Annotated in this window: 83 protein-coding genes, 1 tRNA gene, 2 rRNA genes and 1 pseudogene; 38 read left to right on the top strand and 49 right to left on the bottom strand. The window is 55.6% G+C overall.

Annotated elements, in window-relative coordinates:
- The 3 genes from PG731_RS05055 to PG731_RS05045 all read right to left on the bottom strand — a co-directional run.
- A 23S ribosomal RNA gene (locus tag PG731_RS05055) occupies positions 1-3,011 on the bottom strand; the annotation flags it as partial.
- Between the two features lie 340 nt (positions 3,012-3,351).
- Positions 3,352-4,889: ribosomal RNA gene (locus PG731_RS05050) — 16S ribosomal RNA — on the bottom strand.
- 583 nt (positions 4,890-5,472) lie between these two features.
- Positions 5,473-6,897, bottom strand: a complete 1,425-nt coding sequence (locus PG731_RS05045) for an NAD(P)-dependent malic enzyme (RefSeq protein WP_270772564.1) — start codon at positions 6,895-6,897, stop codon at positions 5,473-5,475.
- A 61-nt stretch (positions 6,898-6,958) separates the two neighbouring features.
- On the opposite strand from PG731_RS05045, the gene PG731_RS05040 reads away from it, so the two are divergent.
- On the top strand, positions 6,959-7,207 hold the full coding sequence (locus PG731_RS05040; RefSeq protein ID WP_270772562.1) for a hypothetical protein: 249 nt from the start codon (positions 6,959-6,961) through the stop codon (positions 7,205-7,207).
- A 12-nt stretch (positions 7,208-7,219) separates the two neighbouring features.
- Here PG731_RS05040 and PG731_RS05035 read toward each other — a convergent pair whose 3' ends face one another.
- Positions 7,220-8,422 carry an ABC transporter permease subunit gene (locus PG731_RS05035; RefSeq protein ID WP_270772560.1) on the bottom strand — a complete coding sequence of 401 codons (1,203 nt, stop codon included), beginning with the start codon at positions 8,420-8,422 and terminating at the stop codon, positions 7,220-7,222.
- A gap of 151 nt (positions 8,423-8,573) precedes the next feature.
- On the opposite strand from PG731_RS05035, the gene PG731_RS05030 reads away from it, so the two are divergent.
- Both PG731_RS05030 and PG731_RS05025 read left to right on the top strand, forming a co-directional pair.
- Entirely contained in the window at positions 8,574-9,761 is a 1,188-nt protein-coding gene (locus PG731_RS05030; protein ID WP_270772558.1) for an ROK family transcriptional regulator, read from the top strand.
- Positions 9,758-10,507, top strand: a complete 750-nt coding sequence (locus PG731_RS05025; protein WP_270772556.1) for an ATP-binding cassette domain-containing protein — start codon at positions 9,758-9,760, stop codon at positions 10,505-10,507. Before PG731_RS05030 ends, PG731_RS05025 begins: the two co-directional genes overlap by 4 nt.
- A gap of 185 nt (positions 10,508-10,692) precedes the next feature.
- Here the strand turns inward: PG731_RS05025 and PG731_RS05020 are convergent, their stop codons facing one another.
- The 6 genes from PG731_RS05020 to gatC all read right to left on the bottom strand — a co-directional run bounded on the left by PG731_RS05020 (position 10,693) and on the right by gatC (position 18,462).
- On the bottom strand, positions 10,693-11,820 hold the full coding sequence (locus PG731_RS05020; protein ID WP_270772554.1) for a substrate-binding domain-containing protein: 1,128 nt from the start codon (positions 11,818-11,820) through the stop codon (positions 10,693-10,695).
- 156 nt (positions 11,821-11,976) lie between these two features.
- Positions 11,977-13,233 carry an ABC transporter permease subunit gene (locus PG731_RS05015; protein ID WP_270772552.1) on the bottom strand — a complete coding sequence of 419 codons (1,257 nt, stop codon included), beginning with the start codon at positions 13,231-13,233 and terminating at the stop codon, positions 11,977-11,979.
- A gap of 17 nt (positions 13,234-13,250) precedes the next feature.
- Positions 13,251-14,819 carry a sugar ABC transporter ATP-binding protein gene (locus PG731_RS05010; RefSeq protein ID WP_270772550.1) on the bottom strand — a complete coding sequence of 523 codons (1,569 nt, stop codon included), beginning with the start codon at positions 14,817-14,819 and terminating at the stop codon, positions 13,251-13,253.
- Between the two features lie 345 nt (positions 14,820-15,164).
- A complete protein-coding gene (gatB, locus tag PG731_RS05005; protein WP_270772549.1) occupies positions 15,165-16,661 on the bottom strand; it encodes an Asp-tRNA(Asn)/Glu-tRNA(Gln) amidotransferase subunit GatB in 1,497 nt (498 codons plus the stop codon).
- Entirely contained in the window at positions 16,661-18,166 is a 1,506-nt protein-coding gene (gatA, locus tag PG731_RS05000; protein WP_270772571.1) for an Asp-tRNA(Asn)/Glu-tRNA(Gln) amidotransferase subunit GatA, read from the bottom strand. The genes gatB and gatA overlap by 1 nt, the downstream gene beginning before the upstream one ends.
- Entirely contained in the window at positions 18,166-18,462 is a 297-nt protein-coding gene (gene gatC, locus PG731_RS04995; RefSeq protein ID WP_040318742.1) for an Asp-tRNA(Asn)/Glu-tRNA(Gln) amidotransferase subunit GatC, read from the bottom strand. Before gatC ends, gatA begins: the two co-directional genes overlap by 1 nt.
- 81 nt (positions 18,463-18,543) lie before the next feature.
- Here gatC and PG731_RS04990 point away from each other — a divergent pair, with 81 nt between their 5' ends.
- Positions 18,544-19,809, top strand: a complete 1,266-nt coding sequence (locus PG731_RS04990) for a phospholipase D-like domain-containing protein (RefSeq protein ID WP_270772548.1) — start codon at positions 18,544-18,546, stop codon at positions 19,807-19,809.
- A 41-nt stretch (positions 19,810-19,850) separates the two neighbouring features.
- On the opposite strand, the gene PG731_RS04985 is transcribed toward PG731_RS04990, so the two are convergent.
- Positions 19,851-22,409, bottom strand: coding sequence for an NAD-dependent DNA ligase LigA (locus PG731_RS04985; protein WP_270772545.1), 2,559 nt, complete (start codon positions 22,407-22,409; stop codon positions 19,851-19,853).
- Positions 22,410-22,548: 139 nt separating this feature from the next.
- Between PG731_RS04985 and PG731_RS04980 the strand changes: the two genes are divergently transcribed.
- A complete protein-coding gene (locus PG731_RS04980; RefSeq protein WP_270772543.1) occupies positions 22,549-25,716 on the top strand; it encodes an FtsK/SpoIIIE domain-containing protein in 3,168 nt (1,055 codons plus the stop codon).
- Between the two features lie 117 nt (positions 25,717-25,833).
- Positions 25,834-26,082 (top strand): WhiB family transcriptional regulator, encoded by a 249-nt coding sequence (locus PG731_RS04975; protein WP_101627902.1) that lies wholly within the window; start codon positions 25,834-25,836, stop codon positions 26,080-26,082.
- A gap of 91 nt (positions 26,083-26,173) precedes the next feature.
- On the opposite strand, the gene PG731_RS04970 is transcribed toward PG731_RS04975, so the two are convergent.
- The gene (locus PG731_RS04970) at positions 26,174-27,634 is read right to left on the bottom strand and encodes a sensor histidine kinase (RefSeq protein WP_270772538.1); all 1,461 of its coding nucleotides are present in this window, start codon (positions 27,632-27,634) and stop codon (positions 26,174-26,176) included.
- Positions 27,635-27,678: 44 nt separating this feature from the next.
- Here PG731_RS04970 and PG731_RS04965 point away from each other — a divergent pair, with 44 nt between their 5' ends.
- The 5 genes from PG731_RS04965 (at position 27,679) to PG731_RS04945 (ending at position 30,972) form a co-directional block, all read left to right on the top strand.
- Entirely contained in the window at positions 27,679-28,158 is a 480-nt protein-coding gene (locus PG731_RS04965; RefSeq protein WP_270772537.1) for a DUF2505 domain-containing protein, read from the top strand.
- Between the two features lie 121 nt (positions 28,159-28,279).
- On the top strand, positions 28,280-28,726 hold the full coding sequence (locus PG731_RS04960) for an OsmC family protein (protein WP_101627905.1): 447 nt from the start codon (positions 28,280-28,282) through the stop codon (positions 28,724-28,726).
- 1 nt (position 28,727) lies between these two features.
- The gene (locus PG731_RS04955) at positions 28,728-29,477 is read left to right on the top strand and encodes a VPDSG-CTERM exosortase interaction domain protein (RefSeq protein ID WP_270772535.1); all 750 of its coding nucleotides are present in this window, start codon (positions 28,728-28,730) and stop codon (positions 29,475-29,477) included.
- A gap of 209 nt (positions 29,478-29,686) precedes the next feature.
- Positions 29,687-30,445 carry a thymidylate synthase gene (locus PG731_RS04950; RefSeq protein ID WP_229038029.1) on the top strand — a complete coding sequence of 253 codons (759 nt, stop codon included), beginning with the start codon at positions 29,687-29,689 and terminating at the stop codon, positions 30,443-30,445.
- Positions 30,442-30,972, top strand: a complete 531-nt coding sequence (locus PG731_RS04945) for a dihydrofolate reductase (protein WP_270772533.1) — start codon at positions 30,442-30,444, stop codon at positions 30,970-30,972. The genes PG731_RS04950 and PG731_RS04945 overlap by 4 nt, the downstream gene beginning before the upstream one ends.
- Positions 30,973-31,072: 100 nt before the next feature.
- Here the strand turns inward: PG731_RS04945 and PG731_RS04940 are convergent, their stop codons facing one another.
- Positions 31,073-31,480, bottom strand: coding sequence for an MmcQ/YjbR family DNA-binding protein (locus PG731_RS04940; RefSeq protein WP_270772532.1), 408 nt, complete (start codon positions 31,478-31,480; stop codon positions 31,073-31,075).
- Between the two features lie 70 nt (positions 31,481-31,550).
- Here PG731_RS04940 and PG731_RS04935 point away from each other — a divergent pair, with 70 nt between their 5' ends.
- Positions 31,551-32,849 carry an MFS transporter gene (locus PG731_RS04935; RefSeq protein ID WP_442952649.1) on the top strand — a complete coding sequence of 433 codons (1,299 nt, stop codon included), beginning with the start codon at positions 31,551-31,553 and terminating at the stop codon, positions 32,847-32,849.
- A gap of 48 nt (positions 32,850-32,897) precedes the next feature.
- A complete protein-coding gene (fumC, locus tag PG731_RS04930) occupies positions 32,898-34,304 on the top strand; it encodes a class II fumarate hydratase (protein WP_101627910.1) in 1,407 nt (468 codons plus the stop codon).
- A 155-nt stretch (positions 34,305-34,459) separates the two neighbouring features.
- Here the strand turns inward: fumC and PG731_RS04925 are convergent, their stop codons facing one another.
- Together PG731_RS04925 and PG731_RS04920 are read right to left on the bottom strand one after the other, a co-directional pair.
- Complete coding sequence (locus tag PG731_RS04925) at positions 34,460-34,786, bottom strand: type II toxin-antitoxin system RelE family toxin (protein ID WP_270772528.1); 327 nt, start codon at positions 34,784-34,786, stop codon at positions 34,460-34,462.
- Complete coding sequence (locus PG731_RS04920; RefSeq protein WP_270772527.1) at positions 34,783-34,977, bottom strand: DUF6290 family protein; 195 nt, start codon at positions 34,975-34,977, stop codon at positions 34,783-34,785. Before PG731_RS04920 ends, PG731_RS04925 begins: the two co-directional genes overlap by 4 nt.
- 229 nt (positions 34,978-35,206) lie before the next feature.
- On the opposite strand from PG731_RS04920, the gene relB (PG731_RS04915) reads away from it, so the two are divergent.
- A complete protein-coding gene (gene relB, locus PG731_RS04915) occupies positions 35,207-35,443 on the top strand; it encodes a type II toxin-antitoxin system RelB family antitoxin (RefSeq protein ID WP_270772526.1) in 237 nt (78 codons plus the stop codon).
- Positions 35,444-35,627: 184 nt separating this feature from the next.
- On the opposite strand, the gene PG731_RS04910 is transcribed toward relB (PG731_RS04915), so the two are convergent.
- From PG731_RS04910 to relB (PG731_RS04890), 5 genes are all read right to left on the bottom strand, one after another.
- Positions 35,628-35,909: a pilus assembly protein HicB gene (locus PG731_RS04910; protein ID WP_270772523.1), complete on the bottom strand. Its 282-nt coding sequence runs from the start codon at positions 35,907-35,909 to the stop codon at positions 35,628-35,630.
- Positions 35,910-35,928: 19 nt separating this feature from the next.
- Positions 35,929-36,210 (bottom strand): CopG family transcriptional regulator, encoded by a 282-nt coding sequence (locus PG731_RS04905; protein ID WP_270772521.1) that lies wholly within the window; start codon positions 36,208-36,210, stop codon positions 35,929-35,931.
- Positions 36,211-36,665: 455 nt separating this feature from the next.
- Positions 36,666-36,896 (bottom strand): BrnA antitoxin family protein, encoded by a 231-nt coding sequence (locus tag PG731_RS04900; protein WP_270772519.1) that lies wholly within the window; start codon positions 36,894-36,896, stop codon positions 36,666-36,668.
- Positions 36,897-36,935: 39 nt separating this feature from the next.
- Complete coding sequence (locus PG731_RS04895) at positions 36,936-37,202, bottom strand: type II toxin-antitoxin system RelE family toxin (protein WP_101627916.1); 267 nt, start codon at positions 37,200-37,202, stop codon at positions 36,936-36,938.
- Entirely contained in the window at positions 37,199-37,420 is a 222-nt protein-coding gene (relB, locus tag PG731_RS04890) for a type II toxin-antitoxin system RelB family antitoxin (RefSeq protein ID WP_101627917.1), read from the bottom strand. The genes PG731_RS04895 and relB (PG731_RS04890) overlap by 4 nt, the downstream gene beginning before the upstream one ends.
- Positions 37,421-37,553: 133 nt before the next feature.
- Between relB (PG731_RS04890) and PG731_RS04885 the strand changes: the two genes are divergently transcribed.
- Together PG731_RS04885 and PG731_RS04880 are read left to right on the top strand one after the other, a co-directional pair.
- Positions 37,554-37,868 (top strand): hypothetical protein, encoded by a 315-nt coding sequence (locus PG731_RS04885; RefSeq protein WP_270772516.1) that lies wholly within the window; start codon positions 37,554-37,556, stop codon positions 37,866-37,868.
- Positions 37,869-37,994: 126 nt separating this feature from the next.
- Positions 37,995-38,273 carry a hypothetical protein gene (locus PG731_RS04880; RefSeq protein WP_270772515.1) on the top strand — a complete coding sequence of 93 codons (279 nt, stop codon included), beginning with the start codon at positions 37,995-37,997 and terminating at the stop codon, positions 38,271-38,273.
- 151 nt (positions 38,274-38,424) lie between these two features.
- Here PG731_RS04880 and PG731_RS04875 read toward each other — a convergent pair.
- Both PG731_RS04875 and PG731_RS04870 read right to left on the bottom strand, forming a co-directional pair.
- Positions 38,425-38,501: transfer RNA gene (locus PG731_RS04875), tRNA-Met, on the bottom strand.
- A gap of 121 nt (positions 38,502-38,622) precedes the next feature.
- Positions 38,623-41,703 carry a UPF0182 family membrane protein gene (locus PG731_RS04870; protein WP_442952648.1) on the bottom strand — a complete coding sequence of 1,027 codons (3,081 nt, stop codon included), beginning with the start codon at positions 41,701-41,703 and terminating at the stop codon, positions 38,623-38,625.
- A 161-nt stretch (positions 41,704-41,864) separates the two neighbouring features.
- On the opposite strand from PG731_RS04870, the gene PG731_RS04865 reads away from it, so the two are divergent.
- Positions 41,865-42,431 carry a PPA1309 family protein gene (locus PG731_RS04865; protein WP_270772514.1) on the top strand — a complete coding sequence of 189 codons (567 nt, stop codon included), beginning with the start codon at positions 41,865-41,867 and terminating at the stop codon, positions 42,429-42,431.
- 16 nt (positions 42,432-42,447) lie between these two features.
- On the opposite strand, the gene PG731_RS04860 is transcribed toward PG731_RS04865, so the two are convergent.
- On the bottom strand, positions 42,448-43,659 hold the full coding sequence (locus PG731_RS04860) for a YlbL family protein (RefSeq protein WP_270772512.1): 1,212 nt from the start codon (positions 43,657-43,659) through the stop codon (positions 42,448-42,450).
- Between the two features lie 132 nt (positions 43,660-43,791).
- Here PG731_RS04860 and PG731_RS04855 point away from each other — a divergent pair, with 132 nt between their 5' ends.
- Positions 43,792-45,333, top strand: coding sequence for a zinc-dependent metalloprotease (locus tag PG731_RS04855; RefSeq protein ID WP_270772510.1), 1,542 nt, complete (start codon positions 43,792-43,794; stop codon positions 45,331-45,333).
- Positions 45,334-45,473: 140 nt separating this feature from the next.
- Positions 45,474-46,382, top strand: coding sequence for a hypothetical protein (locus tag PG731_RS04850; protein WP_270772509.1), 909 nt, complete (start codon positions 45,474-45,476; stop codon positions 46,380-46,382).
- Between the two features lie 15 nt (positions 46,383-46,397).
- Here the strand turns inward: PG731_RS04850 and PG731_RS04845 are convergent, their stop codons facing one another.
- Complete coding sequence (locus PG731_RS04845; RefSeq protein ID WP_270772507.1) at positions 46,398-48,434, bottom strand: ATP-dependent DNA helicase UvrD2; 2,037 nt, start codon at positions 48,432-48,434, stop codon at positions 46,398-46,400.
- Between the two features lie 40 nt (positions 48,435-48,474).
- Complete coding sequence (gene nudC, locus PG731_RS04840) at positions 48,475-49,482, bottom strand: NAD(+) diphosphatase (RefSeq protein WP_270772505.1); 1,008 nt, start codon at positions 49,480-49,482, stop codon at positions 48,475-48,477.
- A 55-nt stretch (positions 49,483-49,537) separates the two neighbouring features.
- Here nudC and rph point away from each other — a divergent pair, with 55 nt between their 5' ends.
- Positions 49,538-50,305: a ribonuclease PH gene (rph, locus tag PG731_RS04835; protein ID WP_270772504.1), complete on the top strand. Its 768-nt coding sequence runs from the start codon at positions 49,538-49,540 to the stop codon at positions 50,303-50,305.
- Positions 50,305-50,928: an RdgB/HAM1 family non-canonical purine NTP pyrophosphatase gene (gene rdgB, locus PG731_RS04830; protein ID WP_270772503.1), complete on the top strand. Its 624-nt coding sequence runs from the start codon at positions 50,305-50,307 to the stop codon at positions 50,926-50,928. The genes rph and rdgB overlap by 1 nt, the downstream gene beginning before the upstream one ends.
- A 150-nt stretch (positions 50,929-51,078) precedes the next feature.
- On the opposite strand, the gene PG731_RS04825 is transcribed toward rdgB, so the two are convergent.
- Positions 51,079-51,207: a histidine kinase gene (locus tag PG731_RS04825; protein WP_101627932.1), complete on the bottom strand. Its 129-nt coding sequence runs from the start codon at positions 51,205-51,207 to the stop codon at positions 51,079-51,081.
- Between the two features lie 140 nt (positions 51,208-51,347).
- Here PG731_RS04825 and PG731_RS04820 point away from each other — a divergent pair, with 140 nt between their 5' ends.
- On the top strand, positions 51,348-52,280 hold the full coding sequence (locus PG731_RS04820; protein ID WP_270772501.1) for a LysR family transcriptional regulator: 933 nt from the start codon (positions 51,348-51,350) through the stop codon (positions 52,278-52,280).
- Positions 52,281-52,298: 18 nt separating this feature from the next.
- Here the strand turns inward: PG731_RS04820 and PG731_RS04815 are convergent, their stop codons facing one another.
- The 4 genes from PG731_RS04815 to clpS are packed head-to-tail and all read right to left on the bottom strand — an operon-like array spanning position 52,299 to position 54,807.
- Complete coding sequence (locus tag PG731_RS04815) at positions 52,299-53,105, bottom strand: MBL fold metallo-hydrolase (RefSeq protein WP_270772500.1); 807 nt, start codon at positions 53,103-53,105, stop codon at positions 52,299-52,301.
- The gene (murI, locus tag PG731_RS04810; RefSeq protein ID WP_270772499.1) at positions 53,102-53,938 is read right to left on the bottom strand and encodes a glutamate racemase; all 837 of its coding nucleotides are present in this window, start codon (positions 53,936-53,938) and stop codon (positions 53,102-53,104) included. Before murI ends, PG731_RS04815 begins: the two co-directional genes overlap by 4 nt.
- 9 nt (positions 53,939-53,947) lie before the next feature.
- Positions 53,948-54,523 carry a DUF2017 family protein gene (locus PG731_RS04805; protein WP_195225884.1) on the bottom strand — a complete coding sequence of 192 codons (576 nt, stop codon included), beginning with the start codon at positions 54,521-54,523 and terminating at the stop codon, positions 53,948-53,950.
- Positions 54,520-54,807: an ATP-dependent Clp protease adapter ClpS gene (gene clpS / locus PG731_RS04800; RefSeq protein WP_270772495.1), complete on the bottom strand. Its 288-nt coding sequence runs from the start codon at positions 54,805-54,807 to the stop codon at positions 54,520-54,522. The genes PG731_RS04805 and clpS overlap by 4 nt, the downstream gene beginning before the upstream one ends.
- A gap of 81 nt (positions 54,808-54,888) precedes the next feature.
- Between clpS and PG731_RS04795 the strand changes: the two genes are divergently transcribed.
- The gene (locus PG731_RS04795; RefSeq protein WP_270772494.1) at positions 54,889-56,229 is read left to right on the top strand and encodes a nicotinate phosphoribosyltransferase; all 1,341 of its coding nucleotides are present in this window, start codon (positions 54,889-54,891) and stop codon (positions 56,227-56,229) included.
- 90 nt (positions 56,230-56,319) lie between these two features.
- On the opposite strand, the gene PG731_RS04790 is transcribed toward PG731_RS04795, so the two are convergent.
- From PG731_RS04790 to PG731_RS04780, 3 genes are all read right to left on the bottom strand, one after another.
- Entirely contained in the window at positions 56,320-58,071 is a 1,752-nt protein-coding gene (locus PG731_RS04790; RefSeq protein ID WP_270772566.1) for a DEAD/DEAH box helicase, read from the bottom strand.
- A gap of 59 nt (positions 58,072-58,130) precedes the next feature.
- Positions 58,131-58,463 (bottom strand): DUF3039 domain-containing protein, encoded by a 333-nt coding sequence (locus PG731_RS04785; RefSeq protein WP_101627939.1) that lies wholly within the window; start codon positions 58,461-58,463, stop codon positions 58,131-58,133.
- Between the two features lie 195 nt (positions 58,464-58,658).
- Positions 58,659-58,940 carry an HU family DNA-binding protein gene (locus PG731_RS04780; RefSeq protein WP_101627940.1) on the bottom strand — a complete coding sequence of 94 codons (282 nt, stop codon included), beginning with the start codon at positions 58,938-58,940 and terminating at the stop codon, positions 58,659-58,661.
- Between the two features lie 461 nt (positions 58,941-59,401).
- Between PG731_RS04780 and PG731_RS04775 the strand changes: the two genes are divergently transcribed.
- From PG731_RS04775 to PG731_RS04755, 5 genes are all read left to right on the top strand, one after another.
- Entirely contained in the window at positions 59,402-61,366 is a 1,965-nt protein-coding gene (locus PG731_RS04775) for a solute carrier family 23 protein (RefSeq protein ID WP_270772490.1), read from the top strand.
- 209 nt (positions 61,367-61,575) lie between these two features.
- Positions 61,576-62,415: a D-hexose-6-phosphate mutarotase gene (locus tag PG731_RS04770; protein WP_270772489.1), complete on the top strand. Its 840-nt coding sequence runs from the start codon at positions 61,576-61,578 to the stop codon at positions 62,413-62,415.
- Between the two features lie 175 nt (positions 62,416-62,590).
- Positions 62,591-63,448 carry a PRD domain-containing protein gene (locus tag PG731_RS04765; RefSeq protein ID WP_270772488.1) on the top strand — a complete coding sequence of 286 codons (858 nt, stop codon included), beginning with the start codon at positions 62,591-62,593 and terminating at the stop codon, positions 63,446-63,448.
- The gene (nagE, locus tag PG731_RS04760) at positions 63,445-65,022 is read left to right on the top strand and encodes an N-acetylglucosamine-specific PTS transporter subunit IIBC (protein WP_270772486.1); all 1,578 of its coding nucleotides are present in this window, start codon (positions 63,445-63,447) and stop codon (positions 65,020-65,022) included. The genes PG731_RS04765 and nagE overlap by 4 nt, the downstream gene beginning before the upstream one ends.
- On the top strand, positions 65,022-65,489 hold the full coding sequence (locus tag PG731_RS04755) for a PTS sugar transporter subunit IIA (RefSeq protein ID WP_270772485.1): 468 nt from the start codon (positions 65,022-65,024) through the stop codon (positions 65,487-65,489). The genes nagE and PG731_RS04755 overlap by 1 nt, the downstream gene beginning before the upstream one ends.
- A 249-nt stretch (positions 65,490-65,738) precedes the next feature.
- Here PG731_RS04755 and PG731_RS04750 read toward each other — a convergent pair whose 3' ends face one another.
- Positions 65,739-66,719 carry a bile acid:sodium symporter family protein gene (locus PG731_RS04750; RefSeq protein ID WP_270772483.1) on the bottom strand — a complete coding sequence of 327 codons (981 nt, stop codon included), beginning with the start codon at positions 66,717-66,719 and terminating at the stop codon, positions 65,739-65,741.
- 209 nt (positions 66,720-66,928) lie between these two features.
- Between PG731_RS04750 and PG731_RS04745 the strand changes: the two genes are divergently transcribed.
- Entirely contained in the window at positions 66,929-67,738 is an 810-nt protein-coding gene (locus tag PG731_RS04745) for a YwiC-like family protein (protein WP_270772482.1), read from the top strand.
- A 110-nt stretch (positions 67,739-67,848) separates the two neighbouring features.
- Positions 67,849-68,595: a protein-ADP-ribose hydrolase gene (locus tag PG731_RS04740; RefSeq protein ID WP_270772480.1), complete on the top strand. Its 747-nt coding sequence runs from the start codon at positions 67,849-67,851 to the stop codon at positions 68,593-68,595.
- 238 nt (positions 68,596-68,833) lie between these two features.
- Here PG731_RS04740 and PG731_RS04735 read toward each other — a convergent pair whose 3' ends face one another.
- From PG731_RS04735 to PG731_RS04710, 6 genes are all read right to left on the bottom strand, one after another.
- Entirely contained in the window at positions 68,834-69,277 is a 444-nt protein-coding gene (locus PG731_RS04735) for a hypothetical protein (protein ID WP_270772479.1), read from the bottom strand.
- A 155-nt stretch (positions 69,278-69,432) separates the two neighbouring features.
- The gene (locus tag PG731_RS04730) at positions 69,433-75,021 is read right to left on the bottom strand and encodes an LPXTG cell wall anchor domain-containing protein (RefSeq protein ID WP_270772478.1); all 5,589 of its coding nucleotides are present in this window, start codon (positions 75,019-75,021) and stop codon (positions 69,433-69,435) included.
- 2 nt (positions 75,022-75,023) lie between these two features.
- Positions 75,024-75,998 carry a Cna B-type domain-containing protein gene (locus PG731_RS04725; protein WP_270772477.1) on the bottom strand — a complete coding sequence of 325 codons (975 nt, stop codon included), beginning with the start codon at positions 75,996-75,998 and terminating at the stop codon, positions 75,024-75,026.
- A complete protein-coding gene (locus tag PG731_RS04720; RefSeq protein ID WP_270772476.1) occupies positions 75,982-76,902 on the bottom strand; it encodes a class C sortase in 921 nt (306 codons plus the stop codon). The genes PG731_RS04725 and PG731_RS04720 overlap by 17 nt, the downstream gene beginning before the upstream one ends.
- A 25-nt stretch (positions 76,903-76,927) precedes the next feature.
- The gene (locus PG731_RS04715; RefSeq protein ID WP_270772475.1) at positions 76,928-78,550 is read right to left on the bottom strand and encodes an isopeptide-forming domain-containing fimbrial protein; all 1,623 of its coding nucleotides are present in this window, start codon (positions 78,548-78,550) and stop codon (positions 76,928-76,930) included.
- 96 nt (positions 78,551-78,646) lie between these two features.
- A complete protein-coding gene (locus tag PG731_RS04710; protein WP_270772474.1) occupies positions 78,647-79,153 on the bottom strand; it encodes a S26 family signal peptidase in 507 nt (168 codons plus the stop codon).
- Positions 79,154-80,521: 1,368 nt separating this feature from the next.
- Here PG731_RS04710 and PG731_RS04705 point away from each other — a divergent pair.
- From PG731_RS04705 to PG731_RS04700, 3 genes are all read left to right on the top strand, one after another.
- Positions 80,522-84,391, top strand: coding sequence for a Rib/alpha-like domain-containing protein (locus PG731_RS04705; RefSeq protein ID WP_270772473.1), 3,870 nt, complete (start codon positions 80,522-80,524; stop codon positions 84,389-84,391).
- A 247-nt stretch (positions 84,392-84,638) separates the two neighbouring features.
- Positions 84,639-84,815: an ADP-ribosyltransferase gene (locus PG731_RS09220; protein ID WP_442952651.1), complete on the top strand. Its 177-nt coding sequence runs from the start codon at positions 84,639-84,641 to the stop codon at positions 84,813-84,815.
- Positions 84,815-85,057, top strand: coding sequence for a hypothetical protein (locus PG731_RS04700; RefSeq protein WP_270772472.1), 243 nt, complete (start codon positions 84,815-84,817; stop codon positions 85,055-85,057). The genes PG731_RS09220 and PG731_RS04700 overlap by 1 nt, the downstream gene beginning before the upstream one ends.
- A gap of 160 nt (positions 85,058-85,217) precedes the next feature.
- On the opposite strand, the gene PG731_RS04695 is transcribed toward PG731_RS04700, so the two are convergent.
- From PG731_RS04695 to PG731_RS04680, 4 genes are all read right to left on the bottom strand, one after another.
- Positions 85,218-85,364 (bottom strand): hypothetical protein, encoded by a 147-nt coding sequence (locus PG731_RS04695; RefSeq protein WP_270772470.1) that lies wholly within the window; start codon positions 85,362-85,364, stop codon positions 85,218-85,220.
- A 437-nt stretch (positions 85,365-85,801) separates the two neighbouring features.
- Positions 85,802-86,503 carry a hypothetical protein gene (locus PG731_RS04690; protein ID WP_270772469.1) on the bottom strand — a complete coding sequence of 234 codons (702 nt, stop codon included), beginning with the start codon at positions 86,501-86,503 and terminating at the stop codon, positions 85,802-85,804.
- 14 nt (positions 86,504-86,517) lie between these two features.
- On the bottom strand, positions 86,518-87,177 hold the full coding sequence (locus tag PG731_RS04685; protein ID WP_270772467.1) for a hypothetical protein: 660 nt from the start codon (positions 87,175-87,177) through the stop codon (positions 86,518-86,520).
- Positions 87,170-87,982, bottom strand: coding sequence for a TIGR04255 family protein (locus tag PG731_RS04680; RefSeq protein ID WP_270772465.1), 813 nt, complete (start codon positions 87,980-87,982; stop codon positions 87,170-87,172). The genes PG731_RS04685 and PG731_RS04680 overlap by 8 nt, the downstream gene beginning before the upstream one ends.
- Positions 87,983-88,205: 223 nt before the next feature.
- Between PG731_RS04680 and PG731_RS04675 the strand changes: the two genes are divergently transcribed.
- Positions 88,206-88,586 carry a hypothetical protein gene (locus PG731_RS04675; RefSeq protein ID WP_270772464.1) on the top strand — a complete coding sequence of 127 codons (381 nt, stop codon included), beginning with the start codon at positions 88,206-88,208 and terminating at the stop codon, positions 88,584-88,586.
- Between the two features lie 405 nt (positions 88,587-88,991).
- A complete protein-coding gene (locus tag PG731_RS04670; RefSeq protein ID WP_270772463.1) occupies positions 88,992-89,336 on the top strand; it encodes a hypothetical protein in 345 nt (114 codons plus the stop codon).
- On the opposite strand, the gene PG731_RS04665 is transcribed toward PG731_RS04670, so the two are convergent.
- The gene (locus tag PG731_RS04665) at positions 89,325-89,564 is read right to left on the bottom strand and encodes a hypothetical protein (RefSeq protein WP_270772462.1); all 240 of its coding nucleotides are present in this window, start codon (positions 89,562-89,564) and stop codon (positions 89,325-89,327) included. The two genes, PG731_RS04670 and PG731_RS04665, sit on opposite strands and share 12 nt — an antisense overlap.
- A gap of 366 nt (positions 89,565-89,930) precedes the next feature.
- On the opposite strand from PG731_RS04665, the gene PG731_RS04660 reads away from it, so the two are divergent.
- A complete protein-coding gene (locus tag PG731_RS04660; protein ID WP_270772461.1) occupies positions 89,931-90,257 on the top strand; it encodes a hypothetical protein in 327 nt (108 codons plus the stop codon).
- Here PG731_RS04660 and PG731_RS04655 read toward each other — a convergent pair.
- The 4 genes and pseudogenes from PG731_RS04655 to PG731_RS09210 form a co-directional block, all read right to left on the bottom strand.
- Positions 90,158-92,746, bottom strand: a complete 2,589-nt coding sequence (locus tag PG731_RS04655) for an AAA family ATPase (protein WP_270772460.1) — start codon at positions 92,744-92,746, stop codon at positions 90,158-90,160. The genes PG731_RS04660 and PG731_RS04655 overlap by 100 nt on opposite strands.
- A gap of 527 nt (positions 92,747-93,273) precedes the next feature.
- Positions 93,274-95,352, bottom strand: coding sequence for an IS1249 family transposase (locus PG731_RS04650; RefSeq protein WP_270772565.1), 2,079 nt, complete (start codon positions 95,350-95,352; stop codon positions 93,274-93,276).
- A 12-nt stretch (positions 95,353-95,364) separates the two neighbouring features.
- Positions 95,365-95,574 (bottom strand): hypothetical protein, encoded by a 210-nt coding sequence (locus PG731_RS09215; RefSeq protein WP_442952650.1) that lies wholly within the window; start codon positions 95,572-95,574, stop codon positions 95,365-95,367.
- A gap of 1,020 nt (positions 95,575-96,594) precedes the next feature.
- Positions 96,595-96,876: pseudogene (locus PG731_RS09210) on the bottom strand (SinI family restriction endonuclease); the annotation flags it as partial.
- A gap of 215 nt (positions 96,877-97,091) precedes the next feature.
- On the opposite strand from PG731_RS09210, the gene PG731_RS04645 reads away from it, so the two are divergent.
- Positions 97,092-97,511, top strand: a complete 420-nt coding sequence (locus tag PG731_RS04645) for a nuclear transport factor 2 family protein (RefSeq protein ID WP_019118573.1) — start codon at positions 97,092-97,094, stop codon at positions 97,509-97,511.
- Positions 97,512-97,525: 14 nt separating this feature from the next.
- Complete coding sequence (locus tag PG731_RS04640) at positions 97,526-98,140, top strand: SAP domain-containing protein (RefSeq protein WP_442952647.1); 615 nt, start codon at positions 97,526-97,528, stop codon at positions 98,138-98,140.
- The last annotated feature ends 149 nt before the right edge of the window (positions 98,141-98,289 follow it).

Below are 98,289 nucleotides of genomic sequence, written 5' to 3'. Positions count from 1 at the left end.
TGGTGTTGGAAACCTCATCTTGGAGCAGGCTTCCCGCTTAGATGCTTTCAGCGGTTATCCTTTCCGAACGTAGCCAACCAGCCGTGCACCTGGCGGTACAACTGGCACACCAGAGGTTCGTCCATCCCGGTCCTCTCGTACTAGGGACGGGCCTCCGCAAGTTTCCTGCGCGCACAGAGGATAGGGACCGAACTGTCTCACGACGTTCTGAACCCAGCTCGCGTACCGCTTTAATGGGCGAACAGCCCAACCCTTGGGACCAACTCCAGCCCCAGGATGCGACGAGCCGACATCGAGGTGCCAAACCATGCCGTCGATATGGACTCTTGGGCAAGATCAGCCTGTTATCCCCGGGGTACCTTTTATCCGTTGAGCGACCACGCACCCACGTGCCATGGCCGGATCACTAGTTCCTGCTTTCGCACCTGCTCGACCCGTCGGTCTCACAGTCAAGCTCCCTTGTACACTTGCACTCGCCACCTGATTACCAACCAGGCTGAGGGAACCTTTGAGCGCCTCCGTTACTTTTTGGGAGGCAACCGCCCCAGTTAAACTACCCACCAGGCACTGTCCCCAACCCGGATTACGGGCCGAGGTTAGATGACCGCGTGAACCAGAATGGTATTTCAACGACGACTCCACAACCGCTGGCGCGGCTGCTTCACAGTCTCCCACCTATCCTACACAAGTCCAAGCGAACACCAATACCAAGCTATAGTAAAGGTCCCGGGGTCTTTCCGTCCTTCTGCGCGTAACGAGCATCTTTACTCGTAGTGCAATTTCACCGAGTTCATGGTCGAGACAGCGGAGAAGTCGTTACGCCATTCGTGCAGGTCGGAACTTACCCGACAAGGAATTTCGCTACCTTAGGATGGTTATAGTTACCACCGCCGTTTACTGGGGCTTAAATTCAAGCCTTCACCACCAAAGGTGGTTGAGCCTTCCTCTTAACCTTCCAGCACCGGGCAGGCGTCAGTGCGTATACATCGTCTTACGACTTCGCACGCACCTGTGTTTTTGATAAACAGTCGCTTCTCCCTATTCTCTGCGACCCCACAACGCTCACACCCAGAATTGGGGGCACGTCACGGGGTCCTCCTTATCCCGAAGTTACGGAGGAATTTTGCCGAGTTCCTTAACCATGATTCACTCGAACGCCTCGGTATACTCTACCTGACCACCTGAGTCGGTTTAGGGTACGGGCGCGTCATGCCCTGACGTCGAGGCTTTTCTTGACAGCTTAGGATCACCACCAGACACCCCTCAAAGGGCACCCCCATCAGTCCTCACCCTCATTGTCTGCCGGATTTACCTGGCAGACGGGCCACAACCTTAGACACACACAACCATCGGTGCGCGGCAGCTACCTTCCTGTGTCACCCCTGTTAACACGCTTACCTACAACAATCAGGATCCCACAACACCCTAGCCTGTTCAAACCCGAAGGAATGAACAGTTTGGATGCGGGTGGTTAGCATAAAAGCTTCAGTATTTGGCGGTCACAACGCGGTACCAGAATATCAACTGGTTGTCCATCGACTACGCCTGTCGGCCTCGCCTTAGGACCCGACTAACCCAGGGCGGATAAACCTAGCCCTGGAACCCTTAGTCAATCGGCGGACGGGATTCTCACCCGCCATTCGTTACTCATGCCTGCATTCTCACTCCCACACGCTCCACCAACCGTTCCCAGCAGGCTTCACCGCACGCAGGACGCTCCCCTACCCACCCACACAACCACAGGACCCTGAAGATCCCAGGCTTTTATGTGTGAGTGCCACAGCTTCGGCGGTACGCTTAAGCCCCGCTACATTGTCGGCGCGAAACCACTTGACCAGTGAGCTATTACGCACTCTTTCAAGGATGGCTGCTTCTAAGCCAACCTCCTGGTTGTCACCGCGATCTCACATCCTTTCCCACTTAGCGCACACTTAGGGGCCTTAGCTGATGATCTGGGCTGTTTCCCTCTCGACTACGAAGCTTATCCCCCGCAGTCTCACTGCCATGCTCAACCTAATGGCATTCGGAGTTTGGCTGACGTCAGTAACCCATAGGGCCCATCGGCCATCCAGTAGCTCTACCTCCACCAGGCAACACACAACGCTGCACCTAAATGCATTTCGGGGAGAACCAGCTATCACGGAGTTTGATTGGCCTTTCACCCCTACCCACAGCTCATCCCCCAGGTTTTCAACCCTGGTGGGTTCGGTCCTCCACACAGTCTTACCTCTGCTTCAACCTGGCCATGGGTAGATCACCCCGCTTCGGGTCCAGAACACGCGACAAACGCCATATTTCAGACTCGCTTTCGCTACGCATACCCCACACGGGTTAAGCACGCCACGTATCACTGACTCGCAGGCTCATTCTTCAAAAGGCACGCCATCACCCCACAAGGCTCTGACGGCTTAAAGGCACACGGTTTCAGGTACTATTTCACTCCCCTCCCGGGGTACTTTTCACCATTCCCTCACGGTACTCTGCACTATCGGTCATCAAGAAGTATTTAGGCTTACCAGGTGGTCCTGGCAGATTCACACGAGATTTCACGAGTCCCGCACTACTCGGGCACCTATCCCACCTACGCATGCAACAGTCCATCTACACGACTATCACGCACTCCGGTCCGCTATCCCACACGGTTCAACTACCATCACACACGCAAGCCCCTCCCCGGCAGAGAAGAGACGAACAAGCCCCACAACACCGCACACGCAACCCCCGCCGAGTATCACACGCACACGGTTTAGCCTCCTCCGCTTTCGCTCGCCACTACTCACGGAATATCTTTTCCTACGGGTACTAAGATGTTTCACTTCCCCGCGTTCCCCCCACCACCCTATACACGTTCAGATGATGGTAACCAAGCACAACCCTGGTTAGGTTCCCCCATTCGGACACCCTCGGATCAAAGCTCGCTCGCCAACTCCCCGAGGCATATCGCAGGCCGCAACGTCCTTCATCAGCTCTTGATGCCAAGGCATCCACCGAATGCCCAACAAAACTAAACAAAACCACACAACAAGAAAACAAAAGATGCTCACAACCACTATACAAATCACAAACAACCCACCACACACACCACCAACCCCCAAACACCCCCACAAAACAACAGGACGCACCAAAAAAGAGGGCCAGCAACATGCAAGCCAAACGCTCAAACGGTGTTGAACGTGAACCCGACAGCGTGTTTGCTTCCACGGAGCTTGCATCCCTATTTTCCACTAAAAAACACCCACGCACCCACACCCACCACCCACACAAAGGGCAATGAACTAATGCGAGCACAAGAAACACACACCAAACACACTACGTGCCCCTGATGCGCATCCCCAAAAACGGGCTCCCTAGAAAGGAGGTGATCCAGCCGCACCTTCCGGTACGGCTACCTTGTTACGACTTCGTCCCAATCGCCAATCCCACCTTCGACCACTCCCCCCAAAACGGTTAGGCCATGAGCTTCGGGTGTTACCAACTTTCGTGACGTGACGGGCGGTGTGTACAAGGCCCGAGAACGTATTCACCGCAGCGTTGCTGATCTGCGATTACTAGCGACTCCACCTTCATGGGGTCGAGTTGCAGACCCCAATCCGAACTGAGACTGGCTTTAAGTGATTCGCTCCACCTTACGATATCGCAACACTCTGTACCAACCATTGTAGCATGCGTGAAGCCCAAGACATAAGGGGCATGATGATTTGACGTCATCCCCACCTTCCTCCGAGTTAACCCCGGCAGTCCCCCACGAGTCCCCACCACAACGTGCTGGCAACATAGGGCAAGGGTTGCGCTCGTTGCGGGACTTAACCCAACATCTCACGACACGAGCTGACGACAACCATGCACCACCTGCACACCCCCAACCAAATGCCACCACATCTCTGCAGCGTCAGGGTGCATGTCAAGCCTTGGTAAGGTTCTTCGCGTTGCATCGAATTAATCCGCATGCTCCGCCGCTTGTGCGGGCCCCCGTCAATTCCTTTGAGTTTTAGCCTTGCGACCGTACTCCCCAGGCGGGGCACTTAAAGCGTTAGCTACGGCGCAGAAACCACGGGTGGCCCCCACACCTAGTGCCCAACGTTTACAGCGTGGACTACCAGGGTATCTAATCCTGTTCGCTCCCCACGCTTTCGCTCCTCAGCGTCAGTAACGGCCCAGAGACCCGCCTTCGCCACCGGTGTTCCTCCTGATATCTGCGCATTCCACCGCTACACCAGGAATTCCAGTCTCCCCTACCGCACTCAAGTCAACCCGTACCCACCGCACGCCCCCAGTTAAGCCAGAGGATTTCACGGCAGACGCGGCCAACCGCCTACAAGCCCTTTACGCCCAATAATTCCGGACAACGCTCGCGCCCTACGTATTACCGCGGCTGCTGGCACGTAGTTAGCCGGCGCTTCTTTACCCACTACCCTCACCACAACCACAGTTGCGGCTTGACCATGAGCGAAAAAGGTTTACAACCCGAAGGCCTTCATCCCTCACGCGGCGTCGCTGCATCAGGCTTGCGCCCATTGTGCAAAATTCCCCACTGCTGCCTCCCGTAGGAGTCTGGGCCGTATCTCAGTCCCAATGTGACCGGTCACCCTCTCAGGCCGGTTACCCGTCAAAGCCTTGGTAGGCCATCACCCCACCAACAAGCTGATAGGCCGCGAGCCCATCCCCCACCAGAAAAACCTTTCCACCCACCAACATGCGCCAATGAGTGAATATCCAGTATTAGCAGCCGTTTCCGACCGTTATCCCAAAGAAGAGGGCAGGTTACTCACGTGTTACTCACCCGTTCGCCACTAATCCACCCCAACAAAGCTGGAGCATCATCGTTCGACTTGCATGTGTTAAGCACGCCGCCAGCGTTCGTCCTGAGCCAGGATCAAACTCTCCGAACAAAACATATCCAGAAAAAAACCAACCACACAAAACGCAGCCAGCCAATCCCAACAAAAACAACAAACTCAAAAACAAAAAACAGGCATAAAAACAAACACACTATCGAGTTCACAAACAACACCCACACACCCACCAAAAGCACCCAACTTTCGTTAGTTACCTCAGTGAGGGAGGCAGTCGACTCAAGCTTTCCTCGCTCTCGGCGACAGGAAAACAATCTACACACCCCCACACCAACCCGTCAAATCATTTCGACGTGAACACGCCACACCGCAAAAACCCTAAATATCAACAAATACAGGTCAACACCAGCACCAAAAACACCGAAATGTGACCTGCATTTGTTTCACAGCACACAAGAATTATGACGAAAAGCGACGCAGGTCTCCCCAGATTATCCGGTAATCTGCGCACGTCATTGCAGGTTTATAGACGAAAACAATCCGGGTGGGCGCAGCCTTTATGTCTGCGCCCACCCGGGCCTCGTCAATTATTCAGCGAACGCGCCGCGCACTACGTGACACGCACACCCACGTTGTAGCGCCTTGCTGTAGGCACGTTCAGCCGACAGCGTGCAGGCCCTCAAGCATCCATGTCCTCTTGGACGGGAATGTTCAGCGTCGGCAGATCACGAACCGCAGTGCAGACCGCGCGCGAAACCGCTGGAGCAACACGTTCATCAAAAACACCGGGGATGATGTAGCTGGGTGACAGCTCTTCTTTCTCGATGACGTCAGCGATAGCAACTGCTGCGACGCGCAAAACCTCGGTGGTAATTTCCTTGACCTTTGCATCCAGCAGGCCTCGGAACAAACCTGGAAATGCCAGCACGTTGTTGATCTGGTTCGGGTAATCGGAGCGACCCGTCGCAACAACCGCGGCGTACTCCCCCGCACCAATCGGGTCGACTTCGGGCGTCGGGTTGGCTAGGGCGAACACGATTGCCCCGTCAGCCATCGTGGCAATATCAGCGGGATCCAAGATGTCGCCGTGCGAGACACCGATGAAGACATCGGCGTCCTTCAGACCTTCCTTCAGATTTCCGTGAACGAGGCGCGGATTCGTTGCCTCGGCAAGAGCCTTGCGCGAGGGGTGCATGCCCTCAGTATCGTCGGCGGCAAGTGCACCCGTGCGACCGTAACCGACGATGTCTTTAGCACCCTGCGCCAGAAGCAGACGAATAATCGCATTTCCTGCAGCACCCACGCCGGACACCACGATGCGAACATCTTCAATCCTCTTATTGACGATCTTCAGCGCGTTGATCAGTGCGGAAAGCACGACGATAGCAGTGCCGTGCTGGTCATCGTGGAAGACCGGAATGTCGAGTTCTGCGCGCAGGCGTTCTTCGATTTCAAAGCAACGAGGCGCGGAAATGTCTTCAAGGTTGATGCCACCGTATGCGGGGGCAATCGCCTTGACGATCGAAATGATCTCTTCAGTGTTCTTCGTGTCAAGAACGACCGGCCATGCGTCAACACCGCCGAATTCCTTAAACAGAGCCGCCTTACCTTCCATGACAGGAAGAGCCGCTTCCGGGCCAATATCTCCCAGACCGAGGACCGCAGTGCCATCAGAAACGACAGCAACCGTATTCGCCTTGATCGTCAGAAGGTGCGCCTTCTGCGGAACGTCATGGATTGCGGTGCATACGCGGGCCACACCGGGCGTGTACGCACGAGACAGGTCGTCGCGATTACGTAGTGGAACCTTCGAGTTGATTTCGATCTTGCCGCCGACGTGAGCAAGGAAGGTCTGGTCTGCAGTAGACGACAGTGTGACACCTACCAGCCCCTTCAGCAGATTGCGAACCTCGCGACGGTGCTCCGAATCGCGCAGGTCGCAGGTGAGGTCGAGAACCATTCGACCTCGGTTGGAATCGGCGACGTCGAGGCCTCTCACCTGAGCACCGGTTTTTGATACCGCTTCGACAAGCGATCCAATAGATAGTTTCGCTTCGTCGATGTCAACGCGGTATGAGGCGGTGTATGACGGAGAAGTTCGCATGGTGCTCTCTCTTTTCGATCGGCGCTGGCCGTAGATCAATCGTTGTTCCCATGGTACGTACATGCCGACAGAACGGATAGTGCGCATCATCAGATGGACAATTGTCAACAATGAGCTACGTAACGCCAGCGTGATTTCCTACCTTCGCGATCGTCCTGTTTCAGTTGAGCGCAAAGGAGTTTCCACTGCTCCGCACGCACAATTCTCGATTCACGAGGCCGGGCACACCAACGAATCAATGACACCGATACGTACCCGTTCATCGTTGCTCTTGGCAAAGATAGCAGGCAAGAAGGTGACGGAGACGTAAAACGAACAGGCTCTAGAAGCTGAATTGCGTTCGCGAAAGCTCGTGGAGCGGAGACTGTTTCTTCCCGTAGACATCGAGGGTCACGGCAGCAAGAAGAACGATGCCCTTCACTACCTGAGCACGGTCAGAGCCGAGTCCCACAAGCAACAGCCCGTTGGAAAGAACCGCCATCAGCGTGGCGCCAAGGACAGCACCGAAAATCGACCCGCGACCACCGGCAACTGCCGCTCCGCCAATGAACACGGCGGCGATAGCTTCAAGCTCCCATAAAAGACCATCTTGAGGACCCGCAGCCGTCGCTCGGCCTGCGAACATCATGCCCGCGAGCGCCGACAGTATCCCCATATTCACCATGACAAGGCATTGAATCTTTGTCACGTGCACACCGGAAAGGGACGCTGCTTGAATGTTTCCGCCGACAGCCTGAAGATGGCGACCAAATTGGGTCCTCGTCGACATGAAGTGGTAGATGAAAATCAACACGAGAACCATCACACCCGGAACAGGGAAAGATGTTCCTTCACGTCCCGTACCGAACAGCCAGGTGAAGACCCCCACCAGCACGACGACAATCGCGGACTTCACCCAAGGGCGATAATCAACTCCCTGCAGTCCCAGTCGAGCGCGCCGGCGAAGATAGGTACGAACAATCGAGGTAACCGCCACCACGGCAGTAATGACACCCACGATCACCGTTGCCGTATCGATGCCGAATATGCTCCCCCAGGAAGGTAGATAACCCGAACCTAGCGTTTGGAATCCGTGAGGAAGTGGCACCGACAATGCCTGAGATTCCCACTGGACTCCGCCACGCAGAATGATCATTCCACCAACGGTGACGATAAAAGCAGGCAAACCGACCTTCGCAACAAACAGGCCTTGGATCAAGCCAACGAAAGCTCCGATCAGCATGCCAAGAAGAAGACCAACCCACCAGGGCAACCCAAGATCGGCAATGATGATCGCCGTGGACATTGATGAGAACGCCGCGACGGAGCCAACTGACAAATCCAGCTGACCGATCGTCACCACCATGACCATGCCGATGGCGAGGACAAAGATATGAGCGTTACCGGTGACGATATTCTGCAGGTTCGCAGACGCCAGCATGTGCGATCCCGTGATGAACTGGAAGAAGATCATCAGGGCAAGAACGAGGATTCCCATGATTCCCGCTTGACCTAAGCGTGAAGCATCAAAGGGTAGTCGGCTCACTTCGCTCTCCTCGTTGAGTGGAATATGAACACACAAAGGCTCGTGTTGTTTTCCTATAGTGCACCATCTTGACAGTTCAACGCACATTTTTGAACCGATTCGCCCAGCGGGCATCCACGCATCAGCCCACTTCACTGACTATCCTAGAAACGTGCCACGTTTGAACGCCCGATCCGGATCTCAATCCTCGCTCCGCGAGGCAAATTCCGCGCGTGTTCTTGACGCGATCCGAAAGTACGGGCGTATTACCCAGGTTGAGCTATCGGCAGCAACAGGTCTTGCTCCCGCAACCATTTCGAACATCATTAAACAGCTCTCGGCACAAGGAAGCGTTGAACTCACGTCAACGATTCGTTCGGGCAGGCGTGCTCAACTGGTTTCGCTCACACAATCGTCAACTCTTACCGCGGGTATCTCAATCGGACGCAGAGCACTGGATATTTACATCTCCGACGAGTCCCGCACCAGCGAATTCACGAAAGTTCTGCCACTACCGGTCGACCATAAGGCTGATACGACGCTCGACCGAGCAACGCTTCTGGTTCTTGACCTTCTTGAACAGGCAGGGCAATCGCTGGATGATCTTGCTGGTATCGGTGTTGCTTTACCCGCCCCTATTAACCCGAAAACGGGCACTCTGACCCGAAAGGGAATCATGCGAGGCTGGGAAGACATCAACATTGCTGAGGTCTTCCAACGCAGACTTGGACGCGACACGATCGTGATGAACGACGCGAACGCTGCGGTTGCCGCTGAAAACCGATTTGGTTCCCTACGCGGGTTCTCATCGTGCGCCTATATCCGAGCCTCGTATCAAACCGGCGCGGGAATCTTGGTCGACGGGAAAGTCTATTCCGGTGCCACCGGTATTGCCGGGGAAATCGGGCACGTCATCGTTGATCCTCACGGTCCTATCTGCACGTGCGGTGCTCGTGGCTGTCTGAACACGGTTGTTGGGGCGGACTACCTTGTTGACCTTCTTCGCCTGTCACGAGGTCCCATGACACTACGTGACCTGCTGTCTAACGCGAATGAAGGTGACCCTGGATGCCAGCAGGTTCTTTCTGACGCAGGAAGCGCAATCGGACGAGTCATCGCTGACCTTGTCACGGTATTCGATCTCGAAGCCGTCGCTGTCGGTGGTGAGCTGATGAATGCGGGAGACACATTCTTGTCCCCTATTCAAAACGCTCTCTTCGAACGCCCCTACCTGCGCGACGAAGGAATCACGGTCTACCCGTCGAAGCTCGGCGCCGATGCCGAAGCCATCGGCGCGATGATCCTTGCACAAGACGCTTTTGTTCCCAGCTATTCAACTCACCGCCAGGAGGACCAATGACGATCCAAGGCGCTCCCCTTCTTGAAGTACGGGGACTAACAAAAAGGTTCGGCGGTGTTGAAGCACTCGTCAACGTTGATTTCACCGTGAACCGTCACGAAGTCGTTGCCCTTGTCGGCGACAACGCGGCAGGCAAGTCAACGCTCGCCCGCGCGCTCTCAGGAGTTTTTCCTCCGGATGAGGGAACGATCGCGCTCGACGGGGAAGAAATCAGCATCGATTCCCCGCAACACGCATTGAAACTCGGTATTGCCACCGTCTTCCAAGAAACTGCGCTCTGCGACAATTTGGACGTTGTATCGAATATTTTCCTTGGGCGTGAAGTGTTCTCGCACCACACCCTTGATGACGAGGGCATGGAACTCAAAGCACGCCAATATCTTGATCAGTTGGGTTCGCGTATCCCCGACGTGCGAGTCCCCCTTTTCCAGCTCACCGCCGGACAGCGTCAATGCGTTGCAATCGCGCGCACCCTAGTGACTAACCCGCGTCTGGTGATCCTCGACGAACCCACGGCCTCTATGTCCGTGGCACAAACTGCGGAAGTACTCATCCTGATTGAGCACCTGCGCGATATGGGAATGGGTGTCATCTACATTTCCCATAATCTGACTGACGTTCAAGCTACCGCCGACAGGGTCGAAGTTCTCCGTCACGGACACAACAACGGTTCCTTCAACTCGCGTGATACCTCAACCGACGAACTCATAGCCGCTATCACCGGCGCTTCACGTATCGCGCTGTAAACGCTCCCGGCCTCGTCGCTTCTTTTCGGCGACTAACTGGCCCCTATGCCCCCGCTGTCACGGCGCGTAGCTTGTTTGCGCGGACGACGCTTGAGCGCCTTGGCATACACGAGTTTCGCCCCCGCCGAAAAAGCGACGAGGGCGAAACTAAAGGTGAGAGAACTAGGCGATACCTAGCGGGTCAATCACTTGGCAGCGTTGACGAGCTCCATGCGGTGCGAGTCATCCTTGTAGACGTCTGCAGCGTTGTCCTTGGTGACAATCTGCGGGGTCAACAGGAAGGACTTGACCGGGTTGCCTTCCATCGACTCGTACTGGGAATCGTCGAGGGTTGCGCCGTCGACCTTCGGGGCGGCCTCACCCTTGGCGAGCTGGATAGCAAGATCAACAGTTGCCTTCACCAGCGGACGGGTGTCCTTGAAGATGGTGGAGTACTGCTTGCCCTGGGTGACCCAAGTGACCGACTCGTCTTCGGAGTCCTGACCGGTCACAACCGGAACCGGCTTGCCGGCCTGCTCAACAGCGGTGATGATTGCGCGACCAAGGGTGTCGTTCGGGGAAAGAACGCCATCTGGAACCGCATCGCCCTGGTAGGTCGAGGTCAGCAGTGCTGCCATGCGGTCCTGAGCATTCTTCGGCAGCCAGCCCTGGGTGGCAACCTGCGTGAATTCGGTCTGCCCGGACTTCACAACCAGCGTGCCGTCATCAATCTTCGGCTGGAGGACGTCCATTGCGCCACCGAAGAACTTCAGCGAGTTCGAGTCATCCGGGGAGCCACCGAAGAGCTCGATGTCCCACGGGCTCTCGCCAGCGTTGGCTTCGAGGCCTTCAAGCAGTGCCTTGCCCTGGAGCTGACCAACACCGAAGTTGTCGTAGGCGATGTAGTAGTCAAGGTCGGTCGTGTTCGTCAGCAGACGATCGTATGCGATGACCTTGATGCCGGCGTCCTTGGCTGCCTTCAGCTGGGTGCCCAGCTGCGAACCGTCGATTGCGCCGATGACCAGAACCTGCACGCCATTTTCGATCATGGCTGCAACCTGGTTCTGCTGCTCAGCAACGCCACCGTTTGCGAACTGAATGGTGCATTCAATGCCCTGCTCTTCGCAGCTGGCCTTGAACATATCTTCAGCCTCAACCCAGTTCTGCGAGGTCTTCTGTGGCATTGCGATGCCGACCGACACCTTGTCACCCGAGGCCGTTGCGCCGGACTGGTCGCCCGATGCACTACCCGTATCACGGGCACCACAAGCTGCCATAGAGAATGCCATTGCTGCTGCTGCACTGATGGCAACAGCACTCTTCAGAGTCTTCATTGTCTCTTCTTTCGTGTGTTTGTTTGGTGATTCTTGATGATTCATTCGATGTTCCCCAGCTGGCTTGCTTGGGAATATCTACGCTTTGTGGGTGACTCAACGTTTGTTGAGCCCGTTGATGACATGGCGATGCGGTTTCTCTTTACCGCCCGATCATCACTTGGAGGGAGCTTTTGTTTCGCTTTGCCGAAGTGCTCTTTGATTGCTCACGGCATTTTGGAAGGTGCCAATGATGGAACGCTTGCCCTGGCGCTTCGAGTAGACGTCAACGGCAACTGCGATCAAGAGGACGAGGCCCTTAATGATCTGCGTCCAGTCGGAACCGACGCCCATCAGCTGAAGACCATTGTTCAGGAAGGCCATGACGAGCGCGCCAACCATAGTGCCCATGATCGTGCCAACACCACCGGAAACGGCGGCACCACCGATGAACACGGCAGCAATGGCGTCGAGTTCCCATGCGTTACCGTCAGCAGGACCCGAGGCTGTCGAACGGCCGATGAACAGCATTCCCGCAACAGCGGCGAGGAATGCGGAGTTGCAGATGACGAAGAAGTTCGTTTTGATGACCTTCACACCGGTCAGTTCTGCCGCAGCTTTGTTGCCACCGATGGCGTAAATTGAGCGACCGAGAACCGTGCGGTCAGCGATAAACGAGTAGATCAGAGCCAGGATGACGACGATAACGCCGGGGATTGGGAACGAGGTGCCGGGGCGACCCGTTGCGAAGATCCAGGCGACGATCAGGATTGCGCCACCGAGGACAACCATGCGAACAATCGGAACCCACATCGGGGTCGGCTCAGCTTCGAACTGCTGACGAGCCTTCGCGCTGGAGATTTCCTTCCAGATGATCGCTAGGACTGCGATGACAGCCAGGATCATGGTCGGCAGGTTGAAGGGAATAACATCCGGAGCGATATCGGGCAGGTAGCCGGCGCCGAGGGTCTGGAACAGTTCGGGAACCGGGACCGTCAAAGACTTGCCGATCAGCTGATTAGTACCGCGGAAGAGGAGCATACCTCCCAGGGTTACGATGAAGGCGGGGATTCCCCACTTTGCGACCCAGAAGCCTTGCCAGATGCCGATGAGCAGACCGACGCCGATACCCAAAACGATGGCCAAAACGGGGCTGAGAGCCCAATCACGCATAGCAACGGCAACGACGATGCCGACGGTTGCTGCGACAGAACCGACTGACAGGTCGATGTGTCCAGCAATGATGACTAGAACCATGCCGATGGCGAGAACGAGGACGTAGGTATTACCCATGACCAGGTTCATCAGGTTCTGTGCTTGGAAGACCTTACCGTCCGTTTCGAACTGGAAGAACAGGGCAATCGCTGCCAGAGCAGCGATCATTCCGATTTGTCGGAAGTCTCCTCCGAATAGTGCTGTGAGATTCTTCTTCATTGAAGTGCCTTTGGCTTTCAGTTTTCGTTGCTGTCAGTGGGAGTGGATGAGGTGGACGTCATCAGGTGCATCAGGCTTTCCTGGTCTGCCTGCTCGGTGGGCACGCACCCCGTCACTTCACCTTCAAAAATGGTGTAGATACGGTCTGTGATACCCAGAAGTTCGGGAAGTTCGGACGAGATCACCAGAACAGCTTTTCCTTGAGCGGCAAGCTCCTGGACGAACGTGTAGATCTCGTACTTCGCACCGACGTCAATGCCACGGGTTGGCTCATCCAAGATGAGAACCTCGGGGTCAGTGAACATCCACTTTGCAAGAACGACTTTCTGCTGGTTACCTCCGGAAAGCGTTCCCACGCCCGTCATCACTGAGGGCGCTTTAATACGCAGGTTCTGACGGTATTCTTCAGCAAGTTTCTTGCCTTCTTCGATGTTCAACGCGCCGTGGTGGCGGATCTTCGAAAGCTTGGCTGAAACAACCGACTGGTGGATCAGTTCCAGGAGGTTGAGACCCAGCATCTTGCGGTCTTCAGAAAGATAAGCAATGCCAGCGTCGATAGCTTCGGGGACGGAGTTCGCTTTCACCTTCTTGCCATCGATAAAGACTTCGCCACCCTCGTGGATACCGTAGGAATGACCGAAGACGGAACGAGCCAGCTCTGTACGACCGGCACCCATCAGGCCCGCAAGGCCGACCACTTCACCTGCGCGAACGTTGATGGACGAGCCCTTGCAGACGAAACGCTCTAAGTTCAGCGGATGGCGTACCCACCAGTCCTTGACCTCGAACTTCACTTCGCCCGGATGCGACTTCTTGTCCGGGTAGCGGTTTTCAAGGGAACGACCGACCATCAGGCGAATGATCTCGTCCTGGTCGATCTTTTCCTTGTCGGCGTCCATCCAGCCGACCGTCTTGCCGTCACGGATAACCGTGATGGCATCAGAGACGGCAGCAACTTCGTCGAGCTTGTGCGAGATCATGATCATCGCGACACCGCGTTCGCGCTGCTTGCGCATCAGGTCGAGAAGGTGGGCTGATTCTTCCTCGTTGAGTGCCGAAGTGGGCTCGTCGAGGATCAGGAGCTTGACGTCCTTTGCAAGTGCCTTGGCAATTTCAACAAGCTGCTGTTTACCGACACCCATGTCTTTAATCAGAGTGTCTGGGTTTTCATCCAATCCAACTTCGGCCATGTATGTAAGGGCGCGTTGCTTGGTTTCGTTCCAATCGATGACGCCGTGTTTCTTGACCTCGTTGCCCATGAACATGTTCTCAGCGACGCTGAGCTGCGGGATAAGAGCAAGTTCCTGGTGAATGATGACGATGCCGGCTTTTTCAGAGTCGCGAATGTTCGAGAATCGAACTTCGTTGCCTTCGTAGAAAATGTCGCCCGTGTAAGTGCCGTGCGGGTGCACGCCCGACAGCACTTTCATCAGGGTCGACTTGCCAGCACCGTTCTCGCCACAGATCGCGTGGATCTCAGCGTTGCGTACCTGGAGGTTGACGTCATCAAGTGCGACGACACCCGGGAAGACCTTCGTGATGTTGCGCATCTCCAGGACGACGCGCTCACGACGTGTGTTGGTCATTGGTTCTCCGCTGAACTGTTGACAGATAGATGTTTGATGGGAAGTCACCACCGTTGGTGCATTTCCATGTCTCATAGTGTGCACTGTGCGGAGGGTAAAAAAGCCTTATCTACACGAACTGTAACTAAACCGTTATATTGGCTTCACAACATAAACTCAATGACTGCACAGTACCTCTCTCTTCCGCAAAAACTCAGGGTTTTCGCCAAATTACAGTCATGTCATTCGTGCGCCATACGCTCAGTTTTCACCATCAACGAGGCCACTTACGAGCCTTAGGGAATAGAAAGCTGGGCGGTGGATTACCATCCACCGCCCAGCAACAGTTCAAGCAAGCGCGACGCTTCAGGCTCCCACCATCTCCATGATGAGTTCACGCACGCGAGCCGCGTCCGCCTGGCCACGCGTTGCCTTCATGACAGCCCCCACAAGTGCGCCAGCAGCTGCGACCTTGCCACCCTTGATCTTCTCGACCACATCAGGATTGGCATCCAGCGCATCCTGAACAGCCTTCGAAAGCGCACCGTCGTCAGAAACAACCTCAAGACCGCGAGCCTCGACAACCTCGGTCGGCGAGCCTTCACCAGCCAAAACGCCTTCCAGCACCTGACGAGCAAGCTTGTCATTGATGCGACCAGAATCGATCAAGCCCTGCAACTCAGCAATCTGAGCGGGCGTGACAGGCATATCTTCGAGCGACAGTTCGCGTTCCTTCGCGCGACGGCTAAGTTCACCCATCCACCACTTACGAGCGGACGCAGGATCGACACCAGCCTCAACGGTGGCCTCGATAATCTCCAACGCACCAGCGTTGATAACATCGCGCATCTCCATATCGGCATAGCCCCACTCTTCGCGCAGGCGACGGCGCTTCGCAACAGGAAGCTCGGGAAGCGAGGCACGCAGTTCCTCAACCCAGTCACGCGAAGGAGCAACAGGAACCAGGTCCGGCTCAGGGAAGTAACGGTAGTCCTCAGCATCCGACTTATCGCGTCCCTGCGAGGTGGAACCGTCTTCCTCGTGGAAGTGACGGGTTTCCTGGTTCACCGAACCACCGGCAGAAAGGATCGCACCCTGACGCTGCATCTCGTAGCGAACAGCGCTAGCGATACCGCGGAACGAGTTCACGTTCTTCGTTTCCGTACGAACGCCCAGAGGAGATTCAGGAGTATCACGAAGAGAAACGTTGATATCTGCTCGAACGTTACCGCGCTCCATACGAGCCTCGGACACACCGAGCGCACGGAAAATATCACGCAGAGTCTGAACGTAGGCAGCAGCCACCTCAGGAGCACGCTCCCCCGCACCTTCAATCGGGCGGGTCACGATCTCCACCAGCGGAACACCCGCACGGTTGTAGTCAACCAGCGAGTAATCGGCGCCGTGAATACGACCCTCAGCACCACCGACGTGCGTGTTCTTACCTGCGTCTTCTTCCATGTGCGCGCGCTCAATCTGAACGCGGAACAGACTACCGTCTTCAAGCTCGACATCCACGTAACCATCGTGAGCAATCGGCTCATCGAACTGCGACGTCTGGAATGCCTTCGTCAAGTCCGGGTAGAAGTAGTTCTTACGCGCGAACCGGCAGTACTCTGCGATTTCGCAGTTCAGCGCAAGACCGATCTTGATCGCGTATTCAACAGCAGTGTGGTTCACAACTGGAAGGCAACCGGGCAGCCCCAGCGAAACCGGCGTAACGTAGGTGTTCGGGTCTCCACCAAAGGCATTCGGCGCAGCATCGAACATCTTCGTCTTCGTACCGAGCTCAACGTGGACCTCGATGCCAAGAACCGGATCAAAGTTCGCGGTCACATCCGCGTAATCCATGAGTTCACTCATCAGTTTTCCTCCCAAGAGCTCGCCGGGCAAGCGCCCGCCACATCATTGCTGAGCGCTTCAACCAAAGCAGCGGCCTCGTACATCTTCAGATCGTGGTGCGCAGGCGCAATAATCTGGAAGCCGATCGGCAGTCCTTCGGACGAAACCGCATTCGGAACGCTCATCGCGGGGACACCGGCGAGGTTCGCCGGGATCGTCGCAACATCATTGAGGTACATCGCCATCGGGTCGTCGATCTTGTCGCCGAACTTGAACGCCGTCGTCGGAGCGGTCGGCGAAACAAGAACGTCGACCTCTTCAAAAACACGTGCAAAGTCGCGCTGGATCAGGGTACGAACCTTCTGAGCGCTGCCGTAGTAGGCGTCGTAGTAGCCGGCCGACAGGACGTGCGTGCCGAGGATGATACGACGCTTGACCTCGTCGCCAAAACCGGCTTCACGGGTTGCAGCCATCACGCGCTCAGCAGTCACAGGTCCCTCGGAGGGCTCAACGCGAATGCCGTAACGCATACCATCGAAGCGAGCAAGGTTCGAAGAAACCTCAGCCGGCATAATCAGGTAGTAGGCCGCGAGCGCATAGTCAAAGCTCGGGCACGACACCTCTTTCACCTCTGCGCCAGCTTCTTCAAGCTTCTTCACGGTCGCGTTGAAGGCTTTAAGAACGTCGGCTTCGTAGCCTTCGCCCGACAGTTCCTTCACCACGCCTACCTTCAGGCCAGCTATGGATTTGGCGCCTGCGACAGTTTCAACGCCGTCGACGAGGTTCGGAACAGGCTCGTTCAGAGACGTGGAATCGAGCGGATCATAGCCCCCCACAAGCTCAGTCAGAACTGCGGCATCAGCGACGGTGCGGGTAACCGGACCAATCTGATCAAGTGACGAAGCCATGGCAATCAGACCGTAACGCGAAACAGCACCATAGGTCGGCTTCGCACCAACCGTACCCGTCACTGCACCCGGCTGGCGGATCGAGCCACCGGTGTCAGAGCCCAGAGCCAGCGGAACCATGTAAGCAGCAACAGCAGCAGCCGAACCGCCACCAGAACCACCGGGAATACGCTCGATATCCCACGGGTTCAGAGTCGGACCGAACGCGGAGTGCTCGGTCGACGAGCCCATTGCGAACTCATCCATATTCGTCTTACCAACGACCGGCAGACCAGCTTCGTGGATCTTCTTCACGATCGTTGCGTCATACGGAGGACGCCAATCGCCCAGAATCTTCGACGCACACGTCGTCGGGATTCCGCGGGTCACCATGTTGTCCTTCAGAGCAATCGGGATACCCGCAAGGCGGTGCAGTTCCTCGCCTGCCTGACGCTTCGCATCAACCTCGGCCGCGGTCTTCAGTGCGCCCTCGCGGTCGATGAAAAGGAAAGCATTGATCTTCGGATTCAGTGCCTCAATACGGTCCAAACACGCAGTTGTCAGTTCAACCGACGTGATCTGACCTGTGGCCAGCATGTCAGCCAGCTCAAGCGCGGACTTCTTCAGCAGTTCGTTCATCATTCCTCCCCCAGGATCTGCGGGACAAGGAACATCCCATCTTCGCTTGCAGGCGCCTGCGAAAGAACCTCATCACGGTCAAGAGTTTCCGTGACCACATCTTCACGCCAGACGTTCGTCAGCGGAATCGGGTGAGAGGTTGCGGGAACATCCGGGGTCGCGACCTCGGACACCTTGGCAACTGAAGTAGCGATAACGTCGAGCTCCCCAGCGATACGTTCAATTTCACCTGGAGTCAATGCGATTCGGGCCAGCTCCGCGACGCGGGCGACCTCGTCAGTACTGATTCGTGACATAGTCGCAATCTTAGCGCCTACCACTAATAAGCGGGATTCGCGCCCACACCGTAATCCACGCGAGGCCGTAGAATCAGCTTCATGAGATTCCCGCGTAAAAGACTCATCAGCACCGAAACCTTAGAACTGATGAAGAAGGCGGCGATCGGCATCACCATCGCACAGGCAACCGCCATCGTCACCGTCCACGCCGTCGACCATATGCGCAAGCAACGTGTCCCCGGTGGCCGACACGGATTCCCGACACTCGAACCAGCCGACACGCAAATCCCACGTGGCACGGTCCGAACCTATACGGAAGGGCATTCCCTATATGCGGATATGCTCCACGCAATCCGAAACGCAACAGACCATGTTTACTTTGAATCATTCATCTGGCGCGCAGACGAATGGGGTCAGCGTTTTAAAGACGCACTCATCGCAGCAGCCCGACGCGGAGTCAACGTCTACTGCGTGTACGACGGTTTTGGAGTTCTCAATCAAGATCCGCGCTTCTATTTCTTCCCCGACATTCCACACCTGTGGGTTCGTCGCTTCCCCGCGATTCGTTCTGGCCTCTTGACTTTGAATCTGCGGAACACAGGCCAAGACCATCGCAAGATCCTCGTTGTTGATTCCAACGTTGGATTCGTCGGTGGCTACAACATCGGCAACCCCTTCGCCAACGAATGGCGCGATACCCACGTTCGTGTGACTGGCGATGCTGTGTGGGAGCTAGAAAACGGGTTCGTCGATTTCTGGAATCACTTCAAACCCCATCGTGCACCCCAGTTGCCCGACACCGGAGCGAAGAAGTGGCATGCAGAAGTCACCGCTGCATTCAATGCCCCCCAGCGAATCCTCTACCCGATTCGCGGAATGTACATCGACGCAATCGAGCGGGCGACCAGCCACATTCTGATTACCACCGCCTACTTCATTCCCGATAAAGAGATTCTTCAAGCCCTGATCGCAGCAGCAAAACGCGGAGTGAAGGTCAAGGTTCTGATCCCCGAATACTCCAACCACATCATGGCTGACTGGGTAGCACGCCCCTACTACGGCTCCCTGCTTCGCGAAGGCATCGAAATCTGGCTCTACCAGCACGCCATGGTTCACTCCAAGACGATGAGCATCGACGGTATGTGGTCAACGATCGGTACTGCAAACATCGACCGCCTGTCCATGCGAGGCAACCACGAAGTCAATATGCAATTCCATTCGCGCGAGCTTGCCCAGCACATGGAAGAAATCTTCGACAACGACCTCACCACCGCTCGTCAATACACGATCGGCGAATGGGAAGGCCGGAATATGCTCACTCGTATCACCGAGTATCTTCTGCATCCCTTTGAATTCATGGTCTAAAACCCATCTGAGCTACCGACCAGCAACGCTCAGACACGTTTTCATCCGAGATTCAGGGCTTCAAGCCCACCGTTCAGCAGGTCATTAAAGCGTGTCTCATCGATCACGGGTACCCCCAGAGCCTCGGCCTTTGTAGCCTTTGACCCTGCGCCAGGACCTGCGACGACCAACGATGTCTTCTTCGAAACAGAACCGGCTGCCTTACCACCGCGCGCCACGATTGCCTCCTTCGCGCCTTCGCGGTCATAACCGGGCATCGTTCCCGAGACAACAATCGTGAGCCCGGCAAGAACCTGCGACACCTGCTGCGGTGGCTGATCCGCCATCTTCACGCCAGCGCGACTCCATTGCTCAACCAGTTCCTGATGCCAATCGACGCTAAACCAATCAATCAGGGCCCCACCGATGACCGGTCCGACGCCTTCTATTCCTGATAGTTCATTAAGTGAGGCGTTGCGAACGGCCTCCATCGAACCGAAATGATCTGCAATTGCACGGGCAGCCGTCGGACCGACGTGGCGAATCGACAGGGCAACAAGAACCCGCATCAGCGGAGCGGACTTTGCTTTTTCTAGCTCATCAAGAAGGGCAAGAGTTCCCTTCGAGGCTTCCGTTTCACGAGGCACATACGTTGTGCCTCCGTCCTTGTCCTTTTTGGCACTGAATGCTTTTGTCCAGAAGAAGCGAACCTGCTTGTAGTGCGACACATCGGAGTCATCGTCTTTAACAGCCCTCCATACGAACACGTCACGAAGGTCTTCGGCCTTGAGGTCGAAGATGTGCGCTTCACCGTGGAGCGCCGGCGCCTGCGGGGCTGGCAAAAGAGCTTCCGCGCTGGCCAGTTGATCCGCCGGAGAAAGATCATCAGCATTATCAAGACGCAGTCGCGTTCCATCTTCTAAGAACACGTCTTGGCCCGCTACAAGTGCGGAAGCAACATCTTCTCTGAGATTTTCAGGTTGGGTCAGAGCCATCGCAACTTCCCCACCCAAACCTTCAATATCCAACGCGGAACGAGCACCCAAGTGGGCAACTCGTTCGGTCAACTGAGCAGGACAGTGCGCCTTATTCAGGCATCGAAGGTCCACGTCCCCGTCCTTCTCAGCTAAGAGCGGGCTACCGCACGAAGGGCACGCGGTCGGCATGACGAAAGCGCGTTCTTCCCCTGTTCGCGCAGCCAACACCGGGCCTAAGATTTCCGGAATGATATCTCCGGCTTTACGCAGAACAACGATGTCACCGATCAAAACGCCCTTACGTTGGACTTCCTCGGCGTTGTGGAGCGTTGCTCGCGAAACATTGGAACCGTCAACCAGCACTGTTTCCATGACGCCAAACGGAGTCACCCTGCCGGTGCGCCCAACCTGGACACGGATATCGAGAAGCCTGGTGTGGACCTCTTCGGGCGGGAACTTGTACGCGGCCGCCCACCTGGGTGCGCGCGACGTGAGCCCCATGCTTTCTTGAAGGGCGACATCGTTCACTTTCACAACGACACCGTCGATGCCGTAGTCCATCTGAGAGCGTTGCTTCCCTAACTCGCTGATACGGGCAACAATCTGATCGAGCCCCGTCAGCAGACGCGTCTGATCTGGAACCGTGAAGCCCCATTCTTTAAGCTGAAGGTATCGTTCCCACTGAGTGGTGGGCGCCGAGAAACTATCCCCCTCTTCAATGAATCCGATACCGTGCGCAAGCATGGCCAACGATGAAACACGTTGGTCTTGCAACGCGCGTGCGCGTAGCTGAATCTCGTAGTCGGGGCCTTTTGTGGCCTCGTCGGATGTTTCTTTCAAACGAAGGGTGCCAGCCGCCGCGTTACGCGGATTCACGAACGTGGAAAGCATCGTCAAGGGACGCTGACGCTTCTTCTTTTCAAGTAGCGGAGTCTCAAACCCGTCAAGGGCATCCTTGTTCTGCGCGCGAATCTCTCTATTCTTTCGGATGATCTGCGCGTTATCCGCATCCAGGGTTGCGTTGGCGGCCTCACGGCGAGCGTTCTCGGCAATACGCCACGCATTTTCGGCTTCAATATCAGCGTTCAGTTTTTCAAAATCAGCGATCGGCATGTAGACCTCTCCGCGGATTTCAATGCGGTGCGGAATATTCTTCCCCTGCAATGACTGCGGAATAGTCGCGATCTTGTCAGCGTTTGAGCGCACGTCTTCACCGACGAACCCGTCGCCCCTGGTGGCCGCGCTGACGAGTTTGCCGTCTACGTATGTCAGGTTGATGGCAAGACCGTCAATCTTGACCTCGGTTGTCATCTGAACTTCATCGAGCCCAGAATCTGCCCGCATTCGAGCTTCCCATTCGCCGAGTTCTTCGAAAGAAAAGACGTCGTTAATGGACGTCATCTGAGCCAGGTGACGGATCGTGGTTGATGTCTGGTCGGCGGTGCCGCCAACATTCGCGGCGGGAGAATCCGGAGTGACAAGTTCGGGGTGCTCGCGTTCGAGTTCCTCGAGCTCGCGGAAAATAATGTCGTAGTCAGCATCTGACATTTCGGGTGAGTCAGAGTCGTAGTAGGCGGCATTCGCCCGTTGGATGACGCGAACAAGACCGTCGTGACGTTTTTTTAGAGACTCTGTTTCACTCATGGATTCATTGTTCCATTAGCCATGGAGGAATGTCGTTGCAGGCATGCCTGTGGATACTTTTCAAGTTATCCACAATTCGTCTCTTTTGTGTTTGTTTCCCTGCTTCTTCCCTCGCCACACTGACACTGAAGGAGGAATGATGAGTGACATCGCGCTACAAGCCATGGCATCTCCCACGCACTTAGCCTGTGTGCGCGGAGTGGACGCTGGTCTCGTTTTCCCTCTTCCGTCTTCCGTGGGACGAGGCCGCGATCATTTCATCGTCGACCAGCAGATATCGCGCGATCACGCGAACATCATTCGGGCAAAGAAAGGGTTTCGCCTTTACGATACGGGCTCAACAAATGGAACCCTGTTGACCTTGGGACTACTGCGTCGTCGGGTAAAAGGGAAACCTCGAACGTTCCGGCGACGGATGGCCCTGCGTTTAGGACGCGATACGTTCATCTTGCGTGGCAGGCCTCGAAAATACGCATGGCGGGAAAGCCGAAAACTGTCCATGCGCGCTTTCCTTGCTTTCTTCCCCTTCATCACAATGGCACTATTCTTAGGCGTCCGGCTGGGATCTTTCCGTTACGTTACTTACGGACTCGGAGCTTTGGCCGTCGGACTCGTCCTGTTAACGCTGGGAATTCGTCTGCGACGAAACAAACAGCGCGTTCGACTCGACCCAGCTGGGCTTGCCATCATGCTGGCTTTTCTTCAAGCGCAAGGACAATCTGCACGTGGCGGACACACCGCTAGGCAACGCTCGTATCCTGATCGCTGGCAATGCAGAACGAACAGGACACCTCAAGATACATATCCAATCAATCAAAGACTGCGCGTTTCTTTTCCCGGTTCCCTCCGGCGACTTACGCTCCGGCTCGATTCGCCCTGTGCAATCGCGTGTATCGGAGACGATGCACGCGCCACCGCATCGTGGATTGCTGGCAACATCATCGCAGTATCTCGTGGCGGATACGTCATCACAGAGTCCTCAGAGGAATACGCGTTTGGCAACGCCGGACCAACAATCCACATCATGCGTGGCCACCAGTGTCCCCACTGCATGGCGTCCTTGAATACTGCGCCCGCCTCTCTTACCGATCGGGAGCGCAATGACACCCCTTGGCACGTTGCCATTGGCATGGGATTAGAAGATGTTCCACCCTGGTGCACCCTCAACGTTGAAAAACGAATGTCATGCGCTCCACGCTGGTGGGAGCAGTTTGAACCCGTATCCACCGGTTCGTCCTTGCCTACCAGCGTCGACCTGCGTTCATTGCTTGCACACACCACCGGCAATTCCAGTCACGATGGAACACATTTAAGCGTCCCCATCGGAGTCAATGACGCCGGCCCCCTCACCATTGATCTCGTCAATGATGGACCGCACGCGTTGCTGGCAGGCACAACGGGATCGGGGAAGTCAGAAGCTCTCATCACCTGGATTCAAGCCTTAATCAGCACATACACGCCAGCAGAAATACGCATGATCCTGATTGATTACAAGGGAGGAGCAACCTTTCACCGCTTCGAGTCGGCTCCACACGTAGACCGGGTGTTCACTGACCTCAATCCCGCCCAGACGCGGAGAGCTCTCAGAGGATTAACATCGCTACTTCTGCGACGCGAACAAGAGTTCTCGCGCCTCGGTTTCCCCGACTATGCAACCTGGGCCCGCGCTCATCGTGACGGCGCCGCCACCTGTCCTCCGCCCAGAATTATCGTCGTCATCGACGAATTCAGAGTCCTCGTCGATGCACACAAAGGTGGAAGCGACATCATCAACCGACTCGCAGCCCAAGGACGTTCACTGGGCGTGCATTTGATTATCGCTACACAACGTCCCAGCGGAGCCGTCAGCTCTGCCATGCGAGCAAACATCGATATCCGCATTGCACTTCGTTGCCTGTCGGATTCAGATTCAATCGACGTGATTGGCGATGCTAAAGCCGCTCACCTCGAACGGATTCCCGGAAGAGCAATGTGGGCTGATCGCGGGCTCTTTCAATGCGCATGGAGCCCCAACAGCACGACCGATGTGCAACGCGCAGATCCGCACTGTGCGCCACAGAGTTGTGGCACATCAACACCGCGCACGACGAGGCAGAACGAACACTGGGAACCATTGGCGTGGGCTCCATTCCTTCCTCCGTCCATCACGTGGAAGGAACTCGACCTCCTTTCGAAGGAATCTCCACACGTTGCAGGAGTACCGCTTGGGCTGGGCGATGGTGTCGATTCTGGAGCATATACGCCCGTCAGATGGAGAAGCGGGAACATCATTGTCCGCGCCCCAGCACATCACACAATCGAGGCTGGCTCGCTTGTTCGCCAGATAGCAACTCGGATTTCAACTCGCTCATCGTGGGAGATCGACCTGATTGATGCTCAGGCAACCCCCTCGCCCGATACCCCAGGACAGAGGATCCGGGAAGGTCAAGATATTGCCACCCTATTCGAGCAAGCGCAACGCCATGCGCCTCGAATCATTGCAATCACTGACATCGCGGCCTCTCGTCACGAACTTGAACGAACCTACGGACTTGTTGTTGCCGAAGAGATATGGACGAACGGAATCGAAGAATGTATCCAACGTGGCGTTGTCTTCATCATGGGAAGCCTCGGTACGCACCCTCTTACTCGCTTCGATCGTTCACTGGCTTCGCTCCTGATTGAACGACCCGATATGTCCGAACCTCACTATCGCGCCTCGTCCGCGACTGAGGAGCCGTGCGAGTCTGGCCAGTGGTGGGTTGAAGCGGATCATCAGCGAACCCTGGCTCTTTTTCCTTCAACAGACCTCGCGCAGGACAAGCGGGAAGCGGAGGCAACGCTTGTTGTACCGACTAAAGATTGCTACGGAGGCTTCAAGCACCCAGATAGTGCTCACCTATTGGTTGGCCCCGAGTGGGAGGGATTCGACATTTACATCCGCAAGCACCTATTCACTGCACAAACCCAGCCTGAACAAGACAAGGAGCTTTCGGACTGGGTAATTATGCATAACGAATCGCAGGTAATTCAGACAATTTTGAGACGAAACCTCGCTTCAGTCGGCATTAACAATCCACAAATTGAGACTCTGAGTCCCACTCAATGGCCTCACCTGCCTATCCAAAAGCAAACGAACCTTCTCATCATCGATCCGCCACCAGATTTCATACGATCTTTCAAACACTCGACAAATCGGCTCCAAACCTCACTTTTTGCCCGACGCTGGAAGGAAAACACAGGCATCATTCGTGTCGCTGGATACTTCGATCGAGTTGCATTGAGTTGCTCTGGGCATCGACGTGACAACTTGCACACCGAATTTTGATGGGTTGTGCCCTGCACCTCTTGCCCCCGCACATTTATTCACCGACACTTATCAATGGAATTCGGCGCGCCAATGGGCGTAGTCGAAAATGCGTGAACGAATCCAAGGAGCTGTGAAATGGACTGGCGGAGTAAGGCTGCCTGCTTGAGTGTTGACCCAGAACTGTTTTTTCCGATCGGAAATACAGGTCCGGCAATTGCTCAGGCCGCGGAAGCCAAAGCCGTGTGCCACAGCTGCTCAGTCGAAGCGATCTGTCTGCAGTGGGCAATCGAAAATAACCAGGATTCTGGTGTATGGGGTGGATTGAGCGAAGAAGAACGTCGTTCGCTCAAGCGTCGTGCAGCACGTGCACGTCGTGCATCCTAATTTAAACGTTCAGCGTGTGGGGGTGACTCTTGGGAGCCACCCCCACACGCTTTTAACGCCTCTTACCTACTAGGCACACATCCGTTCGGAATCAGACCTCATCCAGGTGGATCTTCAAGGTGACAACCGTTCCACCTTCGGGGCGCAACGACCAGTCAATCGAACCATTCAGGTCACCACGCACCATCTGCTTGACAATCTGAGTTCCCAGACCACTCATCGGAGTTCCCGGTTCAAAGCCGACGCCGTCATCAGCGACCTTGACCGTCATCGTTTCACCCTCACGTTGAACGGACACGACAATCGTTCCATCACGTTCTGCCAGACCGTGTTCAACAGAGTTTGCGACCAGCTCATTCAAAACGGTTGCCAGAGCTTGAGCTTGCTCAGCGGCAATAACCCCAAAGGAACCGTCGGTAATAACTTCCACGCTTCGATCAGTAACAGCGACCGCACCCGCAAGACGCAGAACCGAGCGCGCGACCTCGTCAAAGTCAACGGTTTCATCGACGTTCTGAGACAGGGCCGCGTGAACCGTTGCGATTGCCTGAACTCGACGTTCTGCCTCCGCGAGTGCATCCTTGACATCCTGGCGTTCCGAGCGACGCGATTGCAGTCGAAGCAGAGCCGAAACGGTCTGCAGATTGTTCTTCACGCGGTGGTGGATCTCGCGGATCGTCGCATCTTTCGTCATCAGTTCCTGTTCACGACGTCGAACTTCAGAAATGTCACGCGTCAGAATGACGGCTCCAAGACGCGTACGGCCTTCCGTGAGGGGCAGAGCGCGCATCGTAATGGTAGAAGCGTGGCTTGAGATTTCGGTTCGCCACGAGGCGCGTCCCATAACGACAACCGCCATGGATTCTTCGATCATGGATTCGTCGGCGATCACGTTGGTGATCTCTTGGGCGAGGATCTTGCCTCGCACTGCGTTGCGGATACCGAGGCGTCGCAAACATGAGGTGGCGTTCGGCGTTGTTTCGAGGACCTTGCCGTCGGGGTCGATCAGGATGACACCATCGAGGACACGCGGGACGCCACGAGCAGTCACTGCAGGGGTCGTGTCATAGGGGTATTCACCGCGCGAGATCATCTGGCAGAGCTTGTCTGAGACCTGGGCTGTCCACGAGTCAAAGCCTAGGGAGAATCGCGGTGAAGACAGGTTGGATTCGCGGGTGACAACTGCGATGACGCGCCCGTCGTGAAGGACAGGAATGCAGGTTTCCATCATCGAGTAGGTGCCTGCCCAGCGTGCAGCTGGGGATTTAACGACTTGTCCGGTTGCGATCGCGCGACGGAATTCGACTTCACGTGCTGCTGGTAGGTGGAGGCCGATGATGTCATCGATGTGAACGGTTGTTGATGTTGCCGGTCGAGAGTGGGCAACTGCGATGAAACGTTCATCGTCGGTGGGAAGCCAGAGAACGAGGTCTGCTGCGCTCAAGTCTGCAAGGACTTGCCAGTCTGCGAGGAGCAGGTGGAGCCACTCAATGTCCTTCTCGGTCAGGGCATCGCTCGACGCTATCTCTGCCAGTTGTGTCAGGCTTCTCATAGGATTGATAGTAGCCGTTGGAAAACGTGAAGAGATGAGTGCCTATGGAGTTTTCAAAGTCGTTGACGTATCCGGTGCCTCTTGCCAACTTTCAAGCAATGAGCGTTGACCCCGATTTTGTCCGTGGGCGTTTCGCGCATTTTTGTCCGGATCTTCAGGTTGAAAACTTCGCCTCGGGCGTTCGGGCTCACGGCAGTGTTGATTCTGGTGTTCTGCCAGCTCAAGTGCGTCAGATGATTCGCGGAGAGTTGCGCCTTGCGTTCAGTGAAGAGTTTGTTCACGAGGCCACGCTCACTGCCACGACGCAGATGTCATTTGAGGGAGCGCCCGTCAGAGTCACTATGACCTCGCTTTTTTCTGGGTCGAGTAAAACGCTTCGCCAGGTTGAAGGTGAAGTGAAAGTGGCAATTCCCTTCTTTGGCGCTCGCATTGAAAGTGAAGTGTTGAAGCACGTCGATGAGATTCTCGATGAAGAGCTGAAACTCGCTTCCGGCTGGCATCAGCGTGGAAGTAGCGAAAGCTGACCGGCCTCGTCAACTGGGAAGGTAAAACGCGACGAAAGCGGATTTATTCCACTTTCTTCTCGTGATATCTTCATCGTCTTCTCAACGCGCACGGATGCGAATAATCGGTGAGAATAATGGCATGAGTGAAACACAAGAAACCCCTGTTCTCTCCCCCGCCCTCTACTTGCAGCGTGAAGGCGTCCGCCAGTACTCGGCGACCAATCCTCGTGGCGCCCAAGTTCTGATTGGTGATGGCCCCGGCCGTTTCTCCCCCGGTGAACTTCTGAAGATTGCAGTCGCAGGCTGTAACGCAATGTCGTCCGACAAGCGTCTGACCGATCGCCTCGGCGAAGACTTTGAACAGGTCGTGGCCGTCTCCGCACAGTACCTCGAAAGCGAAGACCGCTTCACCCACTTCGATGTGGAACTGATCCAGGACCTCTCGAGCGTGGACGAGGAAGAGCGCCAGAAGATGATTCGTCGCGCATCGGGCGCCATCGAGCGTAACTGCACCATCGGCCACACCGTGACCAAGGGTGCCACCTATGAAAAGACCTTCACGAACGAATCCGTTTCAGAGGACTGACATGTCTTTGCGTCACCGGGCAGTCGATGTGTGGCAGCGCGCGCTTGAGGTACCCTATGCGTCGACTGCCCGCAGTGCGCAAAAACTGCGCGATACTCACCCGGGAGCAACCCCCGGCGAGCTGATTGAGATTGCCAACCAGCGTTTCAAGGCGCGCGTGAAACGTGAATCTGGGGTTGCCGGGGCTTTCTCAGCGTGGCCCGGAATTGGCACTGCGCTCAGCCTTGGTGCCTCCGGTCTGCAATTCGGCACGTTCCTGACTGAAGCCGCACACCACTGCATGGTCGTCGCGCACCTGTACGGGATTGACGTGAAGGATCCCGCGAAGCGTAACGCGCTGGTATTGGCTGCAATTACGGGGCAAGAAGGGGCTGAAGCAATCACGACAACCGTCGGTATTCAGGCGGCATCGTGGTTCGCGTCCTCCTTTGTGGACATTCGTTCCCAGGCGGCAACCCAGTTCAATCAGATGATGCTTAAGTGGGCGAAGCGCAAGCTTGCAAAACGCGCGGCACTGTCTTCTGTCGGACGTTTAGTCCCCTTCGGAATCGGTGCGGTCGTCGGCTGGAATGCCGGCGCAGCATTGGCGAATAAGACGATCGAGGGGCTGGCGATTGCGCTGGGAACGCCTCCCGCTGATTTCTCGCACACTCGCATTATTGGTGTTTCGTTGAATGGCGACGCACAAAAGTCTGATGCTTTCGCTCACCTGGCACTGCCACTGGATGATAAGGCAAGCGTCCTCGACTGACTTCACCGTTATTTTTGGCTGATCTACCCATGGCGTTGTCGCCTATGCGACAGTACGCCGCGTTAATGAGGACAATCAGCTGGCCTACGCACTTTCCGTTGCACGCCAAAAGACAGACAATAGGAAGCAACAAGATACGTTGACGACCTTTAAGGAGACAACTGACTGTGACTATTGATCGTCAGTATGAGGATCTGCTTGCGCGGATTATGGAAGAGGGAACTGTCAAAGGGGATCGCACCGGTACAGGCACGCGTTCCCTGTTTGGTGGCCAGCTTCGCTACGACCTGTCCAAAGGATTCCCGCTAATCACGACGAAGCGCGTTCATCTGAAGTCGGTTGTCGGTGAGCTTCTCTGGTTCCTTTCCGGTGATTCGAACGTGCGCTGGCTTCAGGAAAACGGCATCCGTATTTGGAACGAATGGGCTGATGAGAACGGCGATCTTGGCCCGGTCTACGGAGTGCAGTGGCGCAAGTGGGGCACCGCTCAGGGCGAGACGATCGATCAGATTTCCTCAGTTCTTGAAACGTTGAAGACGAACCCCGATTCCAGGCGCATGATCGTGTCCGCATGGAACGTGGGCGAACTAGAGAAGATGGCGTTGGAACCCTGCCACGCATTCTTCCAGCTCTACGTTGCCGATGCTCGCCTGTCCCTGCACCTCTACCAGCGCAGCGCCGACATGTTCCTCGGTGTGCCATTCAATATCGCGTCCTATTCGCTTCTCACCCATATGTTTGCTCAGCAGGCAGGCCTTGAGGTTGGCGAATTCATCTGGACCGGCGGCGACTGCCACATCTACTCCAACCACGTGGAACAGGTGACTGAACAGCTGTCACGCACCCCCTACGAGTTCCCGACTTTGAAGCTGAATAAAGCTCCGTCAATGTTCGACTACACCTTCGATGACGTGGTCGTTGAAGGCTACGAACACCATCCGACGATTAAGGCTCCGGTGGCAGTATGACAACCATTGCTTCAATCTGGGCGCAGGACAAGAATGGCGTCCTTGGAACTGGAACGTCAATGGTGTGGCACGTGCCCGCAGACTTCGCACATTTCAAGGCTTCCACATTGGGATGCCCGATCATCATGGGACGTCGTTCCTTCGAGGCACTGGGCGCTCCCCTGCCGGGACGAACCAACATTGTGATTACGCGTTCACACCTGTACGAGGCCGACGGCATTGACTTGGTGTATTCCATCGAGGCTGCCTTAAAGCACGCGCAGGACAAGGCTGAAGCAGATGACGCTCCGTACGTTTGGATCACCGGTGGAGCCCACCTGTATGCCCAAACGATGGATCTGGTGGATGAACTGGTTGTCACCGACCTTGACCTTGATATTGAGGCCTCGAATCCTGATACTCCACTGGTTCATGCGCCAGCAATTGACCCGACCGTGTGGGCCGTTGACCCGCAACGCTCCGATTCTGAATGGAACGAAAAGTCTGGCGACGCCCGCTGGAAGGTCACGACCTACGTTCGACGCTAGAATCCGTGATCGCTACTTCCTCGGATTACACAGTCGAAGTAACGCGATCCTTTAACGACGGTGTGGCGCGATGGGTAATCCATCGCGCCACACGTGTGTCTCAACGATTATCGTGTGCCTCACCGTAGGCGTGGGGGTCAACGGGCCTTTTGTTCTTCTCCATCTTGGCAACCACCAGCAGATACGACGAAATAACCAGCTCACAAATATCTTCGACCTCCAGCACATGCGTGTCTTTCCCAGCGGGCGGATACACGGTGAGCCAATGCTTTTTATTCATGTGATAGCCGGGAGTCACGTTATCGAATTCTTCTACGAGCGCCTGAACCTCGTCAGGCTCGGCTTTCAGCGTCACCTGCTGAACGCCGGTGACTCGAGTCATCAACATAAAGACTCGATCAATGACTTTGTACACTTCCCAGTCTTCACCAAAAGGGAACGTCAAGCGTGATTGAGGCAGTTCAAGCGCAGTACTCTCCGCTTCATCGTGCAATTCGTCGGGCGTCATGGCGCTACCTCCCTCCCCCAAAGTATGGCACCCAATCGGGAATATGAAAGGCACGGCGTAGACTCGACCCGTGCCAGAACCAGAAGAAGAGATTGAAAACGCGGTGGCGGCCTCGTCAACTAAAGAAACCGGAACATCGTCGGTGCTTGCCCACCCGACACTGCGCGCGCTACTTGCGATCGCACTATTTACGTACACGGCGCAGAACATGATCAACGTGTCGATCGCGCCTCTGGCGAGGGCAATGAGTATTCCCGAATGGATCGTCGGCGCCGCGGTGTCGCTGGCAGCGGTTGCGGTCGCGATGCTCAGCCAGTTCTGGGGGCGTCGCTCGATCGCGTGGGGACGCAGGCGAGTTCTGCTGACTGCCCTCTTCCTCGCATTCATTGCGGGCACGTTGTTCTCCGGCGTTGTCGCTCTGCGCGCAGCCGGTATCGCCGGCACGGTTCTGACCGCCTCGATCATTCTGCTGGCACGAGGCCCCTTCTTCGGCTCCGCAGTCGCAGCTATTCCACCGACCGGACAAGCTCTCATTGCTGAGAACACTCCTGACGAAGCGTCACGTGTGCGTGGTATGTCAGCGTTCTCTGGAGCGATCAACCTGTCGATCATGATCGGCTCCCTGATTTCATCGGCGCTTGGCATGTGGTGGATTTACGCGCCCGTGCACGCCACCCCCTGGTTTATCGCGATCGCGCTGATTATCGCGCTTGTCGCAGTGCCAAAGGATGCGCCCACCCCCAAGGACCCGGACGAAGAGACCCCGGAATCCGTGGCGCTTCCCCCTCGCGTGAAGTGGAATGACTCGCGCATCCTGCCGTGGATTACCGGTATCTTCGGTATTTTCTTTGCCAGTGGCGTCGTTCAGATCACGATGGGCTTCATTGTTCAGGACCGCCTGCATCTTGACCCCGCGCACGCGGTCTCCGTGACGGCATTGATGCTACTGGCGAATGCTACCGGCGCGATGCTCATGCAGCTCCTCGTCGTCCCACGCCTGTCTCTTCCGCCGGTTATTCTGCTACGCACCGGCATGACCTTGGGCTTTATCGCGCTAGCGACACTGACATTTGCCTCCCACGGACCGACCATCGCAGTCGCCACCTTCGTGCTCGGTGCGTCCAGCGGTCTGGCAAGCCCCGGCTTTAGCGCGGGTGGCTCGCTGGCGGTCAGTGACGAGGAACAGGGTGGCGTTGCTGGCATCATCAACGCCACCGGCGCTGTCACCTGGATTTTTGCTCCGATGAGTGCAACTGCACTCTACGGATGGCACCCGATTGTTCCTTTCGTCCTAGCCCTGGCTCTCGTCGCACTTTCTGTCAGTTTTGCGTGGTTCCACCCGCGTCTTCGAGTAGCACAAACCCGTTAGATTCGCCTAACCTGAAACGGTACGTTTCTTCGAAGGAGAACAACCCACATGACAACAACGCGCACTGAATCTGACTCAATGGGCACCGTCGAGGTCGCCACCGACCGCTACTGGGGCGCCCAGACCGAGCGTTCCCTGCACAACTTCGACATCGGCCGTAATACCTTCGTGTGGGGCCGTCCCATGGTCCATGCTCTGGGTGTCCTGAAGAAGTCTGCTGCACTGGCCAATGCTGAGCTCGGCGAACTCCCCCAGGAGATCGCTGACCTGATCGCCAAGGCCGGCGACGAAGTCATCGAAGGCAAGCTCGACGATCACTTCCCGCTGGTTGTTTTCCAGACCGGTTCTGGCACGCAATCGAACATGAACTCCAACGAGGTCATCTCCAACCGCGCTATCGAACTTGCCGGTGGCGAGATGGGCACCAAGACTCCCGTTCACCCGAACGATCACGTGAACCGTGGGCAATCCTCGAACGACACCTTCCCCACCGCCATGCACATCGCAGTCGTCTGCGAATTGCAAGCCATGTACCCGCGCGTCATGCAGCTGCGCGACACCCTGGCCAAGAAGGCTGAAGACTTCAAGGACATCGTGATGGTCGGTCGCACCCACCTACAGGACGCCACCCCGATCACCCTTGGTCAGGTCATTTCCGGTTGGGTTGCTCAGATCGATTTCGCCCTCGACGGCATCCGCTACGCAGATTCACGTGCACGCGAGCTCGCCATCGGTGGCACCGCGGTCGGCACCGGCCTGAATGCCCACCCGGCATTCGGCAAGCTCTGCGCCACGAAGATTTCCGAGGAAACCGGCATTGAGTTCAAGCAGGCAGACAACCTATTCGCAGCCCTTGGCGCACACGACGCACTGGTCCTGGTCTCCGGCGCCCTGCGTGTCCTGGCTGATGCCCTGATGAAGATCGCCAACGATGTCCGCTGGTACGCTTCCGGCCCGCGTAACGGCATCGGTGAGCTAATCATTCCCGAGAACGAGCCCGGTTCGTCCATCATGCCCGGCAAGGTCAACCCGACCCAGTGTGAAGCCATGACCATGGTCGCCGTCCAGGTCTTCGGCAATGACGCAACCGTCGGTTTCGCCGGCTCGCAGGGCAACTTCCAGCTGAACGTTTTTAAGCCGGTCATGGCATGGAACGTCCTGGAGTCCATCCGCCTGCTCGGCGATGCGTGCGTTTCCTTCGACACGAACTGCGCATACGGCATCGAACCGAATGTCGAGAAGATCCAGCACAACTTGGACATCAACCTCATGCAGGTGACAGCCCTCAACCGCCACATCGGCTACGACAAGGCGTCGAAGATTGCGAAGAATGCTCACCACAAGGGCCTGTCGCTACGCGAGTCCGCCTTGGAGCTCGGCTTTGTCACCGACGCTGAGTTCGATGCCTGGGTTGTTCCGGTTGACATGACGCACCCGAGCGCCGCCGACGAATGAGCCTGACGCTGATGTCAGACTCTGACCTACTCGGCCAGACGTCGACACCAGCGACGTTCAGCCAGTTGGGTGTAGTTCTCGTTTCTGATTGACGAGGCCGCAACCACGGTCGCGAAGGGTCGGTGGGATTTGATTCCCACCGGCCCTTTCGGTCTCTATTGAACAGTTGCTATAGCTCCGTTGCTATAGCTTCGGCAGATTCTTATAGACAGCTTCTTATAGATATCCTGGCGATGACTCACGCGCACAATATGGAGCTCAAGCACTTCGTCCTCAAGTTTGCCAAGAATCTGATACGTTCCAACTCGCCAACGCCCTCCATTATTTGTTCCCTGAAGAGGCTTCCCATCACCAACGCTCTTTGGACTCTCACTACCATCGAGATTTGTTTGTACCCAAGAGAGAATCAGAAGAGGTTGTTTCTTCGGAATCTTGAGTAGCTCTTTCGTTGCGTTCTTTGTCCAAACAACGGTGTAGGTCATTCAGTCATCATGGCCAAATGCATGACCTCGTCCATCAAATACCGAGTAGCATCATCCAATGCAAGCGCTTCCTCGTATGCGTACACATCAGCCATCTCTTCAACGCGTTCAAGCGCTGAGTGACGGACGAAATCAGAGAAGCTCTGCCCATTGATCTTCGCGCACGCTTGGATCCACTCTTTTTTCAGCAAATCGAATCGCTGTTGACGCCATTGCCATACTTCTCCCCTCCGCACCCCATCGCAGTACGCAAGCTATATGCGCGCTAGAGTCTATTGGGCAGAACAGGACACACGTCATCAGTCCCTGACTCATAAAGAGAATCTCTAGCGAATACTTTCCAACAAATCGTCGTCTAAGACCTCATCAAGAAACGGGAACCAACTAAGCTGTTTACACGTAAACACTCGGGGAGGGGCTATGGCAACATCAGTCGTAGCGCTACGCATTCCGCAAGACCTTGCAGGTCGATATGACCGCCTTGCGTCGATGACAGGCAGAACGAAAACCTACTACCTCACTCAAGCTCTCGCAGAGTCGATTGATCGCCTTGAATACGAGTATAGCCTCATGCAAAAGATTGAAGATTGGCGTGCTGGCAGACTTCAAACTGTAAACCTCGATGAGCTGGAGGCTGACCTTGGCGTGGAAGGTTGAGATCGATAAAGACGCCCAACGCTATTTGGCGAAGCTGGATAAGCCAATAGCTCGACGCATCGTCGCTAAACTTCGACAGATTTCCAAGCTCGATGACCCTCGGATGCAGGGAAGGGACTGACTGGAAACCTAGCAGGACTTTGGCGTATCTCAACTCGGCAGTTAACCAAGTCAGATGTTTCGGCTATAGGGAAGCCGCGACAGCTTTGCGTATGAAGTCAGACCGGTTCTTATTCTGGTCGTCTATGACTTTGACCATGGATGCATGGAATTTAACCGGCACGGTCACCAGTGGATCGTCAGAAATAGCTGCCGGGCCGTGATGGATACGCTCTAAGTAGCCTGTCCATGACTCAGATTCAAACTCGGTGCATAGCTGATCAATATCTGCGTCAGTGATCATGGTGCCGTTATCTAGCGTGTAGGGGTTATCCCCGCATCGCGCAGGGGGTGTAGCGAAAACCATTGGTTTACCTGCTGAGTGGCTATGCATCTATGAGTGATTTGGTGAGCATGACGCGCACTAGCTCGCTAGTGCTCATGTTCTCCTTTTCTGCCATGGCTGTTAGCGCTCGTTTCATAGCGGCAGGAATCTTCACTGAAAGGGTCTCGCTACCCTCGCTGCTTAAGGCGCGGGGCGCACCATGAATTATCGCGCTGAGGGTCTTTTCTCCCGTAGGGAACTTTCCTTGCGCGTAGGAACTTTCCCAAGCATCTAACTGCGCATCGGTTACAGTCTGGCCGTTTAGTGCTACAAACTCGCTCATGATTACTCCCTTCCCATACCTAGTTCTTTCAAAAACGCTTTCGTGACAGGTGTCATCGCGTGGAACACGTGCCACCTACCCTGACTATCTTCAACCCCAACCATTTGCACTAGCCGACCATCTGGAAGCCAGCCCGCAACAATCCACCTGGGAGGATCAGAACCATCTCCACGCATGCGTGAGGCCACAGGAGCGCTCCAAGCGTACTTAATCTCAGACTCACTCAACCCATGCTTGAAAGCATGAGGCTCAACAACCACACCCATCACACAATAAATAATACGCTACGTCACACGCCCAGTAAACCAAGCCACTCGCCACCCAAACATGCCACCCCGCGTCCACACACTCACGCAACACCCGCGGCCACAGCCGGTAACCAAACCAAACCCGTGCGTGTCCCAAGGTAGGCCACGAACCAAGTCAACTATTTCGGTGACAGGGAAATCGCTTAGTTAGGCAAAGGCAAGGTGCTTTTCTTGATCTCGGCACTCGCTTAAGTACATATTGATGATTGTTTGATATGGAATACCGGTGCGTGCTGATTCTGCTTTGAAATAGTCCACCGTGTCACCGTCAATATTGATGGTGACACGACGGCGAACCTTACCAACGTAAGGGTTTGGCTGGCTGTGTGAAAAGTCCACTTCAGCAGGCATATCTAGAACATCTTTCACATCACTCATGACGATGCCTCCAATACTGCCGTGCTTCGCCGTTTTTGCTTAGCGGTATATCTCGCGTCTGTGGCCGATGGAGATAGCCAAGATAGAAAGCTTATCGTCTTTGATTTCGGCGATGAGTCGATAGTCGCCGATGCGATAGCGCCATAAGCCAGCGAGATTGCCTGTTAAGGCTTTGCCGTGAATACGCGGATTATCGGCTTCCATGAGGTTTTTAGTAATCCAGCCTTTGATGATTCGTTGGGTGTAGTGGTCGAGCTTTTTAAACTCTTTATCGAATGCTTTGGATGTTTCTAAACGCCAGCTCATAGCCCGCACTCGTCCCATAATTCTTCAATAGGGCGAGTTTTATATCCGTCTCGCGCCCACTCGTTCAGAGCTTCTTGGGCTATCTGTACGTCATATTCGTCCTCGATACGTTCAAACAGTGCTTGCTTGAATGCTTCACCTAAAGAAATCCCGTGCAAGTGCGAATAGCTTGTGGCTAGCTTGCGTTCTTTTTCGCTAAGTCTGATTGAAAAAGCCATGTTTACCGTCTCCTAACACCTTTTAGTACATTGTACTGCTTTTTGTGTTGTTTGTTAATGGTTAGCTGGACAAAGCCAGTCCTATTTCCTTGAAGTGATGGGGGTTAAAACCTGAGGCTGACGGAGGTAAAAATTGGGTGGCGTTCAAGATGTCTTGTTCTCCACGAAGAACGTAACCGAGGAGTGTCTAGCAACTCGTTTTCCTGAGGTGGCTACGCCTGAGTTCTACCGTGAGCTATTTCCGTCCGGATCACTCGCAAAACGAGGGGAGTATGTCGAGGGTAAGTACTGTGCGATAGCTGTTCGGGTAGGAGAAGATCGGGCGTATCGGTACGCGATTACTGATGATCTAGAGACGATTAACGATCTGATTCAGACTGACGATTTTTGCATCATGTCGCCGGCGACCTATACGGGTAAGACGCAAAAGCAATCCATGGCGCGGTGACTGTACAAAGCTGGTGAGAGTATCGCCGCAATCGGCCACATGCTTAACGTCTCGCGCTCAACAACCCACCGGACGCTAAACTAAAGCCAGATACGTAAAACAGGGAAAGGGGCGCGCACGATTGAAATGAAGCAGGCTTTCGATCCCATGGTCTACGACGCCCTCTTGGAACTGACTACCCGCATTGGTGGTCAATATGTCGAGTGGGAGCGTCAAGCTACGGCTTTGGAAGAACAAGAACATTGGAAACAAGCAGGAATTGCGTTGCGCGCCCAGGTTCGTGCTATCGACCCCGATGACGCTGTGACAATTGAGGCCAAGCGCTTAGAACTCCGTGAACTCTTCCAAACTCTGCCTGAAACGCCTCCCGCAGTCGCGCCACGCCTGTACGGCAAGGCGCATTAGACTGCATCAGATTTAATTAAGACTTCCCGTTTCTTCGAGGTTGAGGTAGAAGACCTCCTACCCACACAGGATGTAGACGGGTCGTGGCAGCCATCGCCAATCCAACTAGGAAAAGCAAAGCGCCCGACCCTTTCGGGTCAGGCGCTTGACGTGGTAGCGGGGGCCAGATTTGAACTGACGACCTCCGGGTTATGAGCCCGGCGAGCTACCGAACTGCTCCACCCCGCGTCGGTAGTTACTACCCTAGCGCGCTCGTGACAGAGCTTCAAACGGAGGGCGGTGAGCTTCGTCTCGTAGAAGCTCACCGCCCGGGTTTCGTCAAGAGCAGGACTGAGTGCGCAGGGGAGGATCAGCCATTTGACTGCGCTGTGTCAGCGCCCGGAGAGCCGAGGGTTGAACCGGACTGTGGCGTATCGGTGGAGCCGGATGTGACGCCAGTGGACTGTCCAAGTTCTTCTTGTGCAGCAAGAGCTCGCGCCAACGCGTCGTTGAGCTTCTTCTGGGATTCGCCGTAGGCACTCCAATCTCCGCTACTCAACGCTGTTTGTCCGGCTTGCATGGCCGCTGAGGCGTCGGTCAGTGCTTGGTTCAAGCGCTGTTGAGCAGTTTGGGTGACGGTGTTTGACGTATCGTCGCCTTCTGCGGTTTCTCCCCCTGCGTTGTTCGCGACTGTTGCGGCCGAGTCACCGCCGAAGGTCTGATCCAAGGATTCTTCCAGAGTCGGCGCGAAACCGACCTGGTTACCGAAGGCAGTCAGGACTGAACGCAGAACCGGGTAGGACGCTGAGCCGGTGCCCTGGACGTAGACGGGTTGGACGTAAAGCAGACCGCCACCAACGGGCAGAGTCAAGAGGTTGCCTCGAATAACCTGCGAATCCGCTTGATTCAACAAGTTGAGCTGGCGCGCGATGGTCTCATTCGAGTCATATGCGTTCTGCACCTGGCCCGGACCGGGCACGGTAGTCGATGACGGCAAGGCTAGCAACCGGAGCTTTCCGTACCCGTCGCGGATCTTTCCGGCCTCGTTCCCTGTCTCTGAGTCGACGGCGAGGAAGCCTGCCATTGCTTCACGCTTGGATTCACCACCGGGAACGAACACGGAGGTCAGTGAGAACTCTGCGGTTTCCTGGGTTGGCATCTGCATTGTCAGGTAGTAGGCGGGCTGAGCCGTCACTCCAGACGAGACTCCGCCCGACTGCGATGCGTTCGAGGAGGCGGACACTGCGGTTGATGTTTCTTCGGCGAGGCGCCAGCGGTCACCACCGGCGTAGAAGTCGGATGCGTTGGTGACGTGGTAGCTGGTAAGAAGTTCACGCTGAACCTTGAACATGTCCTCCGGGTAGCGCATGTGACTCATCAAGTCACCGCTGATTCCGCTCAGGGGTTCGACACGACCCGGGTAGATCTTCATCCACGTCGAGAGGATCGGGTCTTCCTGATCCCACTGGTAGAGGTGAACGGACCCGTCGTATGCGTCAACGACGGCCTTCACTGAGTTGCGCATGTAGTTAATCGTCTCGGCGCGCACATACTCGCCGACTTGCGAGGATCGGGAGTCAACGGTTGAGCTGGACAGGGACTGGTGTTGCGAGTAGGGGTAGGAGTCTGTTGTCGTGTAGGCATCAACGATCCAAACCAGGCGCTTCTCGGTTGACGGATCCCCATCCATGTCAACAACAGCCGGGTAGGCTTCCTGTTCCAGAGTCAGGAACGGGGCAACCTTTGCGACGCGATCCAACGGATCACGGTTGTAGAGGATCTGCGAAGCAGAGTTGGTCTGAGACGAGAAGAAGATGTCGGTGGAACCAAACTTGATCGAGTAGAGGAGCTTATTCCAAACGTTGCCGACGCTTGGGCCACCGTCGCCAGTGAAGGTTGTGGCAACCTGACCGCCTTGGACATTGTCATCCGGGTAGTCGAGTTCTTGCGGATCGCTACCTTCCGGAGCGCCGACAATCGAGTAATAGGGGGCGTTCGGGGAGAAGTAAACGCGTTCTTCGTAGTCCCCCATTTCGCCGACCGAGGGCACCGACTGCTCCCAGTATGAGGGCAGGCCATCAGAGTTCAGCGAATTACCGTAGGCGGCGACAACACCGTAGCCGTGCGTATATACGGTGTGCGTGTTCACCCAGGTCTGCTGTTCTGCAGACAAACCGGCGAGGTTCATTTCGCGCACTGCAATGACTGTGTCTCGACGCTCGTCACCGACCGTGTAACGGTCCACGGACATTCCTGAATCGAAACCGTAGTAGGGACGCGACTGTTGCAGCTGCTGGACGGTCTTCGTGATTACCTGCGGGTCAAGCAGACGAATCTGCGACGTTGATTCAGAATCTTCGCGCAACTGTCCGGGCTGAGCGCTGGTTGCGGCGTCGTAGTTCGTGTATTCCAGATCATCGAGGCCGTATGCTGCGAGGGTGGCATCAATGTTGTGCTGAATGTATTCAGATTCCAGGGCTCGTTCGTTCGGGGTGACGCGGAACTGCTGGATGAGCGCGGGGTACGCACCACCGATGATGACAGCAGAAATCACGGTCACGGCAACACCGATCGTGGGTAGACGCCAGGATCCCCTGAACGCTGCGACAAGGAAAAGCAGAGCGATCAAGAACGAGATAACGGCCAGGATCGAATGAGCTGGAAGCGTTGCATGGATGTCGGAGTAGAGGGCGCCATCAATATTGGCGCCGTCTTGGGTAAGCAGGTCATAGCGGCCGAGCCAGTAGTTCGCTCCGATGAAGAAGGAAACCAGCGCAGCGAAGACGCCCGTCTGTAGACGAGCGGGCTTTGACGCGTGAGGACGCGGAAGCAGGCGAACGGTGCCGTACACGTAGGAGACAACGAATGCTGCAATCAAGCAGAGAATCGAGATTTTCAGCAGGAACCCGACCACTAGTTTCAGCATCGGCATTGTGAAGACGAAGAAGGCGATATCGAAACCAAACTGAGGATCCGTCTTCCCGAAGGGCGTCTGATTCACGAATTGCAGAACCGTTTGCCAATCATTCGCCAGGTTGACACCGTTCGTGAAACCGAGGAACAGGGCGACCGCCCAGAACGCGATACGACGAACCGGGTCCAGTGCCTTCTGGTATTCGCGAAGGGTTGCGGACGCTTGACCTCGCGTGGAAGCTTCGCGATGCTTATACGCGTAGTTGAGCGACCAGAGAATCAGGCCGGTCACGACAAGGAAACCAATGACGAAAAGGCCGGCGTGAGCGATCCATTGGGTCAGCACGATACGCACTGAATGCATCTGACGGAACCAGAGGATCTCGGTCCATACGACTGAGGCCGCATAGATGATCGCGCCAATTCCAACCAGAATCAACAGCGTCAGAGTCATTGGGCCCAAACGCGGACGGTCAGTATTGTTCCCTCCCCTCTGTGGCTTCATTGACTGAGGTTCGGGCATGGGAAAGGCGCTCACAGCGTCACTCCTCTACGTTGATTATCGTGCTCTCATCCTACCCGTGGCGTGCGTGAGAGTGCGCGACGAGGCTCCTGTTGGAACGCTAGCCTTGACTGGCATTCATCAGAACTCACAATTCGTTGGCACCTTTGCGTGCTTGACGTGAGAACATACATTCCATGACTATCGAAGAACCTCAGATGCCGAGCGCGCGTCAGATTGCACTTGCGAATGTTGTTGTCGACATTGAACGTAGCGCCGCACGAATCGGTTGGGATCATGCCCCGTCGCTCTATGCGCTTGTCCACACGTCCCAGCTTCTTGCCCAGCCGGACTTGCCCGAGGATATTGCTCAGCAAATCCGCAAGGGGTGGGATGGGAGCGAAGAACACCTGTCTGCCGTGATTCAGGAAGATCTTCGGGAAGACGACCTTGAAGAGGTGCTCGGACATCTTGGCTGGCCAGAGCAGGTTGCTGGTGCTGCGATTACGGTTGAGCGTCTTGTCGTACCCCCGGAGGTTGAAGATCAGGCTCCCGAAGATCCTGAAGAAGCCATCCAGTTCATTTCGAACCACCCGTCACGCGCGGATGTTCGTCTTGCTGTTGGCGCGCTTCGCACCGGTGAATCCTGGTGTGCTCTGCGGACGAAAGCATTCGACTCTGACGACAAGGTTGGTCAGGGAACAAACCTTGTTCCGAACCTCGTCGATGCTCTTCTCGCATCACTCGAACCGGACGTCGGCTGACGGCCTTTTCTGAACATCACTCGCAGGTCGGTAGGGTATCCCCCTGGCCGGCCGCGATTGTTTCTACGGCAGTTCTGGCTTCTGACAGGGTCGAGACAGAGACGACACTGAGACCTTCGGGGGCGTTTCCGACAACTTCATCGCAGTTCGAAGAGGGGGCAAGGAACCACGAAGCCCCGTCGCGCTTGGCTCCCCACATCTTCTGCACGATGCCACCGATTGCACCCACGTCACCGTCGTAGGACATCGTCCCTGTTCCGGCAATGCTCTCAGTTCCTGCAAGGGCACCTGGGGTCATGCGGTCGATAATTCCCAGCGCAAACATCATGCCTGCGCTGGGACCGCCCACGTCTTTCAGATTGAACTGAATATCAAACGGAAGCGTGGCTTCAACAGACAGGTAAACGCCTAGGCGGGAGCCGTGCTGTCCTTCGGGAGCGGCCACCGTCGTGATCGGAATATCGACCTGTTCCCCGTCGCGCTCAACGGTCAATGTCAGTGTTGTGCCGGCGGGGATAGTCTTGACCAGCGCAAAAACAGTTGAGGCTCGATCAATCGGATGGACGACTCCTTGGGCGTCAGTGAGTGACACAAGCAAGTCACCCGATTGAACGCTATCCTCTGCGTTTGTTCCTTTGACTGCCTGGACGACACGCACCGATGCGGGCACGTCCCAGCCAAGCGATTCCAGAGCCGCGACTTCCGCGGTCGACTGCGAATTCGACATCAGCGCTGATTGGGCTTGGTCAACCTCTTCTTGGCTGACATCCGAGGGATATTCCTCTTCGTAGGGAACAAGGACGGACTTCGAATCGAAGTAGCCCATGACCAGCTCAGCAAGATTCAAACGGGCACTCGGCCCACCTCGTTGAGACACTGTTACCATCCGAAGCTGTCCGACACCGTCCTCAGTTTCCGTCGAGGGTTCAACAGCGACGGACTGTCCCGAATCAGGGTCGGTGCCGGAGATTGCGATCAGGTCGGTACCTCGATATGACCCAACGACGTTGAACGTCGGTCCGGGCGATTCCAACACATACGGCATTGGTATGACGAACAGCGCGACTCCTAGAATCACGCCACCGGCAATCGCAGCGGTGGTGGGACGACTCGGCATCCATTTCTTTACCCGCTGACTGGGGGTGTCGGCTGTGTTTTCTAACCGCACCATGGCGTCTTCAAGCTCGCCGGTGAGGAGGCGGTGATCCTGCTGTTCATCAATACTCACCGGATCATTGTCACCCATGGTGTACCCCAGGGGCACGCTGGGATGCCTATTTCAGTGTTTTCCGATTCTGCTTTCAGCGCACGCCCATAGTTCATCGCGCGATTCCTCAGGTGGCGCGGGTAGGCTCACAGTATGAACGAGGACGAAACGTTCCCCCAGGACAATCCATTCGAAGACTTTCTGCGCAATATGCTCGGTGCCAACGCAGCGGAAGAAGCAATGCGTGCGTTGAACGCACAAGGGTTCGATCCTTCAATGTTGCCTCCGGAGGTTCAGAATCCAACCGCTTTGAACGCCGCACTAAAGCAGATGCAGTTCTTTATGAGTACGTCCACGGGTCCCGTTGATTGGCGAATCGTGAATGATTCTGCACGGCAACAGATCTACTCCGCGGGCGATCCAGCTGTGAGTGCAGCCCAGGCGGGGCGCGTACGTCAAGCGTTGAGCGCTGGCGACTTGTGGCTTGATACGGTCACTGATTTTACCCCCGGACAGGTCGAGCGGGCGGCGTGGAGTCGCATTGAGTGGATCGAGGTCACCCTCAATCAGTGGAAACGAATCTGCGAACCAATTGCGTTGAATGTTTCTCGTGCGCTCACGTCTGTGATTGAAAACCAGATGGGCGAGATCTCAGGTGATCCTTCGTTTCTTCCTGAGGGCAGTGCGTCTATGGCAAGCCAGTGGAAGAGCCTGATTCCGAAGCTGGCGACGATGATGTTTTCTTCCCAGCTTGGAATGGCATTGACCGCGCTTGCGCGTGAAACCTTCGGCACGAATGACGTGGGTATTCCCCTGTTGACGAAGCCGACAACCGGTTTGGTGGTGTCGAACGTTGAGGATTTCGCAGACGGGCTGGATATTCCTTTCGAAGAGGTTCTACAGTTCGTTGCTGTTCGCGAGTGCGCTCATCGTCGTCTTTTCGCTTCAGTTCCGTGGCTTGAGGGCGATCTGATGCGAGCCGTCGAAAACTACGCGACTCATATCGAGATCGACATGGAAGCTCTTTCTGACGTTGCCCGCACGTTGGATCTAACGAATCAGCAGTCAATCGAGCAAGCCCTGTCGGGTGGCGTGTTCGCGATGAATATTTCGCCCGAGCAGAAGCGTAGTTTGGAGCGTCTTGAAACGATGCTTGCCCTGATCGAAGGCTGGGTTGAAGTTGTGACGGCTCAAGCGACTGCCCCGTATCTTCCTCACGCCGATCAGTTGCGCGAAATGATCCGTCGTCGTCGCGCTACCGGCGGCCCAGCCGAGCAGATGCTAGGTCAGTTGATCGGATTGCAGATGCGTCCGCGTCGTGCACGAGGCGCCGCATCGATCTTCAGTCTTGTCGCAGCCGATGGTGGGAGGGAAGCTCGCGATAACCTCTGGTCGCATCCTGACATGGTGCCGACGCAGGCAGAGCTTGATTCTCCCGACACCTTCTTGACGATCCGCCAGGCGGCTCGTGAGCAGGACGCGGATATCGATGCTGCTCTCAATGCCCTGTTGGACGGCACGATGGGGTGGGCTGAAGGGCTTTCTCCGGAGAGTGATCCCGAGAGTGAAACGTTGGCGCGGGCAGGATTTGCTCCAGATGCTCCGGACAATCAGGCCGGGGATCAGTTCAATGATTCTGCTGACGGTTCTGAAGACAAGGATTCTGATCCTTCTTCGGGGGATACTCAGGCCTAACGATGAAGCCCATCATCACCTCCGCGCCGATGCTTGTGGATAACTTTTTCGCGCGAGCACGCTCGTCCTGTGGATAAACGCTGGGCCGGGTTGAAGGCTGACATACTCATCGCCATCGAGTTCTCACGAAGAGGTGTGCGATGAAGTTGAAGCCCGGCGTCACGGTGTTGAGGGTTGGGGATCATTCGGTCCAGGTTGGAACAGATCACGGTCACCAAATGGTGCTTCGTGGCCTGCATGATCGTCAGATCAATGCCTTGATCGCTTGCAGTCATCATTCTGTGTCTTTGGATGCCGATCAGGATGATCCTTTGCCGAGCACTTTGCCGATTCGTCTTCGAATGCGCCTGCAACACGCTGGGTTCTTAGAAGATGTCACTCTGCCCCAGCACCTCGCGTTGACGTTCACCGTCTTCGATGACGTATCTGTGCGAGTTTTGGATCTGGTGAAAAATGACTTCTATCTTGAGGTCATTCCCCTGCAACCACGTCGGGTTGATGACCGGCTTGCCAGGGTGATTGGTGAAGGCTTTCTAGGGTTGCCACTGAAGCGGTCACTATCACATCGTTATGACTTACTCCCCCGGTACGTGCCTCATTCTCATGGTCAAAGTGAGGCTTTAACGATTGTGTCCTCTCAGCGTTTCCCCGCGTTCGAAGACTCCTGGATGCTCGTGAAAGAAGATATCCCCCACCTTCTGGTCACTGAACTGGAAGACGGCTATGACGTCGGGCCTCTTGTCATCCCAGGACTCAGTGCGTGTGGAGCATGTTTACTCTCCCAAGAAAACGCTAGGGATCCTGATTTTCTTGATCACCGTAAGACGGCGATGAGGACACCATTGGTTGCTCCCACACCTCTTGCCGCCCATGGCGCAGCCTGGTCGATTGCTAGGTTTATCCAGACTTTTATGGGGAATGATCACCTGATGACATCGGGTATTCACCATATTGATGCTCGCGGTGGCTTTTCGATACGACAAGCTGTACCTCAAGCGAATTGCGGGTGTAAGGAGAGCAGTCTAAGCGACCGTACTTCCGATCGATAGTACGAAGAGAACGTATTAAAGAAGATCGTCCTTAGTCACTTCAACTGTTTCACCGTCCAGGATTGCTAAAACGGATGATCCGAACGCATCTGCTTTGATCTCGCCGATGCCGGAAATCCCAAGAAGCTCACGATGGTTCTTCGGACGCTGTGTCGCAAGCTCACGGAGCGTGAGATCCGAAAAAACCGTATAGGGGGGCTTACCAGCGAGCTTTGCAACATCACTTCGCCACGAGCGGAGGGCTTCGAAAAGATCGAGGGTCTCTTTCGACGCTGTTGCTTGGAACTCGCGTATCGCCTGCTTCGATGATGATGCGTGAGCGTGAGCGGGCTTCTTCGTCTTTGCCGAGGGGCTCTGCGGCCACACGCTGTTCAGCAGGCGACTACGTTTACGCTTCGAACGATCCCCGTCACGCCGGCTTCGCGCCCACGAGAGCTCAAGAATATCCCTCGCACGAGTGATACCAACGTAGAGAAGGCGACGTTCTTCTTCGATTGCTTCGGGGGTCTTAGCGTAGGAAATAGGGAGCAGACCTTCGCTGAGCCCCGGCATAAAAACGGCTGACCATTCCAGCCCCTTCGCCGAGTGAAGAGTCATTACTTCCACGCCTTCTTTATTTGGCTCTTCTGCAGCCTTGCGCTTGTGCGTGAGCTCTTCAATGAACCCAGCAAGATCCGGAGCAGATGAATCAGTAGCCAATGCGATCAGCGTATTGAGGTTATTCCAGCGTTCAAGCGCATTTGCTCCATTGGGAGCTTGAGGCGTCCAGCCGATGGCTCCCAAGTGTTCTTCTATTTGGTCGCGCAGGGAGCCAGAGGCATCCTGGCCAGACTTCGACACCGCAATCAGATGGCTGACTGCACGGCGAACTGATTCTCGATCAAAGAATGGGGTCTCGTCTTGAAGAGCAATCGGGATCTGACGCGCTGAAAATACTTCTTCGTAGAGTTCGGATTGGGCGTTGATACGAAGGAGAACAGCGATATCGTGGGCAGGTGTTCCACGATGTATGAGCTCTTGAATCTTCGACGCGATGGCTTCAGCTTCTTCCCTATCCGACGAATAGCTTGCGAATTCAACATGCGCGCCCGAAGGTCGTTGAGAGCTGAGCGTGACAGCGCCACTGGTTTTTCCTGCCCCCAGCATAACCGAGTTAGCAACATCAACAATTTGAGGCGTCGACCGATAATCTCTGGTCAGTTCAAGGACGTGCGCCCCCTTGAACTTCTTTGGGAAATCGACAAGAAATGATGATTGAGCACCAGCAAATGAATAAATTGTCTGGGCAACATCACCAACGACACACACGTCGTGACGATCACCGATCCATAGATCCAACAACGAGTGTTGCAGGCGTGACACATCTTGGAATTCATCAACCACGAAGTTCTGGTACTGGTTACGCACTTGCCTGGCGACGTCAGGGCGATCCTGCATGATGGCGGCCATCAAAATAAGGACGTCTTCAAAATCGATCGCACCACGTTCACGCTTAGCATCCTCATACAGGCAAAGAATCGTTGCCATCTCATCAGCGCTTAAGCCATCTGGAACAGGGTGTCCGTCGCGCACTACTTCGCCGTAGCGCTCTGCGTCAACCATCGACACTTTCGCCCATTCAATTTCGGCGACAACGTCACGGAATTCAATATTTCCCTGCGCTATTCCAAGGCGGGACATCACGGGATAAACAAGCGATGACTTACTGGGGATGATCTCTGGAATCTGACCACCAATTGCTGTTGGCCAGAAGAATTTCAGCTGACTGAGCGCAGCCGAATGGAAGGTGCGAGCAGGAACTCCGGGAACGCCAAGCTGGGTAAGTCTTTGCCCCATTTCAAAAGCAGCGCGACGCGTGAACGTCACTGCAAGAACCGAATTTGGCGTGAACGCACCCGTTGCCACACCGTACGCAATGCGATAGGTGATCGCACGTGTTTTCCCTGTCCCTGCGCCGGCAAGAACAGCCAATGGCCCTTTCACTTGCAGGGCAACAGCGCGCTGATCCGGATCAAGCGCATCAAGAAGAGCATTCGGGTCTGGCACATTCATAGAACGATTGTCCCACTGACCATGGAGAAACCAATGTGCATCATGGGCGCCGAAGCGGGTCAAGCGAGCTTGGGCTCTCAGGCAAGTCGCTTCCATACCAGTCCACAAGCAGGGCATACGCAATGGATGTTGGGCCCGGTGTACTCACTTCACCGCTGTGAAGAGCATCGCGCAATTCACTCCGACTAAAGAACCGCGCCCATTCGATCTCTTCCCCATCGGGAATCGGCACAACCGGTGTTCCAACAGCTACTCGCGCGGTGTACCCAATCATCTGCGAACGAGGGAACGGCCACGGTTGTGTCGCCTGATATTCAACGCTGGCCACATCCAGACCAACTTCTTCTTTAACTTCGCGAATAACTGCATGTTCAGGCGATTCTCCGGCCTCGACAAAACCGGCGATCAGAGAACACATTGTGGTGCGCCACGCCGTATTGTGCGCAAGCAACACACGATCCTCATCATCGTGGATGCGCACGATAACTGCCGGGTCCTGCCGCGGATATTCCACGTGCCCACACCCGGAACACTCCGTCGCCCAGCCACTCAGAATCGAGCGAACAGGCTTCCCACAACGAGCGCAGAAACGGTAGGAGGCATGCCAAGTAGCAAGAGACACACCCACTATCGCAACCCCAGAATCCGAAGCACCCAACATATGCCCACCCCATCGCAGGTGAACCCACTGCACGCCCGGAAGCTCAGCGTCATTGTCAAGGCAGAGCACAATCTGCCCCGCCCCATCATCAGTGGCACCAACGAAATAGGCGGGGGCGGCCTCGTCGATCAGAGAGAGGGCGACCGGGGTGGAAATCGTTGCCAACTCAATCTCTGCACAGGCATCGCGAACTGGAATAACGCCGATCGCACCATTTGGCTTTACTACAACTGCGCGGACGGACGACAGTCCTGCGCGATCCTCTTGGCTCACCCCTGCACCCAAAGCCTTTACGCCGCGTTCAAGGAGCGCGCGTGGGCTGACATTCTCACGCACGGAAACCAGGGCGCGAGGAGTTAGCCGGACAAGGGGAAGGTGAAGTGTCATACCTCAACGCTAGCCCTCCTGGGGTCCGCTTCGCGAAGTGAACTAGGCTGGAGGCATGACTCATAATGTATCTCGCGCCGATGGGCGCTCATTCGACCAGCTCCGTCCCGTTTCCATGACCCGCGGTTGGGCGGGCGTCGGCGAAGGCTCCGTCCTTGTCGAGTTCGGAAATACTCGCGTCCTCTGCGTCGCCTCGCTGACAGAGGGCGTTCCGCGCTGGCGTAAAGGGAGCGGAGAAGGTTGGGTCACCGCCGAATACTCGATGTTGCCACGCGCAACCGCTGAACGCTCACAGCGCGAATCCATCAAGGGCAAGGTTGGTGGACGCACGCAAGAAATCTCACGCCTCATTGGTCGAAGCCTGCGCGCAATCATTGACGTGACAGCTCTGGGCGAAAACACGATCGTCCTCGACTGCGACGTTCTGCGCGCAGACGGTGGCACTCGCACCGCGTCCGTGACCGGCGCCTACGTTGCACTGGCTGAAGCGGTCCGCTGGGGCACCGAAAAGGGTCTCATCACACCAAAGGCTGGCACGTCCGTGCTGACCGACTCCGTGTCGGCGATCTCCGTTGGCATTATCGACGCCACCCCGATGCTCGACCTCCCCTACGTCGAAGACGTCCGTGCAGAAACTGACATGAACATCGTTCAGACCGGCAACGGCAACTTCATCGAGGTTCAGGGCACTGCCGAGCACGCGCCCTTCAACCGTGATGAACTGGGCGAGCTGCTTGACCTGGCAGCGATCGGCAACGCGCAGCTGGCCGATCTGCAACGTCGTTGTTTGACCGCTGGCGAACTTGAGACGGTCACCCTCTGATGACGACCCCCAAATTGCTTTTCGCCACCGGCAACGCCCACAAAATTGCGGAGTTGGAAGCAATTCTGGCTCCCGCATACGCAGGGTACGAGGCCGGGATCATTGCCAAGATGAGTGACTTTGATGCGCCCGAACCGGTAGAAGACGGTGCATCTTTCGAAGAAAACTCTCTGATCAAAGCTCGTTCTTTGGTGAAGCTGACCGGGTTGCCGGCGATCGCGGACGATTCCGGTTTGTGCGTTGACATTCTGGGTGGAGCGCCCGGCATTTTCTCTGCTCGCTGGTGTGGCCACCACGGTGACGATGCAGCAAACCTAGATTTGCTCCTTGCTCAGTTGACCGATGTGCCAGATGCGCTACGAGGCGCCGCATTCGTCTCTGCCGCTGTATTGGTTCTGCCTGACGGGCGCGAGTTCGTTCAGCGCGGAGAGGTCCGTGGCACTTTGCTTCGTGAGCGCCGTGGTACCGGCGGATTTGGCTACGACCCGATCTTCGTCGCCGACGGCTTTAACGTGACGACAGCGGAAATGACGCCCAAGCAGAAGAATGCGATCAGCCATCGAGGCATTGCATTCCGCGCCCTCACTCCTGCGGTTGTCGATGCGCTCCAACAGAGTCAGTGATATCAATTCGGGCATTAGCCCTTAATTCATCCTTGTTTCAGTAAGCAGGCATGACAGGAGAGGCGATGCCACCGGTGGCATCGCCTCTCCTGTCTATTGAGTTGTCACGCTACTCACGCTACCGAGAGCGCTGTTATCACCAAGCCGGTTTCAGCGGGCGACCAGATTGCCGTAAATCGGGCGATCCATGCAGAACTGCAGTTCATCACGCTGCTGTTTGCGATAGCGAGTGACATAGGAACGGAAGCAGTCGAGCTGACGACGGACCAATGACATCATGACGTTTCTCCATTCAACTCTGTGTCGCAAGCCTCACTGTTCACGACTTGATACATATAAGTATGTACGCCACTCACATACAGTTCAATTGAACTATTCTTTTTTGTAATTTAAGTTTTACTTAAGAAGTAGGAGCTCCGATGCATCTCGATCCAAAACGACTCCAAGTTCTTCTTGAAGTTCACCGCGAAGGTGGAATCGTCGCCGCGTCAGACTACCTCGGGGTCTCCGCATCAGCGGTGTCACAACAAATCAAAAAACTCGAGGAAGAAGTCGGTCTGGACCTCGTCGACCGCAACCCAGCCGGCGCTCTTCTTACCCCCGCCGGGCGCATTCTTGTCAACGGCGCCGAACGCATCGAAAACGACCTTAACGACATTGCCCGAGATCTTCGCCCCATCGCCGGGCACCTGACCGGTATCGTACGCATCGGCGCTTTTCACACGGTCATTCGTAACGTTCTCCTCCCCCTCACCTCCCAGCTGGAACAAGACCTTCCCGGCGTCGAAATCCACATCGATGAATCCGACGAAGGCCCCGGCATGACGAAGATGCGTTCGGGCGAGTTCGACCTGCTCATGCTGGAACGTGACACCGCCCCCGGCAACGCGCCACGCGGCTTCACCGATGTCCAATTCATCGACGAACCCTGGGTACTGGTCAGCCCCTCCAACGCCCCGCTAGTGGGATCCGAACGCGACCTTGCCGACGTCCAATGGCTCCGGGTCGCACCAAACACGATCGGCGCACTCCCCATGCAACGTGTGGTAGCTGCAACATCGCACATCCACTGGGTGCCCTACTCGTACATCAACTACGAAGCCGCACACGCCCTTATTCGCGCCGGTAAAGGCTCAACGATCATGCCCTACATGGCTATCCGAGGAATTGCGCTGGGAGGTATGCGTGTCACGACTCTGCCAGCACTGGGCTTCAGGCGCATTTTGGTGCGTCACCGCAACGGAGAAGATTCACCGAACACTGCAACCGGCCAGGTCCTTGCTGCCCTATTCCAGTGGGTTGCAACCCACCACAATGACTGGCGTGGCAACATATACGAGACCACTCAGTAGCAGTCCCAGCGATGAGCGCTACTTGCCACCCACCACGAACGAAGATTCAAGGCAGGCGAAATCAACGGGACCAGACCAGGTCTGACGCAGTTCAGCAAGCACCTGTTCAGTTTCTGTCCACGGCTGAATGTGCGTCGCAACCAGTCGACCAACATTGGCTCGCGTCGCAAAGCTACCTGCGCGCACCCCATCCATGTGGATTCCACGAACTGAATCTCCACAAGTGAAACCGACTTCGGTCAGAAGAAGATCCACGTTCATAGCTCCAGCATCGATACGAGGGCTTTCATCCGTATCGCCGGTGAAGAACATCGACACCGCGGTCGACGGATCTGACTGGCTCGGCCCCTCAATACGCGTTCCGAACGAGGGAATTGTGTGGATCCCCTTGAACGATGTCAGAGTCATCGGACCAATCTGATAGGACTGGCCATCTTCAACGGTTCGAATATCGAATTCATTCGCGTACAGCTCCTCTTCGACAACACCGTCGATCTGGCGGATACGTTCCAACAGACCTTCGGGACCGACAACCATCAGCGGAGGCAAATCAGAGCCGGGGCCCCACTTGCGGTACACCTGTAGCGAGATGATGTCAGCCATATGGTCAGCGTGGCAGTGCGAAAGGACCACCGCATCAATATCGCGGGGGCTAATCCGACGCCAGAGAGCACCGAAAGAACCGGGGCCCATCTCGAGAACCACGTTCCACACGCGATCCTCACCGGTGCTCGGATCAACGCCGTTCGCTTGAACCAAGTAGCACGAGGCCGGAGACTTCGGACCGGACATGGAACCGGTGCACCCGATCGTTGTCAGTTTCATTGGGCACTGACTCCTGACGCAATCGAGATTTCTTGCACGTTGCCAACTTCGGGGCCAAGGAAACGCCGGGCCAGACGCGGGAACGTATCGCCGGAGTCGGTTGTCATGAACTGGTGATGGGGTCCTTCACCTTCGGCCCATGGTTCATGCAAGAGATCGCGGTCGGTCAGTTCGTTGTACGTCACGTTGGCAGTCGCTTCTGACGAGGTCACAAGGGACACTCCTTCGCCCATGACACGGCCGATAACGCCGGTCAACAACGGGTAGTGCGTGCATCCCAGGATAAGAGTGTCGACGCCATCGTCCTTGAGTGGCTGAAGATACTCGCGCGCGACAGCTTCCAGTTCAACTCCAGTTGTCACACCACGCTCTACGAAGGGAACAAAATCAGGGCAGGCCTGCTGTGAAACATGGAGACCCGGAACGGCCGCAAGTGCGTTTCGATACGCTTCCGACTGGATGGTTGCCTGCGTACCAATCACGCCAATACGACGATTCCTCGTGGTCGCGACAGCCTGCCTGGCGGCCGGAGTGATGACCTCAATGACAGGGATATGCGCGTCAATCCAGTAGCGTTCGCGCGCATCTGAAAGGGCTGCAGCCGTTGCCGTATTACAGGCGATCACCAGTGCTTTCACACCACGGGAAGCGAGTTCATCCAAGCATTCCAATGTGAAGCGACGCGCTTCTGCAATTGCCCGAGGCCCATAGGGGGTGTGGGCGGTGTCGCCGAGATAGAGGATTTCCTCGTCCGGCAATTTATCGATGACGGCACGCGCGACGGTCAGGCCACCGAGGCCAGAATCAAAAATACCGATAGGCGCGTTATCCATGCTTTGACCCTAGTTGCTACCACCTTGGGAATTCAGGGCGAACACCAGTGAGTCTTGCCACCAGGTAAGGACCATGTAGATAGCGCTTGCCGACTGCTGACGGGTCCCATTCGGTTTTTCGCTTGCAATCTTCGCGATTTGCTCCACGTCATCATCGGAAGCGATCTGAAGTTCACCGGCAAGTCCGAGACGAACATCATTAAGCGCACCAAGCCAATCCCAAACCTCGTCAGCATCGAAACTGACTTCGTGAATACCGAGGGCTTCAGTGCGCTCAATATGCGCGCACACTTTACGCAGTCGAGCAGACTTTTCTGCCCGCAAAAAATCTTCCGTCAGCGCACGCAAACCCGTTGCGTCCTGAGGGTCAGAACTCATCGCTGGAAGTAAATAATCCAGGGAGCGTTCTTCTGGAGCCTCGCGATGATTCTCCAACGAGGTTGCCGCCGCAACGAACGCTGGCATGTCCCCTGGATCGTCAAGGACAACGAGAATCTCACGCATCAGCTGCGCAATCAACGTTGAATACGGGGGTTGTAATTCGGCGCTGAAAGCTCCGGCCTCGTATACAAAAGGACCGATCATGAGTCGAGTTCCAACGTCGCGTGCAAACCGTACCCGTGCATCGCCACAACATCGGCTTCCATGCGTTCGCGAAGTCCCGTAGATACGGTTGCTTTGCCGAGCAAGTGGACCTCACGCATCAGGGATTCAGCGCGATCGTGCGAATATCCGAAGTGACGGACAAACACGTTGGTCACATACGACATCAGATTGACCGGGTCGTCCCAAACGACAGTACGCCACTGCGCGAGCCCAGCAGAGGTGGGGGCAACGCGTTCAAGTGGCGTCGATGAAGTCGTTGGCATGTTTCAAGACTAAGCAACGATTTCGTACCATGGTGCGGTTTCAACACGCGAACTTGTGGCATATCGCGCTAGGTTTGCTATATGCCCTCATCAATTTCAACGTCACTGCTGACGGACATGTATGAACTGACCATGTTTGATGCTGCTTTGAAGGCAGGCACCGCATGGCGCACATCCACTTTCGAGGTTTTCGGGCGTCGTCTTCCCGCAACCCGACGCTTCGGTGTTGTCGCAGGTATTGGTCGCATTCTCGAAGCGCTCGAACGCTTCGAATTCGAGCCCGCTCAGATCGATTGGCTTCACACCGAGAAGATCGTTTCCGATGACGCACTCGATTATCTGAAGAGTTTCCACTTCACCGGTTCGATTCGCGGCTATGCCGAAGGCGAATGCTATTTCCCCGGCTCCCCTCTGCTGACCGTCGAGGGAACCTTCGCCGAGTGCACGATGCTCGAGACGCTTCTTCTGTCGATCCTGAACCATGACTGTGCGATCGCATCGGCCGCGTCGCGTATGACGATCGCCGCCCACGGTCGCCCGTGCATGGATATGGGAGCTCGACGAGGCCACGAACGAGCCGCGGTTTCCGCAGCGCGCGCAGCAATCATCGGAGGATTTGCTGGAACCAGCGATCTGGAAGCGGCCAAACGCTATGGAATCCGCGCGATTGGCACCGCAGCCCACTCTTTCACTCTTCTGCACGATTCGGAACGCGAAGCATTCGATGCTCAGATTGCACTGCTTGGCCCATCGACGACGCTGCTCGTTGACACCTACGACGTCGAACGGGGCGTCATCAACGCTGTTGAGGCTGCACGCGCCGCCGGCGGTGAACTAGGCGCCGTTCGTTTGGACTCTGGCGACCTTGTTGCCACCGCCTTCAAGGTTCGCGGTCAGCTTGATGCTCTTGGCGCAACGACCACAAAGATCACAGTCACCAACGATCTGGATGAGTACGCTATCGCTGCCCTGGGCGCCGCGCCTATCGACTCCTACGGGGTTGGAACGAAGCTGGTCACCGGTTCGGGCGTGCCCACGGCGGCTCTCGTGTACAAACTCGTGTCCCGCGAAGACGAGAACGGCAATCCGAAGCCTGTCGCGAAGAAGTCGGAATCCAAGTCAACGGTCGGTGGCAAGAAGTTCGCTGGTCGTGTCATCGACGAAGACGGATACGCAGCCGAAGAGGTCCTCGTTGTCACCGATTCTGAAGCCGATGCGAAGGCTGAACTTGCCAAGCTGGGCGCGCGCGAACTTCAAATTCCGCTGATCACTGACGGCACAATCGATTCTTCCCTCTGGGGAGACGACGCATTAGAGAAAGCGCAAGCAACGCACGTGCGCTCGCGTAACGAACTTCCCTATCAGGCCTGGCGCCTGTCCGAGGGCGAGGTCGCGATCCCGACACGCTATGTGAAGCTCTGAATCGCTGCTAGACGCGATGGCGCTCGCACACCCAAGGTGCGCGAGCGCCACGTTGTATCAGCTCATCATTCACATTCAGCTGCGCCAGGCCTAGTGTTTTCCAACGAACCACTGACGAAGCAAAGCAATGCGCGCTTCAATCTGTTCCGTGGTTGCAAGGGCGATCTCTGGGCCGCCACAGCGTTGACGCAGTTGAGCGTGAACCATCGCGTGCGCCTCACCACTACGACGCGACCAAGACGAGACCAGATGTGAGAGTTCCTTACGCTTTGCGGCGCGGACACGGTGGTCTGAGACTCCAGCGTTCGCCTCACGCATCTTCGCTGCGCTCTTCGACTTCTTTTGAGCTGCAACCTGTTCAGCTTGGCGCGCCCTCAAAAGAGTAGTCACTTGGTCTGCATCAAGCAGGCCGGGAATTCCCAAGTATTCCTGTTCTTCGACTGAACCAACCTGGGCGCCTTGCCCCCAGGCAGCACCGTCGAAGAGCACGCCATCAAACTCTGCATCTGCACCCAAGGCCTCGTACTGATTGAGCAAATCCGACGATGCTGACTCACTCACATTTGCCTGGGCGACCATGGCGTCTTCGGAATTCCACATGACGTCTTCGTCATCAGCTGACTTCGGGCGGTCAAGCGCATGGTCGCGTTCAACTTCCATCTGTGAAGCAAGCTCCAGCAGTGGGACAACCGAAGGAACAAAGACTGTTGCTGTCTCACCGCGTTTGCGGGCACGGACAAAACGTCCAACGGCCTGGGCAAAGAACAGCGGGGTGGACGTGTTCGTCGCGTAGACGCCCACCGATAGACGAGGCACATCCACGCCTTCCGACACCATTCGGACGGCAACCATCCAACGGTCATCCGATTCGCGGAACGCATCAATGCGATCCGACGCGTCAGCATCATCGGACAGGACGATCGTTGCCTTCTTACCCGTAATCTCGCACAGATGCCGCGCATAGGCACGCGCCTGCGTCTGATTAGAGGCGATCACCAGACCACCGGCATCAGGGATCTGACGACGAACTTCTTCAAGACGCAGATCGGCGGCACGAAGAACGGCAGGAATCCACTCACCCTTCGGATCAAGAGCTGTGCGCCAGGCCTGCTTCATCATGTCTTTCGTCAGAGGCTCACCCAGGCGAGCGCTCATTTCGTCGCCGGTCGAGGTACGCCATGACATCTGACCCGAATAGGACATAAACAGGACCGGGCGAACAACCATGTCTCGCAGAGCATTGCCGTAGCCGTAGCTGTAGTCGGCTTGAGAGCGACGAATACCATCGGCATCTTCCACATAGCGAACAAACGGGATCGGCGATGTATCAGAGCGGAAGGGAGTGCCTGTCAGAGCAAGACGGCGCGTTGCATCGCCGAACGCTTGGCGCACACCGTCACCCCACGACAGCGAGTCACCAGCGTGGTGGATCTCGTCCAAGATGACGAGAGTCCGATAGTCGCGTGTACGCATTTCATGGACCGCAGGATTAGCGCCGACCTGCGCATACGTAACGGCAACACCATCAAAGTGCGAACCCGCACGGCCCTGAGCATTCGTAAATGACGGGTCAATATGAATACCGACTCGCGCAGCCGCATCGGCCCATTGGCCTTTCAAATGTTCAGTCGGGCAGACGACGGTGATCTTATCGACGATGCCCTGACCCATCAGCTCCACAGCAATACGGAGAGCAAAGGTCGTTTTACCCGCACCGGGAGTTGCAACCGCAAGGAAGTCACGCGGCGCCTCAGCCATGTATTGCTCAAGAGCAGCTGCCTGCCATGCGCGAAGCGACCCCGCTGTTCCTCTTCTGGCACGCGCAGGAAACGAGGGAGACAGAGAGCGAGCAGCGGCCGGTGAGACGCGGGATGGATAGAGATGACGATCCTTGGAGGAGCTCACTTATCCGAGCCACCAAACCCGTCAGAGAACGGCCAGTTCCGTCCGTTCTTCCCCATCGAATCACGAAGTTCCTTGCATGTCGGACACACCGGGTAGCGCGAAGCATCACGCGTCGGAATCCAGACTTTGCCACATAAGGCAACGACAGGCTGTCCCGTCATCATTGACGAATCAGCTTTATCCCTACGCACGAAGTGCGCGAATCGATCACCATCGCCGGGAGCCTTTTCGCGTTCAACCTCAGTTCGTTCAAGCAAGCCGGTCGACGATTGAGTCGAGGGAGCAGAAGGCGACGAGGGCCCTTGGGGTTCATTGAGGGAGTTACGCATGCCTCCCATTGTAGAGGCGCCAGCGTGGTCTCTCTTGGTGAGAAACTGAGCTGAGCGCGAACGAAAACCGCTTCATTTAGCGACAAAACAGGCGCTAGGGACAAAGGAAGAGGAAAAGGCAGAGAAGTTTCACACAAGAGTGCGGGGCAGAAACCAGTGGTTTCTGCCCCGCACTCGAAGAGTTTGATCAGATGATCACTTGGCAACAGCCTTCTTCAGGGTGGAGCCAGCGGAGAGCTTCACGCCGAAGCCAGCCGGGATCTGAATCTCTTCGCCCGTGCGCGGGTTGCGACCGGTGCGTGCTGCGCGCTCGACGCGCTCTGCGGAGAACAGGCCGGTGATCTTCACGGCTTCGCCCTTACCAAGAGACTCAACCAGGACGTCCTGGAAAGCGCCAAGAGCTGCATCTGCTTCGACCTTGGTCAGGTTTGCGCGCTCTGCGATCTGTGCAACGAGCTCGGTGCGATTGATGGGCATAAGAACCTCATTCCTATTTTTGCTATCAGCTGTCACGGCGACAGCCACTGGGGAAACACTACGAAAAAACTGAGCCATTTGTCAGTTCGTGACGGCATTTTTCGCAATTTATGGCTTATTTCTCGCATTTTGGATACCCATAAAGCATGAGTGACCACCTAAAAGACCATTTTTATTGACTTGAGTCACATTTCTTTGGTCACATTTGCCAACAGAACGAAGTACTCAAACGAGGTTCGAATAACTCAACAGGTCTTTCACAGCCATGAACAAAAGACCATATTATCACGCACACACAACCACGTGTTCAGCGCACTAAGGGGATAGTTTACTCCCTTGTTTACCCTGCTCGAACACTCGTCCAAACCGAGTGCGAGATAGGCCACGCGATGCGGGGAACACGCGCGTGCGAGAGGAAAATTGGAAGGGCCCAACAACCTCTTAGAGTTCTAGGAGAATCCATGGCTCTTAGACGAAATGAAACGGCTACCGAAACCGGCAAGACCGTTCATCCCGTTGACCAAGTCCCATCCTTTGGCAAGCTTTCAGTTCTTGGCATTCAGCACGTGTTGGCTTTCTACGCCGGCGCCGTCGTTGTTCCTCTTGTTATCGCCTCCGGCCTCGGCCTCGATAACGAAACCCTGATCCACCTGATCAACGCCGACCTGTTCACCTGCGGTATCGCCTCGATCATCCAGTCGGCCGGCCTCGGCCCGAAGATCGGCGTGAAGCTGCCCCTTATCCAGGGCGTCACCTTCACCGCAGTTTCGCCCCTTATCGCAATCGGTATCGCTGCCACTCCAGCCGGTGCCGATCCAAAGACCGGCCTTGCCACCATGTATGGCTCCATCATTGCAGCCGGCCTCGTCACTTTCTTCGTGGCACCTTTCTTCGCGAAACTCCTTCGCTTCTTCCCACCCGTCGTCACCGGCACACTTCTGACCGTCATGGGTATCACGCTCATCTCCGTCTCTGCTGGCGACATCGTGTCGTGGGGCACCTACGCGGCAGAGGGCCAGGATGCTGGCGCACTCACTCTGCGCGGCCTCGCCTACGCATTCGGCACCCTGGTGATCATCGTTGCCGTCCAACGCATCTTTAAAGGCTTTATGTCAACCATCTCGGTCCTCGTCGGCCTGGTTGTCATGACCGCTATCGCATTTGCGCTTGGCGACGCCAACTTCTCTGATATCGGCCAGTCGGCATGGCTTGGCGTGACCACCCCGTTCTTCTTCGGCATTCCGAAATTCAACATCGCCGCAATCATTTCAATGCTCATCGTCATGGCAGTAACCATGGTTGAAACCACCGGCGATGTTTTCGCAACCGGCGAGGTCGTCGGCAAGCGCATCACGTCGAAGCACGTTGCAAACGCTCTTCGCGCAGATGGTCTGTCCACCTTCCTCGGTGGCATCTTCAACTCGTTCCCCTACACTTGCTTCGCCCAGAACGTCGGTCTGGTTCGACTGACCCGCGTGAAGTCCCGTTGGGTTGTCACCGCAGCCGGCATCATCATGATCATCCTCGGCATCCTGCCGAAGGCTGGCGCAGTGGTTGCTTCAATTCCCGGGCCGGTCATCGGTGGCGCATCGCTGGCCATGTTCGCGAACGTTGCCGTTGTCGGTATCCAGACCTTGTCCAAGGTCGACATGCGCGATAACCGCAATGCCGTCATCGTCTCGACCTCCATCGGTCTGGCCATGCTGGTCACCCTGAAGCCCGATCTTGCATCCCTGATGCCGTCATGGTTGCACATCATCTTCGGTTCCGGCGTGACCATCGGTGCACTGACAGCCTTCATCCTGAACCTGCTCTTCTTCCACGTTGGCAAGCAAGATGGCCCGGATGTTGCAATCATTGACGGTCATCCCGTGGACCTCGATCAGGTCAACGCGATGGATCGCGAAACCTTCGTTGAAGCCTTCAAAGGCATGTACGACGGTGACGTCTGGCCCGTCGAACGCGCATGGGAGCAGCGTCCGTTCGCCGATGCAACCGAGCTCCGTAAGGCGTTCGAGGACGAGGTCCTCGGGGCATCTGCTGACGAACAGGAAGCTTTGATCAACGCCTACGTTGACATCGCCGACTTGGCCTCCAACCAGGATGGCAACGAGCAGGCCCACGCTGACACCGCAGCCCTCGCTCTTGGCGAATTCAACGATGCTGAGCTCAAGGAGCTACAGGCAGCATCGGCCGCCTACCGCGAGAAGTTCAATCGCCCACTGGTTGTCTGCGTGACCAATCTTGCCGATCGCGAACAGCTGATTGCCTCGGCATGGAAGCGCGTCGAATCATCGCAGGCACGTGAAGCACGCTTCGCACTCGGTGAGGTCATCGACATTGCCGACGAGCGATTCAACATTCTGGTTGCTGACGCGAACCCGATCCGCACCGCGTGGGGTCGCAAGTTCGACCAGGTCGATTGATCGATCCTGATTCGTTGAAACTTAGCTGAGGGGCTGGCATGTGCCAGCCCCTCAGCGCTTTTCTCCCTCGCATTGTCAGCCTCTGCTTTCACTACCACGCATAGCCTTGGCATCCGAGCAGATTGCCACTTCCTGCGCACTTTCTCCCACTCATGAGAAAACCGGAGTTTATCGTCCATGTCGCTCGCCGAGAAAATACACTGAACGCCGTGGAATCCATCGCGTCCCTCACGTCCGCGTCATCGCAGACAACCGTTTCTTTCTTCGGAGCTCAACTTTTGTCATGGACTCCCACCGCAGGTCGCCCGGTAATCTGGCAGACCTCGAAAGAAGATCGTGATCCCAATTCACCGGTGCGTGGAGGAATCCCGATCTGCCTCCCGTGGTTTTCTGCCCCGGCTTTATCGAAAGCATCCCTTGGGCAGACTCAGACCAAACACGGTATTGCTCGAACGCAGACATGGAAGATAGAACCTTCCACTGACCCCGCCACCGCTGTTTTTAGCCTGACGCACACAGCCACCGAAGAGTTCCCACATTCATTTTGCGCCCGCTACAGCATCGAATCGGGTGACACCCTTGTTCTAGGCCTCGAGGTGACGAACACTGACGACCACGCGTTCTTTTTCGAGCAGGCTCTGCACACCTACTTCGCTGTCTCTGACGTTTCGACGGTGACTCTTGGGGGGTTAGAAGGCGCACACTGCGAGGATTTTCTGACCGAGACCTCGTTCATTGAAGGAAATACGGTTTCTTTCGAGGGACCGACAGATCGCCTCTACCATTGCGACGCGAGGGTGACTCTTGATGATCCGGAGTGGCAACGCCAGATTCTGATCACTTCGAATGCCAGTGGCAGGGTTGTCTGGACCCCTTGGAGCACCAACGCCGCCTCACTAAAAGACATGTATGAAGAGGAATGGTCGCAGTTTATCTGCGTTGAAGCCTGCGATGCGAGATCTGGGACGAAGCACATCTCCCCTGGCACAACATCGCGGTTAGATCTAGAGATTTCTGTGCGTCCGATCGGCGATTATCCCCCTTCATGACAACGCCATCACCGATCATGCACACGCGACCACATTGAGTTGGAACTTGAGCACATACTTCCACAGACGCTTAAACAGTTGTATCATCGGTACCACAGACCAGTTTTCCGGGTGTTACTTTCGCAGGCATTACCGGGTTTGCGGTTTATCGCAAATCGCTCAATGAGGAGCCCTTGTGGAAGATTCTGCCCTGCGCGTCATTCGCGTTTTGAGCAATAACGCTGTTGTTGCTCAAGGCGCTACACGCGAGCACGTTCTTGCGGGCCGAGGTATCGGATTCGGACACCGCGCAGGTGACCTCATTGACCCAAAAACGATTCAGAACCAGTACGTCGAAATTGATTCACAGCACCTGAGCGTCCTCGATTGGCTAAACACCCTCGATAAAGATGCCGTCAGCATCATGAGCCAAGCTCTCGAAATAGCCAATAGCCTGCTCGGCGAACTCGATACCGCCTCGTACTCACTTCTGCTGGACCACATCGCCTTTGCGGTGCAACGCATCAATCAGGGCCAAGATATCGCCAATCCCCTGATGACTCAGATCGTCCAGATGTATCGAGAAGAAGTAGAAGTCGCCAGACTGATCATCGCCTTCTTGAATCAGCAGCTCTCGCTAGCGATCCCGGATTCTGAAGCTGGCTTCATTGCTCTTCACTTGAATGCAGCGCGAAGGGGTGAAGCGGTAAAACGACCACTTCAACGCGCAAACCGCCTAGCATCAATCGTTGAAGTAATAACAGCCCAATTCTCCCATTCTGATGAATGGCTGAACACGGTCATTACACAGGATGTGCATCAGCTTGCGGACAGGTTAAAGACCCGCACTCCGCGCCACAACGATGCAACACACATGATTCGCCAACAGTTCACCTCAGAGTTTGAGTCTGCCAGGCAAATCATTTCCCTCATTCTTGAGCAAAACGATATCGGTAGCGAATACAGCGGCGAAGCAGCCTACTTCGCTCTTCAGATACACGGCTGGAATCAGGAGCTCAAGATCAACACAACCAAGAAAGGAGACCTGCAATGATGCGGAGTCTGCAAAAACTCGGCAAAGCGCTGATGGGTGCAGTTGCCGTGATGCCGGTCGCCGCCATCCTGATGGGTATCGGCTACTGGATTGACCCCGATGGGTGGGGTGCAAACAACATTGTCGCTGCAGTCCTGATCAAGGCTGGTGGCGCAGTTCTGGACAACCTCGGCTGGCTGTTCGCAATCGCCATTGCATTCGGCCTAGCAAAGGACTCGAATGGTGCTGCCGCACTGTCCGGCTTCATTGGCTACGGCACGATCAAGCTGATCCTCTCTGAAGGCACTGTTGCCGTATTCAAGGGTGTCGATCTTGAGAAACTGGAAGGCGATGCCGCTGTCCAGTGGGCTTCACAAGGCTGGGGCGCCATCAACGACAAGAACGTCTTGATCGGTATCTTGGTCGGTATTCTTGCCGCTTGGGTATACAACCGCTTCCACACAACGAAGCTGCCAGACTTCCTCGCATTCTTCTCGGGTCGCCGTCTGGTCCCGATCCTCACTTCGCTCTTCGCGATCGTTCTTGCTGCGATTCTCTACTTCCTCTGGCCGCTGGTTTACCACGCACTGTTCAGCTTCGGTCAGTCGATCGAATCGATGGGTGCTCTTGGCGCCGGCCTCTACGGCTTCGCTAACCGCCTGCTGATCCCGACCGGCCTGCACCACGCTCTGAACTCGATCTTCTGGTTCGACGTTATCGGCATCAACGACATTGGTGACTTCCTCGGTGGTTCCAAGACCATCGAAGCTGCCGCAGCTGCAACCGATGCAGCATCCTGCCCCGGCACCTGGGCAAACGGCGTCTGCAATGTCATCGGCGAAGTTGGTCGCTACCAGGGTGGCTTCTTCCCGATCATGATGTTCGGTCTTCCGGGCGCAGCCCTTGCAATGTGGATGCGCGCTGACACCAAGCGCAAGAAGACAATCGGCTCGCTCATGATGGCCGGTGCTCTTGCTTCGTTCTTCACCGGCGTCACCGAACCCCTCGAGTTCGCCTTCATGTTCGTTGCTCCGCTGCTCTACTTGGTGCACGCAGTCCTCACCGGCATCTCGGTTGCTATCGCTGCAACGTTCCACTGGACCGCAGGCTTCGGCTTCTCCGCGGGCTTCGTCGATATGCTCCTGTCTGCTCGCAACCCTGTTGCGAACCAGTGGTGGATGCTCCTTGTTCTCGGCGTTGTCTTCTTCGTCCTCTACTTCGTGATCTTCTACTTCCTCATCGGCTGGCTGAACCTGAAGACCCCGGGTCGTGGCGATGATGAAGAAGATGGCCCGTCCGCAATCACCTCCGACTCTGAGTTCTCTGCCATTGCAGAAAAGATCATTGCCGGTCTCGGTGGCGCAGCGAACATTGAGTCCATCGACTACTGCGCGACCCGCCTGCGCACGGTCGTCAAGGACAACGTCCCCGTCAAGGAGAAGGACATCAAGGCTACTGGCGTTGCAGGCGTGATTCGTCCGTCGCAGAAGTCGGTTCAGGTCATTGTTGGCCCGCAGGTTCAGTTCGTCTATGACGAAGTTGCGCGCCAGCTTGAGCAGTCCTCCGTCTCCCTCAAGGGCGAACAGGAAGTCTGATGATGTTTGGACTGGGAAAGAAGAAGGTTAAGCTTCAGGCACCGTTTTCTGGCGAGGTAGTTGCAATCACCGCAGTTCCAGATCAGGTGTTCTCAAGCAAGATGCTCGGCGATGGGTTCGCCGTCATCCCCGGAGACGACGTTGATACAGTTGATGTTCTTTCACCGTGCTCGGGCACAATCGTCACTGTCTTCAAGACTCTCCACGCCTTCACCCTGGTCTCTGACGAAGGTCTTGAGGTCCTTGTCCATGTTGGTCTCGACACCGTGGAGTTGAAGGGTGAACCTTTCGAGGCTCTGTGCGTTGAGGGCGATCATGTGGATTCTGGGCAGCCGGTTATCCGGATGAACGTTGCAGCGGTGCGTCAAGCGCAGCGCAATCCGATCACGATCGTTGTGTGCGCGAAGAAGAAGCAGGTTGAGAGTGTTTCTCTTACCTCTTCTGGCGCCACTGCCGTTCTCAAGTGACCTGAGGCAGTTGTTGGATTTGGGGCTTGTAACGAGGTCCTGAAAACAACACAATCGCTACGCACCTGAAAGTTTCTGCCTCGGGGGCTTTCACACACGAATGGGCCCACGGTCTGGTTTACACCGGATCGTGGGCCCATTTGTTATGCGTGCAAGATGGCGAAGTTGAAGTGAAGAGAAGGCAGAGTTCTGCGGGCGCCTCGTCCCCCAATCGCGAAACAGAAGGGGCGACGCTGGCGGAACTTCGCCTTACTTATCCAGTGGGCGACGCTGGAAGAACGCTGCCAACGCGGAGCCGGACACGTTGTGCCAGACGGAGAAGATTGCGCCGGGGACGGCCGCTTCGGGAGTGAAGTATTGGGCCCCGAGGCCCGCTGCTAGACCGGAGTTCTGCATGCCAACTTCGATGGCGGTGGTGCGGGCCGCGCTCTCACCGACGCCGCTGATTCGGGCAACACCGTAGCCGAGACCCAAGCCGAGCGCATTGTGCACGATGACAACGGCAAGAACCAGCAGGCCACCGGACAGGATGCGCTCAGACGAGGCACCAACCAACCCGAGAACCGCATAGGAAATGCCGAGGACACTCATCCAGGGCAGGGCGGGAAGAACCGTAGCAACGAAGCGTGGCATCAGGCGACGAACGATCAGGCCAAGAACCACGGGAATGAAGACGATCATCATGATCGACTTTGCCATCGCGGGCGCGTCGACGGGCATATACTGGCCGGCCAAATACTTGGTCAAGATCGGCGTGACCAGCGGAGAAAGCAACGTGGAAACGGAGGTCATCGCGACCGACAGGGCGACGTCACCCTTCGCAAGATAGGCGACGACGTTCGATGCGGTTCCACCGGGCGCACAACCGACAAGGATGACGCCAACTGCGAGCGCCGGATCGAGGTGGAATGCCCAGGTGACGAAGAGTGCGGACAGAGGCATGACGATGAACTGGAGCAGGACACCCAAGATGATGGGCCAGGGACGACGGGCAACAACCGCAAAGTCGGGAAGTGTCAGTGTCAAGCCCATGCCGAACATGATGACCATCAGCGCGTAGTTCACGCCGGAAAGCAGTGGCGCAGCAGCGTCGGGGAAGATCAGTCCACCAACAAGTGCGCCAAGGATAATCAGCGGGAATACGGTCACTGCGACCTTCGCGGATCGGTCTTCTCGTGCGCTGGGGGCGGGCGCTTGAGGCGCGAGAGCTGTCATCGTTGGGGTGCTCATGGCTCTATTGTGCCCAGCTTTGACGAAAAATGCCCGTTCTCGTCTGCTTTAGTAAGCGCCGTCTCGTGGTCAACGAGGCCGAGCTGGCATTATTGACTCCTTTCCGGGAAGGGGTCCCGGGCATCGGTTTGATGTATCTCTTGACGACGCTTTGTCATCTCCATTGCTGGACGTTTTTGCTTAGAGTTTGTGTCATGGAACCTCAGAACATGACACCGAAGAGTGGCGTTAAACGCTCGCTCGGCGCGAGGGGATGGGTTCCCGGTCAGAAGGGGGCGTGGGGCATTGCTCTGCTCCCACTTCTCTTGGGGTGCTGGCTGGCCGGCTGGCATCCGCTTTTTGCTTTGCTTATCCCCGCATGGTTGAGCGCATTCGCATTCTTCCAAGTGTTTGAAAAGTGGATGAAGGCACCGGTTTCTCGTCGTTCTTCCCTTCAACCTGCGTTTATCACGTGGACTGGGTTGACTGCTCTGCTAGGAATTCCGCTTCTGATTGTGGCGCCTCGACTGCTGGCGTGGGCTCCGTTCTTTGCTCCGCTGGTTGTGGTGACCTTGTGGGAGGTGTCGCGCGGGCATGATCGTGCGATTGCAACCAGGTTCTCGTCGGTTCTGGCGTCAACGTTGATGACACCTGTTGCCACCAGTCTGTCGCTTGATGTGTATCCAACGAACACTGAGCTTGGTTTTGCTTGGGTTTCCTTTGGCGTGCTCAGCGCCTATTTCATCGCCTGCGTTCCGTATGTGCGTTCACTGATTCGCGGACGCAAAAACCCACGCCCGTGGATTATTGCCGGCGGGGTTCTTCATCTGCTTGCGCTGGTCGGAGTCTGCTTTGCAGTATGGACGAATCTGCTCGGCTGGAGTTCCATCGTCGTGTGGGTTGCTCTGCTGGCCCGATCCTTGATTGTTCCGCTCTGGCAGGCACGACGCGCAAAGCCAATTCCTGTGACCGTTCTTGGGCGCAGTGAGATTGTGTGGTCACTGCTTGTGATTGCCAGCTTGACCATCCCACTCGTCTAGTGCGATTTGTCTACCCAAAGCAACACTGAGGAACCACATATCATTGTGACCTCGTCAATTGAACAACTGGAAGCGCGCCCAACCCGCTTCATTCCTGCAAGGCTTGGACTATGACGACTGATGCACGAATTACCGCTTTGATCGAGGGCCTGCTCGAAGGACATCCGGAGAGGCGTGTCGCCCCGGCGCGCTTTGGCGGCGAGCGGAACTATTTGCGGGCGCTCATGAACATTCAGGCCCCTGGGTCTTTACCCGCCGAGTGGTTCGAGGTGCAGGATCAGCTTTTGCGCGAAGAGAACGAGGCACGGGCAATCACTCCCCCGCTTGATCAGCGTATTTCAATCTGGCAGGGAGACATCACCCGACTCCGCGTCGACGGAATCGTGAACGCTGCGAATTCTGCGTTGCTCGGCTGTTTTGGACCACTGCACTATTGCATTGATAACGCGATTCATTCGGCGGCCGGCCTGCAACTTCGCAACGAGTGCGCCGAAATCATGCAGGGCGCTCACGAGCCGACGGGGCAGGCGCGCGTGACGTCGGCGTGGAATCTGCCGTCGAAGTATGTCCTTCACACGGTTGGACCGATCGTAAACGGCACTCTACAGCCCGAGCATGAGGAGTTACTGGCACAGTCGTATCGGTCGGTATTGATGGCAGCCCTGGAACACGACATGCACTCACTAGCGTTGTGCTGCGTGTCGACGGGCGTTTTCGGTTTTCCGGCTCAGCGCGCGGCCAAGATCGCAGTGGCAGAAGTTCGCGCATTCTGTGCCTCGGCCCCTACGCCCGAGCACATTATTTTCAGCGTTTTCTCCGACGCCGATCGGGAGATTTACGAGGAGCTTCTTCGATAATGTCCACTTTGGAACAGGCAGCTGTGGCGCTGAACCCGATAGGGACCAGTACACTTCGAGCAGTTTGCCAAGTGCGTAGCAATTACCTGCGCTGACGTTCCAACAGCATCCGCCAAATAGTAGTAGGCCGTCCACAATCCGGGAGTAATTCGCTCAAGAATCTGATGAACGAGAGCAACACAATCTGTCCTATAACCCACTCATCTCCTAACACTTGCAGTCTAAGTTATGCGAGGAGTTATTCGCTGACCACCGCCGTGGCGCGGATGATTTCAAACTGCACGCCAGACAGTGAGGGAGTGTACAGCGTGAGGTCCCAATCATCCCCACTACTGAGCTTTGATGCATCTGTAGCAGGTATGGACTCTGCGGTGAGCACCCGATAACTGTACTGTTCGCCCGTAACAGCGGTAAACCTGATTTGGGCGCCGTCTTGTAGGGATGTAAGACCGCTAAAGCCCGGCAAATAGCTTGATACCCCTATTATTAGGGTTCCATTGTTTGCAGCGCCGGCATACACCCCCGGAAATCTGGCCGTTTTATCCATCGCGCTGAGCACCGGGAAGTCGCGGCCAAAATCGGAAATGGTCAGCACACCAACTACGTCTTGCCCGCGCACATTCAACCCAGGCATGGCTGGGGCAGTATCTTTGTTAACCACTGCGGGTTTAGGGTCGGGCATGATTTTTAGAGTTTGCCCCGCCAGAGCGCGCGAGTTGCTCGCGCCTGGTGACGCGAGCAACCACACGAGTGCCCCTACGGCCACTCCAACGATCAGCAGGCCGAGAGCCGTCAAGACTCTACCTCTTTTCTGGCTCTTTGGATTCATGCTAATCGTTACGAGCGCCTACGTAGCGAGAGCCCAGCTAGCGCCGCAACCATGGTCAGCCCGCCGAGCAAATACACTAGGTATACGCCAATTCCACCAGTTTTTGGTAGTTCAACCGCGGCTGGTCCCTTGACCTTTACGCCCACCTTCAGAGGAATAGATGACAGGTTCAGGTCACTACCTGGCGCCAGATAGTTGTAGCCGAACGTTGACCATGCTATTTGGTCAGCCTCGACTTCAGTAGGCTTCATGACATTCGCGTCAAAAGAGAGTGCCAAAGTCGATTCCCCACCGAATGAGAAATCTGAATCCTGAGCTGTTTCGTTTAGCACTAAACGGATCGATCTCGAATTCTCAGTGGGTGTAGTGCTCCAGTTGGCAGTTGGCTCGCCTGCCCAATCCGCAGCAGTGAACGCTTCCGGTTTTTGCTTATCGGAGTACTCAATTCGGTAAGCACCTTTCGGCAGCACCTTGCGTGTGCCGTCCTTGCTCACTACCTCAACTTTCAAGTTCAGATTGTCAGCAAAGCGAACCGCAAAGTCAGAGTTTCTAGACGGAGCCGAAGCGAACGTGTAGTTATCGCCCACATGCGGCAAGTTAGCAATCATCGTGATCCGCTTAACCGGGTCAGACTTGTTGTTCTTCACTTCCATCGAGTAGCGGAAAGTGGAGGACGCGTCTTTCAGCGTGATGTAATTCGGCGATGACGTCGACGTCGCGACATTCGCAGGATCTGAGACCTCTTCCACTTTTTCGATTGAGGATGTAAACGCATCACTACCAATCGGAATCGTGGCTTCAGCCTTGATGGTCTTCAACCCCTTGGCAGTGTGGTTGCTTCCAGTGGTGCCGCTCCAGTTAGCATTGTAGAAGTCGTCAGCGAGTTTCAAATCAATCTCGGTGTTCTCACCTCTTCTAACCTGCTTCGGATCATAATCTTGCCGCTCCAACAGAGTGAAGAAAGCAGTATTGAAAGCAGCTGGATAGTCGCCCGATTGCTTTGGATTCTTCGTAGAGAATTCCATGGTTAGCGCTTCACCCGATTTTATGGGCATGCCGTCTACGGCATATCCCAAGGATCCGATTATCGGAGAATCCTTGTCGGCACGCAAGTCAAACCTGATGCGACCATCGGAAGTAGACGTCAGCGACAAATGGAAGATTGCTTGCCGGCCTCCTCGCGACATTATCGCCACCGGATCACCGTTAACTACGAGTTTCTTCGGTCCCACGCTATAAGCCAGATTCGCAGCCCTAATTTCGACGGCAGTAGGCTTTCCATTTTGCACAGTCCAATCACCGAATGTGAAAAGCGCCTTGCTACTTCCGTCGGTGAAGCGCGTACCGCCCACCGAAAGCTTGACCTCGCCTGTAGGTAGATAGTTCGGATCCCAAAGGTCTGAAACTACGTAGCCCTCGATGGTCTCCTTGGCGTCGTTGTAGGCAGAAATATTCCAATGCAAGGTATCTGCGTAAGCCGCGTGGGTGGGATCCTCAGTTCGTTCTCCGCCCGTGGACGTCTTGGCCACAATGGATTTTTCGATACCCGGAACTGGCTTATCTCGTGTCAAACTGACGTTAGAAGCAAGCCACTGCTCGGTACCCGGCTTAGGCGAAAAGCCCTTATTAGAAGCCTGCTCGTTATCCCAAATGAAACGCTTACCATCATTGAGAACCTGCTTGCCCTGCTCAACAGACTTAATGGAGGTGTCCGGATTAACGTTCACACCCTGCCCAGTCACATCGTCATAAGGCATTGCAACATTATTGACGGCAAAATCATCCGGGGCATTCGGTCCAACCAGCGCGATGTAGGAGAAAGCGAGCATCTCATTTGGATTCAAATAGAATTGCTGCCTCTCCTCGTCGTATGCGAGGTTACCCTTCTGTCCATCATCTCCATTGGAGACCCTGAAAACAATCTTTGAAGGATTGGTGGCATCTGCTAACGCCGTAATGGTAGCGTTCTTCGGCTCCGCGCCATCAACGGCAATAGGAACGTCAGAAGTCTTGGCCTGCCAGGTGCGGAAATTGTCTACATTTGCAAGCCAAGCGGGGCCACCTGAGTTATAAAAACCGTGACCTTCAGTAAACTGATCCGTGGTTGGGAAGAACGCTCTATACGACACGCCCTTGGGGAGCATGTCCTGAATATCATTCAGATACAGACGCGAACCGCCGTCATTAAATAGCGACACGTAATACAGCGCGTAAGGACCGTTAAACGACTGTTTCCCTGCAGGATCGGTTGCCGAACGAGAATACGTTGTACGCGCGGCGTTATCGGAATTTGGATACAACATAATCCGAGGCCCATAACCACCACCGCCATTGGCATAAGTGTAACTGCCGTAGCCAAGGTCAAAATTACCCGTACCCAGCACGCCCTTTTGCAAGGCTGCGTTAGCGGGCTTCCCGTCCTCGCCAGACTTAGCAACAAAGTGGCTGACGCCATCGTTCATAGTCTTTACATGCCAATTGTTATACAAAGTGTCCCTCAAATACTGAGAGACATAGGCTTCGCCGTCATCAGCATCAGGGAACTTCAACGTGATATAGGCGTAAACCTCGCCCTTCACGCTCAGTTTGAAATCATCACCCCACACTATGTACTGCTGCGTATTATCAGCGTCATCAGTGCCATTAGGAGGAGTCTGGGATACACTCCAGTTCTGTCCGCCCTGCACCGAAGTACCGGCGGGGAACTCCACACTAATGTCATCCTTAGTCCACGGTTTACCTGGCAGCGACTTGGGTAGCGCGTCGTAAACGTCAGCACTGGTGAAGTCGATCGCAGTGTCCCGAGAGTTCGCAACCGAGACGCGGTACGTGATGGATTCTCCGGGGTGTACCGGACTTTGTTTAACTAGCTCGTCCTCACCGGGCGTATCGCCCCGCTTCGTGACGATGTTCTTGGTCACGTACTGACGTGAAATCGGGTGAGAGGTCTTTGCGCTCGGCGGTTTACTGTTGCCTGCCGTGTTAATCACGTAGTGCTGTTTGTTGTCAGATGGGTCTAGCTCATCAACCAGCGTCGAATAGTGAGCGGTAACAACCGCGCCTGAATGATATTTGGCAGGATCTACGTACCATTGAATCCGAGTTTTATCTGCCTTAACCTCAACGTGGTCCGCAATGAAATCGTGCACTACATCCGTCTTGTGTGGAGGAGTTTCCACTAGTTCAAAAGTGACGTTTTCGTAAGTGCCGGGCTTATCCAGCACGTAGTAGTCAACCTTTTTAATCGTTTTGGTTGTCAGCCCAAGATCTTTCAGGCCCGGGTTTTTCTCGACTTTAGCGAGCAACTTGTGAGGTCCCGACAACTCGTCAATGAGCGGCATAATGTAGCCTTCTGGCGAGCCGGTGGCTAGTTGCACGCGAATCGAATAGTCGATCTTCTGACCAGAGTTGACTTCCTCGTTATCGGCCGGGTCAGAAAGTTTGCCGATCTTTGCCTCTGGCATCGCTTTGAACGTGGAGTTACTTGGCGTGTCCCCAAAATATGCCGTGTTCTTTACGTCTTCACCCGAATCGTTTTCGATTGGGTCGCCGAAAATATAAGTGTCTTTTACCGTGGCGTTAAACGAGAGCTTCAACTCGTTGCCACCGTAAATCTTGCCATCAGGCACCGTCCAAGAAAGTGAGTACGCGGTGTTTTTCCTGATTGCAAAAGCACCCAGCTTTTTCTCAATTTCGGTAGCCGACAGTGTTTCTTCCGTGCCGTCCCCCACCTTGAAGGTTATGGAATTACCTACACGTTTTATCTGCACGCTAGTTGGGGTTGCCGTGCACGCCGGGTTGTATGACGGTGAAAGATCTGCCGTTCCCCCGGAGGCCACCTTAACGTTGAGCTTTTCGGCGCAGGGCACAATATTTGAAATGGTGATCGTCAAGCCAGAAGATTCTGGTTTTTCCAGCACCTGCCGAACTTGCGCCGGTGTCATGTAAAGGGTGGTGGGTAAATCGTCCTTCACTGTCGCCAGATCCAACGGGCCCGAACCAACATTCTTGGCGCTAAGGGTAAAGGGAACGGCCTGACCGCGCAGGTAAATTTCCGTTTTTCCGTCACCCGCAGTCTTTACAAACTCACCCTTGCCTGGCTCTACCTTGACCGGTGTTGTTACTTCCGCATTGGTTGTCTTCGGATCAGAATGCGTGTAATGCGCCGTCATTCCAACCCCGTTGCTAACGTCAACGGATCCACCTTCAGGAAGCTTCTTAGCAACCAGAAAATCGTCAGCAAACCGAAGATACAGGCTGCTGGTTGCAGTGTCCTTATTTCGATACCAAGACAGTGTCAGAGTGCGTCCATCGGCGCTAAGCTTGCCAGTCACGTGCCTATATTCGGGTTGCGGGACAGCCCAACCAACATCCACCTGATCTAGTCCAAAGCCGTGGATACCAAAGATAGGCGTTCTCTTGCCATTAATTTCGGGCGCGAAAACAAGGTCATTAACGTAGCCGTCGCGCGTCCACCCGTCCAAGCCGTCATAGGACATAAGCCCACCACGGCTACTACTGTTCAGCCCGTCTCTGATCCCCTTAATATAGGCAGGATTAATCTCAAAGCCTTCGGGCACGGTGAACGTCTCTTCTACCCGGATCTTCTCAAACGGATCTTGACCTACTCCACCGGTAGGCAAAGTCGGTGAATCCTGAGCCTTTTTAAGATAGAGCTCGTACCTCAAATTGCGTAGCTCATACACGCCTTTTGCGGCGTTATAGCCAATGGCTGGCTCCGACGCAGCTGGCCACGCGCTAGAATAGCCACCCGAAGTATGCTGCTTCTTAACAGCCTGATACTCCTGCCGTACCGTGTCCCACTTCGCTACGTGGACACCACAACCAGGAGCAACCACCGTCTTGCCTGCAGCATCAGCCTGCTGCGTTGTGAGTTGCGTTCCCCAGATGCGGGCCGTTCCGCCCGGCGATGCCGGGGAGTCGTACTTCGTCTCCAGATCTACAGAGAACGCTTCGCCAATCTTCGAGCCGGCGACCTCAATGTAATAGGTGTTCTCCACGCCTTCCGCTTTGTGGAAATAATAAGGGTTCAGCTTTTTTTCGATGTTCTGGTAATACGGTTCATCACGTACTTCCAGTTTCGAGCCATTTACCAGGGCGTAACCGTCCGCACTCGAAAATTCGAGGTAAATGCGGTGTTGCACGTTTTCTGCGGCAACGGTGTTCGAAATACCAATGTGCTGCTTGAATGTCTCACCCGTATAACGCTGCGCAACATTATCAACCACTTTGGGGTCTTTTTGCGTTGAAGACTGGGCGACTTCGACCTGCAGGTCGCCAACTACCTGCGGGGTAACAATAGTCTCATTCTGATCCGCCGGGCACTGTCCAGGAGACTCGGCAACTGGGCTTGGTTCCCCTACCGCCTGTTCCGCGGCAGCGGTGTCCTCGCTAATGGAAAGCTCTGCAGGCTCCTCAGGTTGAGTATCGGCTTCAACCGTCTGGGGCTCTGCCTCAGACGTAGCAGGATCAGCGTAACCGGTAGCGGGCATAACAAACATGACGCCCAGGAGCGCAATGACGCTCACCAATGCGACAAGAATGCGTGTTTTGGCGACTTCAACACCTCTCAGCATGGCTACGCCCTCTCATTTTTTCCGCGCACACGCCCTGCGCCTATAAGCACCAAACCAGTTAAGAACAACACGATGGCTACACCGCCAACTTTCCCGTCCATACCCGTTTTTGACAGCGGACCCTCCGGCTCCGGATTTTCAGGTTCGGGAGCAACGTTCGTCAATGTGAAAACGTTATTATCCACGGCAGTTCTGACCTCGTAAGACCCGCTCAACTTCTCGGCTACCGACCAGCGGCGGTCCCCCGTCTCGTCCTGCCACTCGAAAGTCCAATCATTTTGCGCACTCAGAGTTACACGCTTAAAGAGCTTTCCATCAGCCAAAACGTCCACCTGGATCGAAGTTGGCCTGCGGTCCTTCACCGGCTCATCCTGCCAAAGCTTAACCAAACGGTACTTCGTTGGTTCTACCTTCTGCGGCTCCAACTTTGGCGCGACCACCACGTCGTAATCGAGTTCGCCGTCACTACCCTTTTGCGGGAGCGCAAAAATAGCTGGAGACGCCACGTACCTATACGCCCCCTGTTTCACAGTAGATGCAGTCATCAAATAAACGCCTACCTGCAAATCCTGCATACGGACCTGCCCCGCAGAATCGGAAGTAGCCTGCGCCGTTGGAACCACACCGTCCCTTTCCAGCAAAGACTGCAACGTGAGCGTGGCACTCGCCGCTAAATCAGGGTCACTCGGCTCGGTGGCATCAGTCAACGACTTCCAACCAATCGCCGTGGCGTAAGAATCATCTAACACGAAAGGCAAACCCGGGCGCATCTCAGCGATCCGGTACAAACGGACCTCCACACCAGGCAACGGCTGGTTATCCACCGCGTGGAACAGGGCCGACACCGAACCCAGACGGTCTGCTTCGACATTGTCAAAATCTATAACATCAGGCCTTGAATCAGCATGAGCCGGAACCAACGAAAATGCCAGCGCAATCGACAACCAAAGCGCTAATAAGCTACTTTTCGTCCGCATGGTTACTATCCTTCCCCATGTGCCTAGGCGCATAAACACTTCGCGTCCGGCGCAACACCACAACAAGCCCCACCACAAAAATAGGAACAGCTACAAAAGCTGCCACCAACACCGGGTCTACCCGCACCGCATCCGCCGCGATAGACCCTACAGCCGACAATTCGGTTCGCTCACCAGTAACCAACAGCCGATGAGTATTAATCCCATACGGCGTGCAGGTAACTAGCGTCACCAAATCTCGATCAGCCTCGAGCTGCAGAGCACCAACTTCCGTTGGCAACACCTCAACAATGTCGCTCACGCGGTACGCCAGCTCTCGGTTACCCGTTCGGATCACAAAAATGTCACCCGGCTTCAGTTTGTCTAGATCCGTGAAGAGTTTGCTTGAAGGCAAACCCCTATGACCAGTCAAAACCGCCCGAGTTCCAACTCCACCGATCGGCAACGACGTACCCGGGATATGTCCGACACCTGCCTGCAACACCGCCTCGTCAGTGGTGTGGTAAATCGGCAGATTAACTCCCAACGAAGGAATTTGGATTGTTCCCATCACCGACGTGCCCGTGAAGTTCAGCATCCGCAGATACTGATCCATCTGCGAAACAGGTAGCCTACCCGGCTCATAGACAAGCGCATCATTATAGGCTTCCGCCTCATCCAAAAGACGCTCCACCTGGGTGGTGTCCAGTTTTGACACGGCTTTCTCATAACTCACCACCGCCGCCTTTTGCCTCTGATGGTTATAAAAGTTAGCCAGCGGCGGGTAGAGGAAAACCGATAAGCCAAAAATGAATAAAGCGATGAGCGCTATGTCTGAAAAACTGCGACGCCCCTTTTTTACGCGCGACGTTCCCGCCGGCGGCATAGCTTGCCGGCGGGAACGAACACGCGTAGAAGGGGTCAATCTCATCGACCGTTATGGCTGATATCTACGCTTTCTTGCGATTACGTAGAACGAAACCACCTGCGGCAGCAACCATCGCGGTTACGCCAACGATCGTGAAGATCGTGGTACCAATGCCACCCGTCTCCGGAAGCGTTGAACCCTTCGAGTTTTTAATCTGGAGGGTGGAGAAGGTGCCATCTGCTGGAGTTTTATCAGTGTCTGCGCCAAGCTGCAACACGTTAACAGCAGGCTTCTGGCCTTCCTGAGTCTTAACCGTGGCAGTCAGCTTGATTGACGTGTACTTCGCGTCTCCAGTGGGAAGGTTGTAGCCAGTCGGAGCCTTGGTCTCTTCCAAGTAGTACTGCACATCAGCGTCAAGACCCTCAATGGAGAACTGGCCGCCGTTAGGAACGGTAATTGAGGTACCGCCATCAAGATCAGTCCAGCCGGTAATCTTGCCGTTGTTGATCGTGGCAGCCTTGGTCTTGTCAGCGTTCACCAAACGGAACTCGGCGCCCTGAAGCTTAGTCTCAGGCTTATCTGCATCTACCTTCTCAGAATCAACCTTGTAGGTGAAGACATAAACTTCGGTATCAGGCGTTTTACCAGGCTCACCCTGATCGTCAGATGCGCTCTTCGAGTACTCCACGTGCACCTTGTTAGGCTGCGGCTTGCCGGCTTCTGACTTCTCGTTCAGCTTCGCAGTGTAACGAACGGTGATCGTGGAGTCAGCAGTTACGCCCGGGACGTCTTTCAGGTTGTCAAACGCAACACGGATGCGCGTTCCGTCCTTGTAATCACCGGCATCGGTGATCGTCTCCTGAGTGACCGTGTACTTGCCTGCATCCACCTTAGTGGTGCCAACATAAACCTCTACCGAATCAGCGTTGAAGGTGAATCCCTTAGAGAGCTCATCAACGAACGCGTACTTGTAGGTGGTGTAGTCCGCGATGTTCTTCGAAACGGTACCAGTGAGAAGGAACGGCACGTCCATACCAATCTCATAGTTAGCCGTCACATTGTAAGCAGTCTCACCATCATTGACCTGGTTTTCTGCAACGCCGGTGGTTTCCTGAACCTTCTTACCCGAAGTAGGAACAGAAGACTTTGATGCAACCGTGACTGGACCAACAACCTGCAAGATCGGAGTAGTCAAAGCGGCAGCGTTAGTGTCCGTATCCACCACTACGTAGTAACCGGCGTCAACTTTGCCGGTTTTGTAGGTGTAGGGAGCCTCATTGCCAGTTTTGGTGAAATCCGACTTGGTGGTGCTGAGATTCTTCGAAACTAGCTTTGCAAATGCAAGAGCCTTCGCGCTATCTGCACTTTCCAAAGCCTTTGCAACATCGGCAGCTGAAGACCCTGCAGTAATACCAGTAAGAAGATTCGCGCCAGCCACAGCGGCCAAGAGCTCGGTGGGCTTAACACCGGTGCCCCACTCAATGTTTGACAGCACCTTGTTGCCGTCAACCTCAGCTAGCTCACCCTTGAAGACCTGGTACGCACCGTAAGTGTGATCGCCTTCCTGGCTGGTCACAGTGATTGTGGGATCATCCGCTGCTTTCGCCACGCCCGGGAACGATACCGCTAACAAAAGGGCAAGTACCGTAGCAAACGCAACCGCGACCGCACGTACCCCCCCCTGCATGGAGATTTGTCGAGACATAAGACTTCCTTCTAGAGTTCGAAAGACGTGCAGTTCGCACCTTCGCAGACTATCACTTTGTTTGTAAGCATGGACCGCCTGTCCAAGCGCAGTGGCTTAAACTCCTCCCCAACTCCGCACAGGCCACACTTGCAATATCACGCGACCAACAAAATCCTCGCCCACTACCTGGTGCAATGCGGAAGTATCACCCTGGCCGATCACAACCAGCACACCTCCCTCAGGCACCGTTGACGGAAAAGAAACCTCTGAGCGAGCTAAATCTTCAGGCGTTAACGCAGCTGGGGACTCGACTCCATTTACCGCCAGATGACCGTTGTCGAGCACCTCTACCTCATCGCCGGAAATGGCGATAGCCGAGCGAACCAGTATGCGGTTTCCGTGGAAGAATGCGACCGTGTCACCCCGAGTAAAATCCACGTGATGCGCGGCAACCAACACGTCGTCCTTTTCAAACCCGTTTCCCGTGCCGCGGACCTGTAGAACAGTGACAAAAAACGTTGACAAAATAATTGCCAACGCGCTCAGCACCAGCGCCACCTCCGCAACCCGGAGGCACACCCGGGTGACCCGAGCTAGAGAATCCCATGTTCTATCTGGCATCACACCGCCTTAGAACTAACCAGCAACACAACTAATACAACTGCCCACCCGCATTCTAATATGGACAGTCGGATCCCTGCGCCGTTTGTCCCCGGATACACGAAAGCCCCTGCTCTCGCAGAGATGTCCTTGTTACTTAGACGTTCATTTTGATACAAGGCTCTATCTAGGTGGGTGTAGCGGGCACACTTTGAGCGCATTTGGGTGCAAAGGTTCGGGTATAGGTGCAGGCGCAAGAGCGTGGGTGCAAAAGTCGCGAGGGTGGGTACGTCGCTTGCGAAGACGTGGTTATCTACTATCTGGCGCTAACGCCTCATTCTCGCTAGCTCTGCTCTAGAAGTTCGCGGATACACCTCGTTTGCTGATTATATTCGATCCTCTTGTTTGACTATGACGAGTCAAATCGCTCTGGAGGCTCTTATGAAGCACCCCGATACGAACCTTGTTCTCCTTGACGGAGATGAGGAGGTGGGATCCAGATATCCCTCGACGTTCTTCTTTGAGAACCCCATATAACATTCCTGAACCACATTTGGCTCGGCGTTGCGCCACTGGCAACCCGCAGCGTTATCCAGGTTGTAGTTGACGGACTCAAAGGAAGCCGCGTTAGTGGTTTTATTTAGTTAGCTTCACTCGGTGTTCCACGGTTTGTCCGGCCTTCGTGGGATCACCTGATACGAGTCTTGGCGTTCTCATTATCGTGGGTGTCCACCAAAGAATCTGTAGCGTGCGCTGAAATAGGGGTAACCAGGGTTCCGCTCACCGCCAGGACGAAGGTAAACAAAACTGGAAAAATATTCTCATCAATGGGCGCTTCTTTGCGCTCATAGCAAGGAACACTGCTAGAAGAAACACACTGTACGAAGCGTATTAGTTTTTCTTTTCATATATCAGCTCGCAGTTGTTAACTGCAAAGCGTACGCCTTAGGGTAAAGGTGTAAGAGTAGATTCCCAACTCCACAACTGTTTTGTTGTGTGTTCTTTAAGCAGGCAGGTTACATGTTGAATTATCAGCGGAAGAGGGCGCCCGGCGCGCTTCTTGGTGTTCTTTCATTACTATTCGCAGCGTTTGTTGGAATTCCACTAACGGAAACCACGGCTCAGGCCGCACCGGCTACCCCGTCCCTTGGAATGCAACAGCCAAGCAACAAACCGATATGTAGCACGAACAGGTCACCAAAGTGGAATGTTACGGGCAGTGATTACGATAATGCCGGTGTTTCTACGATTAAGGCATTTTCTGACAAAGCTCGCTTGTACTGGCAGTACCCTTTGCGGCGTGAATTCGGAGCCGATTCGGGGCCACTGCACTTTGACGTCTTTGTAAACTACCTGGTTCCTACAACGGGCGAATGGAAGCGCGTGCCAATGGACAGCATGTACTTCAACACCCCCGAAGAGGCCATTGATAAAACAAAAGTGGGTTGGCCTGCCACAATGAAGATGGAGCTGGTGCGCAGGGATGGCAGCTGCCAGATTCCGGAAGATCTTGCCTATAAAACTTTCACCGTTCCCGGCGGGAAGTTACTAGATAGGGACGAAGTTGGCTACTTCCACACGCTCAGCCATGGCGAAGGTGAAGACGATTCTGCAAAGACGGCAGGTACTTCGGTTTTTGATCGTCCTGGTGACCAGATAAAGCTTGAAATGCACACCCGTGGACAATCGGTACCTTTCGGTGATGGCAAGAACGAATACGTGGTGTGGTCGAAGGGAACGTGCGCTGAAGTTGCAGCAGAAGGCACTACTTGTAAAGACATTACTCACGAGGGCGTTACTTATGCCGAAGTACAGGTAACCAAGGAAAACAACTTTGTTAACGAGCTAGTCAAATATATAGACGGCGTGGCGCGCATCGACTACTACGGTTCCAGGCCAGGAGACGGGTATTCCTACTCGCGTACAGTGCGTAACAGTTCAGCCACGAGCACCAAGTTTGTATCCCCATTATCCCAAATAGAACCTCACTTCTTGCCTCAATTCTACGGAAACGTGGAGCCGCCCAAACCAGTAGCAACGGACAACCCTGGGGTGGATTCCGATACTTTACAAATCCCGTCCAACGACTGGCATTTGAAGTACTACTTGGTTGACTCAGCTGGAAAGCTGGTTCAGAAGGATCCAAAGTCTTACACGGCAAGTTCCTTGGCTCCGTACGTGAACGGGGAATCAAAGGTGACGATCAAGGCCTTCCACGTTACCTGCAACGTGAAGACGATGAAGACTTATGATTTTGATCCGAATAGGCAGCTGCAAATAGATGACTACACGATAGACGGCAGCATCTGTGGATCACGCGAATGGAACTTCACTTTCTACGGTTCCAAGAAAGTAATAGTTCCTGCTCCCACATACGATGACAATGCACTAACTTTCACCGTTCCCGAAGTTGAGGGAATAACGTGGCACTTTGAAGGCAAAGAGATCATACCGGGTACCCCCATCTCCTACCCGAAGGATCCCCAGGGACGTGTCATCAAGAGGGGAACTATTAGCGTTTTAGCAAAGCCTTTCCAGCCGGAAGGGCAGAATCTGAAGCTGGAACATGAGGCAGAAAGCCCCGGCAAGGGAACGGCTGCTACCGGATTCACGTTTGAACACGAATACGACGTGCGTGAAGAAGTAAAGCCCACCGCACCGCAGGTTGCAGCGAATGACAAGTGTGGTGAGCCTGCATCAGTAACACTGCCACAGGCTCCGGATATCAGCGCCGACATCTTCGATTACAACGTGGAATACCGCAACAAGAACAACCAGGTGGTTACCAAGGGCAAAGGCACTAAAGCTGTTGTTACCGCGCAGCTTAAAGACCTGAATAATTACCGGCTTGCTCACGGCGCGGTCTTTAGGTGGGAACTCGATATTGCAGGAAAAACCTGTGATATGACTCCAACTGTTCCCGGAGCTACCAAGCCGGCAGCGGCTCCTATAGCACCTACAGTTACACCTGCTGCTACTTGTGCGGTAAAGGGTTCGGTTAATATACCGGATTCCAAGGTGTTTGATTACACGTCGAGTTTTGTTGACGACCAGGGTGGCGTTGTTGCTGAAGCTGATGCCAACAAGGTTAAAGTTGTTGCCAAGCTGAAGGACGCGCTTAAGGATTCCTACCAGCTTAAACCTCAGGCCACTACGGAATGGACGCTGGATATTAGTGGTTCGGCATGTGGTTTCGCTCCCTCGTATGACGATTCCACCGTCGCCCAAGGTGATACGGCTCAAGCCACAGCACAGTACGGTTCCAATACGGAACCGGCTGGAACCACCTATACGTTGGAACCTGGAACCCCTGACTGGGTGACCATCGACAATAAGACCGGCGAGCTCAGCTACACCCCAACTCTTGATACTGCGGTTGATAGCTACACCGTGAAGGTGAACGTCACCTATCCGAACAGAGGCGGAACCAAGCAGGTTAATGCAAAGGTTGCGGTTACCTCGGCTGCGGATGCTGATGGTGATGGAGTTCCGGATCTAACCGATAAGTGCCCAGGCACTGCAGCTGATGCGCAGGTTGACGGCAAGGGTTGTGCGGTAGCCCCAACGGTTACCGCTCCGGAAATCACCGGAACTATCAACCAGGCAATAACTCCCGCCGAGGTTACACTAACTAATCCAGGTAAGGCCACGATCACAGGCTGTACAGCAACCGGGCTGCCCGCAGGTTTGCAGGCTAGCTTCATCGGCGGCAAGTGCATGATTGAGGGCACCCCCACTCAGGAAGCCACCGGCCAGAACTATGTGGTGGAAGTCCAGTACACCACCGAAACTAAAGGTACGCCTAACACTGGCCCGGCAAATGCGCAAAGCACAGCTACCGTGCGTCCTGATTCTGATGGTGATGGTTATCCAAATCCTGCTGACCCGGATAACCCGGTTACAGGAGAGGACTTCTGCCCGGACACCCCGGCAGGCCTCACCGTTAACGACTCTGGATGTGCACTCATCGAAATAAACAATGGATCCTATGCAGACACGAACGCAAAAGTAGGAGCACCAGCCTCTACTCCAGCGCCGCTGTTTGACGACCCCCGCACACCGGATACCGAAACCAACCCCGCTCCACAAGGCACCACCTTCGCAACAGCAGTAGGCGCACCCGACGGAGCACAAATTGATCCGAACACCGGCATCATCACCTACACGCCAACCCTGGCCGAAGCAAACACTACGGTACGGGTACCAGTACAAATCACCTACCCCAACAATGGAGGTCAGGAAACCGTACTAGCACTCATCCACGTTGGCAACACCCAAGCCGGAACGACCACACCCAACTGGAACGATGGTTCAACCAAACCAGGCACACCGCTGGATATCCCGAATACCGGGGATATCATCCCGACGGGCTCTACCGTAACGGTTGAAGGATGCACCACTGGGTGGACTTGCACAATAGACGGTGACAAGTTGCAGGTAACCCCACCGGCTGATGCCACACCGGGTTCGCTTGGATCTGTTGATCTGCTGATTAACTATCCGGATGGTTCAACAGGTAAGGGACGCACAAACGTTTCTGTTATTCCGAACGATGCTCAGAGCCTGCAACCTAATTACGTTCCGCAAAACGGAGAACCGGGCAAGGAAGTAACCGTTCCAGTTCCTGGGTTCGATTCAAACAACACCCCTGAGGTGGAAACCAACCCCGCGCCGCAGGGTGCAACCTTTGGGCTGACCCCCGGAGCTGACAATCCGAGTGGCGCCGTTGTTAACCCAGATGGCTCTATAACGCTCACGGTTCCGGGAGCTGCCGCGGACGGCGATCTCATTACAGTTCCCGTGCGGGTCACCTACGAGGATGGTTCGCATGACGATGTAATAGCTCAGGTGCTAGTGCGCGTGTGCCCGACCTGTGGCGGTGGTGACAATCCTGGTGGTCAGCCTGGTGGGGACAACCCTGGCGGTCAGCCTGGTGGTGACAACCCTGGCGGTCAGCCTGGTGGTGACAATCCTGGCGGTCAGCCTGGTGGGGACAACCCGGGTGGTACCAACCCAGGCGGCGACAACCCTGGCGATAATCCAGGTAGCAACCAGCCGGGTACGGGCGGAACGGGTACCCCTGATTCCACCCCGAGTGACCCGAATGGTTCTACTACTCCGGGGGTAAAGAAGGTTGCCTCCGCAGAACACTCTAAGCTGGCACGTACAGGTTCGAGCGTTCTACCTATCGCAGGCGTTAGCGTTGCCGCTCTTGCAATCGGTGTTCTGCTCAAGCGAAAGGAACGCAAGCTGAGCTAACCGAAAACACGGCTAGGCTAAAGGGCGGTGGGCAGTAAGGTTTTTACTGCCCACCGCCCTTTAGCTTTTCACTTGTAATCACGCGGATTAATAGACAAAACCTGTTGCTTATGATCGGGTTTTGGGCATAACAAACCCCAGCCTAAATGAACTGGTTCGTGGAAGCTGGATGTGAATTGGACTCCCGCCAGGTACGTGTCCTCGCAAGCCGCATCTGATTTCATTGTGAAGATCGCGCAGGCTATTCCTGACGCGACTACTGCTCCCGAAAGGAACTAACGCCGCCGCTATCAGCAAGTTCTCCGCTATTCCCAGCGAAGACGAAATCCTTATCATACGCGGCGGTAAACTTAAATTAAAGAGAATTAGATCCGAAAACGGTACCCCGATGGTCTACGTTGAATACATTGGAGGTGAACAGTAGTGCCGAAATATAAAACCCCTCTTCAGGATCCTTGCACATTCCAATGGAATAACCCGCGTCAAATGACGGATGCTGAAATCAAAGCTGAAGAGGAAGAGACTGGCTTTTGCATTCCTCGGCCCGGTCCTGAGAAGGATTGGGTAGGGATTAGGGTTTCTGAATGCCTAGATCGTGATCTGCCTTTTGATACTTCAGATTTGGCTAGGGAGTATCGTCGTTTGAAAGCTGAAGGTAAGCTTTAAGCCCTTTTTTGTTCTAGTTTTTGCCCCGCATCGGTGATGGTGCGGGGTTTTGTTATGCCCTCGTGGCGCTCCGTGAACCGCCCGGAGACTCTTTTTGGCGGGATCAATTACAGGCTGACAAGCCATAAACGGGAAAGAAAGGGGACAGACCATGTCTGATTCAACCATGCCCCTCAAGGGCAACACCGATGTTTTGGGAGAAAACACAGGCGGGTTCAAGCCGGTTACCAGTCAGGAAGACCTTGACCGGATTATTGAAAACCGTCTGGTGAGAGAACGCAAGAAGTTCGCTGACCCTGTATCTCACAGTCATTTTAAGAAATGCGAGAAACCCCGCCATTTCAACGAAAAGCCCCGGAACTTCAACAGTTCCGGGGCTACACAGTGGAGCTCAGGGGGAACGTGTCGAACTCGTAGCGGCACGGGAGCATCTCCTTTTGGTCGCCCGCGCCGGCGGGGCCGAAAACCACCCACCAAATCCATGAGTGCGTTCAGTAGATCCCGGTACGCCGCCACTGCCTCACGCGTCATCGTAAGAATCTGTGCCATGCATACCTCCAGACATGCTCGCCGTGCGGTATCATCATCAGGCCCCCACGACCCATGTCGGACCCGCTAGCGGATAGACGAGAAACGAAGCGCCCTGCACGTCCATCCCCACAACCGGCGTCGGCTTCGAGTTCGCGCGCAACTCGTCGACCGCCGCCTACAGAGTGGCGGGCAGCTTAGCAAGTTTCGTCGTTCTCAACTCTGATTCCGTTCTTTCAGGGCCTTGCGCATCGCGCGGCGAATCATGCTGTGGGACTGCGGGTCCTTCAGTAGTTCTTGATAGGTCGAGCCGTCTCTATCCGTCCGCAGCCAGTTCAGGCACGCCTGCGTTGCGGCCTGGAGATCCTCGCTGCTCGCCTCGTCGCACCACTCTTCGATCAGATCCGCTTCTTCGTAGAAGGCAACGGTTTGCTCATGGAAGGTATGGGTTGGCACCACGACTCGGGAGCTGTAGTGCACCCATCGCTGAAGAAGGACGTTCACCCCGAACGGCGATAGGGAGGCAATCCGCGAGGTCAGCAGAGCGGGGGCCACCGTGTAGAGGTTGTCGAAGTTGGCTGCCTGATGCTGGCTCTGGCTCGCAATATCGGGACGGAGGCCAGGCAGCGGCATCAGGTTGAAGTGGCCTCCCACCCAGCTCTGCTCGTCCAGTTCCTTGCGATTCGCCACCTCGGCAACAAGTACTTTCCAGGCGAGATCGACGCCGTTTGTGCGCATCGAACACGGGTGCTGAAGGACCAAAACGGAGCGCGCCTTAATCTTGCCGGTCGATCCGGGCAATTCCACGCCAGTGAACACATCACCGGTGAAGATAGGGCGAGTCGCCGCGACCTCATCGCCACGCGCACGATAGAGGGCGCCCCAGTCGGGGACACCCTCTACGTACGGGGATTCCAAGTCGTGCCTCAAGATCAGCCCTTCATGCGAATCGAGCGGTTGCCGTCGCTCGCCTCGAAGAGTTCGAAGTCTGACCGGTACTTTTCGCGCCAATCGGGGTCGAACTCCGATAGCAGTGCTTCGGGATCTACGTGACCGCTCGCAAATTCGAAGACGAGATCCGCACGATGGGCCGCATAGAGCATGATCGGTGTGACGGGGGCAGACGAGGAGAGCGGCATCTCGAACCAGGAGGCGATCTCGTCAACCATGTAGTGGTTCGTGACCAAGTCGCAGGCCGCAAGGAGGCTTGCAATCCGAATGCGGCTGTCACCCGAGGCCTTTGCTCCCTTTCGCCATTTCTGCACGGCCGGCACACTCACGCCGATCATCCGTGCAATGTCGCGCCAGGCGAACCCGAGATCAGCAAGCTCCGTGAGCATTGACGTCACGCTGGCCTTACCGCGCTCAGCTGCCGCCGTACGCCACTCATCCTCGTGGGTGCGCTTGTGGAGGTTATCTACGTCGTCGTGAAGCGCACGGGCTACGCTTCGGATTCCGCCAACTTCCGTCGTCAGGCGGGGAGGCGTAAGTCTCGTCTCCGTCAGGTTCCGAGTAAACGTGGAGTCACCCGCAGTAGCGCGCGATCCCAGCGCCGACTCAACCGCGGCGTTACGCACCACGGTGTCAGCCATTCCGCAACACTTCCTCTCGTAGCCGATCCGTGATCACACTCTCAAATACCCCACGCACTGGTTCATGCAGTGCGTCTGCCTGACGCAGGATGAGCTCTACGTCGAACTCGGGCACCTCGTCGGCAGCTTGCCAAAAACTGTCGATGTCCAACTTGAACAGTGGCCCCGGAGGTGGCAATGGACGGCGTAGGTCGGGAGTCGATTGCACCGCGTAGCCGCTCTGCGCGCCGTACCTCAACACCACCGCATGATCGCTACTGCCGGAGAAGACGAAGACGCCTTCATTCACAGCCGGCGCAAGCCCCAAGTCCGCCCCAATATGAGCAGGACCAAGTAGCGAGGCATCCACCCACTGATTCCAGACGGGCGCGCTGCCACCGTTCTCAGCGGGAACCCTGATCTCGTCGATGTACCGGAGCCCGATCCGCTCAACTCCGGCCGGGGTTGCAATGTCCAAGCGGGCCTGAAGCACGATGTCGAGCAACGCACGCATCCTGTCGAAACTACCATAGTCAGTGGTCTCGATAACCAGGCTGGCTGGCTGGATGGAGAGTGCCGTCCGTTTGTCGCGACTGGTCCACCGCGGGAAGTTGTTGATGACCTGCTGCTGTGTCGGTGGGCCGTCCGGCCCTGCCTGTACGGTGAAGGAAACCTCGCTCATCTCGCTCGGTAGTGGCAGCAAGTGCTTGATTCGCGCGGATGCTTCCGCGATCTGCTTGCGGTCGAGCGGTTCGCACGGCGGGTATCGCACCTCGATCGCCATCAGGACGATAGGTGCACTCGGGTAAATCTCTCGCTCCCTCACACTCTCATCCTACCAAGACGCGAACCACAACGACAACCAAAAGTGAAATTTGGTGACGTCGTGACTCTACTCCAGTGGCGGCGGTGCAGGATCAGGCCCGGGCATCAGTTGCGCATTGTGCCTGTGCTTGCTGGTCGGCATTGCCGCGGACGCAGGGGCGGCGCTCGTAAGGCACTACTCGCCCCACGAACGGTCCGCCATGAGTTTGGCTGACATCTGATCTGTGGCCCCTGGGGATCACTGGAAGGATGTTGTCATACCCGCTGCTTATTCGAAAGAGTTCCGTGCTGATGTGGTCGCGGTCGCTCGGAAGGGTGAAATTCCGATCGCTCAGGTCACCAAAGACTTCGGGATCACCGAGTCCTGCCTGTGCCTCTGGCTCGCCCAAGACGATGTCGAAGCCGGCATAAAAAAGCCCGGTGTCACGCATGCTGAGAGCGAGGAGCTGAAGAAGGCCAAATGCCGCGGCAGACCCACGGGACGCGGATCGACGTGGAGGGTTGAGCGCCTACAGCGACGCGAGCAGCTTCACGGACAAGACAGTCATTCGCAGGGCACAATCCGTCTCAGCCATCAGCACATCACCGAGCGGAAATCGAACTGATGGCTCACTGTCCCTGGTAGTCATCCAGTCAAAAACCGGTAGTTCCGGTCAGGAATGCCTTGCCAACGACAACACTTCCTAGATGCGGCGCAAGCGTAGTACCCATGGGCGGCGCCAACGCCACCGGAACACCCCAACTCTCACGCGCATAAAAACGTTTTAACTAGGTGCTTTGTCTGAAATCGTGAACCCTCACGCACAGGACCAAAAATGGCACAAGAACACAACAACGTGGCCGTGCTGGGTCATCTGATAGGGGTGGACCTCCGCAGAGAGTTTGACAACTTTGGCTCGGCCGCACGAACCGTGTGTTCTCGCTGGTCGCGAGGGGTTTACCGGATATCGAAGCGGCCATCGGAACCCTGTGTTGTGGACTCTCGGGGCCAGTCCGTCCGCTCACTTGGGATGACTCAAACTTTTCTGACCGACGCCGAAGTCGACCAGCTGGTCACTGCCTACGAGGCCGGCGCGACGCTGCGTGGGCTGGCCAAGCAGTTTCATATCCATCGCCTGACCGCGGCAGCTCATCTTGCACGGCGCAGCGTCCCTGTTCGCCGCGCGGGTCTGGATTCTGTGCAGGCCAAGGAAGCGGCCCGGTTGTACCAATCGGGTTGGACGCTCGTGCAGCTGGGCCGCCGGTTCGAGGTGGACGCGCAGACCGTGCGTCGAACCATCGCGCGTCAGGGAGTGTCGATCCGACCGGGTGGACGACCACACCGGGGGGACACAAGGTGCAGCTCAGCAGCGTGAGTTGGTGGGGAGCCGCCTCCGGTCCGTCGGGCGCACTGTCTGGGCCATCATCTGCTCGCGCATGATCGCTCGCACGAGGCGGAACAGGCTGATGGGACCGCTGAGAATGAACTTGAGGGCATTCCAGATGCCCCACAGAACAACCAGGTGCAGCCACTCGGGCGCCCCACGGTCCATCAGGATGGTGCACACGTTGGCGATGGCAAGGTATGGGACACCGACGAGCATCGCCGAGACACCCCACTTCAGCCCTCGCCGGGTTCGCGTTGCTGCGAGCAATCGGTTGCTCGGCATGTAGTGCTGGAAGAAGTCATGGGCGTGGATGCTGAGGATCCAGATGGTTCAAAACATGGTCGGGCTCTCTCGTCACACGTGGTACTCCGTCGAGGAGGCAGTACGTGGGTGAGCGCCCGTAGGCCGTCCCGAAGGACCCGCAAGAGAGGAGAACCTGCCCCACTATCCACTGTACGCCGGGGACGGCGTATACAGCTCCCGCGTCACCGCGCTACCTCTCTGTAGGAGTGGGAGGAACCGACGAGTACGAACCTGAGCGCCGTAGTCCAGGGCAAGCGCACAGCACGGATGGAGCTGTCGATGATCACAGAACCAGATGACGCCGCGATTGACCGTCTCCTTCGCGAGCAGGGGGCGCTTGAGCTGGTTCGGCTTGCCGAGCTTGATGATGTGGTGGCGAGCCTCGCAGCGACCGTTGTGGTCGAAGCCGGCATTCGCTCTGGATCAATGAGCGCCGCCCAGCGCGCGCACGAACTCGCCCACGCCCATGTAGCTGCCTGCGAACCGCTTCCACGCCGATCCGCCGCTCAGGTGGCTATGTATGCCGAGCGCGCTGCTTTCGCCTTCTCCCAGTCTTCCTGCACTTCGCTCACAGTCGGCTTGGTGCTCATGTACTCGGCGGCGTGAGAGTGTCCGGTCATTCGCTCGCAAGCACGATCGAAGAGGGGTTCAACGACTGCGACGGCAGCATCGAGCCGAGAGCTGTCGATCTTCGACAGACGGGTCATCATGATGTTCTTGCGGTACCGCTGTGTGACGTTCTGGAGGAGTTCCTGCTCGACGAAGGCTTCGCACCAGGCGCGAATGAGATCGTAGGTCTCTTTGATGAGTGCATCCTGCACCACCGGCTCAGCGCTCGTCATCTCTTGAAGTTTGACGTTGATCCGCTTGGCTAGATCGGTTGGCGTATCGAGCCTCGGCTCGACGTCCGGAGCCAGGATTCCCTTGACCTCTCCGCCGTCACGCACCTCGTAGATTCTCGTCCTAAGTTTCTTGTTCTGCCTGGCCGCCATCAGCGCTGACGCGAACATGATGTTGTGGGTCAAGACAACGACCTGATGTGTCTCGGCGAGATTCTGGATGCGTTCAGCAACCTCATCAAGTCTGCGGTAGTCGAGACTTGTCACCGGGTCGTCGAAGATCAGAGGCGCTTTGGCCCCTCGCATCCGACTCTCGGCAAGAAAGTCGGCCAGCGCCAACACCTTCTGCTCACCCTCCGAGAGCACCGCAGAGGGCTTGTAAGAGGCGACCGCCTTCTTACGTTGCGCTTGTCCACTGCGCCCTTGAAATCGAAGGGCGACGTGAGGTGCTCGGAGGCGAGCGCACTCCTCGGCGAACAGCGTCTCGAAGTTCTTGTTCACGAGGTCTTCGCTGGCGAGTTTGGACTGGACCGTGAGCCGCTTCGACGCGCCGCTTGAGATGCCCCGTGAGAACTTGTCGAGTTGTTGCGCTCTTCGTGCGCGTCGGACATACTCTCGGGCTGCGACGATGTTCCGGTTCAGCTCAATACGTGCAACAAGCTCTGAGAGTTCCTTCTGTTTTCCGGTGAGCACGGTTGCCGCATTGGCTTTGTCCTCCGACATCTGCTGGACCGCGGCCCGCACAGTCGCCAGTTCAGCTGCGACCGTAGATGCCACTGTCTCTGCGCTCTCTCGGAGGTTGCCTCCGGTCACGGGCTTACCATTCGCGGTGCCCTGAGCGACGCTCCGAGCCGCCGCAAGCACCTCACATGCTTGAGCAGCCCATGCCGGTGGGTCTTCACTATCCCGCTGTTCTGTGGCGAACTCGTTCGCGCGGGTTAGTTCGGCTTCGTCGAACCTGAGGCTGGAGTTGTGCACCTCAGTCTTCGCGGTCTCGACCTGACGGGCAAGTGTTTCATCGAGGAACGTGCGATAGCGAGTCAACAGATTCAAGGCCGTCGGACTGAGCTCCTGCATGCAGTACAGGCACTTGTCGCCGGCTGTTGGATAGTGCTCGCGGTCAAGGTGTTGGCGGTACTCGTCTCCCGCAACGATGAAATCCTGCCATTCCTCATCTGCTGGGCCTGGCAACTCATCCTGACTGAAGAGTTGCTCTCGCGCTTCCGTCCTTCGACCTTCTGCTTCCTGGAGTTTCACTCGGGCTTTCTCATAGACGACCGGATCGAAGTTCATTGCCGTTGTAAGCACGCCGTGTAGTCGATTGAGGTGACGTTCAGTCTCCTGTGTGCTGGAGAGAATCGCGTCGAGCGAGTTGGAACGCAATGCCGCGATCTCACCTTCGAGACGCTCGCGGTTGGCCTCGGCACCTTCGGGCAGCGTTGCCAGTGCGTTAAGCTCCGCGAGGTCTGTGGTAGCGCCCAGGGCCTCGATTACGGGATACACCTTCGTACCTCGCGTGAACCTCGATAACAGAGGGTTGCTCCCCGGCGCCAAGGCCTTGACCTCGGTTGCGATCCGTTGCTGAATGCCTTGCAGTCCGGCAGCGACGTGACCAAACAGTGCGAGTTCGGCTGGCGTGTAGACGTAACCCAGATCGCTGTCAACGTGCAGCGAAACTGCGCTCGCATCGAAAACGCTGATGCGGGTGAATGGCGCAAGGCCGGATTCGTTCTCCCATATCACCGAGGAGTCCGCGCCAGACTGTCGGTACTGGATGGTAGCGCTGGGCGACGGCGGACTGTCGAAACAGGCGGCGTGCACGTTCGGCAGGATATCCTCAGCAGTCCGAACAGCAGAGATACGCTTCAGTATCCGCGCATATCCAGTCTTCCCCGATCCGTTTTGTCCAAAGAGCACGGTCAGTTTCGGGTCGAAGTCAAGTTCTTGGTCGGCGGCGAGTGCATTGACGCCTTCGATGTTCGCCAAACTGACGAGTTCGAGAGTCTCCTCTTCCGCCGCATCCGCAGCGACGAATTCAAGCTTCGGGACTTCCGGGGCCTCGCCATCGCCAAGCCCTTTCTCAGCGAGGAAGGTGGCGTAGGCGACGTCCAGCAACGCATCGCTCGGTGCCTGGCGAGAGAAGATCGTTTCAGCGGTGATCTGACGCACCCATGCGTCCTCACCGTTCGCCCAATCCACCAACAGGCGTCGGGGCGTCGCATTTCCCAAGTTGACTGAGACTTCTTGAGCGGCCACGTCTACCTCCGTCCTGGCGAACGGTGTCAGTAGATACGTGTCACCGGTCCAACTCGAACTGTCATGGTGGTATCCATCATGCCCGAGGAGCTGGGGTCGGGCTGAGCGACACAGCGAACGCGCCGCTCCAAAGCTCACTCTGGCTCACAGCAACGGTCCCGTGCGCTGGGTCCGAGCGCGTCGAGAGTGTTCTTGGTCTTGTTCGACACTAGCGCCGTTCAACGCTCGATCGAGGGCTTCACGGGCCCGTGCAGCGTCGATCTTCTGGGCAGCTTACTCGAGTGGGGTGCCGAGCGGTGCAGGGTCGGTGATCTGTTAGCGGTCTCGGTAGGCGGCGACCACCACTGCGTGACGTCTCCACTGCTGCCGCTCCCGTCCATCGGCTGGGATCGGGCCAAATGCCGAAACCCAGGGCTCTCGCGTGTTGACGGCGGTGTCGAGGAGCCTTCTGCTCGAGATTCAATGAAGTTTCGGTTCGGTCAGGGCCAGTTGTATGTCGGTGGTCATGGGGCCGGTGGCTGCGGGAATCAGTCCGACGATGAGACGCGGTGACTGGCAGGGGCGACCGGAGCCGGCAGGTTGGGTGGTGGCGTTGGCGAGGCGATGGTGGATGACGGAGGCGATGTCGTCGGCGGCGGTGAACCTACGAGCCTGGATGAGGCGTGGCAGGAGGGTGTCGACGTTGTGGTGGTTGGCTTCGGCCCGGCCAGTTCCGCGGTCAGGGCGCCGAAGGCGTCTGATTCGATGACGGCTTGGGCTTGCTCGTCGGTGAGCCCGGAGCCGCGGACCAAGGTGGTCCAGCGGTCGTGTTGGGCTGCGGCGGCGAGTTGGGCGATCGAGCCCCACCGGTCCTGCTCGGCGGTGATGGTCTCGTGCGCCGACAGCTCAGCACCGCTGTGTTGGAGCAGGCCGTAGAGGACCGTGCGAGCGGTGGCGTCGGGATTGTCACCCGGATGCGACATGGCGTGATCATCGGGACGGTCGAGGATGACGTAGGCCTGGTTCGATTCGCGTCCGCGGGTCATGGCGACGTACAGGTTCTCGCGCGTGGTGGTGGGTTCGACGAGGACGAGGACGTGGGCGGTGTCGGTGGTGATGCCTTGGGCGCGGTGGGCGGTGACGGCGTAGCTGAGGTCGACGTGCTCGAGAACGTAGTCAGCGGGCAGAACGATGCTGTTCCCGAACCGGGCCCCGGGTGGGCGGATCGTGACCGACCCATCGTCACGAACGGCGGTGATGGTCCAGGTTTGGCCGTTGCGGACCCAGCCGTGCCGGTTCCGCAGCCGACGGTCATTGTGGAGGGTGATGATCGTGTCACCAACCCCTGCCCTGGGCCCGTCGGACAGGGTGATTTCGGGGCCGGGCTTCAGCGTGTCGTCGAGGATGAGGTCGGCGCGGGCGCGGACGTTGAGGGCGGTGACGTTCTCGCGGGTTTCGGCGATCAGCACCGACGCCAAGCCCTGCTGGCGGTCGTGGCGCCAGGCGGTGTAGGCGGCATCGGTCATGGCTTCGGCGTCACCCTCGTGGATGCGCTCGTGTGCCAGGTAGGTGTCGATGACCGGGGTGCGGCCGTGCCGCAGCTCCAGGGATGCGGTCTTCTCCCAGGCGTGGCTTAAGCGGTGGACGTCGACCAGTTCGGGAGCATCGTCGCGGTCGTGGATCAGCAGGCTGAACGCACCGCCGGCATCGACAGACTGGAGCTGGGCGTAGTCACCGACCAGCAGCACCTTCGCCCCCGCCTCCGCAGCTGCCTGCGTGATCCGGTCGAGCGAGAGAGTGCCTGTGAGGGAGGCTTCGTCGATGATGACGAGCTGACCGGCCTGGAAGGTGGCGCCAACCAGGTGCCAGGCGGCTTCGATCTGAGCGTCGGTGGGCATGATTTTGAGGATCTGGGCGGCGGGCAAGGGTTGTTCGCTGTGCGTGTAGCACCACCAGAAAACCGCTTTAATCCTGCGGGTGAGCCGCATCCCCCAATGGTCGCGCAGCACCTGTCGTAAGGGAGCGTTGGTTGCTCCTTCGATACGGTTGTTCATCGCGGGCATCTGACGATCCCAAGCGGGGTCCACAAAGGTGAAGAGCACGCCTGCGGACACGAGCCTGTTCAAACTGCTACGCGCGCGAACTAGACGTTCGTGCGTATACTCCCATCCGCCGCCATCGCGGCTGGTTTTCTCAGCGAGGAACGTTTCCCACCTCAGGCACCAGTCGGTATACGCCTGGACCCATGCGTGGGCTTCTTCAGCGTCGCACACCCGTAGGAGGCTGGTGCCGAGCCGGTACAACTCTTTGGATGCTTCAAGACGCGGCCGTAAAGTCGTAGCCCGGGTGATCTGGCCGAACACGTGGAAGGTGCACCTTTGCGTCCGCGTATTGGGCCAGACCTTCTTGCGGGCTTTCTCAAAACCACCGCCCCCATCGGCAACGACCAGGCGTGGGGGTGCAATGCGTTCCATGAGGGCCGCCCACGCTCGCGAGTTCTCATTGCGTGCCACATACCAGCCGAGAACATGCTTTTCGTTTTGGGCGATCAACACGACCGCTTTGCAACCCAAATGAATACCGTCAACGAAGACGGCGTCGTGGACTTCGTCCACGACGGGAGCCAGAGGCCAAAGCTGTCACAAAGGCTGACACCTGCGACGAAAAGCCCTACCCCCTCCCGGCATGTCAGACTGACGTCGACCACTGAGCAACCAGGCGAGGAACTCGTCAAGATGCTTCGCCGACGCGTCGATACGACCCACTTGGGTCACTTTGCAAAGTCTGCACCGCCATCGCTGCCCCCCCGAAGACGAGTAGCCATGACGGGTCATCACACGCCCACACACCGGGCACTTTGGGGTATTCACCCCTCACACGTTGCCCAACCCAACTTCAACCCAGACTTTCCCGCACCACAAAGCCAAAAAAACCACCCTCAGAGCAACACATTTTGTCCTATAATCCGCCTATGAGGGCTGCTAAAGCCTGTGTGGCTGCTGGATCAGACGACATGCGCACATGCTAATGCCCTAGGGGTCCGGACCTTCACCGAAGCGAAGCGGAAGCCCTAGGGCATACATCTGCCAGGATACCGGGTTACCCAGGCTATGCCAATACCGGGCCGCTTGTGATCTCTGGGCACCATCCTCCATCCCCTCCCGCAGTTCGCCCCCAAGAGGCATAGCGCCCCCCGGTTTCTCCCAACGGCGCTCGCGGGACCTCAATAGGGGTACGCACACAAACGGCCCTCACATAGGCCCAGCTCACGGTGAAACCCTGAAAACCCGTACACACTGGCAGCACCTAAACGCGCAGCAGCCGGGAGCGCACCTGCCGGGGTACCCCCCGGGGGGCCTCTTCTCGTCCTGTAGGTCTGGAGGACCGTCTGGAGGGTGGCCGCGAGCGCCTGACGGACGTTTGCGAGGTTGGGGGCGTCGATAACGGGGCCGTATGCGATCATGGCGTTGCTGGCCTTTCTGTGTGGTCGCAACGCCATGACCGGACGGTTTTCCTCTGCAGATGTAGCACGTAGGTTGCATGCGCCGTCTGCGGCGGGGACTTTCGCGCGGAATTACGCGGAATCGTTACGGGATTGCTGGTATTGATACAAAGGTGAGGGTTATGGAGACTAAGCAAATATGCCTGTTTTCCCTTGTTATCAAGCCAAAGTGGGGATTCTATACTTGCTCTAACGCGCCTTGTGTCAGCGCCGAATTTAACGACTGAAAGCTGTTACCCGAAAAAGCCGAAAACTTTGCGTGTGCTAATGCGCGCAAACCCCACTTTTGCGAAATGGTTAGGTTTTTGCGAAAATGTCGCTTCCGAAATGGCAAGCGTGCTGAGCCGTTATACGACCACCAATAGATTTAGCGCAAGCTCATCAGGTACTCTTTCACAAAGTTCTGAAAATCCACTTCATCAAGCTTTTCGCCATCTGCGCCAACTAGGAATTTTTCCCACCTCGTACTGCCCGTTTTAGACACTGTTCTGTACCACTTTTTGATGTCGGTGCCATTACGGATAGCTGAACTGGACGAGTTTTCTGAATTGTCGCGGTTTTTAATCTGTAGAGACTCCCAGTCAGCTCCAGCTTGTTTGCTTGGACGAATAAAGTCGACAGCTTTTACTACTTCGCCCGCACACCAAACCCAATCATCATCTGTACATTTACTATCAGAACCCGTGAAATTATATCGTAATTATTTTAATACACTATTCAATTACCAGCTCTACATAATCCCCATCTTCCTTATTGTCTACATGCTTATTTACGATTCCAAGAGGAACGAGTTAGACCTATAAAATTGAGTGAAAAAATGGTATAATATTAAATAAGTATTTGATTTTTGAGGTGTTTAAATTCATGGATGAAAGAGAGAAAATCATTCGTTTATGGTTTGATATGTGGCTTACACAAAAAGACTTAGGAATAGATGATATTTTTTCAGATGATGTGATTTATATTGAGAGTTGGTGTCCTAAGTATGAAAATCGGCAAACAGTAAAGCACTGGTTTAATGAGTGGAATACAAGAGGAAAAGTTCTTGCGTGGGATATAAAGCAATTTTTTCATAAGGATAATCAAACTATTGTAGAATGGCACTTCAAAAATAAAATGAATGAGGGGAAAGTTGAAGAATTTGACGGTATCTCTCTGATTGTTTGGACAGCCGATAATAAGATAAAAGCATTGAAAGAGTTTGGTTGCAATTGTAACAACTACAATCCTTACAAAGAGAGTGAAACACCATTATTTAGAGATGAAAAAGCAAATTGGTTTTAGGAGATAGAATATTGATGGAAAGTAGACCTGAGTTTGACAAAATTACATCGTTTGATGAGTTTAATAAATACTATTGGTATCGTGAAGAACTTTCACGGATATGCAAGTCATTAGGATTAGAATACAGAGGTACAAAACAGGAACTCAATTATATTATTGAGCAGTACTTTAAGGGTGATTTGATTAAAAAGTCATCAATAAAAAATGAAAAGAAACAAGTAGAAACTATTACCTTAGATACTCCATTACTTGAATGCGGGTTCTCCTTTAACATACATTTCAGAGAGTATTTCTCAATTTTAACAGATGTTTCGCCATTTAAATTTACTGCTGATATGGCTACTGCTTGGAGAAAAGTAAAAAGAGAAAATGATTTGAGTTTTACAATTCAAGATATGCTAAAAGTTTATTATGGGAAATCAAATTATGTGAAGTATGATAATTCAGTTTGTCAATGGAACCAATTTTTAAAGGATTTCTGTGCAGACAAAAATAGTTGCAAATATTCGAACAAATTAAAAGTAGCCTCTATTCTTTGGAAAGAAGTCAGAAATTCAAAAAATGAAAAAATTTATTCAAAGAATCTTTCGACTGAATATGCAGATAAGATAAAAGAGTATTGCAGGTAGGATATTTTTAGCTTGCTAAACTAACAAGTCAATAAAAGCTAACACGAAAGCAGTAAATCAAAAAAGGTTTACTGTTTTTTATTTGCCTAAAAATGGAAAGAAGGAAAATCTTTTTCTAGGAAGGAGAAGTTGTCGCTCATTAGTTGTCT

Origin of the sequence: Pauljensenia sp. OF14-1SRA (genome assembly GCF_027694595.1) — a bacterium.
Taxonomy (GTDB): domain Bacteria; phylum Actinomycetota; class Actinomycetes; order Actinomycetales; family Actinomycetaceae; genus Pauljensenia; species Pauljensenia turicensis_B.
Note: the sequence above shows the minus strand (reverse complement) of the source record. Positions and strands in the feature narration are given on the sequence as shown.

Excerpts from the sequence above, each read along its gene's own strand:
- PG731_RS04975 (WP_101627902.1), top strand. The coding sequence starts at position 25,834 with ATGGACTGGCGGAGTAAGGCTGCCTGCTTGAGTGTTGACCCAGAACTG.
- PG731_RS04775 (WP_270772490.1), top strand. The coding sequence starts at position 59,402 with ATGGCTCTTAGACGAAATGAAACGGCTACCGAAACCGGCAAGACCGTT.
- PG731_RS04730 (WP_270772478.1), bottom strand. The coding sequence starts at position 75,021 with ATGCTGAGAGGTGTTGAAGTCGCCAAAACACGCATTCTTGTCGCATTG.
- relB (WP_101627917.1), bottom strand. The coding sequence starts at position 37,420 with ATGGCTTTTTCAATCAGACTTAGCGAAAAAGAACGCAAGCTAGCCACA.
- PG731_RS05020 (WP_270772554.1), bottom strand. The coding sequence starts at position 11,820 with ATGAAGACTCTGAAGAGTGCTGTTGCCATCAGTGCAGCAGCAGCAATG.
- PG731_RS04865 (WP_270772514.1), top strand. The coding sequence starts at position 41,865 with ATGACTATCGAAGAACCTCAGATGCCGAGCGCGCGTCAGATTGCACTT.
- PG731_RS04980 (WP_270772543.1), top strand. The coding sequence starts at position 22,549 with ATGAGTGACATCGCGCTACAAGCCATGGCATCTCCCACGCACTTAGCC.
- PG731_RS04780 (WP_101627940.1), bottom strand. The coding sequence starts at position 58,940 with ATGCCCATCAATCGCACCGAGCTCGTTGCACAGATCGCAGAGCGCGCA.
- PG731_RS04820 (WP_270772501.1), top strand. The coding sequence starts at position 51,348 with ATGCATCTCGATCCAAAACGACTCCAAGTTCTTCTTGAAGTTCACCGC.
- PG731_RS04990 (WP_270772548.1), top strand. The coding sequence starts at position 18,544 with ATGAGATTCCCGCGTAAAAGACTCATCAGCACCGAAACCTTAGAACTG.
- PG731_RS04815 (WP_270772500.1), bottom strand. The coding sequence starts at position 53,105 with ATGAAACTGACAACGATCGGGTGCACCGGTTCCATGTCCGGTCCGAAG.
- nudC (WP_270772505.1), bottom strand. The coding sequence starts at position 49,482 with ATGACACTTCACCTTCCCCTTGTCCGGCTAACTCCTCGCGCCCTGGTT.
- PG731_RS04745 (WP_270772482.1), top strand. The coding sequence starts at position 66,929 with ATGACACCGAAGAGTGGCGTTAAACGCTCGCTCGGCGCGAGGGGATGG.
- nagE (WP_270772486.1), top strand. The coding sequence starts at position 63,445 with ATGATGCGGAGTCTGCAAAAACTCGGCAAAGCGCTGATGGGTGCAGTT.
- PG731_RS04805 (WP_195225884.1), bottom strand. The coding sequence starts at position 54,523 with ATGATCGGTCCTTTTGTATACGAGGCCGGAGCTTTCAGCGCCGAATTA.
- PG731_RS04705 (WP_270772473.1), top strand. The coding sequence starts at position 80,522 with ATGGACAGCATGTACTTCAACACCCCCGAAGAGGCCATTGATAAAACA.
- PG731_RS04665 (WP_270772462.1), bottom strand. The coding sequence starts at position 89,564 with ATGCTCGTCGGTGTCCCATACCTTGCCATCGCCAACGTGTGCACCATC.
- PG731_RS04970 (WP_270772538.1), bottom strand. The coding sequence starts at position 27,634 with ATGAGAAGCCTGACACAACTGGCAGAGATAGCGTCGAGCGATGCCCTG.
- PG731_RS04855 (WP_270772510.1), top strand. The coding sequence starts at position 43,792 with ATGAACGAGGACGAAACGTTCCCCCAGGACAATCCATTCGAAGACTTT.
- PG731_RS04750 (WP_270772483.1), bottom strand. The coding sequence starts at position 66,719 with ATGAGCACCCCAACGATGACAGCTCTCGCGCCTCAAGCGCCCGCCCCC.
- PG731_RS04940 (WP_270772532.1), bottom strand. The coding sequence starts at position 31,480 with ATGACGCCCGACGAATTGCACGATGAAGCGGAGAGTACTGCGCTTGAA.
- PG731_RS04660 (WP_270772461.1), top strand. The coding sequence starts at position 89,931 with ATGATCACAGAACCAGATGACGCCGCGATTGACCGTCTCCTTCGCGAG.
- PG731_RS04950 (WP_229038029.1), top strand. The coding sequence starts at position 29,687 with ATGGAAGAGGGAACTGTCAAAGGGGATCGCACCGGTACAGGCACGCGT.
- PG731_RS04795 (WP_270772494.1), top strand. The coding sequence starts at position 54,889 with ATGCCCTCATCAATTTCAACGTCACTGCTGACGGACATGTATGAACTG.
- PG731_RS04910 (WP_270772523.1), bottom strand. The coding sequence starts at position 35,909 with ATGGTTTTCGCTACACCCCCTGCGCGATGCGGGGATAACCCCTACACG.
- murI (WP_270772499.1), bottom strand. The coding sequence starts at position 53,938 with ATGGATAACGCGCCTATCGGTATTTTTGATTCTGGCCTCGGTGGCCTG.
- gatB (WP_270772549.1), bottom strand. The coding sequence starts at position 16,661 with ATGAGTGAACTCATGGATTACGCGGATGTGACCGCGAACTTTGATCCG.
- PG731_RS04740 (WP_270772480.1), top strand. The coding sequence starts at position 67,849 with ATGACGACTGATGCACGAATTACCGCTTTGATCGAGGGCCTGCTCGAA.
- PG731_RS05010 (WP_270772550.1), bottom strand. The coding sequence starts at position 14,819 with ATGACCAACACACGTCGTGAGCGCGTCGTCCTGGAGATGCGCAACATC.
- PG731_RS04640 (WP_442952647.1), top strand. The coding sequence starts at position 97,526 with ATGGAAAGTAGACCTGAGTTTGACAAAATTACATCGTTTGATGAGTTT.
- PG731_RS04850 (WP_270772509.1), top strand. The coding sequence starts at position 45,474 with ATGAAGTTGAAGCCCGGCGTCACGGTGTTGAGGGTTGGGGATCATTCG.
- PG731_RS05040 (WP_270772562.1), top strand. The coding sequence starts at position 6,959 with ATGCCGACAGAACGGATAGTGCGCATCATCAGATGGACAATTGTCAAC.
- PG731_RS04880 (WP_270772515.1), top strand. The coding sequence starts at position 37,995 with ATGAAGCAGGCTTTCGATCCCATGGTCTACGACGCCCTCTTGGAACTG.
- PG731_RS04735 (WP_270772479.1), bottom strand. The coding sequence starts at position 69,277 with ATGCCCGACCCTAAACCCGCAGTGGTTAACAAAGATACTGCCCCAGCC.
- PG731_RS04725 (WP_270772477.1), bottom strand. The coding sequence starts at position 75,998 with ATGCGGACGAAAAGTAGCTTATTAGCGCTTTGGTTGTCGATTGCGCTG.
- PG731_RS04925 (WP_270772528.1), bottom strand. The coding sequence starts at position 34,786 with ATGACCTACACCGTTGTTTGGACAAAGAACGCAACGAAAGAGCTACTC.
- PG731_RS04645 (WP_019118573.1), top strand. The coding sequence starts at position 97,092 with ATGGATGAAAGAGAGAAAATCATTCGTTTATGGTTTGATATGTGGCTT.
- PG731_RS04710 (WP_270772474.1), bottom strand. The coding sequence starts at position 79,153 with ATGCCAGATAGAACATGGGATTCTCTAGCTCGGGTCACCCGGGTGTGC.
- rph (WP_270772504.1), top strand. The coding sequence starts at position 49,538 with ATGACTCATAATGTATCTCGCGCCGATGGGCGCTCATTCGACCAGCTC.
- PG731_RS05015 (WP_270772552.1), bottom strand. The coding sequence starts at position 13,233 with ATGAAGAAGAATCTCACAGCACTATTCGGAGGAGACTTCCGACAAATC.
- clpS (WP_270772495.1), bottom strand. The coding sequence starts at position 54,807 with ATGCCAACGACTTCATCGACGCCACTTGAACGCGTTGCCCCCACCTCT.
- PG731_RS04895 (WP_101627916.1), bottom strand. The coding sequence starts at position 37,202 with ATGAGCTGGCGTTTAGAAACATCCAAAGCATTCGATAAAGAGTTTAAA.
- fumC (WP_101627910.1), top strand. The coding sequence starts at position 32,898 with ATGACAACAACGCGCACTGAATCTGACTCAATGGGCACCGTCGAGGTC.
- PG731_RS04755 (WP_270772485.1), top strand. The coding sequence starts at position 65,022 with ATGATGTTTGGACTGGGAAAGAAGAAGGTTAAGCTTCAGGCACCGTTT.
- relB (WP_270772526.1), top strand. The coding sequence starts at position 35,207 with ATGGCAACATCAGTCGTAGCGCTACGCATTCCGCAAGACCTTGCAGGT.
- PG731_RS04715 (WP_270772475.1), bottom strand. The coding sequence starts at position 78,550 with ATGTCTCGACAAATCTCCATGCAGGGGGGGGTACGTGCGGTCGCGGTT.
- PG731_RS04960 (WP_101627905.1), top strand. The coding sequence starts at position 28,280 with ATGAGTGAAACACAAGAAACCCCTGTTCTCTCCCCCGCCCTCTACTTG.
- PG731_RS04670 (WP_270772463.1), top strand. The coding sequence starts at position 88,992 with ATGACTCAAACTTTTCTGACCGACGCCGAAGTCGACCAGCTGGTCACT.
- PG731_RS05045 (WP_270772564.1), bottom strand. The coding sequence starts at position 6,897 with ATGCGAACTTCTCCGTCATACACCGCCTCATACCGCGTTGACATCGAC.
- PG731_RS04955 (WP_270772535.1), top strand. The coding sequence starts at position 28,728 with ATGTCTTTGCGTCACCGGGCAGTCGATGTGTGGCAGCGCGCGCTTGAG.
- PG731_RS04965 (WP_270772537.1), top strand. The coding sequence starts at position 27,679 with ATGGAGTTTTCAAAGTCGTTGACGTATCCGGTGCCTCTTGCCAACTTT.
- PG731_RS04685 (WP_270772467.1), bottom strand. The coding sequence starts at position 87,177 with ATGGCTGACACCGTGGTGCGTAACGCCGCGGTTGAGTCGGCGCTGGGA.
- gatC (WP_040318742.1), bottom strand. The coding sequence starts at position 18,462 with ATGTCACGAATCAGTACTGACGAGGTCGCCCGCGTCGCGGAGCTGGCC.
- PG731_RS04845 (WP_270772507.1), bottom strand. The coding sequence starts at position 48,434 with ATGAATGTGCCAGACCCGAATGCTCTTCTTGATGCGCTTGATCCGGAT.
- PG731_RS04785 (WP_101627939.1), bottom strand. The coding sequence starts at position 58,463 with ATGCGTAACTCCCTCAATGAACCCCAAGGGCCCTCGTCGCCTTCTGCT.
- gatA (WP_270772571.1), bottom strand. The coding sequence starts at position 18,166 with ATGAACGAACTGCTGAAGAAGTCCGCGCTTGAGCTGGCTGACATGCTG.
- PG731_RS04825 (WP_101627932.1), bottom strand. The coding sequence starts at position 51,207 with ATGATGTCATTGGTCCGTCGTCAGCTCGACTGCTTCCGTTCCTATGTC.
- rdgB (WP_270772503.1), top strand. The coding sequence starts at position 50,305 with ATGACGACCCCCAAATTGCTTTTCGCCACCGGCAACGCCCACAAAATT.
- PG731_RS04900 (WP_270772519.1), bottom strand. The coding sequence starts at position 36,896 with ATGAGTGATGTGAAAGATGTTCTAGATATGCCTGCTGAAGTGGACTTT.
- PG731_RS04945 (WP_270772533.1), top strand. The coding sequence starts at position 30,442 with ATGACAACCATTGCTTCAATCTGGGCGCAGGACAAGAATGGCGTCCTT.
- PG731_RS05025 (WP_270772556.1), top strand. The coding sequence starts at position 9,758 with ATGACGATCCAAGGCGCTCCCCTTCTTGAAGTACGGGGACTAACAAAA.
- PG731_RS04905 (WP_270772521.1), bottom strand. The coding sequence starts at position 36,210 with ATGAGCGAGTTTGTAGCACTAAACGGCCAGACTGTAACCGATGCGCAG.
- PG731_RS04985 (WP_270772545.1), bottom strand. The coding sequence starts at position 22,409 with ATGAGTGAAACAGAGTCTCTAAAAAAACGTCACGACGGTCTTGTTCGC.